Source organism: Alistipes sp. i18-0019-D1, from assembly GCF_042852885.1.
Lineage (GTDB): Bacteria > Bacteroidota > Bacteroidia > Bacteroidales > Rikenellaceae > Alistipes.
In genome coordinates, this window is the sequence record NZ_AP031424.1 from 1,898,486 (window position 1) to 2,013,828 (window position 115,343).

83 protein-coding genes, 1 tRNA gene and 1 riboswitch (2 of these 85 running past the window's edge) are annotated in these 115,343 nt (G+C 61.7%); of the genes, 27 read left to right on the forward strand and 57 right to left on the reverse strand.

The annotated features are described in order from the left end of the window. Nucleotides 1-502, reverse strand: the 5' portion of a protein-coding gene (locus ACGHP5_RS07885) for an ROK family transcriptional regulator (protein ID WP_290532336.1). The gene continues 725 nt to the left of window position 1, outside the view; only the first 502 of its 1,227 coding nucleotides appear in the window; its start codon is at nt 500-502; its stop codon lies beyond the left edge, outside the window. Nucleotides 503-853: 351 nt separating this feature from the next. On the opposite strand from ACGHP5_RS07885, the gene ACGHP5_RS07890 reads away from it, so the two are divergent. From ACGHP5_RS07890 to ACGHP5_RS07930, 9 genes are all read left to right on the forward strand, one after another. After that, complete coding sequence (locus tag ACGHP5_RS07890; RefSeq protein ID WP_337657648.1) at nt 854-1,771, forward strand: dihydrodipicolinate synthase family protein; 918 nt, start codon at nt 854-856, stop codon at nt 1,769-1,771. Between the two features lie 44 nt (nt 1,772-1,815). Beyond that, nucleotides 1,816-3,939 (forward strand): fimbrillin family protein, encoded by a 2,124-nt coding sequence (locus ACGHP5_RS07895; RefSeq protein WP_390568349.1) that lies wholly within the window; start codon nt 1,816-1,818, stop codon nt 3,937-3,939. Between the two features lie 85 nt (nt 3,940-4,024). Further along, a complete protein-coding gene (locus ACGHP5_RS07900) occupies nt 4,025-5,206 on the forward strand; it encodes an AGE family epimerase/isomerase (protein ID WP_295901149.1) in 1,182 nt (393 codons plus the stop codon). Nucleotides 5,207-5,226: 20 nt separating this feature from the next. Then, complete coding sequence (locus ACGHP5_RS07905; protein ID WP_290532340.1) at nt 5,227-6,468, forward strand: sialidase family protein; 1,242 nt, start codon at nt 5,227-5,229, stop codon at nt 6,466-6,468. Nucleotides 6,469-6,492: 24 nt separating this feature from the next. Then, nucleotides 6,493-9,771 carry a SusC/RagA family TonB-linked outer membrane protein gene (locus ACGHP5_RS07910; RefSeq protein WP_390568352.1) on the forward strand — a complete coding sequence of 1,093 codons (3,279 nt, stop codon included), beginning with the start codon at nt 6,493-6,495 and terminating at the stop codon, nt 9,769-9,771. 20 nt (nt 9,772-9,791) lie between these two features. Then, the gene (locus ACGHP5_RS07915; protein ID WP_295901155.1) at nt 9,792-11,327 is read left to right on the forward strand and encodes a RagB/SusD family nutrient uptake outer membrane protein; all 1,536 of its coding nucleotides are present in this window, start codon (nt 9,792-9,794) and stop codon (nt 11,325-11,327) included. Beyond that, complete coding sequence (locus tag ACGHP5_RS07920) at nt 11,324-13,990, forward strand: exo-alpha-sialidase (protein WP_390568354.1); 2,667 nt, start codon at nt 11,324-11,326, stop codon at nt 13,988-13,990. The genes ACGHP5_RS07915 and ACGHP5_RS07920 overlap by 4 nt, the downstream gene beginning before the upstream one ends. 27 nt (nt 13,991-14,017) lie before the next feature. Further along, complete coding sequence (locus ACGHP5_RS07925) at nt 14,018-15,250, forward strand: MFS transporter (protein ID WP_390568408.1); 1,233 nt, start codon at nt 14,018-14,020, stop codon at nt 15,248-15,250. Continuing rightward, nucleotides 15,250-16,011: a creatininase family protein gene (locus ACGHP5_RS07930; RefSeq protein ID WP_390568356.1), complete on the forward strand. Its 762-nt coding sequence runs from the start codon at nt 15,250-15,252 to the stop codon at nt 16,009-16,011. Before ACGHP5_RS07925 ends, ACGHP5_RS07930 begins: the two co-directional genes overlap by 1 nt. Before the next feature lie 99 nt (nt 16,012-16,110). Here the strand turns inward: ACGHP5_RS07930 and ACGHP5_RS07935 are convergent, their stop codons facing one another. Continuing rightward, nucleotides 16,111-17,070 carry a UDP-glucuronic acid decarboxylase family protein gene (locus tag ACGHP5_RS07935; protein ID WP_290532345.1) on the reverse strand — a complete coding sequence of 320 codons (960 nt, stop codon included), beginning with the start codon at nt 17,068-17,070 and terminating at the stop codon, nt 16,111-16,113. Between the two features lie 107 nt (nt 17,071-17,177). Between ACGHP5_RS07935 and ACGHP5_RS07940 the strand changes: the two genes are divergently transcribed. After that, the gene (locus ACGHP5_RS07940) at nt 17,178-18,224 is read left to right on the forward strand and encodes an endonuclease/exonuclease/phosphatase family protein (protein ID WP_290532346.1); all 1,047 of its coding nucleotides are present in this window, start codon (nt 17,178-17,180) and stop codon (nt 18,222-18,224) included. On the opposite strand, the gene ACGHP5_RS07945 is transcribed toward ACGHP5_RS07940, so the two are convergent. Genes ACGHP5_RS07945 through ACGHP5_RS08015 form a run of 15 tightly spaced genes read right to left on the reverse strand, consistent with a single transcriptional unit; the run spans nt 18,208 to nt 35,012 of the window. Continuing rightward, the gene (locus ACGHP5_RS07945; protein ID WP_290532347.1) at nt 18,208-19,377 is read right to left on the reverse strand and encodes a hybrid sensor histidine kinase/response regulator; all 1,170 of its coding nucleotides are present in this window, start codon (nt 19,375-19,377) and stop codon (nt 18,208-18,210) included. The genes ACGHP5_RS07940 and ACGHP5_RS07945 overlap by 17 nt on opposite strands. Before the next feature lie 58 nt (nt 19,378-19,435). Further along, on the reverse strand, nt 19,436-20,608 hold the full coding sequence (locus ACGHP5_RS07950) for a glycosyltransferase family 2 protein (RefSeq protein WP_337755624.1): 1,173 nt from the start codon (nt 20,606-20,608) through the stop codon (nt 19,436-19,438). 13 nt (nt 20,609-20,621) lie between these two features. Next, nucleotides 20,622-21,368, reverse strand: coding sequence for a glycosyltransferase (locus tag ACGHP5_RS07955; RefSeq protein WP_337755623.1), 747 nt, complete (start codon nt 21,366-21,368; stop codon nt 20,622-20,624). Next, nucleotides 21,365-22,498 (reverse strand): glycosyltransferase family 1 protein, encoded by a 1,134-nt coding sequence (locus tag ACGHP5_RS07960; protein WP_390568359.1) that lies wholly within the window; start codon nt 22,496-22,498, stop codon nt 21,365-21,367. Before ACGHP5_RS07960 ends, ACGHP5_RS07955 begins: the two co-directional genes overlap by 4 nt. 6 nt (nt 22,499-22,504) lie before the next feature. Continuing rightward, on the reverse strand, nt 22,505-23,983 hold the full coding sequence (locus ACGHP5_RS07965) for a lipopolysaccharide biosynthesis protein (protein WP_390568361.1): 1,479 nt from the start codon (nt 23,981-23,983) through the stop codon (nt 22,505-22,507). Beyond that, nucleotides 23,964-25,052, reverse strand: coding sequence for a hypothetical protein (locus ACGHP5_RS07970; protein WP_390568363.1), 1,089 nt, complete (start codon nt 25,050-25,052; stop codon nt 23,964-23,966). The genes ACGHP5_RS07965 and ACGHP5_RS07970 overlap by 20 nt, the downstream gene beginning before the upstream one ends. Before the next feature lie 8 nt (nt 25,053-25,060). Then, nucleotides 25,061-25,666 carry a DapH/DapD/GlmU-related protein gene (locus ACGHP5_RS07975; RefSeq protein ID WP_295901173.1) on the reverse strand — a complete coding sequence of 202 codons (606 nt, stop codon included), beginning with the start codon at nt 25,664-25,666 and terminating at the stop codon, nt 25,061-25,063. 19 nt (nt 25,667-25,685) lie between these two features. Beyond that, nucleotides 25,686-26,804 (reverse strand): glycosyltransferase family 4 protein, encoded by a 1,119-nt coding sequence (locus tag ACGHP5_RS07980; protein ID WP_390568365.1) that lies wholly within the window; start codon nt 26,802-26,804, stop codon nt 25,686-25,688. Next, nucleotides 26,801-27,997 carry a glycosyltransferase gene (locus tag ACGHP5_RS07985; RefSeq protein WP_390568367.1) on the reverse strand — a complete coding sequence of 399 codons (1,197 nt, stop codon included), beginning with the start codon at nt 27,995-27,997 and terminating at the stop codon, nt 26,801-26,803. Before ACGHP5_RS07985 ends, ACGHP5_RS07980 begins: the two co-directional genes overlap by 4 nt. Further along, on the reverse strand, nt 27,994-28,884 hold the full coding sequence (locus ACGHP5_RS07990; RefSeq protein WP_337755616.1) for a glycosyltransferase family 2 protein: 891 nt from the start codon (nt 28,882-28,884) through the stop codon (nt 27,994-27,996). The genes ACGHP5_RS07985 and ACGHP5_RS07990 overlap by 4 nt, the downstream gene beginning before the upstream one ends. Nucleotides 28,885-28,888: 4 nt before the next feature. Next, nucleotides 28,889-30,427, reverse strand: a complete 1,539-nt coding sequence (locus tag ACGHP5_RS07995) for an O-antigen ligase family protein (protein WP_390568369.1) — start codon at nt 30,425-30,427, stop codon at nt 28,889-28,891. 33 nt (nt 30,428-30,460) lie between these two features. After that, complete coding sequence (locus tag ACGHP5_RS08000; RefSeq protein WP_390568371.1) at nt 30,461-32,650, reverse strand: GumC family protein; 2,190 nt, start codon at nt 32,648-32,650, stop codon at nt 30,461-30,463. A gap of 11 nt (nt 32,651-32,661) precedes the next feature. After that, a complete protein-coding gene (locus ACGHP5_RS08005; RefSeq protein ID WP_290532359.1) occupies nt 32,662-33,471 on the reverse strand; it encodes a TolC family protein in 810 nt (269 codons plus the stop codon). Between the two features lie 3 nt (nt 33,472-33,474). Next, nucleotides 33,475-34,647: a sugar transferase gene (locus ACGHP5_RS08010; protein WP_390568373.1), complete on the reverse strand. Its 1,173-nt coding sequence runs from the start codon at nt 34,645-34,647 to the stop codon at nt 33,475-33,477. Further along, nucleotides 34,644-35,012, reverse strand: coding sequence for a PleD family two-component system response regulator (locus tag ACGHP5_RS08015; RefSeq protein WP_290532361.1), 369 nt, complete (start codon nt 35,010-35,012; stop codon nt 34,644-34,646). Before ACGHP5_RS08015 ends, ACGHP5_RS08010 begins: the two co-directional genes overlap by 4 nt. A gap of 287 nt (nt 35,013-35,299) precedes the next feature. On the opposite strand from ACGHP5_RS08015, the gene ACGHP5_RS08020 reads away from it, so the two are divergent. Together ACGHP5_RS08020 and ACGHP5_RS08025 are read left to right on the forward strand one after the other, a co-directional pair. Then, on the forward strand, nt 35,300-35,698 hold the full coding sequence (locus ACGHP5_RS08020) for a response regulator (RefSeq protein ID WP_278972505.1): 399 nt from the start codon (nt 35,300-35,302) through the stop codon (nt 35,696-35,698). Then, a complete protein-coding gene (locus tag ACGHP5_RS08025) occupies nt 35,695-37,716 on the forward strand; it encodes an ATP-binding protein (protein ID WP_390568375.1) in 2,022 nt (673 codons plus the stop codon). The genes ACGHP5_RS08020 and ACGHP5_RS08025 overlap by 4 nt, the downstream gene beginning before the upstream one ends. A gap of 185 nt (nt 37,717-37,901) precedes the next feature. Here the strand turns inward: ACGHP5_RS08025 and ACGHP5_RS08030 are convergent, their stop codons facing one another. From ACGHP5_RS08030 to ACGHP5_RS08045, 4 genes are all read right to left on the reverse strand, one after another. Further along, nucleotides 37,902-40,010, reverse strand: a complete 2,109-nt coding sequence (locus ACGHP5_RS08030) for a TonB-dependent receptor (RefSeq protein ID WP_390568377.1) — start codon at nt 40,008-40,010, stop codon at nt 37,902-37,904. A 9-nt stretch (nt 40,011-40,019) separates the two neighbouring features. Continuing rightward, entirely contained in the window at nt 40,020-41,087 is a 1,068-nt protein-coding gene (locus ACGHP5_RS08035) for a YncE family protein (RefSeq protein WP_390568379.1), read from the reverse strand. A gap of 21 nt (nt 41,088-41,108) precedes the next feature. After that, on the reverse strand, nt 41,109-42,905 hold the full coding sequence (locus tag ACGHP5_RS08040) for a PKD-like domain-containing protein (RefSeq protein ID WP_390568381.1): 1,797 nt from the start codon (nt 42,903-42,905) through the stop codon (nt 41,109-41,111). Nucleotides 42,906-43,075: 170 nt separating this feature from the next. Then, nucleotides 43,076-43,294, reverse strand: a riboswitch (cobalamin riboswitch). 222 nt (nt 43,295-43,516) lie between these two features. Further along, nucleotides 43,517-43,591, reverse strand: a tRNA-Thr gene (locus tag ACGHP5_RS08045). A gap of 131 nt (nt 43,592-43,722) precedes the next feature. On the opposite strand from ACGHP5_RS08045, the gene ACGHP5_RS08050 reads away from it, so the two are divergent. Both ACGHP5_RS08050 and ACGHP5_RS08055 read left to right on the forward strand, forming a co-directional pair. Then, on the forward strand, nt 43,723-45,195 hold the full coding sequence (locus ACGHP5_RS08050) for a carbon starvation protein A (protein ID WP_390568383.1): 1,473 nt from the start codon (nt 43,723-43,725) through the stop codon (nt 45,193-45,195). After that, entirely contained in the window at nt 45,176-45,868 is a 693-nt protein-coding gene (locus ACGHP5_RS08055; protein ID WP_290532366.1) for a tetratricopeptide repeat protein, read from the forward strand. The genes ACGHP5_RS08050 and ACGHP5_RS08055 overlap by 20 nt, the downstream gene beginning before the upstream one ends. Nucleotides 45,869-45,985: 117 nt before the next feature. On the opposite strand, the gene ACGHP5_RS08060 is transcribed toward ACGHP5_RS08055, so the two are convergent. The 7 genes from ACGHP5_RS08060 to murA form a co-directional block, all read right to left on the reverse strand. Continuing rightward, nucleotides 45,986-46,561, reverse strand: coding sequence for a thymidine kinase (locus ACGHP5_RS08060; RefSeq protein ID WP_290532367.1), 576 nt, complete (start codon nt 46,559-46,561; stop codon nt 45,986-45,988). A gap of 215 nt (nt 46,562-46,776) precedes the next feature. Continuing rightward, a complete protein-coding gene (locus ACGHP5_RS08065; RefSeq protein WP_290532368.1) occupies nt 46,777-48,273 on the reverse strand; it encodes a hypothetical protein in 1,497 nt (498 codons plus the stop codon). 12 nt (nt 48,274-48,285) lie between these two features. Further along, entirely contained in the window at nt 48,286-49,194 is a 909-nt protein-coding gene (locus ACGHP5_RS08070) for a DUF4843 domain-containing protein (protein ID WP_290532369.1), read from the reverse strand. 10 nt (nt 49,195-49,204) lie between these two features. Continuing rightward, the gene (locus ACGHP5_RS08075) at nt 49,205-50,644 is read right to left on the reverse strand and encodes a RagB/SusD family nutrient uptake outer membrane protein (protein WP_290532370.1); all 1,440 of its coding nucleotides are present in this window, start codon (nt 50,642-50,644) and stop codon (nt 49,205-49,207) included. 13 nt (nt 50,645-50,657) lie between these two features. After that, nucleotides 50,658-53,981, reverse strand: a complete 3,324-nt coding sequence (locus tag ACGHP5_RS08080; RefSeq protein WP_290532371.1) for a SusC/RagA family TonB-linked outer membrane protein — start codon at nt 53,979-53,981, stop codon at nt 50,658-50,660. Nucleotides 53,982-54,031: 50 nt separating this feature from the next. After that, a complete protein-coding gene (locus tag ACGHP5_RS08085) occupies nt 54,032-56,698 on the reverse strand; it encodes a zinc-dependent metalloprotease (RefSeq protein ID WP_337771489.1) in 2,667 nt (888 codons plus the stop codon). Between the two features lie 317 nt (nt 56,699-57,015). Beyond that, complete coding sequence (murA, locus tag ACGHP5_RS08090) at nt 57,016-58,332, reverse strand: UDP-N-acetylglucosamine 1-carboxyvinyltransferase (protein ID WP_290532373.1); 1,317 nt, start codon at nt 58,330-58,332, stop codon at nt 57,016-57,018. Nucleotides 58,333-58,593: 261 nt separating this feature from the next. On the opposite strand from murA, the gene rpmH reads away from it, so the two are divergent. Next, the gene (gene rpmH, locus ACGHP5_RS08095; RefSeq protein ID WP_010261331.1) at nt 58,594-58,755 is read left to right on the forward strand and encodes a 50S ribosomal protein L34; all 162 of its coding nucleotides are present in this window, start codon (nt 58,594-58,596) and stop codon (nt 58,753-58,755) included. A gap of 69 nt (nt 58,756-58,824) precedes the next feature. Next, complete coding sequence (locus tag ACGHP5_RS08100; protein WP_337755605.1) at nt 58,825-59,322, forward strand: GNAT family N-acetyltransferase; 498 nt, start codon at nt 58,825-58,827, stop codon at nt 59,320-59,322. Between the two features lie 20 nt (nt 59,323-59,342). Here ACGHP5_RS08100 and ACGHP5_RS08105 read toward each other — a convergent pair whose 3' ends face one another. The 13 genes from ACGHP5_RS08105 to ACGHP5_RS08165 all read right to left on the reverse strand — a co-directional run bounded on the left by ACGHP5_RS08105 (nt 59,343) and on the right by ACGHP5_RS08165 (nt 75,614). Further along, a complete protein-coding gene (locus ACGHP5_RS08105; protein WP_390566154.1) occupies nt 59,343-60,482 on the reverse strand; it encodes a metallophosphoesterase in 1,140 nt (379 codons plus the stop codon). A 22-nt stretch (nt 60,483-60,504) separates the two neighbouring features. Then, nucleotides 60,505-61,068 (reverse strand): DUF4924 family protein, encoded by a 564-nt coding sequence (locus ACGHP5_RS08110; RefSeq protein ID WP_337755603.1) that lies wholly within the window; start codon nt 61,066-61,068, stop codon nt 60,505-60,507. 27 nt (nt 61,069-61,095) lie between these two features. Beyond that, nucleotides 61,096-63,324, reverse strand: a complete 2,229-nt coding sequence (locus ACGHP5_RS08115) for an inorganic phosphate transporter (RefSeq protein ID WP_290532377.1) — start codon at nt 63,322-63,324, stop codon at nt 61,096-61,098. Nucleotides 63,325-63,662: 338 nt separating this feature from the next. Next, on the reverse strand, nt 63,663-65,819 hold the full coding sequence (locus ACGHP5_RS08120; protein ID WP_295901212.1) for a translation factor GTPase family protein: 2,157 nt from the start codon (nt 65,817-65,819) through the stop codon (nt 63,663-63,665). 128 nt (nt 65,820-65,947) lie between these two features. Beyond that, nucleotides 65,948-66,628: an SGNH/GDSL hydrolase family protein gene (locus ACGHP5_RS08125; RefSeq protein ID WP_390566157.1), complete on the reverse strand. Its 681-nt coding sequence runs from the start codon at nt 66,626-66,628 to the stop codon at nt 65,948-65,950. 8 nt (nt 66,629-66,636) lie between these two features. Continuing rightward, a complete protein-coding gene (locus tag ACGHP5_RS08130; protein ID WP_015546532.1) occupies nt 66,637-66,870 on the reverse strand; it encodes a hypothetical protein in 234 nt (77 codons plus the stop codon). Nucleotides 66,871-66,900: 30 nt separating this feature from the next. After that, entirely contained in the window at nt 66,901-68,292 is a 1,392-nt protein-coding gene (locus ACGHP5_RS08135) for an aminopeptidase P family protein (RefSeq protein ID WP_390566159.1), read from the reverse strand. A 101-nt stretch (nt 68,293-68,393) separates the two neighbouring features. Further along, on the reverse strand, nt 68,394-69,752 hold the full coding sequence (locus ACGHP5_RS08140) for an MFS transporter (RefSeq protein WP_390568410.1): 1,359 nt from the start codon (nt 69,750-69,752) through the stop codon (nt 68,394-68,396). 193 nt (nt 69,753-69,945) lie between these two features. Continuing rightward, on the reverse strand, nt 69,946-71,850 hold the full coding sequence (locus ACGHP5_RS08145) for a S9 family peptidase (RefSeq protein ID WP_390568412.1): 1,905 nt from the start codon (nt 71,848-71,850) through the stop codon (nt 69,946-69,948). A 32-nt stretch (nt 71,851-71,882) separates the two neighbouring features. Further along, entirely contained in the window at nt 71,883-72,077 is a 195-nt protein-coding gene (locus ACGHP5_RS08150) for a hypothetical protein (RefSeq protein WP_290532669.1), read from the reverse strand. A gap of 168 nt (nt 72,078-72,245) precedes the next feature. After that, the gene (locus ACGHP5_RS08155; protein WP_390566160.1) at nt 72,246-73,376 is read right to left on the reverse strand and encodes an acyltransferase family protein; all 1,131 of its coding nucleotides are present in this window, start codon (nt 73,374-73,376) and stop codon (nt 72,246-72,248) included. A gap of 12 nt (nt 73,377-73,388) precedes the next feature. Next, nucleotides 73,389-74,639 carry a peptidase U32 family protein gene (locus ACGHP5_RS08160; RefSeq protein ID WP_390566162.1) on the reverse strand — a complete coding sequence of 417 codons (1,251 nt, stop codon included), beginning with the start codon at nt 74,637-74,639 and terminating at the stop codon, nt 73,389-73,391. 3 nt (nt 74,640-74,642) lie between these two features. Beyond that, a complete protein-coding gene (locus tag ACGHP5_RS08165; RefSeq protein WP_337656655.1) occupies nt 74,643-75,614 on the reverse strand; it encodes a polyprenyl synthetase family protein in 972 nt (323 codons plus the stop codon). Nucleotides 75,615-75,732: 118 nt separating this feature from the next. Here ACGHP5_RS08165 and ACGHP5_RS08170 point away from each other — a divergent pair, with 118 nt between their 5' ends. After that, nucleotides 75,733-76,737 carry an ROK family protein gene (locus ACGHP5_RS08170; RefSeq protein ID WP_290532666.1) on the forward strand — a complete coding sequence of 335 codons (1,005 nt, stop codon included), beginning with the start codon at nt 75,733-75,735 and terminating at the stop codon, nt 76,735-76,737. An 80-nt stretch (nt 76,738-76,817) separates the two neighbouring features. Next, nucleotides 76,818-77,891, forward strand: a complete 1,074-nt coding sequence (locus tag ACGHP5_RS08175; protein ID WP_295901228.1) for an SGNH/GDSL hydrolase family protein — start codon at nt 76,818-76,820, stop codon at nt 77,889-77,891. Nucleotides 77,892-77,966: 75 nt separating this feature from the next. Here ACGHP5_RS08175 and ACGHP5_RS08180 read toward each other — a convergent pair whose 3' ends face one another. From ACGHP5_RS08180 to ACGHP5_RS08240, 13 genes are all read right to left on the reverse strand, one after another. Beyond that, nucleotides 77,967-80,384, reverse strand: a complete 2,418-nt coding sequence (locus ACGHP5_RS08180) for a fimbrillin family protein (RefSeq protein WP_390566166.1) — start codon at nt 80,382-80,384, stop codon at nt 77,967-77,969. 27 nt (nt 80,385-80,411) lie between these two features. Beyond that, nucleotides 80,412-81,548: an exo-alpha-sialidase gene (locus ACGHP5_RS08185; protein WP_390566167.1), complete on the reverse strand. Its 1,137-nt coding sequence runs from the start codon at nt 81,546-81,548 to the stop codon at nt 80,412-80,414. A 10-nt stretch (nt 81,549-81,558) separates the two neighbouring features. Beyond that, nucleotides 81,559-82,473, reverse strand: a complete 915-nt coding sequence (locus ACGHP5_RS08190) for a dihydrodipicolinate synthase family protein (RefSeq protein ID WP_337755595.1) — start codon at nt 82,471-82,473, stop codon at nt 81,559-81,561. Between the two features lie 2 nt (nt 82,474-82,475). Further along, complete coding sequence (locus tag ACGHP5_RS08195) at nt 82,476-85,043, reverse strand: sodium/solute symporter (protein ID WP_390566169.1); 2,568 nt, start codon at nt 85,041-85,043, stop codon at nt 82,476-82,478. 11 nt (nt 85,044-85,054) lie between these two features. Further along, nucleotides 85,055-85,783: a FadR/GntR family transcriptional regulator gene (locus ACGHP5_RS08200; RefSeq protein WP_295901234.1), complete on the reverse strand. Its 729-nt coding sequence runs from the start codon at nt 85,781-85,783 to the stop codon at nt 85,055-85,057. Between the two features lie 63 nt (nt 85,784-85,846). Continuing rightward, nucleotides 85,847-88,018 carry a calcineurin-like phosphoesterase C-terminal domain-containing protein gene (locus ACGHP5_RS08205; protein WP_390566171.1) on the reverse strand — a complete coding sequence of 724 codons (2,172 nt, stop codon included), beginning with the start codon at nt 88,016-88,018 and terminating at the stop codon, nt 85,847-85,849. A 9-nt stretch (nt 88,019-88,027) separates the two neighbouring features. Continuing rightward, nucleotides 88,028-90,127 (reverse strand): DUF5689 domain-containing protein, encoded by a 2,100-nt coding sequence (locus ACGHP5_RS08210; RefSeq protein ID WP_390566173.1) that lies wholly within the window; start codon nt 90,125-90,127, stop codon nt 88,028-88,030. 22 nt (nt 90,128-90,149) lie between these two features. Next, on the reverse strand, nt 90,150-91,703 hold the full coding sequence (locus tag ACGHP5_RS08215; protein WP_337771444.1) for a SusD/RagB family nutrient-binding outer membrane lipoprotein: 1,554 nt from the start codon (nt 91,701-91,703) through the stop codon (nt 90,150-90,152). A gap of 4 nt (nt 91,704-91,707) precedes the next feature. Then, nucleotides 91,708-94,971, reverse strand: coding sequence for a SusC/RagA family TonB-linked outer membrane protein (locus tag ACGHP5_RS08220; RefSeq protein WP_337771442.1), 3,264 nt, complete (start codon nt 94,969-94,971; stop codon nt 91,708-91,710). A 628-nt stretch (nt 94,972-95,599) separates the two neighbouring features. Beyond that, nucleotides 95,600-96,535, reverse strand: a complete 936-nt coding sequence (locus tag ACGHP5_RS08225; protein ID WP_290532655.1) for a hypothetical protein — start codon at nt 96,533-96,535, stop codon at nt 95,600-95,602. A 111-nt stretch (nt 96,536-96,646) separates the two neighbouring features. Next, complete coding sequence (locus ACGHP5_RS08230) at nt 96,647-97,444, reverse strand: DUF3108 domain-containing protein (RefSeq protein ID WP_290532654.1); 798 nt, start codon at nt 97,442-97,444, stop codon at nt 96,647-96,649. Nucleotides 97,445-97,487: 43 nt separating this feature from the next. After that, nucleotides 97,488-99,599 (reverse strand): ATP-dependent DNA helicase RecG, encoded by a 2,112-nt coding sequence (gene recG / locus ACGHP5_RS08235; protein WP_295941468.1) that lies wholly within the window; start codon nt 99,597-99,599, stop codon nt 97,488-97,490. Between the two features lie 170 nt (nt 99,600-99,769). Further along, the gene (locus tag ACGHP5_RS08240; protein ID WP_295941470.1) at nt 99,770-100,183 is read right to left on the reverse strand and encodes a radical SAM-associated putative lipoprotein; all 414 of its coding nucleotides are present in this window, start codon (nt 100,181-100,183) and stop codon (nt 99,770-99,772) included. A gap of 170 nt (nt 100,184-100,353) precedes the next feature. Here ACGHP5_RS08240 and ispG point away from each other — a divergent pair, with 170 nt between their 5' ends. After that, nucleotides 100,354-101,838, forward strand: a complete 1,485-nt coding sequence (gene ispG, locus ACGHP5_RS08245; protein WP_390566177.1) for a (E)-4-hydroxy-3-methylbut-2-enyl-diphosphate synthase — start codon at nt 100,354-100,356, stop codon at nt 101,836-101,838. Continuing rightward, nucleotides 101,835-102,437, forward strand: coding sequence for a WbqC family protein (locus ACGHP5_RS08250; protein WP_337657203.1), 603 nt, complete (start codon nt 101,835-101,837; stop codon nt 102,435-102,437). Before ispG ends, ACGHP5_RS08250 begins: the two co-directional genes overlap by 4 nt. Here ACGHP5_RS08250 and ACGHP5_RS08255 read toward each other — a convergent pair. Together ACGHP5_RS08255 and ACGHP5_RS08260 are read right to left on the reverse strand one after the other, a co-directional pair. Continuing rightward, nucleotides 102,358-104,391 (reverse strand): glycoside hydrolase family 2 TIM barrel-domain containing protein, encoded by a 2,034-nt coding sequence (locus tag ACGHP5_RS08255; protein WP_337771432.1) that lies wholly within the window; start codon nt 104,389-104,391, stop codon nt 102,358-102,360. The two genes, ACGHP5_RS08250 and ACGHP5_RS08255, sit on opposite strands and share 80 nt — an antisense overlap. Nucleotides 104,392-104,811: 420 nt before the next feature. Further along, the gene (locus ACGHP5_RS08260; protein WP_390566179.1) at nt 104,812-108,093 is read right to left on the reverse strand and encodes a hypothetical protein; all 3,282 of its coding nucleotides are present in this window, start codon (nt 108,091-108,093) and stop codon (nt 104,812-104,814) included. Nucleotides 108,094-108,281: 188 nt separating this feature from the next. On the opposite strand from ACGHP5_RS08260, the gene ACGHP5_RS08265 reads away from it, so the two are divergent. From ACGHP5_RS08265 to ACGHP5_RS08285, 5 genes are all read left to right on the forward strand, one after another. Then, entirely contained in the window at nt 108,282-108,494 is a 213-nt protein-coding gene (locus ACGHP5_RS08265) for a helix-turn-helix domain-containing protein (RefSeq protein ID WP_022061938.1), read from the forward strand. A gap of 96 nt (nt 108,495-108,590) precedes the next feature. After that, nucleotides 108,591-109,118 carry a CvpA family protein gene (locus ACGHP5_RS08270; RefSeq protein WP_390566181.1) on the forward strand — a complete coding sequence of 176 codons (528 nt, stop codon included), beginning with the start codon at nt 108,591-108,593 and terminating at the stop codon, nt 109,116-109,118. Continuing rightward, the gene (rsgA, locus tag ACGHP5_RS08275; RefSeq protein ID WP_290532647.1) at nt 109,111-110,031 is read left to right on the forward strand and encodes a ribosome small subunit-dependent GTPase A; all 921 of its coding nucleotides are present in this window, start codon (nt 109,111-109,113) and stop codon (nt 110,029-110,031) included. The genes ACGHP5_RS08270 and rsgA overlap by 8 nt, the downstream gene beginning before the upstream one ends. Continuing rightward, complete coding sequence (locus ACGHP5_RS08280; protein WP_390566183.1) at nt 110,012-110,737, forward strand: TrmH family RNA methyltransferase; 726 nt, start codon at nt 110,012-110,014, stop codon at nt 110,735-110,737. Before rsgA ends, ACGHP5_RS08280 begins: the two co-directional genes overlap by 20 nt. Nucleotides 110,738-110,783: 46 nt before the next feature. Further along, entirely contained in the window at nt 110,784-111,977 is a 1,194-nt protein-coding gene (locus tag ACGHP5_RS08285) for an aspartate aminotransferase family protein (protein WP_390566185.1), read from the forward strand. 75 nt (nt 111,978-112,052) lie between these two features. Here ACGHP5_RS08285 and nfo read toward each other — a convergent pair whose 3' ends face one another. Further along, the gene (gene nfo, locus ACGHP5_RS08290) at nt 112,053-112,898 is read right to left on the reverse strand and encodes a deoxyribonuclease IV (protein ID WP_290532645.1); all 846 of its coding nucleotides are present in this window, start codon (nt 112,896-112,898) and stop codon (nt 112,053-112,055) included. 96 nt (nt 112,899-112,994) lie between these two features. Here nfo and ACGHP5_RS08295 point away from each other — a divergent pair, with 96 nt between their 5' ends. Beyond that, the gene (locus tag ACGHP5_RS08295) at nt 112,995-114,236 is read left to right on the forward strand and encodes a DUF3078 domain-containing protein (protein WP_295901260.1); all 1,242 of its coding nucleotides are present in this window, start codon (nt 112,995-112,997) and stop codon (nt 114,234-114,236) included. Between the two features lie 21 nt (nt 114,237-114,257). Next, nucleotides 114,258-115,343, forward strand: the 5' portion of a protein-coding gene (locus ACGHP5_RS08300) for a S41 family peptidase (protein WP_290532643.1). Its footprint extends 552 nt past the window's final position; the window shows 1,086 of its 1,638 coding nt (coding positions 1-1,086); the start codon lies at nt 114,258-114,260; the stop codon falls past the right edge of the window.

Below are 115,343 nucleotides of genomic sequence, written 5' to 3' on the forward strand. Positions count from 1 at the left end.
CGCTCGTGCCGGTGCGGCTGTCCACGCGGCCCGAGAGGTTGAGGTTTGCGCCTGCGATCTTTTCCGGGTCGATGCCCTCCAGCGTGTCGATGAACCGCTGCACGCGGTTGCAGAGTTCGTCCAGCGCGTCGTGCGTGTTTTCGAACCGGAAATCGGTGTGCCGCTCGATGCGCACGACCTCGCCGATGAAGTTGATCAGCGCGATGTTCAGTTCGAAGGTTTTCATGTCGATACCCAGGAAGTAGTAGGAGTCGGGGTTGACGCCGTAGCGGATCGCTTTGCGGCCTTTCGTGTGCAGGTTCACCCGCTCCAGTTCGGCGATCATGCCGTCCGATTGGAGTTCGGCGACGTATTTGGCAATGGTCGTGAGGCTGTAGCCCGTCGCTTCGGCGATCTCGGTCACCATGAAATTTCCGTTGCGCATCACATGGCGCAGGATGCTGCTGCGAATGGTTCCTCCGACGCTGCGGCCGGCGGTCTCCGTTCTGAATTTCTCCAACATAATAGGGTCTGTTTGCAAGAGCAAATATAAGACAAAAACCCATATAAACAAATGAAAATGTTTTTATGTGCCGACTTTTATGCAAGAAGTTTTGTTTTTAGGCTCGATTTCGGGTTTATATATCAAAAATATGGAATAATTAAATGTTGGTTTCCCGGGGCTGAAAAATCGAAAATATTGCATTGTAAATCAATTATATAATTGCATATACAGGACGTGCTTTTCTGTGTGAATTTAAAAATTTAGTTTTTTAATTTTATTTGATTAAAAAATATTTTGTGTTAATAAAAACATTCCATAGATTGTGATGAAACGGGTCTGAAATACCTATAAAATATACATAAAACTACTATGGAAAAGATCAAAGGACTTATCGACGCTCCCTTTACCCCGATGCTGGCCAACGGGGACATCAATCTGGAACCCATTCCGGCCTATGCCGCCATGCTGGCCGAAAACGGATTGAAGGGCGTGTTCATCAACGGTTCGTCGGGCGAGGGTTACATGCTCACTGCCGAGGAGCGGATGGCGTTGGCCGAGAAGTGGATCGCCGCGGCGCCCGCCGGGTTCAAGGTGATCGTGCACGTGGGCAGCTGCTGCCTGCGGGAGAGCGCGAAACTCGCCGCCCATGCCGCCGGAATCGGGGCCTGGGGCATCGGCGCCATGGCGCCCCCGTTCCCGAAGATCGGCCGTATCGAGGAGCTGGTCAAATACTGCGAGGCCATCGCTTCGGCCGCACCCGGACTGCCGTTCTATTATTACCACATCCCCGCCTTCAACGGCGCGTTCCTGCCGATGCTCGACCTGCTCAAGGCCGTCGACGGGCGTATTTCGAACTTCGCGGGCATCAAATACACCTTCGAAAGCCTCTATGAGTACAACCAGTGCCGCCTCTACGGGAACGGCCGGTTCGACATGCTGCACGGGCAGGACGAAACGATCCTTCCGAGCCTGGCGCAGGGCGGTGCGCAGGGCGGTATCGGCGGCACGACGAACTACAACGGCCGCGAGCTGGTCGGCATCATCGAAGCCTGGAAGCGGGGCGATCTGGAGACCGCCCGTGAAAAGCAGAACTTCTCGCAGGCGGTGATCAACGTCATCTGCAACTACCGCGGCAACATCGTCGGCGGCAAGCGCATCATGAAACTCATCGGGCTGGACCTCGGACCCAACCGTGTCCCGTTCCGCAACATGACCGACGACGAGGAGCGGTCGATGAAGGCCGAACTGGAGGCCATCGGCTTCTTCGCGCGCTGCAACCGGTTCTGACCGCGGCGCGCTTCCCGAACCCGAATAACCTAAAAACTGACGATATGAAAAAAATCTCCCTCTTTGCGACGGGATTGCTGTGTGCGATGGCCGGGGGCACGTCCTGCAGCGACGACTACGCGGTGCCCGACTATTCGCGTCCCGCATCGAATACCATCGCTTTCAGCTGCCAGTCGGCCTGGGGCGAAGACAACCGGACGCTTTGGACGGAAGAGAGCCGCATCGGTTTCTTCTGCGGACAGACCAATTCGTCCAATGTGGCGCTGGGTGCCGCCGCCATCTCGGTCGGCGAACCCCTGGGGCTGTTCTACACCAAGCTGCCCTGGGCCGCGGGCGAGCACACCTTTTATCTTTATATGCCTTATGACGAAGCCAACGCTTCGACCCGGCTCACGGGTTCGCTCGGCGCGACGCAGTTTCAGAACGGCGTTTCAGCGGCACATATCGCGCAGAGCAGCCTCGCCTATGCGGCGGTGACCTCCGTTGAGACGGAAAACCCCGTCGCCGTGACGCTCCGTCATGTTTTCGGCTACCTCGACCTGGCGGTGACGACTGCGAAATGGCAGGGCTGGTCCGTGGAGTCCGTCGTCGTGACGAGCAAGTCCGGAACGACCCTGGCGGGCGACTATACGTTCGATATGCCCACTGCGAAACTCGCCTTCACGGGCAATGAATCCCCGTCCGTGACGCTGAAAGTCAGCGGTGCGACGCTCGGCGAGGGGACGTTCCACGGCTATGCCGCCGTGGCCGCTCCCGTCGGCGCCGGGACCTACGAAGTCGCCGTGCAGGTGGCGAAGGACGGCGAACAGAGCATCGTTCTCAAGGGTGAAGCCTCGCTCGCCGAAGGCATTGCGCCCGAAGCGGTCACCACGATGGCGCTTGCCGTCGACTCGTTCGACGAAGAGATCGCCGAGGACGATTCGATCGATTTGAGCGATCCCGACGGCGACGGCGTGAAGGAGACGGCCAACTGCTATGTGGCCGGAGCTGCGGGCCGGACCTACCGCTTCCCCGCAACGGTGATGGGCAATGGCTACACGACCCCTGCGACTGCCGATTATGCCGGTGCGGGCACTGCTCCGGGAATCACTCCGGAGGCCCTCGCTCCCAAGTCGGCGCAGCTGCTCTGGCAGACCGAGCCGAACCTGATCGCCGACGTCAAACTGCGCAGCAACCAGGTCTACTTCACGCTCAACGGCGAGGCCGGCGGTGCGCTGAAGGAGGGCAATGCCGTGATTGCGGTCTTCAGCGAGGCCGACGGCGGCGGCGACATCCTCTGGAGCTGGCATATCTGGGTGACGGCGGCCGATCTCGACGCTGCGGTGCAGACCTATACGCTCTACGACAACTTCGCGGCCGCAGGTCCTACCGTCCTGATGGATCGCAATCTGGGCGCGCTCAAAGCGGGCATGTGGGGTACGAACGGCGACAACCTCGCCCTGGGGCTGCTCTACCAGTGGGGCCGCAAGGACCCGTTCCAGAATATCGACGACACCGACATCGGCGGCACGGGAGCCTTGGCCATCGGTCGTCTGCGCAAGACCTACGATGCCGCAGGCAACGCCCTTTCGGTCGACAATGCGGCTGCCGAATACGATGCGACGAACTGGCGTTACTTCACCGCCAAGACGATTCCCGCCGACCGCATCGCCCGCTATCCGATGAATTTCGGCTACCTCAGCACCAGCAACAACTGGCTCGACGAGGCCCGTGACGACCTCTGGGGCAATCCGTTCAGCGGCGAGGTCGGCGAGACCGGCCACAAGTCGGTTTACGACCCGTGTCCTCCCGGATACCGCGTGCCGCACCGTTACATCGGCACGATGTTCACGACCGACGGAAAGAACGCGTCGAACAAGAACGCCGCCGACCTGGCCCGCTGGAAGGGACAGTACACGACGCAGGCCGAGATTCAGGGTGCAGGCGGCAACATCTACCCCTATGGCGGCGGAAGCGCCTCCTATCCCCTCGGCGGCATGCTCTTCGTCAGCGGCGGCAAGATCGTGCCCTTCCGTACGGGCAAATATGTGGGCGCCTACCACGTGAGCATGCCCGCCAACAACGTCAAAACCTCCTACCGGTTCTATTTCGACTACGGAAATATCAAACCCGAGGACAGCAATGCCCGCTACGTCGGCGCCAGCATCCGCTGCATGAAAGAGCAATAGATACATAGATACCTTCCGTCCGCTTCCGCGGCGCATCCCGCACGGGGTGCGCCGGGAGGCAGGACCCCAAACCCGAATTCATACCATGACAACCGAACAACAAAAATACCTGGATGACTGCCGGAAACGCTATGCGGCCGATCTGACGGACGACATCCTGCCGTTCTGGATGAAGCACGGCCTCGACCGCGAACACGGCGGGATCTACACCTGCGTCGACCGCGACGGAGCGCGGATGGACACCACCAAATCGGTCTGGTTCCAGGGCCGTTTCGGATACGTCTGCGCGGCGGCCTACCGCCATGCCGGGCGGAATCCCGAGTGGCTCGCGGCGTCGAAGAGCGCGCTGGACTTCCTCGAACGCCACTGCATCGACACCGACGGACACCTGTTTTTCACGGTGACCGCCGAGGGCGCACCCGTCCAGAAGCGGCGCTACGTCTTCTCGGAGTGTTTCGCCGCAATCGCCATGGCCGAATACGCCGCGGCTTCGGGCGATTGCTCCTATGCCGCAAAGGCCCTCGACATGTTCCGCAATACGCTGCGGATGCTCTCCACGCCGGGTTTTCTGGAGCCCAAAACGCTGGTCCCTTCGCGCGGGCACTCGATCACGATGATGCTGATCAACGTGGCGCAGGTGGTCAGGCAGGTGGCCCCCGATCCGGTGCTCGACGCACAGATCGACAGGTCGGTCGACGAGCTGCGGCGTTATTTCATGCACCCCGAGTTCGGGTCCATCCTCGAGACGGTGGGTCCGGACGGGGAGTTCATCGACACCTGCGCCGGCCGCACGATCAATCCCGGGCATTGCATGGAGACCGCGTGGTTCCTGCTCGACGTGGCCCGCACGCGCGGCTGGGACGCACAGCTGGTCGAAATGGCCGTCACGATCATCGACTGGGCCTGGAAATGGGGCTGGGACGAGCCTTACGGCGGTATGATCAACTTCCGCGACTGCCGCAACTTCCCGCCGCAGGACTATTCGCAGGACATGAAATTCTGGTGGCCCCAGTGCGAAACGATCCTCGCGGCGCTCTATGCCTATGTGGCTACGGGCGACGGAAAATACCTCGAAATGCACCGCAGGGTCAACGACTACGCCTACCGGGTCTTCCCCGACGCCGAATACGGCGAATGGTACGGCTACCTGCACCGGGACGGTACGGTGGCGCAGCCGGCCAAGGGCAACCTGTTCAAGGGGCCTTTCCACATCCCGCGCATGATGCTCAAGGCGACGCAGCTGTGCGACGAAATCCTGAATGAATAACCTTAAAAACGATACCTGTAATGAAATCTGAAATCAACTATTGCCTGCGTGTGCTGCTGATGGCGGGATGTCTGGTGACTCCGCCCCTTGCGTTGTCCGCCTGTGCAGACGATGAAATCAAGCGTCCGGCGGTGACTGACCCCGTGATGCCCGATCTCGGGCCGGAGGCTGCCGAAGGGACGATCAGCCTTTCGCAGATGGAGACCTATACTCCCTTCACGGCCGGAACGGGCGCCCATTCGTACCGTATTCCCGCGATGGTGACCGCTGCCGACGGCTCGCTGCTGGTGTTCTGCGAGGCGCGCTACAATTCGTGGATGGACAAGAGCTACACGGACATCGTGGTCCGGCGCAGCACCGACAACGGCAAAACGTGGTCCGAGCAGACCAACCTGACCGGGTCGGCCAACGGCGGCGGCTACGCTTTCATGGACCCCACGCCCGTGGCCGACCGGACGACGGGCAGGATCTTCGTGTTCTGCTGCCGTTGGGTCAAGTCGGACGCCGACGCGACCAAGACGCGCGCCTATATGATCTCCTCGTCGGACAACGGCGCCACGTGGAGCGATCCGGCGGATGTCACCGACCAGGTGATCGTGCCGGGCTGCTTCAGCTCGGGATTCGGTCCCGGCTCGGGCATTCAGATCTCGCGCGGACGCCGCGCGGGACGCCTCATCCTCCCTTCGAGGCAGTATAACGGTTCGGCCAGCAAGGGTTTCGCCGTCTATTCCGACGACCACGGCACCACCTGGAAGGTAAGTTCCGAGGTGCTGGGCGGCGAGAGCCAGATCGCCGAGTGCGGCGAGGACCGGCTGACCGTCAACATCCGCAAGGGCACCGACCGCTACTCCTCCTTCTCGAAGGACGGCGGCCAGACGTGGACCGCGGCCGCAAAGGACGGCGGGCTGCCTTCGTTCGAGAGCGGCTGCCATGCGAGCGTTTGCAGCGGCGGCGGGAATATGGTCTTCTACTGCGGTCCGAAGGGCGGCGCGAAGTCCTCGACGCACGACAACCGCTACGAACTGATGCTTTACCGCAGTCCCACGGGCGCCCAGGGGTGGACGCGCAGCCAGTTGCTCTACGACCTGGCGGCCGGTTATCCCGACATGACGCTGCTCGGCGACGGACGCCTGGCCATCGTCTTCGAGGCCGGTCCCGAGAAGGGCTTCATCACCCGGAGCAGCCGTCCGGCGGGCTGGATGCGCCTCGATGTGCTGATTTTGCCCCGGGAGGTGGCCGACTACGGCTATTGGTTCGAATAATACTAACGCTTAACCTGGAAAACCATGAGACAAAATTCCAAACTCAATAGATGCCGGATGCTGTTGGTGTCGGCGCTGATGCTGTTCACGATCGGCGTGGCGGCCGCGCAGCCCCGCCATACGGTGACGGGAAAGGTGACCGATGCGTCCGGCGCTCCGATGGTCGGGGTGACGGTGATCGAGCAGGGGACGACCAACGGCACGACGACCGGTGTCGACGGGAGCTATTCCCTGACGGTGAAGGGCGAAAAGGGCGTGTTGACATTCAGTTCGCTGGGATATACCTCGCAAAACATTCCCGTGGGCGGGAAGGCCACGGTCGATGTGAAACTCGACGAGGATGCCATCAACATGAGCGAGGTGGTGGTGACCGGATACGGCCGCACCGTCACGAAAGACAAACTGACGGCCGCGATTTCGAAGGTTTCGGGCGACATCCTCGAAAGGGGCGTGCGTTCGAATCCCTTGCAGGCGCTGGCCGGTACGGTGACGGGCGTGCGTGTCGCCACGACGTCGGGACAGCCCGGTGCGGCGCCCTCGATCGTCATTCGCGGCGGCGCGGCCCTCGACGGCACGGGTACGCCCCTCTATGTGATCGACGGCGTGCAGAAGGAGGATATGAACGACATCAACTCGAACGACATCGAGTCGATCGAAATCCTGAAGGACGCCGCGGCGACGGCCCTTTACGGCGCCAAGGCCAATGCGGGCGTGGTGCTCGTGACGACCAAGCGCGGCCGTGCGGGCAAAGCCGAAATCTCGTTCAAGGCCAACGTCGGACTGAACTACCTGCGCAAGACCAACGAGTTCCTCGCGGCCGACGACTACCTTTACTACCTGCGTCTGGCGGCTTACCGTTCGGGCAATGTCGCGGCCCTCTCGGCTGCCGGCCCCTACGGGACGGGCAACCTTTACGAAGCCGACGGCAACAAGGCGCAGGAGGGCGTTTACAGTACGATGTTCCTCACCGACGACAATGCCTTCCTGCTCAAGAAGGGTTACAAACAGATGATCGATCCGATTACGGGCAAGACCATCATTTACAGCGAATTCACGCCGAGCGACGCTTCGGTGCGCGACATGGCGCTGACGCAGGACTACAACATCTCGGCGTCGGGCGGCAACGACCGCGGGCGTTACTATGCCAGCCTGGGTTACTACGACGAGTCGGGTTTCCCGGTGATCTCCTATTACAAGCGGTTGTCGTTCACGACCAACGCCTCGTACAAGATCACCCCGTGGCTCGAATCGAACAGCCAGTTCAACTTCTCGCGTTCGGACAGCCGCCAGGTGAGCGATTACATCGGCGGCGGCGAGTCCAACTTCTTCGGCATCATGTTCTCGGCGCCCCCGACGATGCGCCGGTTCAACCCCGACGGCGATCCGGTCGTCTGTTCGACCAACTGGGAGAACGGCAACTGGGATGCTGCCCAGAGCAGTTTCTACCGCCGCAACACCAATTACCGCTTCACGATGAACCAGGGCCTGAAATTCAATATCACGGACCATATTTCGCTGAAGGTTAACGGTATGTGGTACTTCAACATGTATGAAAAGGAGAAGTTCAACCGGACCTATATCGTCAAGCCGGGTTCCCCGAACAGCGACCATGCGGCTTCGGCGAGCTATTCGCGCATGCTGTCGCAGACCTACAACGCCATCGCGGGGTACGAAAATTCGTGGCACGGCCACAATTTGAGCGTCATCGTCGGTTACGAGTTCTACGACAAGTTCAATTTCGGCCTCTCGGCCGGCGGGCAGGGCGCCGACTCCGACGACTTCATCAGTCTGGGGTATATCGACAAGACCCTCGATAAGAACATCTCGAAGATCAGCATGAATTCGACCCACCTGAACGAGCGCAGCATGTCGGTCTTCGGCAACGCCAGCTACGACTACAAGGGCAAGTACCTCTTCTCGTTCTCGGCGCGTTACGACGGTTATTCGAAGCTGGTGAACAACAAGTGGGGCTTCTTCCCGGGCGTCAGCGCCGCGTGGAACATCCACAAGGAGAAGTTCATGGAGGGCACGCAGGGCTGGCTGTCGAGCCTGAAGATCCGTGCCGGATACGGCCAGAACGGAAATGTGAACATCCTGGCCGGACCTTACGATTTGCAGGGCAATTATGGCAAGACCGGCAGCTACGACGACGAATACGGCATCCTGATCAACAAACTGCCCTATCCCGACCTGCGCTGGGAGAAAACGACCTCGGTGGACTTCGCCGTCGAGGCCAGCTTCCTGAACCGCTTCCGGGTGTCGGTGGGAGCCTATAACAAACTTACCTCCGACCTGCTGGCCGAGGTTCCCTTCCCCAGCTCGGCGGGCGTCGGCAACCAGTACACCAACAACGGCAGCGTCCGTAACCGCGGCCTGGAGTTCGAGTTCGACGCCACCGTCTTCCAGAACAAGGACTGGAAGGTGCAGGTGGGCGGAAATGCGACCTACATGCGCTCGAAGATCATGCGGCTGCCCGATAACGGCAACCTGAACAACCGCCAGGGCGGACAGCAGGTCTACAATGCGGCCGGCGACCTGATCTGGGTCGGCGGCAAGCAGGAGGGACAGGAGTACGGCGTGGCCTATGCCTACCGGATGGTCGACGTCGTTCGCAGCGAGGCCGACCTGCAGAAATATGCCTGGTATGTGGACACGACCCCTTCGGCCGGCACGATCTACGGTCCCGGCGCCTGGGCGACGCTGACTGCCGCCGAGCAGGAGAAGGGGCAGCTGCTGCAACCCGGCGACGCCATCTTCTACGATGTCAACGGAGACAACACGATCGACCAGTACGACCAGGTGAAGATGGGCAACACGATTCCCCGCTGGGTCGGCGGCGTGAACCTCTCGGTGGCCTGGAAGGGGCTTTCGCTCTACGCGCGTTTCGACTACGCCACGGGTTATGTGGCCAAAAACAGCCGCAAACAGTATTACATGGGGCTTTCGCAGGGTACGTTCAACACCCTCAAGGAGAGCAAGGACACCTGGTCGGAGGAGCGTCCCGACGCCAAATACCCGATCCTGATGTACGCCGACACGAAGTTCCGCAACAACTACCGCATGAGCAATATCTTCTACGACGATTCGAGTTACCTCTGCGCCCGCGAAATCGCGTTGAGCTACTCGCTGCCCGAGAAGTGGGCGCGTGTGGTCCGCATGAAGAACCTCACGGTGTCGGTAACGGGGCAGAATCTTTTCTACTGGACCGGTTCGTCGCTCTACAACCCCGAGTACGGCGTCAACGGAAACGGCGGCTACGGCATTCCCCGGACGGTGCTTTTCGGCGTCAAGGCCACTTTCTAAATCTTTAAAACACGACGGTTATGAAACGAATGAAGATATGTCTCCTCCTGTTGATCGGATCGCTGACGGCATCCTGCAACGCCCTCGACCTGGGCCCGGAGGACATCTACTCGATCAACAACTACTGGAACTCGGCCGAGCAGTGCGAACGCTTTATGATCGGGCTGCACTACCGGGTGCGGGAGCGTGCCGAGAACATGCTGCTGATGGGCGAAATGCGCGGCGGCATGCTCAACACGGCCTCCGTGACCTCCACGGGCGAGGGAGCCTACAATGTCGAGGCGGTGAACAACAACCTCTCGGAGGCCAATCCGGGCCTGACCAACTGGGGCAATTTCTACATGGACATCTACCAGATCAACCACGCCATCGACAAAATCTCGACTGCGTGCGAGTTTCTCGACGACAAGACCCGCCACACCTATCTGGGACAGCTCTACGGACTGCGCGCCTTCTACTACTTCCACATGTTGCGCACGTGGGGCGGAGTGCCCCTCTGCGACAAGCCCGACGTGCTGATGACCAGCGAGATCGCCAAACTCAACAAGGAGCGTGCGACCGAGCAGGAGACCTGGCAGTTCGTCCGCGACGACGTGGAGCGTTCGTGCCGGATGTACGAGGAGCTGGGATTCGGGAATTTCAAGAGCAAGAACTGCTACTGGAACAAAGCGGCTTCCTACTGTCTGAAGGCCGAGGTGTGCCTCTGGGGTGCGAAGGTGAAGCCGCTGAAAGGTTCGGCGGTCCTCTCTCCGTCGCCCGAGGACGACCTGACGGACGCCAAAAATGCGTTGGAGGCCGTCGAGCCGCTCTACGCATACAATGCGAAGTTCGCCGACGCCTTCTCGCCGACGGGCAAGGACTCGAACCGGGAGACGATCTTCGCCCTCCGCTACAAACTGGGCGAAAAGTCGAACCACTACATCAATTTCACCTATAACGTGGCTACTTTCACGAAATATCTCGACAAGGACGGCAACAAGATCGGCAACGTCTTCAACATCGGCAGCGGCGCCATGCGCTACGAATATTCGCAGGCGTGCTACGACGCTTTCGATGAGGATGATTCGCGCCGGGACGCGACCTTCATGCAGTTCTACCTGAAGGACAACGACGAAAAGGTATATCCTGCCGGCCGTGCGCTGTGCAAGTTCCTGGGCGAGGTCGACAACGGCAAGAAGCAGTTCACCAACGACGTGCCCGTCTACCGCTACATGGACGTGGCGCTGATGCTTGCCGAGGTGAACACCTGCCTGAACGTCCCGGCCGAGGTGAAGAAGTGGATCGAGGCGGTCCGCACCCGGGCCTACGGCGCGGCGAAGCGGCCTGCGTTCACCTATACGACCCCGGAGGCTGCCGAGGAGGCGATCCTTGCCGAACGCACCAGGGAGTTCGTGGCCGAAGGCAAGCGGTGGTACGACGTACGCCGCATGCTGGGCGGCAGGTATGCTCTGGAGCTGGTGCGCGGCAACGAGCTGAAACTCGTGTGGCCGATCGACGCGGGCGTCCTCTCGAAGGACAGCAAGGTGAAACAGAACGAAGGATATGTGACGGAATGACCGGCGGACTTGTAAATATCCGGACTGCGGCGCTGCTGCTGGCGGGATGCCTCGGCATCCTGCCGGCGGCGGCACGCGAAATGCGGGTACAGGTGCACAACGCCTGCATTCCCGTGATGACCGACCGGCCGTTCAACGTCGTGGCCGAAATCTGCGTCGAGAACCGGGACGCGGAGCCGGTCGTTTTCGACGGGGTTTCGGTCGCGCTCGGGGACGGGCCTGCTGCCGGGGCTGTCCGTTCGCTGCGGCTGGTCTATACCGGCACGATGTCGGCCCTCTGGTCGCGCACAACGTCGTGGGCCATGAAGGACCAGTTCAAACGCCTCGGAGGCTGTCAGACGATCTACTGCGATCCGGGCTATGCCCTTCCGCAGCCCGAGGTGCGGCCCGTCGCAGGTGGTTCCGTATGGCTTCCTGCGGGCGTCCGGCTTCCGAAGGGGCGTCACTATTTCTACGTCAGCGCCGCCGTCGGTCCTGTCGCGGCGGATGCCTTGTCCGATGCCTTCGGGCTTGCCGTGACACGGGTCGGGATCGGCGGTTCCGACGCCGCTTTCACCCAGGACCGCAACCTTCCCCGCCGGTTGGGCGTCGCCGTCCGCCGGCACGGTGACGACGGCGTGTATGCCTATCGCATTCCGGGTCTGGTGACGACGAACGAGGGCACGCTGCTGGGGGTCTACGACGTGCGCCGACGCACGAGCCTCGATCTGCAGGACGACATCGACGTGGGTTTGAGCCGCAGTACCGACGGCGGGCGCACGTGGGAGCCGATGCGCATTATCATGGACATGGGTACATGGGGCGGACTGCCCGAGGCGCAGAACGGCATCGGCGATCCGGCGATCCTGGTCGACGAACGGACGGGCGAGATTTTCGTCGTCGCCGTCTGGGTCCACGGCATCGGCAACGACCGCGCCTGGACGGGCGTGGGGCAGGGCATGGTTCCCGAGGAGACTTCGCAGCTGATGATCGTCAGCAGCCGCGACGACGGCCGCACGTGGTCTGCGCCGCGCAACATCACCCCGCAGGTCAAGGACCCTTCGTGGTCGCTGACTCTGCAAGGCCCCGGGCGCGGGATCACGATGCGCGACGGCACGCTCGTCTTCCCGATCCAGTATATCGACTCGACGCGGGTTCCCAACGCGGGCGTGATGTACAGCCCCGACCACGGGCGGACGTGGCGGACGCACCGCTTCGCCAAGTCCAATACCACCGAATCGCAGGTGGCCGAGCCGGCGCCGGGCGTGCTGATGCTCAACATGCGCGACAACCGCAGGACGGGGCGTGCGGTCTTCACGACGCGCGATCTGGGGCGCACCTGGACCGAGCACGTCTCGTCGGGGGCTTTGCGCGAACCGGTCTGCATGGCCAGTTTGCTTCATGTTCCGGCGGAACGGAACGTTCTCGGGCGTGACGTGCTGCTGTTCTCGAACCCCGATACGACCAAGGGCCGCAACCATATGACCGTCAAGGCGAGCCTCGACGGGGGTTATACGTGGCTTCCCGGAAATCAGCTCCTGCTCGACGAGGAGGAGAACTGGGGCTATTCGTGCCTGACGATGGTCGACCCCGGGACGGTCGGCATCCTCTACGAGGGAAGCACCGCGCAGCTGGTCTTCCAGACCGTGAAACTGCGTGACATCGTGCGCAGTGCGGACGACGGGCTTTCCTGGCGTTCCCTGCCCGAAACGGCTCCTGCGGAAGCCGGATATGCGGCCGGGGTTTCGGCCATGTACGCCGGTGCTGCGGGGGATGCGCTGATCGCTGCGGGAGGCGCGAACTTTCCGGACGTCCCGGCCGCCGAAGGCGGTGAAAAAACCTTCTACGACGGTGTCTTCCTGCTGCGCGGCGGGGTTTGGAACCGGGCCGGGCGGCTGCCCGCTCCGGCGGCTTACGGCGTGACCTTCCCGGTCGGGGACGGACTCGTGCTCGCCGGGGGCGCCAATGCCTCGGGAGCGCTGCGCAGCGTCGTGAAACTTCGCCCGAAAGGGAAAAAGGTCGTTGCCGCGGAGCTGCCCGCCCTGCCGTGTGCCGTCGAGCAGGCGGCGGGAGCGGCCGTCGGCGGAAAACTCTACCTGGCGGGCGGCATCGCCGACGGGACCCCCTCGGCGGCGCTGTACATGCTCGACACGCGTGCCGCAAAGCCGCAGTGGCGGTCATTGGCTCCGGTTCCCGAGGCCTTCGTCCAGCCCGTTATGGCGGCTTCGGCGGGCCGTCTCTACCTCTGGGGCGGATTCGATCCGCGGGACGGGTCGGTTTCGGGCAATGGCTACTGCTACGATCCCGCCGCCGACGCATGGCATGAAATCCCCGGCGTTCCCGACGGCGGAACGTTTGTCGGAGGCTGTGCCGCGACGCTTGCCGACGGCCGCATCCTCTGCACCGGGGGCGTCGACCGCGCCGTTTTCGCCGCGGCGCTGCGGCTGCCGTCCGCCGAACTCGGATCTTACCTTTCACAACCGCCCGCGGCCTACCGTTTCCGTGCTGCGGCGTGGATTTTCGATCCTGCGTCCGGGCAGTGGAGCCGGGCCGGGGTGTCGGGCCGCACGGCCCGTGCAGGCGCGTCGCTCGTGCCCTGTGCCGGAGGCGTCTGCCTGCTCGGCGGAGAGATCAAACCCGGGGTCCGCACTCCGGACGTATGCCGCACCGACGGCTTGGAATAACTTCAAACCCTGTTAACGATGAATCGGATTCAAACGAGTAAAATTTATCCCTGGGTGGTCGTGGCCCTGCTGTGGGTCGTGGCCCTGCTCAACTACATGGACCGCCAGATGCTCTCGACGATGCGCGATGCCATGCAGTTCGACATCACGGAGCTTGAATCGGCCGTCAACTTCGGCCGGCTGATGGCCATTTTCCTCTGGATTTACGGCTTCATGAGTCCCGTGGCGGGGGCCGTCGCCGACCGTATCAGCCGCAAATGGCTCATCGTCGTCTCGTTGGGCGTCTGGTCCACCGTGACGCTGCTGATGGGCTATTCGACGACCTTCACCCAGATCTACTGGCTGCGGGCGCTGATGGGCGTCAGCGAGGCGCTCTATATTCCGGCCGGGCTGTCGCTGATCGCCGACTACTTCACCGGGTCGAGGCGCAGCCTGGCCATCGGCATCCACATGACCGGGCTTTATGTCGGCCAGGCCGTCGGCGGTTTCGGTGCGACGGTGGCCGCGGCCTTCTCGTGGCAGACGACCTTCCACTGGTTCGGCATCGTCGGCATCGTCTATGCCCTGGTGCTGATCCTGCTGCTGCACGAAAAACGCCGCGAGAGGCCCGAACCGAAGGTCGACGCGCCCAAGCCTGCCGGGGAGACTGTCTGGCGGAGCTTCGCGCTGCTCTTCTCGAATATCGCCTTCTGGACGATCCTCTTCTACTTCGCCTCGTCGTCGCTGCCGGGCTGGGCGACCAAGAACTGGCTCCCGACGCTCTTCTCCGAGAGCCTCCGCATCCCGATGTCGCAGGCAGGACCGCTCTCGACCATCACCATCGCCTTTTCGTCGTTCCTGGGCGTGATGATCGGCGGACCGGTGTCCGACCGCTGGGTGCGGCGCAACCTGCGCGGGCGCATCTACACCAGCGCCATCGGGCTGGCCCTGATGATCCCGGCGCTGGTGTTGCTGGGACTGGGCAGCGGCATGTTCGCAGCCGTGGCCGCGGGGCTTTGCTTCGGTGTGGGCTACGGCATGTTCGACGCTAACAACATGCCCATCCTCTGCCAGTTCGTGCCGGCGCGCCAGCGCGCTTCGGCCTACGGGGTGATGAACATGACGGGCGTCTTCGCCGGGGCCGTCGTTACGAAGGTCCTCGGCGGCTGGGCCGACGGCGGTAACCTCGGACTGGGATTCGCCCTGATGGCGGCCGTTCTCGCGCTGGCACTTTTCATGCAGCTGACCGTCCTGCGTCCGAAAACCGATAACATGGAGTGATGAACCGGGAAATAGACCTTTCGGAAACCTGCTACGGCCGGGTCCGCGACCTGCAATACGACCTGGCCGTGCTGCCGTGGGGCGCGACGGAGCCTCACAACCTGCATCTGCCTTACCTGACGGACTGCATCCTTGCGCACGACATTGCCGTGGATGCCGCGCGGAAGGCCCTCGAAACCTGCGGTGTGCGCTGCATGGTGCTGCCGCCCGTGAGCATGGGTTCGCAGAACCCCGGGCAGCGCGAACTGCCGTTCTGCATCCATGCCCGTTACGAAACGCAGAAGGCGATCCTCACCGACATCGCGTCGTCGCTCCGGGCGCAGGGCATGCGGCGGCTGGTGATCGTCAACGGTCACGGCGGCAACTGTTTTAAAAACATGATCCGCGATCTGGCGGTGGAGATGCCCGACCTGCTGATCGCCGCGGGCGACTGGTATGCGGCGTGCCCGGCGCAGGACTTTTTCGACGAACCGGGCGACCATGCCGACGAACTCGAGACCTCGGTGATGATGCACTATCATCCCGAGCTGGTGAACCTCGCCGAGGCGGGACCGGGGACTTCGAAACCTTTTGCAGCGCGCATGCTGAACGAAAAGGTGGCCTGGGTGCCCCGCGACTGGCGGCGGGTGTCGCAGGATACGGGCATCGGCGATCCGGCGAATGCCACGGCCGGGAAGGGCCGCCGCTTCGCCGAAGCCGTCGCCGGCCGTTTCGCGGAGTTGTTCTGCGAACTGGCCCGCGGCCCGGTTTACCGGGATTGACGGCGCGGGTCGCCGGGGTGTGAAAAAAGCGGCAGGCCTCATGGTCTGCCGCTTTTTCTTATAGACTGTGGCCGTGTTTTTGCACGTGCCGATCGAGCCTCACCGCCGGATTCCTCCCCGCGAAAGTACCTCCTCGAAGTAGGCAATGGTCTTTAAGAGACCGTCTCGCAGCTGGATTTTCGGTTCCCAGCCGTCGAGCATGTTGCGGGCGAGGGAGATGTCGGGCTGCCGCTGCTGGGGGTCGTCGGCGGGCAGGGGCAGGTGGACGATTTTCGATTTCGAACCCGTCAGGGAGATCACCTCCCGGGCCAGTTCGGCGATGGTGAATTCGTTCGGGTTGCCGATGTTCACCGGGCCGGTGAAATCGTCGGGCGTGTCGTTCATCATGCGCACCATGCCTTCGATCAGGTCGTCGATGTACTGGAACGAACGGCTCTGCTCGCCGTCGCCGTAGATCGTGATATTGTCGCCCCGCAGCGCCTGGACGATGAAATTCGAGACCACGCGGCCGTCGTTTATGTCCATTTTCGGACCGTAGGTGTTGAATATGCGGATGATCTTCACGGGAATGCCGTGTTCGCGGTAGTAGCTCATGAAGAGCGATTCGGCGCAGCGCTTGCCCTCGTCGTAGCACGAGCGGACGCCCAGCGGGTTGACGTGTCCCCAGTAATCCTCCCGCTGGGGGTGGATCAGCGGGTCGCCGTAGACCTCCGAGGTCGAGGCCTGGAGGATCTTGGCCCGGTTGTATTTGGCCATGCCCAGCATGTTGATCGAGCCGATCACCGACGTTTGGGTGGTTTTGATCGGATCGTGCTGGTAGTAGATCGGCGAAGCGGGGCAGGCGAGGTTGTAGATCTCCTCGACCTCGGCCATATAGGGATAGACGATGTCGTGGCGGATGACCTCGAAATTGGGGTGCGGCAGCAGATGCCGGATATTGCTTTTGTGGCCGGTGAAATAGTTGTCGATGCAGATGATGTCGTTGCCTTCCGCAAGCAGCCTTTCGCATAGGTGGGAACCGATGAATCCGGCGCCGCCTGATATTAGTATTCGCTTCATTCCCAAGAGGAGAAGATTGATTCAGAAACACAAAGGTAGAATTTATATTTAAAAATGAACTATCTTTGCAGATGAAATAAACAAATTGGGTCGAAAAAACATGCCTTATGGGCCGAAAAGCCGTATCCTGCCTGTTGAAAATTCTGGGCGTCGCCTTTACCGCATTGCTGCTGGCGGCAGCCGTCGTGAGCTGGCGCTCGTCGTTCATCTCTCCTGAAGCCGGAAACTTCTGGGCTTCCGTCGCATTGCTGATGCCCGTCATCCTGGCGCTGAACCTCGCGGCGCTCGTCTGGTGGCTTTTCCGCCGCAAGTGGGGCGTTGCGCTGATGCCCGCCGCGGCGCTGGCGCTCAATCTGGGGTATATTTCGGCGATGGTCCAGCTGCCCGATTTCGACAGCAAGGGTCCCCATGACATCCGCATCGCCACGCTCAACTCCTTCGGGTTCCGCCGTCTCGGCCCCACGCCCGTCACGGCCTACGGCATCGCTACGGTGATGAAGCGCGAGCAGGTCGACGTGCTCTGTCTCCAGGAGTTTCCCGAGGACCGCGCGTTTCCGGCCGACAGCATCGCCCGGTTTTTCGCCGCGCGGATGCCCTACTACGTCGCCCAAAGCGGGCAGGCCATCCTGAGCCGTTTTCCGATCCTCGACCACCGCTACGTCCGGTTTCCCGACTCGGGCAACGACTACCTGGAGGCGGACCTCCGGGTGGGCGACGACACCGTGCGCGTCTTTTCGGTGCACCTCCAGACCTCCGGCATTTCGAGCCTGCGCCACCGGTTCCGCAAGGATTACAACAGCAACGCCCCGGTCGAACGGGTGATCGGCGAACTGGAGCGCAACAGCCGTATCCGGGCGCAGCAGGTGCGCGAAATCCGTGCGGTGATCGACTCCACGCATTATCCGGTCATCCTTGCCGGGGATTTCAACGACACGCCCTCCTCCTATACTTACCGCCGGCTCAGGGGCGACATGACGGACGGCTTCCGGGCCGTCGGCAATGGCTTCGGCGGCACGTTCCGCTATCTGGGCGGCGTGCTGCGCATCGACTACGTCTTCTACGACGACAATTTCACGGGGGTGGGTTACTACATGCCCGACGACGATTTGAGCGACCACAAGGCCGTCATCGCAGAGCTTAAGCTCCGGCGGTAGCCTCGGCGGCCTTTTCCTGTTCGGGCTGTTCCTTGGCGATGGTGAACGTGAAGGTCGAGCCTTCGCCCTCCTTCGATTCGATGGTCACCTCGCCGCCGTTGCGGCGCGTGAGGTCCTGCACCAGCTGCAATCCCAGTCCCGATCCCTCTTCGTTCTTCGTTCCGTAGGTGGTGTGGTGGATTTCGGGGTTGAGCAGTTTGGGAATGTCCTCCTCCTTGATGCCGATGCCGAAGTCGCGGACGGCGATCACGGCATGCGAAGGTGTGTCGCGGACCGAAATGATGATGCGTCCGCCCTCTTTGGTATACTTGATGGCGTTGGACATCAGGTTGCGCATGATCGTCTTGACCATGTCCACGTCGCAGTGGACCGTGATCGGGCCGGGAATGTCGTATTCGACCTCGATGTTCTTGACCTGCGCCACCGTGTCGGACATCTTGCTGGCGAAAAGCACCACCTCCGAAATGTCCACCTCCTGGAAAACCGTGTTCATGCGTCCGATCTGGCTCTTGGTCCATTTCAGGAGGTTGTCCAGCAGCATGAAGGTGCTTTCGGTGATGTTGTTGCCCATCGAGAGCATCTCGAAGTTGTCCTCGCCGATCTGTTCGGCCGTGAGGTTGATCGAAAGCATGTTGAAGACCATCTTGAGCGTGCCGATCGGCGATCGGAGGTCGTGGGCGATCACCGAATACATCTTGTCGCGCGCCTCGACGGTCTCCTGCAGTTCGTCCCGCTGCTGGAGGATGGTGCGCTGCGCCGCTGCCAGGTAGATGTGGTGGGCCACACGGGTGATCAGCTCCTCGTGGTTGAACGGCTTGGAAATGTAGTCGCTGGCTCCGAACTTGAATCCCTTCACGATGTCCTCGGGGTTGTGCAGCGCCGTGAGGAAAATTACGGGGATGTCCTCGTGCGCGGGGTCCGCCTTCAGCCGTTTCAGCACTTCGTAGCCGTCCAGGTCGGGCATCATGATGTCCAGCAGGATCAGGTCGGGGTTCACCTCCGCGACTTTTTGCAGCGCTTCGAAACCGCTCGACGCCGTGACGATCTTGTATTTCGCCCGGCTCAACACGGCTTTGAGCAGCATGATGTTCGTGGCGATGTCGTCGACCGCGAGGATGGTGTAATCCTCGGGCTTGATGGCAATGTTTTTCATGGCAGTCAGCAGTTTATAACCAACAAATCTAATAAAAAAATCGGGCTTGTGCAAAAAATCATGCGCGGCGGGCCTTTTCCCACGTCCCGCGGCCCCGGTGGGTCGCCAGATACCAGGCTCCGCGGAAGACGTTGAGGTTCATGAAGAGGAAATAGTAGGGAACCGAGAGCATGCCGCCGCGGTTTCCGCGGCGTTCGCGCACCCATCCGGCGGCCGCCGCGAGGTAAAAAATCGCCTGCAGGGCGAGCAGCACGGCGTAAAGTGCCGGATGTCCGGACCAGAGCAGCGCCACGTTGAGGGGCACCAGGGCCGCGAGCGCCACGGGGGTGACGGTCCACCGCAGCACGCGGTGCGAGACGTACTGGAACCACAGCACCCCGTAGCGGAATGGATTCAACAACTTGCGCAGGCGCCATACCGACTGTAATCCTCCCGCTGCGATACGGCGTTTGCGCTTGCCCTCCTCGCCCATGTCGGCCGACGGGGTCTCGAGGGCGCAGGCCTCCTTGCAGTAGGCGATCCGGTAGCCGTCGGCGGCGATGAGCATCGAACAGACGAAGTCGTCCAGCAGCGTGTCTTCGGGCATCGTACGCCATAGGTCGCGCCGCACGGCGAACAGCTCCCCGGCGGCTCCCACGGCCGAATGAAGGCGGCAGTCCCACTCCTTGAGTTTCGATTCGTATTTCCAGTAGACCCCTTCGGTCGCGGCGGCGCCGGACCTTTCCGCGGCCGCCACGCGCTTCTCGCCGGCGACGCACCCCACCTGCGGGTCGTCGAAACGGCGCACGATTTCGGTCACGGCTTCGGGGTTGAGCATCGTGTTGGCGTCGGTGAAGACGACGATCGGGGTATGGATATGCTCCAGCGCACGGTTCAGCGCGGCGGTTTTGCCGCCGCGCCGGGCGTCGTGGAGCACCGTGACCCCAGGATAGGCGGCCAGCAATTCGGGCGTGCGGTCGGTCGATCCGTCCGTCACCCAGGCGATGTGCAGCCGCCCTTCGGGGTAGACCAGCGCCCGGCAGTTTTCCATTTTGGCGGCGACGATCTCCTGCTCGTTGTAAGCGGCGATCAGCAGCGTCACTTCGGGTGCTTCGGCCGGGGCGGCGTGTTTCGCGGCGGGGCACACCGCATCGCGGAGTTTCACCAGCACGGCGAGCAGGGCGCCGTACCCGACGTAGGTGTAGACGACGAGCAGGGCGCAGGCCCAGAAAACGATGGCTGTGGCAGTCATGGCGTCGGTCGGTTTATTTGCGGCGGAGCAGCCGTTCGGTTCCCCGGACGAACTTGTATCCGAAGAGGTTGATCAGGAGAGTCCGGGTGCGGTAGTAGGCGAAGGCCTTGGGCGAGAACCACGAATTCTGGTAGTGGTGGATGGCGTAGGTGTCGGGCGTGAGCATCACCCTGCGCGAGTCGAAGACCTTCGGCGAGAAGTAATCCGGCGGCAGGATATAGACCGCTTCGGAGAGGTCCTTCCGTTTCAGGGCTTCGAGGCCTCCCTCGGCCTTCACGATGGGTTTCAGCTGCGGAATCCGCTCCTGCATGATCTCGGGCAGCATCCGGATGTCGTACGTCCCGTTCTCGCGGACGAATTTGCGCCCTTCGTAGTAGTCGAGGCACTGCTTGATCCAGTCGCAGCCCTTCTCGGCGCCCAGCACGGCGGCTTCGATCGTCCCGGCGGTCTCGGCCCCCGCGAAATAGGGCAGGTCGAGCAGCGGGTCGAAGCTCCGCAACACCTCGACGTCCGAGTCGAGGTAGATGCCTCCGTAGTTGTAGAGGGCGTAGAAACGGATGTAGTCGGCTGCGAAGGCGTATTTCTTCGCCTCGAAGGCCTGCTTCACCCAGGGCACGGACTCCAGGTCGAAGCGTTCGGTGTCCCAGAGGACGACTTCGTAGTCGGGCAGGTGTTTTTTCCAGCTGGCGAGGCACTTTTCGATCTTCGCGGGATAGGGGTCTCCGCTCAGCCAGCAGAGGTGGATTTGCTTGGGTATCATGGTGTCTGGAATTTCATTTCGGTCATTATCTTTTGCATCTGCCGCTCCCACGAGAGCCGTCCCTCGATGGTCGTGCGGATGTGCGCCGGGGTGCGGTCCGCCGTGTCGAGCCAGCCGAGGAGGGCGGTGATGTCGAGCGGCGTGTCGTCGGCCGGAGCCTTCAGAACGTAGGGCATGCCGTCGAAGTCGCTGTCCCGCTCGGAGTAGACGAACGGGATGCCCCGCGCGGCGTATTCGCGGTTTTTGAGGCTTTTGAGGCTCTCGATGCCGTTGCGGTGGCGGGCGAGGCTCGCCACGCCCATGTCGCACCACGCGAACTGGGAGTCGAGCGCCGCGCCCGAGCGGGGGCCCGTGATTTCGACATACTCGCCGAGGCCGTATGCCTCGATGCTGCGGGCGTAGCCGCCGATCAGGCCGGGCATGCCGTCGCCCACGATGCGGAGTCTCACCACACGGTCGTGCGGCCCGGCATAGTAGTCTTTCAGCCCTTCGATCACGCGGTCGAAGCCGTGCCACGGGTGGATGTTGGCCAGCGCCAGCAGCCGCACCTCGCGCGTGATGTCGTGCAGTTCGGTTTTGAGCGGAACGGCGTCGAAGTCGATGCCGTTGGAGATGCGGATGGTCTTCTGTCCGAAGATCTCCTCGTCGTCGGAGAAGGTGACGATGCGGTCCACCTCGCGGGCCAGGCTGCGGCGGAACAGCCGGTCGACCTGCAACTGGCATTGCTCCTTGAGACCTGTTTCGCGGAACTCGGCGTCGTAGGGATAGGTGGGGATTTCGAGGGCGATGCGCACTCCCAGCCGGTGCACGCGGCGCAGCCATGCGACGAGCAGCGGATTGGCGTTCAGGTCGTGGCGGATGTAGAGAAACCCCACCCCTTCGCGGCGGATGTAGTCGGTGATGTCGGCGTAGGAGACGCGTTTGAGCACCTTGGCGCAAAACCCGCTCCCGAAGGTGCGGATCACCTCGTCGCCCGCCAGCCGCCGCTGCGTGCCGTCCGGACCGATCTCCAGGTGGCACAGCGCGATCTTTGCGCCGCTCCGGCGGAGAGCCTCGCACTGGGCGAAAATCTTCTTCGAGATGCCGCTGTGGGCCGAGAATCCGTGGAATACGATGAACAGTCCTTTCATGGCGGTTTATTTTCCGGGCCGCAGGTGCGCCGCGAGTTCTTTGAGGTCATACACGCCGCCCAGCTGGACGTAGGCCAGCCAGACAACCGCTGCCGCCGCGCTTTTGGCCGCCAATGCCGCCGGCAGGGGCGTTCCGGCCGGGAGCAGGTGGGTCAGGCCCGCGAGCGCGAGTGCGAGGATCGCCGTGAGCAGCAGCGGCGAAAGGAGACTTTTCCAGAAGGGTCCCCATTTCATCCGCAGGGTCAGGCAGAAGAGTGCGTGATAGCACTGCACGAAGTTGACGGCGAACGAGAGGCAGATGGCCCAGGCCACGGCTTCGAGCGTCCCGAAGGCGAAGATGCCGGTGCAGATGGCCGTGACGTTGAGCGTGGCCGAAAACAGGCCGCAGATAAAGAGCATCCGCGTGGCGTTTGCGGCCTGGAAGATCGAACCCGAGGTCGACATCACGATCTGGATGCCGACCGAGAGGGCCAGGATGCGGAACGCCGCTACCGACGGCATCCACTGTCCGCCGAAGATGATCAGCACCAGCTCCTCGGCCGTGAACCACAGCACGGCCGACAGCGGCAGGCCGATGAAGGCCAGCAGGCGGATCACCTTCAGATAGGATTCGCCCAGCTTTTTCAGGTCGTCCTGCATGTGGGCGAAGATGGGGTGCATGACGGGCGAGATGACGAAGGCGATGTTTTGCAGCGGCATCATCATCAGGCGGTACGACTTGTCGTAATAGCCCAGGTCCGAGAGGCTCATGTAGCGTCCCATGAGCAGTTTGTCGAGGTTGCGGCTGAAGAAGTTGAGCAGCTGGAACGAGAACTGGTAGGCCGAGAACGAGAAGACCTTCCGGATCGCTCCGCGCGAAGGCCGCAGGCGGATGCGGAGCGGGTACTCGCGGTAGTTGATCGCGAAGAGCATCAGGCTCGAAAAGACGGGGTTGATCGTCAGGGCGTAGATGCCTGCCCCGGCGTAGGCCGCGGCGATGCCCGCGGCGCCTCCGACGACCTGCACGGCCAGCGAGCGCACGGCGGCGAAGCGGAAACGCTTGTCGCGCATCACCAGCGCGTTGGGGACGATGTTCGCCGTGGCGAAGAAGAGGTTCAGCGCGAGGATGCGGCAGATGTCGCGCAGTTGCGCCGAGTCGTCGTAGAACGAGGCGATCAGCCCCGAGGCGGCGAAGAAGAGCAGGGCGATCACGGCTGCCGACCAGAGCGTGAGCGAGAAGATGCCGCCCAGGTCGCGGCGCGAGAGGTTCCGGTGCTGGATCACGGCCGGGCCGATGCCCAGGTCGCTGAAGATGGCGAAGAAGGCGATGATCACCGTGGCGATGTTCACCACGCCGAACTCTTCGGGGGTGAACAGGCGCGCGAGCACTGCCGTCACGAGGATCGTCACCACGACCCCCGCATACTTGGCGACGGAGGTGTAGAAGACGCCCGAGGCAAGCTCCCGGCCCACCGAATGCGGCTGTTTATCGTCGTTGTGCGTCATGCAATCGTTGGTAAATTCGTCCGTATGCCGCGGCGATCTGCGGCAGGCGGAGGTGTTCGCGGGCGTATTCGAGGTTCTCGCCGCCGTGTCCGGCATCGGCGAGCCGGGCCGCTTCGGCCAGCGCGCGGTCCACCGAAGCGGGATCCGCGGGGTCGAAAACCGGATTCCCGGTCGCGGCCAGCATTTCGCCGATGTTTCCCGAATCCGGGCCTGCGACCACGCGTCCGAAAGCGAAAGCCTGGGGCACGTTGCCCGAGTTGAGGATGTCGGTGCGCTGGATGAAAACCACGTCGGCGGCCGTGAAGTAGGCCGGCAGGTCGGCGTCGGGAATCAGTCCTTCGGCCGAGGTGATGCGCATGCGGAACCGGTTTTCGGCCGCGTGTGCCGCATGGTACAACGTTTTCACCGCGAGGCGTTTCACTCCCCGGTGGTACGAGCCGTTGAGCGTGTAGGGCCACAGCCGGGGTGCGAGCAGGAATTTTCCGGCAAGAGGCAGCCGGCGAAACGCACGCCAGACCAGTTTCCGTTCCGAGGCGTGACGGAACGCCCCGAAGGCCAGCATCACGAAGGCATCGGCCGGAATCCCCAGTTTCCGCCGGGCCTCGCCGCGGTCGATGGGGGCGTACAGTCCTTCGTAGATGTGGTGCGGGATCACGGCGTGCAGCTGCTGCGAGGCGGGGTAGGCCGCAAGGAACTCCCGGCGGCTGTAATTGCCCAGATGCACCACGGCGTCGGCGTTCTCCTCGGTCAGCCGGTAGGCTTCGGCCAGCTGCGCGTCGCCCTTGTGGGGACGGGTGTTGTGGCGGGTGTAGACGACGGGGATGCCCTTTTCGTGCAGCGTCCGGAACTGCTGGCGGAGCGCCGCGACCTGTTCCGCCGTCGGATAGCTCCATCCGAACAGCTCCTCGGGCCATTGGAGGTGGATGACGTCGTAGGCTTCCGCATTGTTCCAGAACTCCCCGGCCGAGCACACGACTTCGAACCCGCAGGCGCGGATGCCCTCTGCGAGCAGGCGCACGAACGGGTTGTCGCTCAATCCCGAGGCTTTATAGACGATCAGTATTTTCATGGCCTGCTTCAAACCCGGACCCACTCTTTTTTATCGGAATCGTAGCGTTTCACGACCCGGGCCGGATTGCCCACGGCCACGCTGTACGGCGGGATGTCCTTGGTGACGACCGATCCGGCGCCGATCTGGCAGCGCTGGCCGATGGTGACGCCGGCCAGGATCGTCGAGTTGGTCCCCAGGTGGGTGTAGTCGCCGACCTTCACGGGCCGGAGCATCAGCGGCTGGAGGTTGGGGTCCGTCGTGACGTCCTCGTAGCCGTGGATGAGACCCTGCACCGAGACGTGCTGGCCCAGGAAGACGTGGCGGCCGATGTCGACCGGCCCGACCACCACCGAGCCGATGCCCACGCGCGAACCTTCGCCGATCCGCACGTCGCCTGCGCCGTTGTTGACCACGGCGAAATCCTCGATCTGGGCGTTCTGCTCCAGCGTGAAGCGGTGCCAGGGGAAGACGTCGGCGCGGGCGTGCCGGCTGATTTTCGACCCCCGTCCCGCCGGGTGCAGCAGGGGGCGCAGTATCCTCACCCACCAACGCGGCCGCGGCCGCTTGGGCGAGGAGAGCATCCACAGCGCGAGGCGCCGCAGGCGGGGATTTCGTTTTATTGTTCCGATCATTGTTTCTTCAGGTTACGGTTTACGGGACCAGTTCGCGGTAGAGCGACAGCAGTTTCTGCGCGGTCTGCTCCCAGGAGAACAGTTTCGCCCGGTCGAGTCCGTAGGCGACCTTTTCGGCCCGGAACGCCGCGTCGGATTCGAGCCGCAGGAGGGCGTCGGCGATCTCCGCGGGCGAGGTCGGGTCGACGAGGATGGCCCCCTGGCCCGCGATCTCGGGGATGGCCGAGGTGTTCGACGTGACGACGGGCGTCCCGCACGCCATCGCTTCGAGCTGCGGAATGCCGAAACTCTCGCGCAGCGAGGTGTAGAGGAACGCCGCCGCACCGTTGTAGACGGCCGCCAGGTCGCCGTTGGGGATATACCCCGGCAGACGGAGCATGTTTTCCAGATCGGGCGCTCCGATCCGTTGCAGGATGGATTTTGCCGCCTCGGGCGTGAGGTCGGCGATGAGCAGCGGCAGCGGATGCGCCGAACGGCGCACGTATTCGGCGTAGGCGCGCAGCGTTCCCGGGGTGTTTTTCTTGGGGTCGGTGTTGCCCAGGAAAAAGAGGTATTCCGGGTCGGAAAGGTAACGTTGGGTGATTCCGGCCGTGTCGTCCATCGGCCGGAAGCGGGTGTTGTAGCCGTTGTGGATGGCCGTGATCCGTTCGGGGGCGAGACCGAGCGCCGTGCGGATGCGGTCGCATTCGAACTGCGACACGGTGATGATCTTGCGGCACTTGGGCAGGATGCGCGGCACTACGAGGCGGCGGTACTGCCGTCCGAGCGACTGGTAGAGCGATCGGTTGCGTGCAGCCTGTTTTTCGAGAAAGATGATGTCGTGGAGCGTCACCACGAGGGGCGTCGAACCCCACACTGGGGCGGTGTTGCTCGTGCAGTGCAGAAGGTCGGGCCGGATGCGCGCCACGGCCCGCGGCAAGGCCCACTGTTCCCACAGCGGGTACGACGGGCAGCGGAGTGTGAGGATATGCACGTTGGGCGTCTCCTCCAGGCAGGGGTCGGGACCGTCGCCGACGAGGATGAAGTATTCGTTTTCGGTGTCGAGCCGTTGCAGGCAGCGGATGGTTTCGAGCGCCACGAAGTCCATGCCGTGTTTGTTGGGGCGGAAGATGCGCTGTGCTTCGATGGCTATTTTCATGGGATCGAGTCGGTTTTTTCCGGGGCTGCGTCCGACGCTCCGGTGTGTCGGGTGTGGATGAACTTATCCCTGGTTCCGCCGAGGCGGAAGAGGTTTGCGGCGGTGAGCAGCACCAGTACGGGAACCCGGCGCAGGGCGTGGCCGAGTTTGGCGTCGGTCTGCTCGTCGGGCAGGGCCATGGCCATCGCGAAGAGCAGCAGCAGCCAGGCCGCCCACCATTTGACCGATCCCCACGGGTCGAGGAAGGTCAGCGCGACGGCCCACAGCGGAACCAGCCCGATGAGCAGCATCCGCGGCGGCAGACACCATTGCACCAGCTTGTCCACATAGTCGTAGTTGCCCCGGAGCAGTGCGGCCGGGAGGTCCCGGAGGGCCGAGCCGAGGGCGTAGAACTGTGCCGCGATCCACCGCCGCCGCTGGTTGTAGTAAGCCCCTTCGCCCTGCACCTTCTCGTCCAGCACCATGAGGTCGTCGAGGTAGTCGATGTAGATGCGCTGCCGCAGGAGCAGGGTTTCCAGTTCCTTGTCCTCGCCCGAGGTGCGGCATTTGCGGATGTTGTCGCGGAACCAGTCGTAGGCGAAGGCCATTCCCGAGCCGATCAGCGCCGACGAAAGTCCCAGCGCCACGTGGCCGCGGCGGAAAATCGAGTTGTTGATCTCCTCGCTGGCGGCGTCCAGCACCGCCGTGTCGCTATCGCGGTTCTTGGCCGTGCGGTGGGCCTGCACCGCCACCATGCCCGTGTCGAACGCCTCGTTGAGGCGGGCGATGAAATCGGGTCCCACGAGGTTGTCGGCGTCGAGGATCGTGACGACATCGGCCGCGCCGGGTCCGAGTTGGTCCGTGGCTGCGGTCAGCGCCTTGGCCTTCGAGCTGTTCTCGAACATCACCACGATCACCGTCAGCGGCAGGCGGCGCAGTCCGGCGAGCGTTTCGGGCTTCAGCCGGTCGGCGATCACCGCCACGCGGTGCAGCCCTTCGGGATACTCTTGCGCCAGGGCCGCCTGTGCCGTGCGGAGGATCACCGCGTCGGCCTTGTAGGCGGGGATCAGCGTCACGAACCGCCGCTGTTTCCGCGCCGGGGGATAGTCGTCCGTGCGCCGCCGCATCGAGAACGCCGCGAAGAGGAAGAGGTAGAGCACCGGCAGCAGCAGTGCGAGAACGAGCAGCCAGTCTATGATGGTCAGCGCAGTCATTCTTTTCCGGTTTTATGGCGCAGAAAATCCCGGCCGCCGCGCAGGACGGCCGCTGCAAGGTCCCGGCGTCCGCACAGCAGGGCCGCGGCGACGCTTTTGGGAAGGGCCACGCCCAGTTGGTAGAGTATCGAGAGCCGCCGTTCCGTCCCGCGGCGGTTGCGGCGGGCGAACAGCAGGCGGTTGCGCGTGAGGTAATAGCTCCGCAGGGGGCTTTGCCGGCCCGTGGTGGCGCTCTCCTTGTGAAAAACGGTCGCCCGCGGGTCGTAGACGATCCTGTAACCCGCCTCGCGGATGCGCTCCGACCAGTCCAGCTCCTCGTAGTAGAGGAAATACTCCTCGGGCATCGGTCCCGCTTTCTCGACCGCCTCGCGCCGCACCATCATCGCCGCGCCGTGGGCGTAGGGCGTCGTGTGCGGCGTGTCCCGGGAGCCGTCGTCGGGCTGTCCGAACCCGACGAGGGCGTTGCGCAGGGTAATGCGCGTCAGGGGTGTGTAGCCCGCGAACTGGATCGCCTGCGGGGGCGCCCAGAAGCGGATTTTCGGGCAGACGGCCCCGACCGAAGGATCGGCGTCGAGTGTCTCCGCGAGGTAATGCAGCGTGTCGTCCCCGACCTCCGTGTCGTTGTTGAGCAGCAGGAGGCGGTCGCCCGAGGCGGCCCGGATGCCGAGGTTGTTGCCGCCGGCGAAGCCGAGGTTCTCCGGACTTCGTATGGCTATTATTTCAGGATAGCGTTCTTGCAATTCCGTCGCTTCGTCGCGTTGCGATCCGTTGTCGACGACGACGATTTCGAGCGGCGTCGTGACGTGGCGGCGCAGCGAGTCGATCATCGCCGCGGTGAGTGCGAAGCCGTTGTAGTTGACCGATATGACCGATATGCGTGGTTTCATCTCCTTACTCTTTTGCCATTGCCGGCGGAAGCGCCGCCGCGCGGGGATTCACGGCCAGCAGGTTCTTCCGGGGAACCGTGTTCTGCGCCTTTTCGGCCTCCTCCAGCTCCTTGTCGAAATGCGGCGAGAGGAAGATGAAGGCCATGCTCATATAGATGATCGCTCCCGTGGGAATCTGGCCCAGCACCTCGTTGCCGTAGGACATCACCACCACGCCCGAGATGCCTGCGACGAGCGCCGCGACGAGTCCCCGCAGCTGGGCATTGCGCAGGCGGAAGATCACCAGCCAGGCGCCCCGTCCCAGCACGTAGAGCAGGATGCCGATGTGCAGCAGCAGTCCGACGATGCCCGTCTCGACCCAGATCATCACGAACCACGAGTCGGTGGGAACCTGCGACAGCGGGGCGTCCGGGGCGAAGACCTTGGCTTTGCCGCCTCCGTGTCCGAGACCCGCTCCGAACGGTTTTCCGCGCATCAGTTCGCGCAGCTGGGCCTGGTTCTCCAGGCGCACCTGGAACGAGGCGTCCTGGGTGTTGAAGGCGCTGCGGGCGCGGCGTATGATGGGGTTTCCCTGCCCGATGGTCGTGAAATTGAGAAAGATGAATGCCGCGATGATCAGCAAGACGCCCGCCACGACCATCCGGAAGTTGCGTGAGAGCACTACGAATACGGCGTATCCGGCGAAAGGCACGGCCAGTGCGCTGCGCGTTCCCGAGATCAGCATGCCGTAGCACGCCGCGGCGGCCACCGCCAGCAGGTAGACCTTCATCCACGGGTTGCGGTAGTAGAGCGCGGAGATCGAGAAGACCACCATCGCCAGCCCCATGCCCGCGCCGAAGTTCGCGGCGTCGCTGTACACCGAGAAATAGCGCACGCCGGTGTAGATGATGTGCGTGACGGCGCCGCCCTCGACGAACAGCCAGTAGTTCTCGGCGGCGTTGAAGCCGGCGTATTTCTGGACGAGGGCCTTCAGCACGGCGATCAGCGTCAGGACCGACCATACGGCCAGCATGGCCTTCAGGTATTTGTAGCGGGCCATCGTGAGCTGCGTGAGCGCTACGACCAGGAAGAAATAGAAGGCCAGCGAACGGATGGCCATGGTCCACCCCTTGGGCGAGACGCTCTGGGGATTGAACAGTTCGAGTACGCAGTAGATCATCCAGATCGCCGCCGCGAGGGTCAGTCCCGTGCCGGCGCGCCGCCACTCGATCCGGTGGACGAGGGCCTGCAGCAGGAGTATCGCCAGGTTGAAGAACAGCGCGCCGTCGAGGATCAGCCCGACCGGCACGCCGTGGAGGAACTCCCGGCCGAGATACATGATGAAATAGTTGAGCACCAGCATCCCGAGCATCGAGACCGCCGGGTTGCGGAGCGAGAACCACAGTGCGCAAAGCCCGATGGGGAGCATCGACACGGCCGCGCCCGCCGGCAGCCCGTAATGGGTGAAGGCGTAGGCGACGACGGCCACGCCTCCGGCCGCAATCAGTCCCAGGGCGATCCGGGGGACGCTCAGCGAGGCGGTTATGTTGCCGTAAAGCTCCATTTGCGATTGTTTTGCAGGATTGCGGACGACGGGCTACTTGACGGCCGTGAAACCGAACTGGCTGATCTGGTAACCCAGTCTGCGCAGGCGGGTGAAGGGCGGGAGCAGCCCCGTGAAGGTTTGTACGACGTCACGCCCCGCGTAGTTGAGGAAGAGCGCCGTGGGGGTCTCCCCGGCCATCTGTCCGCATTTCTCGAAGAGCAGCTGGTCGGTATCCTTCCAGGTGCGGTTGGCGGGGGCCACCACGATGTTGAGCTCCGCGCCTTGCAGCAGCTCCTTCGATACGGGGCTGTCGCTCAGGGGCGGGTATTCCACGATCACCACGTCGGCTTCCGCGAGCGGAATCTCGTCTCCGGCGTCGTGTACGAAGTCCCCGATCTGCCCGGCGAGCAGGTACTCTTTCTGGTGGGCGTCGAAATCCCGGTTCCACGACACGCTGCGCACCTTCATGCCCGTTTCGCGGAAATGGGCCGCGAGGTGCTCGGCGAGGGTCGATTTCCCGTCGCCCTGCTCCGTGGAGAGGATGTTGAGTACGTTGGGCCGCTTGCCGGGGTCGAAGTAGTTGAGCACGGCGTTGCCCATGAAGCGGGATGCGATCTGGCGGTACTGCTGGACGAAACGCCGCTCGCCGAACCGGCCCCGGCCCGGGAACGCCCCGATGACCTTGCCGCCGGTGATGCGCTCGGCGCGAATCTTGTCGCGCAGCGTGCGGTCGAGCAGTTCGAGCAGGATGAAGATGCCGAGGATGAAGACCAGCGTGCAGAAGAATGCCGCCGCGACCATCATCTTGCGCTTGGTCGGCTCGGCCGAAATGGGCAGCACCGGCGGGTTGATGATCTTGAGCGTCGCCGAGGTCATCTGCAGGTTCTTCTGCCGTAGGCGCGCCGTGTTGAGCGCCTGGAGCATCGAGAGGTACGACTGTTCGGTGAAGCTGATCAGACGGTTCTTGCGCTTGAGGGTCGAACCAACCGGAGCGTATTGCACGTAGCGGTCGTCGAGCGATTTCTTCCACTCGTTGACCACCTCCATCTCGGCCTGCGATTTGGTCGAGAGCAGCACGGCGTCGAGCCATTGCTGGATGAGCGATCCCGTGGAGATTCCCTCCTTGGTGTATTGCTGGCTGGCGATGGCCGACGTGATGCTGCGCAGGCTGTCGGTCTCGATCTGCATCCGGGCCTGGAGGCGTCCCACGTCGATCGGCTGGGTCACCGGCTCCCGTCCCGATGCGGGGTCGGGGATAAAGGCTTCGGCGGCTGTGATCTGCGCCTGGAGGTCCCCGATCTTGTGGAGCTGTTCGATGAAGGCCGCGTTGTTGCGGAAAATCTGGAGGTCTTCGAGCTGCGCCTCGATCTTCTTCCGGAGCGACTCCGAACTGTTGAGGTTCAGGCGCGTCTCCTCGTAGCGCAGTTCGAAGTCGCGCGAGAGGATGGCGATGTGCTTGGTCTGTTCGTCGTAGTTGATAATCAGGTTCTCGACGCTGTAATCGCGCAGCGAGTCCTCCTGCTCGCGCAGTTCGCGGCCCACGCGGGCCAGCTCCTGCTCGAAGAACCTGATGACGTTGTTGGTCTCGCCGTAGCGCAGTTCCTTGTACTGTTTGACGAACTCGTCGTTGAGTAGTTCCAGTGTGTTGTAGACCACGCCGGGGTCGTCGTTTTCGTAGCTCACTTCGAGCATGTCGCTGTTGGCGATGCGCCGCACTTCGATCCGGCTCAGGGCCTGGTAGCTGTAATAGCGGTGGGTCCAGTGGAAAAGTCCGTAGACGTGGTTGCCGTGCTCGGCGACCTCGTAGCCGAGCAGGTTTTCGAGCGTCTGCTCCTCGCTGTCGCGGTCGATCAGCGAGAGCACGTCGGGCGGCGTGTGCGCCACCTCGCTGCGGTAGTTGCGGGCGTAGATATAGCTGTTGTCCTGATCGGGGTCGCCGTGGACCATGTTCCGGGCGTAGAGGCGCAGCGAGACGTTGTGGAGCGTCGACTGCGACTTGATGATGTTGATCAGGTTGTCCATCGCATTGTTGATGATGTTCCAGTCCTGACGCGACCCTTCGCCGTTTTCGAGGTCGTAGCCCGACACGATGCCGGTGTAGATGGTCGAGGTCGAGCGGTAATAGCGGGCCTGGCGTCCCATGTAGAAATAGACCAGCAGGGCGACCGCTACCGGACAGATGATGAGCCACCACTTGATCCGGAAGAGGAATTTCAGTATGTATGCGATATACGTCGTCATGGGCGGGCGGTTTATTTCGTCGGGTTGGGTTTGCTGATGATCGGTGTTTTGGAGAGCACTTCCAGTTGCAGCAACGCCTTGTTGAGCTGCGAACGGGTCTGCTCGTATTCGCGGATGGTCGAACTCTCGATGCTTTTCTGGCGGCTGAGCGTCTGCGCGTCGATCTTGCCGTTTACGAAATCGGCTTCGGCGGCGACGTACTGTGCCTTCGCGGCCACCATCGAACGGGCCGAGGTCTCCAGCAGCGAGAGGTTCTCGACGGCCGAAGTGTAGGCCTCGATGATCTTCAGGCAGATTTCGTCATACCAGCTGTTCATCTCGTACTCGATGCTTTCCAGCCGCTTGCGCTGCTGCTTGATGCGGTTGCGGCGGTTGAAAATCTCGTCGAGGGGCAGCGAAATGCCCGCTCCGACGGTCCACCACGCCTGTGTGGTTCCCGTGACGTTCTGCACTACGGGGAGGTTCTTGTCGTAGTACATGAGGCTGTTTACGTCGGTCGAGCCGTAGCTGTACTGGGCGTTGAGTTTGATGTTCTTGAGCCACGAGCGGCGCAGGGTCTTGATTTCGCGCTCCTCCTGCTCTTTCTTCGAGGCGAACTGGTTGACCTGCGGCGACTGCGCGCGGGCGTTTTCCAGCAGTTCGTACAGCGGCGGCAGGTGCAGGTTCATGTACGTTTCGGCCGACATCCGCGCCAGGTCGTTGTATTCCTCGCGGGCGGGAGCGGCCGCAAGGCTGCCGCCGGGCTGCTGCGCAGCCGGGGCCTGCGCCCGGAGCAGGGCCGGGAGACACATCAGGACGGGTAGAAGCAGGAACTTTTTCATGGTCTAAACGTTTTCTTTCTGGATGAACGCCGTAAACGTGCGCAGGATGATCTTCAGGTCGAACCAGGGCGACATCCGGCGGGCGTATTCGATGTCGAGCTGCTTGCGCTGTTCGGGGGAGAGCTTGCCGGCGCCGCCGCGCTTTTCGACCTGCCACAGTCCCGTGAGCCCCGAAGGGCACATGAAGCGTTCGATATATTCGTCGCTGGTGAGGCGCTCGGCCTCGTAGAGCGGCAGGGGACGGTTGCCCACGACCGACATGTCGCCGCGCAGGATGTTGAACAGCTGCGGCAGTTCGTCGATGCTGTATTTGCGCAGGAAGCGTCCCAGCCGCGTGATGCGGGGATCGTTTTCGATCTTTACGAAGGCGTTTTCCTGTTCGGTGTCCACGATCTGCTGGTGTTCCTCTTCGGGGATTGCGAAATCGTCGGCGAAAAGCATGCCGCTCTCCATGTCGGCGAGCAGTTTCTTCATCTCCTCGTCGTCGAGCGAGATTTTCGAGGTGCCGGAGTCTTTCCCCGCGTCTGCCGCATACTGATTCAGGTTGCTCAACTCCTTGAGCCGCTGGTCGGCGTCGGTGCGCATCGAACGGAATTTCAGGAAGTCGAAGACGCGGTAGTTGCTGCCCACGCGCTTCGAGCGGTAGATGACAGGTCCCGGGCTGTCGAGTTTGACCGCCACGGCCACGGCGAGCAGCAGCGGCGAGAGCGCGATGATCGCCCCGAGCGACGCGGCGATGTCGAAGGCCCGTTTCCAGAGCGGCATACGAAAAACCTGCACCTCCTCGTTCCTGTGTACGACGGGCCTGTGGGTGAATGTGTAGTCGGTCATGAACTGCAGCGTGCGCTTGAAATCCTCGTCGGACACGTCGCCCGCCATGGCGCTGTTGACCCCGGCGCGCAGGTAACTGCGGCGTTCCTCGTCGCGGAGATGGCCCGGCGTGATCAGGATGATACCCGTTTCGGGGAACCGCGAACGCAGGAAACGGATGTTGCTGCAATCGGTTCCCGGGTTTCGCTGTTCGTAGAGGACACAGGCGTGTTCGGCGCGGAGGGCCGTGAGCGTCCTCATCGTTGCGGCGATGTCGCTGACAACTTGCATCTTTCCGCCGGTGAGTCCTGCGAAACGGGCCGTGTGGTCGCCTTTGCCTTTGATATAGATGACGGGGTATTTCAATCGATGATCTTTTTGATGCGTATTTTCAGTTCCAGCGGGTTGAAGGGCTTGACGATGTAGTCCTCGGCGCCCTCTTCCAGCAGCCGGATGCGCTCCGAAGTGCTGTCCTCGCTCGAAAGCATGATGACCGGGATTCCCCGCAGCAGCTCGTTGCGCTTGAGGTAGGCGAGGAATTCGTCGCCGCGCATTTCGGGCATGCGGATATCCGAAATGATCAGGTCGGGTATGTTGCCTTCGAGGAGCCATTGGATAGCGGCGAGGGGGTTCGGCTTGTAATGACAGTCGTAGTCCCCCTGGAGGTATACGTAAAGGATTTTTGCGATCTGATCTTTATCGTCGACGATCAGTACCTTTTTCTTGCTCATTGTTACTTTGATTTATCCCGTTTCCCGGCCCGGCCGGAGATATTGCATATAATTGAACGTAAAGATAAGGATATTAATCCGAATCCCGCATGCAAATATCGGTAAAAAAAACGGAATGTATACTATTCGGGATAAATAACTTATCAAAAACGGCCGTTTTGACCCGTTTTTTGGGGTCCCGAAGTCCGATTTCCGGGACAAATTGTAATAGGTATTCAAAAAATTGTTAACTTTGTAGCTGATGCTGTTCCCGATACGATCCCGGGAATCTTAAATTTACACAGTCTATGGTGTGTGAAAACAGCGGCGCCGCGTTGCGGTCCCGGGTCCTTGTCGCAGAGGACAATCCCAGTAACTATAAACTCGTCGAGGTACTGCTTCGACGGGATTATGACCTCGTCCATGCGGTGAACGGCGCGGAGGCCGTCGAGCTTTTCCGGACGCAGGGTGCGGACCTGGTGCTGATGGATATCAACATGCCCGTCATGGACGGTTACGAGGCGTTCCGGCAGATCCGGGAACTGTCGCCCGCCGTTCCCGTCATCGCGCTGACGGCCTATGCTTTCGAGACCGACCGGCGGCGGATGTTCGACGCCGGATTCGACGACTGTCTGGCAAAACCCCTCCGTGCGGACGAACTCCGCGCAAGGGTGGCCGCCATGTTGGCGGCAAAGGAGGATATATGAGAAAACAACACGCGATAAACCCAGGCCGGTCGCTGCTGCTCTGCTGCATCCTGTTGCTGCCTGCATTCGTCCGGGCGCATGAGTCCGCGGGGCGCGAGAGCATTCTGATCATTTCGTCGTACAATCCCGACACGCGCCGCATGTCGAGTTTCATCACCGAATTCGAACAGCGCATCGTCGCTTCGGGCGTTCCGTGCGACATCTATGTCGAGACCCTCGAATGCAAGGGCATCGCCGACGCGCCGCAGTGGATTTCCCAGATCGACAACCTGATTTCCCGCTACGAGGGCCGCTCGCTGCGCGCCATCGTGCTGCTGGGGCAGGAGGCGTGGGCTTCTTTCGTGTCGCTGGGCCGCATCCCCGACGGGGTGCTGTGTTTCAGCTGCTTCGCCAGCGAGAACGGCGTCATGCTGCCCGCGCCGTCCGATTCGTTGCAGACGTGGAAACCCCGTGCGGTCGACTACCAGGCCATGGGCGACAGTCTGAACCGGGTGGGCGGGATGCTCAACCGCTACGACATCCGGCGCAACATCGAACTGATTCGTTCGCTCTATCCCCAGGTGGAGAACATCGCCCTGGTGACCGACAATACCTACGGCGGCATTTCGCTGCAGGCGCTCGTACGCGAGGAGTGGGAGAACTACCCCGACCTGAATCTCGTGCTGGTGGACAGCCGCGAGGGGGAGGAGACGGCGTTCCGGACCTTTGCGACGCTGCCGCCCCGTTCGGCCGTGATGCTGGGCACGTGGCGCGTGGGCAGCGACGGCGAATACTTCATGCAGCGGTCGCTGAACGACCTGGTGCAGAACAACCCCCGCGTTCCGGTCTTCTCGGTGACCGGTACGGGCATCGGCGACATGGCGATCGGCGGTTACGTGCCCGAATACGAGAACGGTGCGGAGATCATTGCCGGCCAGATCCGGAAATACTACGATACGGACAGCATCGAGGACGCCCATTTCCATACGAGCAAGAGTCTCTACCTGTTCGATTCGCGCAAGCTCAAGGAGTGGAAGATCGCTGAATACGCCCTGCCCAAGGGCAGCGTCATCGAGGATACGATGGCGGCCAAGCTGTCGAAATATTCCCACTACATCGAGCTGCTGGTGCTGGGCATCCTGCTGCTGGTGCTGCTGCTGTTCTTCGTGACGTGGCTGCTGCTGCGCATGCGGCGGCTCAAACTCACGCTTGAGGAGCGCGAGGGCCAGCTGGTCGTCGCCCGGGAGAAGGCCGAGGAGTCGGACATGCTCAAGTCGGCGTTCCTGGCCAACATGAGCCACGAAATCCGTACGCCGCTCAACGCCATCGTGGGTTTCTCGTCGCTGATGCAGAGCGAGGAACTTTCGCAGGAGGAGCGTGCCGAGTACTGCGCCATCGTGGTCAACAACTCCGAGATGCTGCTCACGCTGCTGAACGACATTCTCGATATTTCGTCGCTCGAATGCGGCAAGATCAAATTCAACTACGCTTCGGAGGACATCGTGCAGATCTGCCAGCATGTGATGATGACCACGGCCCATACGCGGCAGGAGGGGGTCGAGGGGCGCTTCGAATGTCCCGTCGGGTCGTTCATGCTCACCACCGACGCCCACCGTCTTTCGCAAATTCTGATCAACCTGCTGACCAACGCCGGCAAGTTCACCTTCGAGGGCAGCATCACGCTGGGGGTGGAGATCGACGAGGAGCGGGGCGAGGTGCTTTTCTCGGTGGCCGACACCGGCCCGGGCATCCCGCTCGACAAGCAGGAGATGGTCTTCAACCGTTTCGAGAAACTCGACGGCAACAAGAAGAAGGGTACGGGCCTGGGCCTTGCCATCTGCCGCCAGATCGCCATGATCGTCGGGGGGCGTATCTGGGTCGATCCCGGTTATACGGCCGGTGCACGTTTCGTCTTCGCGCATCCCATCGGAATCGACTCCGGTGGAGAGAATCGCGAGGGGGGGGGATTTCTACCCTCTGAGCAGCGCAAGCCCCTCTTTGTGAACGACGACGGACGGCTGGTTCCCGAAGGGAAATAAGACACTGAAAAAGGGTTCTCGAAATCGGGGACCCTTTTTTCGTATCGCGGGGCGGGACGGTTTTCCGGAACGGCGCTGTTTTCGCCGGGCGCCCTTTTCCGTTGCCCTGCTTCCGGATTTCGTTTCCGGGGCTTTGCCGTACTCGGACGGTCCGGCCGGCGGTTCCGGGAGGTGTGCGCGACGGGTCACCTCTTTTTCGTCCTCCATTTGGGCTTTATGCCGATGAAGAACTCGGCGTTCATGCGCGGCATGGGCCGGGAGAGCACCGAGAGGTACTCCTCGTTGAAAAGGTTGTTGACCGTGCCTTTGAGTGTCAGGTCCGCCCACCGGAAAGAGAATCCCTTTTCCAGCGAGAGGTTGCTCATCAGATAGGGCGTAAGGCGTCCGGTGAGGGTGATGTCGTTGCTCGACATGGTGTAGCGTTCGCTGTAATAGCAGAACTGGTAGAGCAGGCCCCAGCTTCGCCAGGAGAGCCTTCCGGTCGCCGTGGCCGAATATTCCGGCTCGTAGGGCAGCTGTTTGCCGACCGACTGGTCGGCCGGGGACATCGGCTCCCCTTCGTTGACCGACGGCGCCCATGAGAACGTGCCGTCGAGGCTGATTTTCAGCTCTCTGGTGAGCGCAGCGGCCAGGTCGGCCCGGATTTCCACGCCATAGGCGTGGACCTTTTTGATGTTCACCGGCGAGAAGAATCCCTTTGCCGTCGGCAGCCACAGAATCCAGTCGTCGATGTGCTGGTCGTACCACGACGCCGACCCCGAGAGCGTGTACGAGCCGTCCTTTCCCACGGCGAACGACAGTCCGGCTTCGTAAGCGATGCCCTTTTCGCTGTTCAGCCCGGGATTGCCGCCCGGCAGGAAGTAGAGGTCGTTGAGCGTCGGAAAACGGTAGTTGCGCGAGACGGAAGCTTTCGCCACGACGCTGCCGCGCCTGGAGAGCAGGCAGTCGGCGAAGAAGGCCGGGATGACCGGCGACCAGGACGTTCCGTACATGACTTCGCGCAGGACGACCGACATTCCCAGCCGTTCCGTGGGGCGCCATTTGGCCGACAGGGAGCCGTCGAGTTCGATGCGGCCCTTGTCATAGCCGACGACGGCTTTGTCGCCCTGCTGGCGGATGATGTTCTTGTCGGCGCTTTCGACCAAGTGCTGGTGTGCGGAAACATTGGCCGTAAAGAGCCATTTCTCTCCGACGGTATATTCTCCCTCCGCCTGTCCGTAAAGGGTATTGATCCTGCTCCGCGAACGGGTCATGACTTCCAGAATGCCGTTGCCCTTGTCGCGCCGGTAGTCGTAGGCCATCCAGGTGTGGATATATCCCGCTTTTGCCGCGACTTTCCAGTCCCGCCGCAGATGATCCCACGAGAGGACGCTGCGCAGGGTGTGCTCGCGCTGGCGGTTTTCGAACTGCGTGTCGTCGGCGTAATCGGTCGTCAGCAGGGGCAGCTCCCGGTTGGAATTGATGTACCAGGCGTTCAGTCCGAAGCGGTCGCCGCGTCCGGTGTTGTAGTAGACCTCCTGCAGGACGTGCACGTCGTCGAACGCGCCGCTCTTGTTGCGCTCGGTGGGATAGTACGACCCGACGATGTTCATCTCCTCGTCGTAGATGTTCTCCTTCTTGTCGCGGTTGCGGTATTTGTAGTCGTTGGCCGAGGACTGGCAGACGGCGCGGGTCGATACCTGCCAGCGCTCGTCGCCCCACCCGAGACGCAGGAACTCGTCGAAGGTCCTGAACATGCCGATGCCCTGGATATATTGCAGTCCGAATCCGTCGGCCGCGGCCGGCGTGGTCGCGAGTTTCACCAGTCCGCCCAGTCCGCCGCCCGTTTCGCTGACCGACGAGGTTCCGTGCAGCAGCGAGGCGTCGTCGATGAAATAGGAGGGGATCATCGAAAAGTCCGTCATGCCCAGCATCGGGTTGTTGATGCGCATGCCGTTCCACGTCACCTGCGTGTGCGACGGGCCTGTGCCGCGGAACGATACCGTCGAGAGGGTTGCGCGGCCGTACTGCTTGACGAAAACCGGCGCGTTGAACGTCAGTGCGTCGGCAATCGAGAGGGCGATGTTCTCCTTGAGGACCGCCGAGTCGAATTTCGTCTCCTCGATGCCGATGCTTTTCATCGGGCGCCGGCCCCAGACCGGAACTTCGCGGATGGCGATGGCGCCTTTACCGCGCCACTCCCCCGCGCCGGCGTTCTGCGGGTTTTCCGGCGGTGCGGACGGCAGCGGTTGGCCCTGCGCCCGCAGCAGCGCCGGGAACAGCAAAATCCAAAGAAACAAGGCGGTTGTTTTCATGCTCTCCCGTTATTTCCAGCAAAACGCTCCGGGCGCGATGCCCACGTAAAATTCGTCGACAGGCTCGCCCTTGGCCGTATAGCGGCAGACGATTCCCTGCTGCTGGTAGTCGACGGCGTCGGCGACGTACACGTCGCCGTTGGCCGGATCGACCGTCAGTCCGTAATATTTGGTCTCCCTGTATTCGAGGAACGGGCGCACCGGAAGCTGCTCTCCGGCGACGGGCATGCGCCAGACGTCGTCGTTGATCCAGTAGAGCGTGTCGCGCGTGCCGTTGAGCTGCACCTCCGACGGGGTGTCCCCCTTCCGGAACCGGAACTGCTTTTCCACGGAGAACGTTTCGGGGTCGATGCGGTACAGCGAGGGGGCTTCATATCCGTAGGGGCTGCCCTCGTAGCCGCCGTCGGTGATGGTCCACAGCTTGTTGTTCCGGTCCATCACCAGCGACGTGGGCTGGATGCCGACGGTCAGCTGACCGACGACCCGGTCCGTCTCGGTGTCGATTTTGAGGATGCGGTTCTGGTACGACCAGCAGTTCACGAAGACGTATTTGCCGTACTGCACCATCTGCTCCGTGGAGCCGGATTCCGCCGTCATGTCCGGGCATTCGATATGTCCCGTGATTTCGTAACGTTTGGGGTTGACGATGAAGATGCGGTTGTCCCAGATCTGCGTGACGTAGGCCTTTTCATCCGAAACGAAATGGATGTACCGCGGCGAGGTGAGGTTGGTGATGCGTCCCACCTCGCGGAAGGTGTCGGGGTCGATGGCGAACACGACGTGCGAGTTGTTCGCCACGACCCATCCCACGCCGTTGTGCAGGACCATCGACTGCGCCACGTCGCCCAGCTTGAAGGCGTTGGCCCGGTAGAAAACTTCGTTTTCGACGGTTTTCGTTTCCGGATCGTAATACGACAGCGTGGCGTTTCCGTACTGGAACATGCCCTCGTTGACGATGAACAGACCTCGTTCCGTCGCCGAGAAATCCTCCGTGCGGCCGTAGTCCCACTTCATGCAGCCGCCCAGGGCGGAGAGGCACAAGGCCGCTGTCAGAATCTGTCGTAGGAATCGTTTCATGCGTCGGGAGCGGGAGTGAGGCTATCGGTTGAGGTTCTCGTCGACGGCCATTCCGGCGACTTCGGTCGAGAGTTCGCCCAGTCCTCCGGCGCTGCCGTTGACGGCGCTCTGCACCTTGATGAAGTCGATGTAGCGCAATCCGGCCGGCTGTCCGTCGGGTGTCATGGCGTTGGCGATCTTGAAATAGGTCTTCCCGGTCTTACCCGAAGAATCCAGGTTGTCGCTGCCCGCGTTGTCGACATACCCCCATTCGAACGAGTTGTTCGACCAGTCTCCGCCGGGGTCCTGCGTGGTGTTTTGCCGCAGGCCCGTGCCGTAATAGGTATGGGACTCCTCTTCGAGCCACAGGGGGTAGTAGTAGTCCTGCGGGTGGAACTGCTCCAGGTAGGCTACCTGCCCGCTCCGGTTCAGGTTGTCGGTCCATTTCACCCCCTGTCGGGGGCCGCCGGGCCTGTAATAGGTTACCGCATACTCCTGGGTGGTCCATTCGTTGCCCGTCTCGCTGCCCCGGAGTTCGTACCATTCGTCGTCGGGTTTGCCGTTGCCGTTGACGTCCTGCATCACCCACACGACGCCCGGCTCGTTGCTGCCTTCGAACTGGTTGCCGGGGATCGAAAAGTCGTATCCGCCCTTGTTCTCCACACTGTGGTCGAAGGCGAGGATCACGTAGCCGCCGAAGTTGCCCAGCGAGACGAACTCTCCCTTTTTCAAGCGGTTTTCGGCGTAGAGGCGGGCCTCCTCGAAGGTTTTCTGGCCGGTATATCCGGCCATGTCCTTTTCGTTGACGAACTGTCCGGGCGCAGGCAGGAATTCGAGTACCCGGTCCGCCGCGGGCTGTCCCGTCGTCGTGATGACGCGCTCCGATTCGCGTTCGTAGCAGGTCACCCGGAGCGTTTCCTCGGTGATTCGCTTCGACGACGCGCGCGTGATATGGCGCGAGAGGGGCGCGAGAGGGCTTTCGTCCGTGTCCGTCACCCGGAAGGTGACCTCGTATTCGCCCTCCTTCTCCGGCGTGAAGGCGAACATGCGGTCGGTTGCGCCCTCCTGCAATGTGCCGTCCACGTACCACGTATATTCCGGTCCGACGGCGTCGGCCACCTGCGGCCGCAGGAACAGCGTCCGCCCGAGCGATACGCTCCGCACCAGCGGGTCGGCGGAGTAGGAAGAGGGGATGAACGCGATGCGGACCGGTATGACGTCCACGACGTGCACGGCGAGCGTTTTCTCGGCCGTGCCGTCCTCGTTGGCGGCCGTCAGCCGCAGGGTGCAGTCTCCCGGCCGGGTACGCATGAAGATGTAGTCCTTTTGGGTGGAGACCGGGACGGACGAGTCGTCCAGATACCATTCGTAACGGGCGTTTTCGCCGTTCTGCACCTCCGGTGCGAACGTGTATTCCCGTCCCGTGAGCACGTATAGCCCCGTCGGCGGCACGATGAGCGAGATGATGGGAGGAGCGAGCCGGTTCACGTCGATACGCGCCTCCTTCTCGTCGTATCCCGCCCGGTTTTCGACCCGCAGGGTCACGTAGACGCGGCCCTCCTCGCTGAACGCGTGTTCGAACACGCGCTCCGTGGAAACGACCTCGTCGTCGATCGTCCAGCTGTATGCGGCATCCCCTTCGTTTTCCACGGTCGGCGTGATCGTCACCGTATGACCGATCTTGGCCGCGTAAACGCCAGTTTCGCTGTCGAGCGTGATCCGGGGTTTGCTGTCCGGCAGCGTGATCTCTCCGTCCTTGTTGCAGGCTGCGGCAGCCAGCAATACCGAAAGCAGAACCGGTATCGCCGTCCGTCCGGCGTGACTGAAAAAACAGCTCATATCCTCTTCGTTTAAATCGTTCAACCAATCTTTGCGGATCTCCGAAAGATCCGCATTCGTGCCGGGCGCACGGCATGCGTCCGGCCGGAATTTCGCAGTAACCTGATTTTACATTCGGGGATATGCCTGGAACCGTTTTTCCGGCCGATCACGATCCATTTCCCCCTGGATTGTAAAACCATTGCAGCGGCAGGTCTTCTGACTCGTTCCGGCCCCGGCGCCTTCCCGGTCGCGTGAAAACCAGTGGCAAGAGATTGTCGGGGTCTGATGTGCCGCTTCGGCGGCAGGAACTTACAGCAGAGGGAACTGTTGCCGATTTTCACGGCATTCCCTTTTAATCGCCCGGGGCCGGGGGCCTCGTTCGGCGAACCATTGCACGGCAAAGGTATGGAAAAAAGATGAAAAAGAAGACGCGGCGGCCGAATTTTATGCCGAAGGTCCCGCCGCCCGGGATTCATTTCCGGGCGTTTCCGGGGGCGTAACAGCCCGCCGGACGGGCGGCGGACGCCTGCCCCCCCCCTGGCGCCTGAAAACGAAAAAGTCTTACTTGTCAACGACAAATAAGACTTTTTGCAGTGGATGGCGTGCTTTCTCCCCTTTCTCACGCCTCCTGGAGCTGAATCCGAGATTTGAACTCGGGACCCCTTCATTACGAGTGAAGTGCTCTACCGCTGAGCTAATTCAGCCTTTCGGGAACGCCGAGGTTCCCTTTGGGACTGCAAATATCTGAAAAATATTTTTTTCTCGCAACAATTTTGCGAAAATTCTCGCTTTTCTTGCTATATTCGCGCTAAAACTGACCCGAAGCTATTTTGCGATGATTACTTTTCTGGTGTGCCTGGCGTTGCTGGTGGCCGCATATTTCACCTATGGGCGCTATCTGGAACGGCTCGTCGGCATCGACCCGGCGGTCCCGACGCCCTGCAGCCGCCTTTACGACGGCGTGGACTACGTGCCCCTGCCCCGGTGGCGCATTTTCCTGATCCAACTGCTCAACATTGCGGGGCTCGGTCCGATTTTCGGTGCCGTGCTCGGTGCGGCCTACGGTCCGGTCGCGTTTCTGTGGATCACTTTCGGTGGTATCTTTATGGGTGCGGCCCATGATTTTATCGCCGGGGTCATTTCCCTGCGCCACGACGGCGCGAGCCTTCCCGAGACGGCCGGGGTCTACCTCGGCGGCGGCATGAAGTTCGTCATGCGGCTCTTTTCCGCCGGGCTGATGATCCTCGTGGGGGCGGTGTTCCTCTCGCAGCCCGCCTCGCTCATCGCCAACCGCCTCGACGTTCCGGCGCTCGAAGGCATCGCCTTCGGCGGTTTCTCGTGGCTGCTGCTGATTGTGCTGGGCGTGATTCTCGTCTACTACATCGCCGCCACGCTGCTGCCCGTCGACAAGATCATCGGCCGCATCTACCCGGTCTTCGGCTTCGCGCTGCTGTTCATGGCCGTCGGCATCCTCGTCGTGCTGCTTTTCAGCGGCGAATACGCCATTCCGGAATTCACCTCCTTCGAAAACTGTATCGCCGATGCGAAGGACTTCCCGATCGTCCCGATGCTCTTCACGACCATTGCCTGCGGCGCCATTTCGGGCTTCCACGCCACGCAGTCGCCGCTGATGGCCCGTTGCATGCGCAACGAGCGCGAAAGCCGCTCGGTCTTCTACGGCGCGATGATTTCCGAATCTATCATCGCCCTCGTCTGGGCTGCCGTCGCCATGGCCTTCTGGGGCGATGTCGCGGGGCTGAACGCTGCCATCGCCGAATACGGGGGGCAGGCGGCCGTGATGATCGACGTGATCGCCAACAAGACGCTGGGTCCCGTGCTGGCCGTCTTCGTCATCTTCGGCGTGGTGGCCTGCGCCATCACTTCGGGGGATACGGCCTTCCGCTCCGCACGACTGATCGTCGCCGACTTCATGGGCATCGAACAGCGTACGCTGCGCAAACGCATCTATATCTGTATTCCGCTCTTCGCACTGGGTCTGCTGATCATCTTCGGACTGCCTTTCCAGGCCATGTGGAGCTATTTCGCGTGGATGAACCAGACCCTCGCGGCAGTGACGCTCTGGATGATCGTCGCCTACCTCCGCCACCGGGGGCGCAACGTGTGGGTGGGACTGATCCCGGCCCTCGTCATGACTTACGTCTGCGCCAGCTATATTTTCGTTTCGCCGCTGATGCTGGGCATGCAGAACCGTACGGCGGCTTACCTGCTGGGCGGAGGCGTGACGCTGGCGGTACTTGTCGCCATGATCCTCAAACTCAAAGACAACGATGCAAAAGGCATATCTTGAACCCACGCCCGACCAGACTTTCGAGGTGGTCGGCGAAGGACCCTATAATTTCGCGAAAGTTCTCGCCCGGTCCCGCGAGATGCAGGCCGCCGGCGATATAGAGGGAGCCTGCAACGAGCGTTTCCAGGCTTTCCAGCGCCTTGCGGAACTGATTCCCGAGGACGAGGAGGTCAATCTCGAATGGAACCACCGCAATTCGCGCGCGGCACTCGAACTGATCTTCGCCTCGGCCATCGACCACTTTCTGATCAACGATTTCGAAATGTCGGCGGCGCTGCTCGAAATGCTCCTCGAACTCGATCCCGAAGACCATCTGGAGGGGAGCGAACTGCTGGCCTTCGACTACCTGGCCATGGACGAGCAGGAGTTGTTCGACGAGGTGATCAACGACGTGTCGGACAAGCATCCGGGGCGTGAGGTGCTGCTGCTGTGGTCGGCTTTCCGCCGCAGCGGAAAACTGCCCGAAGGGGAGTTGCAGCGTTTCCGGACGCGTTTCGCGCCCTGGTTCGCCGAATTTACCGCCGACGAACATCCGGCCGACGAAGCTTATCTGCTGGACATCGGGAGCGAACGCCCCTCGCCCGCCGCGCAGGCCCGCGAACTGTGGCTCCAGACCGAGAACCTCTGGGTGCTCTGGCCCGGGTTCGTCGACGCCCTGCGCGCCGCCCGCTGACGGGCGCCTGCATGCCGGAAGTCGGAGACCCTGCCCCGAGAAACAGAACCGCAGCCCGGATTTCCGGACTGCGGTTTCTTCGTCATACCCCACCCCCCCCCTCCTGCGGCCGGGTGGTTACTCCTTTCCGCCGTTTACCAGGCGGTTGAAACAATGGCGGCAGATCGGCTCGTAGCTGTCCTGCGCGCCCAGCATCACCTGCTTTTCGTCGCTCGTCAGGCGGTGCGAATGGTGGGCGAGGTTGCCGCAGCGGACGCAGATGGCGTGGACCTTGGTGACGTACTCCGCGGTGGCCATCAGCGCGGGCATCGGGCCGAACGGCTTTCCGGTGTAGTCCATGTCCAGTCCCGCGACGATCACGCGCACGCCGTTGTTGGCCAGCCGGCGGCACACGTCGACGATGCTCTGGTCGAAGAACTGTGCCTCGTCGATGCCCACCACGTCGACATCGGCTGTCATCAGCAGGATGTTCTGCGGCGACTCGACGGGGGTGGAGCGGATGGCGTTCGAGTCGTGCGAGACGACTTCCTCCTCGGAATAGCGCACGTCGATCCGGGGTTTGAAAATCTCGACCCGCTGGTGGGCGAACTTGGCTCGTTTCAGGCGGCGGATCAGCTCCTCGGTCTTCCCCGAGAACATCGAACCGCACACGACTTCGATCCAGCCCTTGCGGCTGGCATTTTCTAAAAACATAAAATGTAATTCTTTGTACTGGTATGACTTTCTTCGATCGTTATTCCATCCGGGAGCCTCCGCAATCTGTCTCGCGGGGCCGGCATACAAAGATAGCCGGTTTTTTCTTTTCTGCAAAGCGAAACCGGGACTATGACGCCTGCGGTTCCCGAAAAACGATCCGGCCCTCCCGCGAGGGGAAGGCCGGATGCGGAACGGGTCGTATGGACGGACCGTCAGTTCGACGTGGGGAACTTGTAGGCCACGGCCACGGGCTTTTCGCAGATGCCGACATACTCCTTCACCTTCTCCATCGTCTTCAGACTGTAGACGTAGAGGCTGCCGGGCTTGCGGCCGGTTGCCGTCGGATTGTAGGTGGCGATCAGCAGCTGGTCGTCGTCGATCACCGCGGAGGAGGTCGACGGTACGGCGTTCGTGCATATGTCCATGATCTGTTCGCCGTCGGGCAGCGTGATGTCGGGCTTGGTCCCTTCGACGGGAACGACCGGATCGACGCCTGTCATCGCCCAGTGATAGATCTTGTTGTCGTAGTCGTAGTAGGCGTTTCCGTTGAGCTTCGTCGTGACGATCCGGGTGTTCGCATTCATCAGCATCGGCTGCACCTCGTTGTAGGTCTTGATCTCGGTCGGACTCGAAAGCGACGAGCTGGTGCTGATGATTTTGACGGTCTTCGGCGTCCCTTCGATCGTACGGGCTATGCAGTAGTATTTGGAGGCGTCATACTGTCCTGCCCCGACACGGCCTGCTGCCATGTTGATGAATTCGTATCCGTCGGGTGCGGCGTATCCCGCGATTTTCGAATTGGGGAATCCGGTGATTCCGGCCTCGGAGAACATGAGGATGTCGCGCACCCCGGCGGTTTTCGAGGCGAACAGTCCCTGCCGGCCGTATCGTGCGGGGAAGGGCGTTTCCCGCACGATGAGCATGTCGGTCGAGAATTCGTAGCGGTAGGCCCTCTCGTCGTCGCCGATCAGATAGGCCCAGTGAGCGGTTCCCGATGTTCTTTCGCCCAGGATTTGTCCGGTGCGGACCCCGTATTCGTCCATACCCTTCATGCGATAGGTGACGCCCAGCGTCACGGGGTCGAGGCGGTAGATCGAGCCTTCGTCGTCGCCCGAGGAGATCAGGATTCCCGAGGAGTATCCCGGCGAGGAGAATACGTAGACGTCGCGCAGGCTGCGGAAGTCGTATTCCGGATTGATCGTCAGCAGATTGTCCCAGACCTCCTGGGCGCCTTCGGCCTCCTCCTGCGGAGAGCGTTTCTTGACAAAGGCGAGCGATCCGGCGCCCTCGTCGTCGTTGCAGAGGATCAGGAACCCTTCGTCGAACCCGGCCTGCACGCGCAGGTCGTAGTAATGGAATCCGATGCTTTCGCCGTTGTCGATCCGCAGGCGCAGTACGTAGCTGCCGGCCTTGTCGAATGCGTAGTCGAGCGTCGGCGAACTGGAAATGAACGTCGTATCGACCATGCCGGGGAAGTCTCCCGCGGGTTTTCCGTAGGACCATTCGTAGACGGGGTCCTGCCCGCTTTCGCTCTCCACGCGGAGCTTGTCGAGATGGAGCGTTTCGGTCGCCTTGGCGTAGATGGTCCGGTCCAGACCGCTCACCGTGATCGGGGCCAGCTCCCGGTACTCCTCTTTGTCGAGTCCGTAGCAGGAGGCCAGCGCGATTCCGCAGCAGAGCGGCAACAGGTATTTCGCAAGTTGTTTCATGGTGCTTTTCGGTTAATAGTTATTTGCCGGGTCTCGCCAGCCGCCTGTCGTTACGTTGACGCTTCCGGTCGTATAATACTCCAGGTCGGGGTAATTGGTCGAATAGTAGTCGAACAGCGGGCAGAGCACGTAGCGGAGCCAGGCCATCTTGTGGGGGTTCTGCCGGTTGACCATGAACCCCATGCTCATGCGCAGCTGCTGTCCGTTGAGTCCCGTGTAGTAATCGTTGTCGATATTCTCGCCGTACTGTTCGACCATCGACGCGTAGAGCGTCGGGTTGGTCTCCGCGATGCCGTGGTAGAGTTCCAGCAGTTTCCGGTATTTGTCCTGCCGGAATTCGCCCGTATACTGATACCACTGCTGGGTGGCGGAGTAGTACCACCAGTAGGGGCAGGCGGCGGTTCCGTCCGAGATCAGGAACCGGTAGACGTTCCGGGGCACGCCTTCGAACTCTTCGCTCTGGGCGATCTGGAGCACCAGAGATGCTGTTTTCGTCATGATCTTCTCCGTGCGCTTCAGCGTCACGTCGATCTGCCCTTCCACGGCTCCGGCCGGGACGACGAGCCTGTCGATCGTGTAGTCTTCGCCCTCGACGGCGTCGATCAGCTCGCGCTGTACGCCGCCCGTGGTGTAATTCGAGGTGGTGTCGTGAATGGCCCTTACCTCGAACGTGCGGTCACGGTCTGCCGGCATTCCCAGCAGGGTCACGGTCACGGTCTTCTTGACCTCCTTCACCGATTCGTCGAGCAGGGCGAACGAAAAGTCGGTCGAGAGATACTGGTCCAGACTCGGATAGTTCTCGTATTTGAAATAGAGTTTGTCCTTCTGCGACGTGTCGTACATCAGCCACGTGTCGGAACAGGAGGCGAATGCCGCGACGGTTCCGGCCAGGACGGCTATTTTGAAAATGAGGTGTTTCATAAGGCTTGCGTTATTGTCTGTAATTGTCCTCTACGCTCTGCGGGACGGGCATCGTGTAGGTCGCGTCGTCGGTCCCTGCGAAATTGCCTCCCGGCATCGTAATGTCCAGCTGCAATCGTTTCATGTTGAAGAAGTCCTCGCCGTCGGCGAAAAACTCCTTCCGGCGCTCGTTGATGATGTTGCTCTCGGTGATTTTGCCCGTTTCGCGGTCGGCGAAAGGCGTCAGGTCACGCGATTTGACCACGTAGTCGAGGTATTCCGTCGCCTTGTCCGGGTCCTTCGTGAGGTTGGCTTCGGCCACGATGTAGTACATTTCGGGAATCCGGATCAGGCTCGGTCCGGGGATCGATTTGCCGCTGTACGTGGGGTTGGTCTCTCCCTGGGCGTACATCTTGTTGTAGTGTTTGATGCACCACGAATTGCCCGTGTCGAACCAGGCCGAGTAACGCTTGTCCGTACCGGACTGGTCGGTGGTGTAGATTTCGGAATACTGGCCGGAAAGCGCAAGGGTTCCGCCCTGGTAGATGTGATTCCGGTAGAAGTTGTAGGTGTACTGCGTCGAGTAGAGCCCGAAGACTGTCTCCTGCATGTTGAGCGTGCCGGTCTCCACGGCGTTCCAGGCCTCGGCGGTCGTCATCAGCGGGAATTTGCCGCTGTCGATCACCTTCTCGGCGTAATCCTCGGCCAGGTCCAGGTTGCCCATCGTCCAGTAGGCGCGGGCCAGCAGCGCCTGTACGGCGTAGAGGTTCAGGTGCGTGATGCGGCAGCTCGTGAAGCCGTCGGAGGCGTTGGTGCGGGTCGCCGTCACCAGTTCCTCGTCCGCCGCGAGGTATTTCTCCGCCTCGGTCAGGTCCGCGACGATCAGTTCGAAGACCTTTTCCAGCGAACTGTACGGGGTGACTTCCATGCCGTATTTGGTCACGTAGGGAATGGCCTTGGCTTTGGCCGCGGCGTCTCCCGATGCGAACGGCACGGCGAAAATGCGGGCCATTTCGAAATGGAGGTAGGCGCGCAGCGCCAGCAGTTCGCCTTTGTAGAGCCGGATGTGGCGGAATTCGTCGTCGGACTTGGGCAGGACGTGCATCAGCGCCTTGTTGACGTATCCGATGGCCTTGTATCCGTTGATCCAGAGGTTTTCGGCTACCGTGACGGCGTTTTCGTGCTCCCACAGGCGCTGTACGACGTAGGCCATGTTGTCGCTCTGGCTGATGGTGAAGTTGCCGGTCATCAGTTCCGGATAGCCGAACGTGAGTGCGTAGGCGAATAGGTTCTTGTTGGTTCCCATCTCGGTATAGATGCCGTAGATGGCGTCTTCGCAGCCTTCGGCCGTCGAGAAAAGCTCCTTGTCGGTCACCTCCGATTTGGGATTGACGTCGAGATACGCCTCGCAGCTGCCCAGCAGCAGCGGCAGGGCCAGCAGGATATAGCTGTATTTTTTCATTCGTTTCATGGTCTCGGCAATATTAGAACGTGGGACGGAATGTCAGGTTGATGGTGCGGCAGTAGGGGTAGCTCGTACCGCGCTCGTATTTGACGGTCGAGAAGCGGACGATGTCCGATACGCCGACGCCGACGGCCAGACGCTTGAACCCGAGCCGTTTGAGGAATTTCGGCTGGAATTCGTAGGTGAGCGTCGCGCTCGAAAGCCACAGTTCGTTGAGCCGCTCCACGAAACGCTCCGAGTTGTGCGGGGTCATCGAACGCCGCTCCTTGATGGCCAGGTAGCGCGACAGGTCGCCCGGGTTCTTCCAGCGGTCCGTAAAGGCGCGTTCGTCGACGTTGTAGCGCGGGTCGATGTCTTCCACCTTCTCCCAGAGGGTCTTGTTGTAGGTGTCGCCGCCGAAGGTGTAGCTGAAAACGAAGTTCAGCGACCATCCCTTGTAACGCAGCGTGTTGAGCCACGTGCCCTGGAGCTTGGGCTGCGTGTTGCCCACGACCACCTCGTCCGCGGCGTCGTACTTGAAGGTGTATTCGCCGTTTTTGTTGATGAAGATTTCCTGTCCCGTGGCGGGGTCGATGCCGGCCGAACGCACGGCGTAGATGTCGTACTGCGAGCCGCCTTCCCTAAAGCGCAGTTTCAGCGGGTTGTCCTCTTCGAGCTGGTAGGCGGTGTTCTTCAGCTTGTCGCTGATCTGCTTGATGCGGTCCTTGACGTGCGAACCGTTGATGACGGTCGTCCACGCCCAGTTCTTGCTGCGGATCACCTGTCCCGCCACCGAGAAGTCGTAACCTACGTTCTGGTTCTCGCCGAAGTTCACGACGATGTCCTCGGAACCGGTCGACGCCGGGAGGGGAATCGTCATCAGCTGGTCCTTGGTGGTGTTGCGGAAGTAGTCGAAGCTCATCACCAGCCGCTCCTTGAAGAGCGTGAGGTTGATGCCGAAGTTGTTCTTCAGCACGCGCTGCCACTTCAGTTCCGGGTTGCCCATGCGGATCGGCACGGTTCCCACGCCGGTGTAGTAGATGTTGCTGTTGCTGTACTTGTAGGTCGTGATGGCCTGGTAGGGGCTGCCGGTGGTCTGGCCGTTGTAGCCCCACGACCATTTGAGGCGGATCACGTCGATCCATTCGACGTTTTCGAGGAACTTCTCCTTGTGGAGGTTCCATCCCAGGCCGAACGACCACATCGGTGCGAACCGGTTCTCCTTGCCGTAGGCCGACGATCCCGACGTGCGGTACGAAACGTCGGCGAAATACCGGTTGCGGAAGTAGATGTTGCCGCTGGCGAAGAATCCGACCTTTGCCAGCAGCGTCTCGGTTCCGCTCGGGAGGTTCGAGGAGTCGTATCCCAGGGCGTATTTGATGTCCGAGAGGTTGTCTTTCAGGAAGCCCATCGCCGTGATGTACGAGGTCGTGGCGTTGGTGTGCTGGATGTCGCTTCCGGCGTTGATCACGAATCCCGAGCCTTCCTGCCCGATGTTGCGGCCGTAGTTGAGCACGATCTTGCCGTCGTAGTTGAACGCCTTGCCCGTGCCCAGTCCGTAGAGACCGCGCTTGGCCGGGTCGTTCTCGCCGAGGAACTGTGCGTCGTCGGGCGAAACGTATTTGTCCGACTGGCTGCTCTTGACGTCGATGTTGAACTGTCCCGAGACGTAGAAATCCTTGGTCACGTACCATTTGGCGTCGACCGTGTTGCGGAGGGTCTGGTTGCGCGAGGTGCTGAAACTCGACAGCGTGGCGTTGTAGAGCGGGTTGACCTGGTAGCCTTCGCTCGTCGTCGAGGTGTCCTCGGGGTCGAAATAGAAGGCCTTGACCAGTTCGCCGTACTCGTCGTAGGGCGACTCGTAGGGGTTGAGTTTCGTGTAGGCGCTGAATTTGCCGTAGGGCGAATCCGTCGCGTCGGTCAGCGTGTAGTTGGCCGTGTAACGGAGCGTGAGCTTGTCACGCATGTGGTAGCCTATCGAAAAGTTGAGCGTGTAGTTGCGGCGGTTGTCGCCCTTCATGACGCCGTACTTGTCGCTGAAGCGCAGCGATGCGCGGTAGTCGATCTTCTGGGCGCGGCCGCTCAGCGAGAGCGAGTGGGTGTGGCTGAACGGTACGCGGAGCGGGGCGCGTATCCAGTCGGTGTTGACGCCCCGGCGGACGTTCTGCAATTTGTAGGCGTAGGCCTTGTCCATCGCGCCGTTGTCCGATTCGTAGAGTCCGGCCAGGCGTTCCAGTTCCAGTTTCTGCGCCGCGTTGCAGAGGTTCATCGAACTCAGGTCCGGGATGCTCAGTTCGGGTACGAAGTTGTAGCTCAGGCGGGGTTTGCTGTCGGTCACCTGCTGGCGTTCGATGACGATTACGCCGTTGGCCGCCCGGTCGCCGTAGACGATCGAGGCTTGCGCGTCCTTCAGGACGTCGATGCGCTCGATCTCGTACATGTCGAGGTCGTACAGCTCCTCCATGCTGATTTCGGCGCCGTCGAGGATGATCAGCGGGTTGTTGTAGGCCTTCTCCTCGGCCGAGGTGGCGATGGAGTTCGAACCGCGGATCAGGATTTCGGGAATGGCGTTGGGGTTCGAGCCGAGGGCGTTGTTCTGTACGACCACCATGCCCGGGGTCACGGCGCTCAGGGCCGACATCAGGTTGGTGTTCGAGATGGCCACGAGGTCTTCGCCCTTGATCGAGGTCACCGAACCCGTGTAGGTGTTCTTGTTGCGGGTGAACATGCCGTTGACGACCACGTCGTCGATGCGCGTGCCGCCCTCCTTGAGGGTGACGTTCAGCCCCTTCGCCGAGCCGGTGATGATCACCTGCTGGGTCTCCATGCCCAGGAACCCGACTTCGAGGACGGCAGGGCTGGTCTTGGTCGAGAAGGTGAAGGTGAACTGGCCCTTTTCATCGGTCGAGACGCCCTGTCCCGCACCGCCTTTCAGAATGACCGATGCGCCGGGCAGCACCGTTTTGCCGGCGTCGCGAACGGTTCCGCTCACGGTGAACTTGCGCATCTTGACCGTCGAGTCGTAGACCAGCACGACGTTGTTCTCGATGGCGTATTTGAACGTCGACCCGGCGATGCACTTGTCGAGCAGTTCGTGTACGGTGGCTTTTTTGAATTCGCCGCTCACGGCCGGGAGCCGGCGGATGTCTTCGGGATCGTAGGCGAATTTGATGCCTGTCTTCCGGGTGATTTCGTCGAGCACCGCGGCCGCGGGTTTCTCCGTCAGCGTGACGGTGAGCGTCGCGTTCAGGTTGATCGGTTCACCCCCCCCCTGCGCCTGCGCCGTAGCGGCTATGCAGCATAACAAGCCCGCGACCAGCGACAGCCGCAGCGCACGGCTGAAAAGTTGTAGAATTCTTTGCATGTGTTTGGGTTTTTAGGCAGACCGGCCGCCCCGGCCGGTCTGCTCGGGTTTTAGTTCTTCTGTGACGGGAACAGGCTGCGTTCGAGTACGTAGATCATGCCCTGGTAGTGGGCACGTGTCTCTCCCGTGGCGCTTTTCACGCGCGACCGCAGCAGTTTCAGGATCCGGTCGTTGACGTTGACGAACAGCGCGCGCGACTCGTCGATCGACCGTAGCTGGACGTTGTACTGCCAGCCGTAGCCCGACGACAGGGCGTCGCTGTTCCAGAGCAGCGAGGCGACATATCCCTTGCCGTGCTCTTCTTCGGCCTCGCGCAGCGGGCCGAGGTAACGCTCCACGACGCCGCTCCGGTCGAGACCCATCAGCGCGATCTCGTCCACCGAGGGGGCGTAGGCCTCCGCGATGCCGCCCAGCTTCATGCGCTTGGCCTCGCTGGAAGCGACGTCCGCGGCCGCGTCGACGAACATCCGCTGGATGAGCCGTTCCGACGGCGACACCGGGCGCCCCTTGATCGTGCTTTCGAAGACGATGCCGTAGAGGTCGTCCATATACTCCTGCGGCGTGTAGGGATCGTCGGCGATGTGCGACGAGAGTATGACGTTCTTATAATAGGTGAAGAACGCGCGGCAGAAGTTGAAGCGCAGGATGAACGAGAGGTCCACGTGCAGCGGCAGTTTTTCGGTCAGCGCGGGCTGTTCGAGCCATGCCGAGTCCTTTATCTGCCCGAGCACCCATTTCAGCGATGCGCGCTGCAACTCCTTCGGGACGGAAACGGCCTGCGGACCGCCCGCCGTGTTGCTGTTCACGTCCGTGAGGTAGATGCCGCCCACGTTGAGCATCACGGCGTTCACGTAGCGGGCGAACTGTCCGGCCGCGGACTCGTAAAGTTCCGTGCGGATTTTCAGGTCGGGGTCCTCCTCGTCGGTGATCCACTCCTCCATGTGCGAGAGGACGTATTTGAGGTTGCCGATGCCGTAGTCGCCGGCCTTGATGTGGTCGTCGCCGAGGTCCTCCTCGATGGCGGTGGGGTCGTAGCGGGCGACCACCTGCTGGCGGCCGTAACGGTAGATCGGGTTGCCGACCTTCTCGTCGATCCATCCGCGGATGGTCTTCTCCTCGTCGAACATGTCCTTTTTGTCGGGCAGCGGCGTGTAGGCGTATTTGATGACGTATTCGTCATAGGGTCCGAGGTCCGGCGGGGTGAGTTTCACCCCTTTGTCGCCCGGCTGGGCCACGTAGTTGAAACGCGCGTAGTCCATGATCGAGGGGGTCGTGCCGTGCCGCTGCGTGAACGAGGCGCTGCGGAGCGAATCCACCGGGAAGGCGCTCGATGCGGCCATGTTGTGCATCAGGCCGAGGCAGTGCCCCACCTCATGGGCGAGGATGTACTCCAGCGACTCCTGAAACACGTCGTCGGGCAGCTCCTTGCCGCGCACGCGCTCGTCGACCTGCGCGGTCTGCACGAAACGCCAGTTGGCGGCCAGCTTCACCACGTCGTTGTACATCAGCACCGAGGCGTTGATGATCTCGCCCGAGCGGGGGTCGACCCACGAAGGCCCCATGGCGTTGGCCACGGCGGCCGGGACGTAGCGGATGCAGGAGTATTTCAGGTTGTCGGGGTCGAAATCGGGATCGTCCTTCGGGAAGTCCTCGATGTGCATGACGTTCTTGAACCCGATCTTCTCGAAGGCCTTGTTCCAGCGCAGCACGCCGCGGCGGATCGGTTCGCGCCACAGCGCGGGGAACGCGTCGTCGAGGTAGAAGACGATCGGCTTGACCGGCTCCACGAGTTCGCCGCGTTTCCAGGCCTCCGTGTCTTTGGGCTGGATGTTCCAGCGGTTGATGACCGAGAAATCCTCGATCTTGTCCTTCTTGCCGTTGATGCGCGACATGCCGGTCAGGAAGATGCCGATGCGCGAATCGGCCAGGCGGGGCTGCATCGCCACTTCGGGCAGCAGCAGGATCGTGCGCGTCACCTTCACGGTCATCGGCTCGTCCTTCTTGATGACCAGCAGGCCCAGCAGGTCGGCCGTCACCGAGTAGGAGAGGTAGGATTTGACGGTCACGTTGTCCTCGAAGGACTTGATCTGGTCGATCACCGAACCCTCGGACTTGAACTTGCCCGTGATGTTCACCACGCCGCCCTTGGTGCTCTTGATCGGGGCGATCAGTTCGTTGTCGCCCGAGAAGAACTTGGTCATTTCGATCACCATGGCCGAACTGTCACGGTTGTAGCAGACCAGCGGGTAGGCGTGCATGATCGGCGGGAGGGTGCTCCGGCCGATGGCCTTGGCCATGTGGGGATCGTTCGTGTCGTGGACGGGCGGCACGACGGCCTGCGAGAGATAGATCGTCGTGTCGATGCGCGTGAACTTGACGTGAATGGGGTCCGTGGGCTTGTAGCCGATGGTTCCGAGGTTGGTGTCGCTGGCCTCCGAGATCGTGGAGGCGATCAGCATTTCACGGCCTATCGTCTTGAGGGGAACCTCCACGTAGAGTTTTCCCTTGAGCTTGTGGAGCGTCAGGAACGGTCCTTTGGCGGTCTGGCACGACTTGTCGTTGACGAACATTTTGGTGTACTTGTCGACTTTGGGTTTGGCGACCTCCTCGGTTTTCGATTTCTTCTTTTTGGATTTCGAAGCCGCCGTCCCCGACGCCGGGGCGATCAGCAGTCCCGCCGCCAGGAGCAGGACACAGAGTTTGGATAGTGAACGCATATAAGTAAAATTGATGAATAGACGTGTTTTTGTAAGTGTATGACGTATTTAAGTTTCAGAATGTTAAGAAAAAATCATTTTACGGTATGATTTGTTTTTGCCGATACCCCGTTCGGGTGCGGGGTCGACGCACAAAGATATAAAAAATAGGCCGAATGGTACATTCCGGCCGTTTTTTTGACCATGTTCCTTTCGGCTGCAAATCCCGGGAAACGGGGTCTGGCGGGCGGTTTTGGGGCCGGGCAGTCGAAAAAAGAACTGCCGCGCAGCTGATGGAATATTGCGCGGCAGGGGTTGTTTTGCGGAAAATCAGGGATTTACTTGCAGTCGTCGATGCGGGTGATTCTGGCTCCGAGGGCATTCAGTCGTCCGTCGATGTCCTTGTAGCCGCGGTCGATCTGGTCGATGTTCTGGATGGTCGAGACCCCTTCGGCCGACATGGCCGCGATCAGCAGCGCCACGCCCGCGCGGATGTCGGGCGAAGTCATGCGCGTCGCGCGCAGGCACAGCCGGTGGTCGTGGCCGATCACCGTGGCGCGGTGCGGGTCGCAGAGGATGATCTGCGCGCCCATGTCGATCAGTTTGTCGACGAAGAACAGGCGGCTTTCGAACATTTTCTGGTGGATCAGCACGGCGCCGTTGGCCTGCGTGGCCACCACGAGGAAGATCGACAGCAGGTCGGGCGTCAGCCCCGGCCAGGGGGCGTCGGCGATGGTCATGATCGAGCCGTCGAGGAACGTGTCGATGCTGTAATGGTCCTGCTGGGGGATGTGGATGTCGTCGCCCCGCTGTTCGAACCGGATGCCCATGCGGGCGAACTGTGCGGGGATGATGCCCAGGTTTTCGAACGAGACGTTTCGGATCGTCAGTTCCGAGCGGTTCATCGCGGCCATGCCGATGAAGCTGCCCACCTCGATCATGTCGGGCAGCAGCGTGTGCTCCGTGCCGCCGAGCGCTTCGACACCTTCGATTTCGAGCAGGTTCGAGGCGATGCCCGAAATCTTCGCGCCCATTCTGTTGAGCATCTTGCACAACTGCTGGAGATAGGGTTCGCAGGCCGCGTTGTAGATCGTCGTCCGGCCTTTGGCCATCACGGCGGCCATCACGATGTTGGCCGTACCGGTCACCGACGCCTCGTCCAGCAGCATGTAGGTTCCTTTCAGCTCCCGGCCTTCGACCATGAAGAACTCGTCGGCGATGTCGAAGTTGAACTTCGCGCCGAGTTTCTGGAATCCGAGGAAATGGGTGTCGAGCCTCCGGCGGCCGATCTTGTCGCCGCCCGGCTTGGGGATGTATCCCACGCCGAACCGCGCCAGCATCGGGCCGATCAGCATGACCGAACCCCTCAATCGCGTGCAGCGTTGGCGGTAATCGTCCGATTTGAGGTATTCGAAATCGATGTCGCGGGCGCAGAACGCGTAGGTGTCCTCCGCGAGTTGCTCCACCTCCACGCCCATGCAGCCGAGCAGTTCGATGAGCTGCATCACGTCGAGAATCCGGGGTATGTTCCTGACGACGACCCGCTGGGGCGTCAGCAGCGTGGCGCAGAGTATCTGCAACGCTTCGTTTTTGGCTCCCTGGGGGGTGATCGATCCGTGGAGGCGGTGTCCTCCTTCGACTTTGAATATGGCCATAAATAATAAAGTGTGGTTCTGGCACCAAAGGTACGAAAAAGTCGGACGGTTCCAAAACAGATTTGCGGGCGGTGCGGCAAAACATCCCGACTCCGAAAAGGGGTGTTTGACTCCGTTACGACACCGAAGATAATAGGATTCCGGGCTTTTTTCGGAGTTTCGGAAAATATTTTCGCGAAAAACTTTTGCGGATAACTTTTTTGTTGTACTTTTGCAATCCGTAAAAATGTCTGAAACAATAAAAACTATATAGCTATGGCAATGAAGAGAACATACCAGCCTTCGCGTCGCAAGCGTATCAACAAGCACGGTTTCCGCGCTCGTATGGCTACGGCTAACGGTCGCAAGGTGCTGGCTGCGCGCCGCGCAAAGGGTCGCAAGAAACTGACCGTATCGGACGAGTCGACGTTCAAGTACGCTTAATTTCCTGCAGGAAAGATTTAAGGTCGGCTTTTAGCCGGCCTTCTTTCGTTTAACAGCTGCCGTATCGCTATGCTTTCGATCCGCCGAGCCACCGAAGCCGACTGCGGGCTGATCCGCCGTCTGGCCGGGGAGGTCTTCCCCGCCACCTACCGCGAGATCCTCACGCCCGCGCAACTGGATTACATGATGGAGTGGATGTACTCCGAAGAGAGCCTGCAAGGCCAGTTCCGTGCGGGCCACGTCTGGTTCATCGCCTCGTCCGACGGCGAGCCGTGCGGCTACGTTTCGGTCGAGCGGCAGGGCGGTGACCTGTTCCATCTGCAGAAAATCTATGTCCTGCCCCGTTTCCAGGGTCTCGGCGCCGGGGAGTTCCTGTTCCGCCGCGCCGTGGAATACATCCGCAGCGTGCATCCCGGACCCTGCATGATGGAACTCAACGTCAACCGCCGCAACCGGGCGCTGCATTTCTACGAACGGATGGGTATGCGCCGTCTGCGCGAGGGCGATTTCCCGATCGGCGACGATTATTATATGAATGATTACATCATGGGGTTGGAGATCGTCTGACCCCGTTTTCACTTTCCGGCTTACTCCTCCAGCACCCGTTTCACACCGCGGTTCCCGACGACCAATATGCGGCTGCCTTCGATCAGCACGGCGCGGCCGCGGTTTTTCCGCCGGTTGAGGTCGTTCTGTACGTTGACCGCTATCACGCGGCCGTCGTGGAAGGTCGAAATATCGGGGAAAATCGTGTGGCCGACCAGGAGCCGGTCGGCGTCGTAACGGCGTAACAGCGCTCCGGTCTGTTCCGGCGTCAGCGGATCGTATTTCTCGTCCGCGCAGACCATTCCGCGATACCAGACCGGCCCGGCCGAGCGGTACAGGAATTCGAGCGTCGGGTCCTCCCTGCGCTCCTTCGAGGTCCGGTAAAGCCCTTCGCTCATCCGGGCGTTGAGTGTCTCTATTTCCAGATCGCGTTCGAGCAGTCGGGCGCTCAACCCCGAGTGTACGAACAGGTTGCGGCCGATGCGCAGCATCGTGTTGCGGGCCAGCAGCCAGCGGCCGAGTTCCGTCTCGGGTGAGAACAGTTGGCGGTAATTCTCCATGCCGAGCTGCCGTGCCGTTTCGAGGTACTTCCCGCGCGTGTAGCGCACGTCGCCGGCCAGCACCATGCCTTCGTGGTTTCCCAACAGCAGCACGGCGGCGCCTCCCGCGTCCGCGGCCTCCTGTTCGAGTTTGTACATCAGCCACAGCAGCGGCAGTACGTCGTAGCCGCGGTCGAAAATGTCACCGATCACCACCAGCTGGTTGTTCCCGTAGCTCCACCGGTAGCCGCTGTCGATCACGCCGTGGGCCTGGAGGAGCGTTGCAAAACTCTGGAAATCGCCGTGGGGATCGGATGTGACGAACAGTTTCGGGGCCTGCCGGAGTTCCCAGGGACCTCGTTCTACGGCGTGCGGCGTGACGCTGAACAGATAGGCATCCCGGCTCGAACGGACCTCGACGGCGCCTCCGTCGTAAGGCATCGCGAGGACATGCCCCCGCTTGTCAGCGACCGCCGTATAGGCGCCCTTCTCCGCGTCATAGACGATGTAGGGTCCGTCGGTCGGGTGTTTCCGGCAGAGGTTGTATTTCGTCGGTTTCGATTCTGCGGCGGCGTCCGTCGCCGGGAGGGTGCAGAGCGTTGCGGCCAGCAGCAGTCCGAACAGCAGGGTCAGGCGTTTCATACTTCGGTGCGGTTCGGGGACGTTATTCGGCGTCCGTTTTGAACAGGTTCACTTCGCCCCGCTCGACCTTGCCGTACACGTCGGCCAACTCTGCGATTACGGGGGATATGTATTCCAGCGTGTCCGTCACGGCCGATTTGTCGCCCTCGCCCTTGATGCGGTAGAGCATCGCGGCGTAGAGCGCGCGGAAGCAGAGTTCCGTGTCGTTCATCCCCGGGTTGCCCAGGACGCTCCGCAGGCGCGGCAGCTCGGGTTCGAGAGGGGCGTACGTCTGGCGGTAATGCGCGCCGACGGGAAGTTTCATCAGCTGGAGATGCAGGTCGTGCAGGTCCTGGATCAGGTGGAGCGTATGTTCCAGATGCCCTTTCTCCTCCTTTCCTTCCTGGCGGAGCAGGTTCGCCAGGTCCATGTACCAGAGCAGGAAGACGTGCTTCTGCTCCTCGCCGATGTCCTTCCGCGGGGCGATCAGCGTCGAGAAGATTGCCTCGGGGCTGAATTGCAACGCCCGGAGCAGGTCCTCCAGCTGCCAGAGATAGAGAATGTATTCGGCGATGTTTTCGCGCCGTTTTGCTTTTGCGATGTCCATTTCGTATTCGGTTTTCGAGGCTCCCCGCTACTTCTTAATCCACGTTTTCGGTCCCGTGAGGTGCTTGAGGAAGTATTGCTGCGATTTGAGGAGGTTGCGCGACTGGAGCACCATGTTCTTGGTCTCGGTCAGGATCGTGAGGTACAGCATGCTCGCCTTGGTGTTCGAACGGGCCTCGTTGATGCGCGTAAGCTCGGACTTGATGGCTTCGGCAATCGACTCGAACAGCTGGTCGCGCATCGTCAGCACCGTTTCGATCTCCGAGAAGTCGCCTTCGCGCAGCATCAGGTTGATGTGGCGGTAGATCGACTCCACGTCATCGTTGATCGACATCAGGTCGCGGGCCTGCTCCTTCGAAAGCCCTTCGTGGTTGTTGTCGATATGCTCGAACGCCGGACGGGTGATGTGCATCAGCGCCTTGGTCATTTCGTTGAGGTAGTCGACCACCTGCACGTAGTAGTGGGCCGTGTTGACGTCGCCGCCCTGGAGTTTCTTGAGCGTGGGGAGCAGCGAGTATTTTCGTTCGCGCGACTGGTAGAACAGGTCGTTCGACTCTTTGACCATGTCGCGCAGCACCTTGCGGTTCTCCTTGAAGACGGCGATCAGCGTGCGGTCGTAAATCTTCGTCGCGCACTCCATCGTGCGGCACACCTCGTCGCGCAGGTTGGCGATGATGTCCTCGTTGGTGTCTTCATGCTCCTTGACGATGGTGTTTTCTTTGTCCTTTTTCAGGAAATTGCTGTGGATGAGCATGTATCCGCACAACAGCGTGATGACGATGAAGGCCGGGGTCCCGCCGTAGATCAGCGCCAGTCCCACCACGAAGGCGATCAGGAATCCGCCCAGCGCGGTGATGAACCACCCGGCTACGACGGTCATGACGCCCGAAATGCGGTATACGGCGCTTTCGCGGCCCCATGCACGGTCGGCGAGCGACGAGCCCATCGCCACCATGAAGCAGACGTAGGTGGTCGACAGCGGGAGTTTGAGCGAGGTGGCCATGGCGATCAGCAGCGCCGAGGTCGTCAGGTTTACCGTGGCGCGGATCATGTCGTAGGGCGCGCCGCTGTGTTCTACGTCCTCGTATTCGAAGCGGCGCGAAATGGCTTCCCGCAGGTGTTTCGGGACTACGCGCTCGATGCCTGCGCTGACGTTGAGGGCCGCGCGGACGATCGTTCGCGAGAAGACCGACGAACCGTACTGCTGCTGGCCGGCGTCGTCCTGTGCCGAGAGCGAAATTTCGGTCTCGGAGACGTGCATCGCCTTCTTCGAGGTCCACAGCGTGAGAATCATCAGGATGCCCGCAGTCAGCAGGATCAGGAAATTCGCCGGAACATTCTCGTTCAGCGCTCCCATGAGCATCTGCGTGTCGCCCGCTTCCCGGGCGATGGAATAGGCGTCGAACCCGGCCACGGGTACGCCGATGAAGTTCACCAGGTCGTTGCCTGCAAAGGCCAGCGCCAGCGCGAAGGTTCCCGAAAGGATCGTGATGCGCAGGATGTTGATTTTGAAACGCTGGATGAAGAACAGCAGCAGCGAGCAGACCACCCAGCAGATGGTGATGGCCGTGGGCAGATGCTCGTCGATCAGCTGGATGAAGGCGTTGTGGGCGAGCAGCGACTTGAGTCCCTTAAAGACGGCGAAATAGACGATCGCCGTCAGCGAGGCTCCGCACCAAAGCGATCCGTAGCGGCGGAAGAGCGCCGTGTAGCGGAACGAGAAGATCATGCGCGAGACGTACATGACGAGCGTGCCGCAGGTGAAGGCGATCACCACCGACAGCAGGATGGCCGAAACGATGCCCATGGCGCGCGAGGTGTTGATGTACTGCCCGAGGGCCGATACGCCCTGTTCGGGGTCGTTCGAGATTTTGTAGATCGACACGGCGATCGCTGCGCCCAGCAGGCAGAATATCAGCGATACGGTGGTCGAGGTCGGGAGTCCCCACGAGTTGTAGAGGTCCAGCAGGATGACGTTGGCGAACATGACGCCCAGGTAGAGCATCATCACTTCGTGGAAGGTGAACAGTCCGGGGTTGAACATGCCGCTGCGGGCGACCTCCATCATGCCGCTCGACGTGACGACACCGATGATGATGCCGACGGACGCTACGGTGAGGATAACCTTCATCGAGGCGGCTTTGGAGCCGATGGCCGAATTGAGGAAGTTGACTGCGTCGTTCGTGACACCGACGAAAAGACCTGAAACAGCGAGGATTCCCAGAATGCCGACAATGACGGTGTAGATTTCGCTCATGTTGGGTTTTTAGTGCAAATTCTGAACAAATTTACGCCATTTTTTCCGATGAAATGATTTGGACATAGATTGTTAACATTAATTTAACACAAGATCGCCTGAGCGGCGCATCGTGGATGAATCCGGGAAGATCTTCCGGCGGATTCGGGCCTCTTTCCGGCAGCATCCTGTTCCCGGTTTTTCCGCGGGAGCGGACGGCCGCTGCGGCCAGTGCGGCCGGGAGCATGGTACGGCATGCCGCAAATCAAAAAACCTTCTGCACATTGCAGAAGGTTTTTGGGGGAAATCGGCGGAGAGGTGTTCGGCCGGCTGCCGTCCTCCCCGTATCCGTGCCGGGACTATTCGTCGTCGGTGTCGGTGTAGGCTTTGAGCAGTTTTTCCTGCACGTCGGCGGGAACCTGCTCGTAGCTGCCGAATTTCATCGTGTAGGTGGCCGAACCCGACGTCAGCGACGAAAGGGTCGTCGAGTAGCGGTACAGCTCGGCCAGCGGAACCAGCGCGTTCAGCCGGTCGAATCCCTTGTCCGACTCCATGCCGGCGATCATCGCGCGGCGGTTCTGCAGGTCCGACATCACGGCGCCCATGTATTCGCTCGGCACGAGCACCTCGACGCTGTATATCGGCTCCATGATCTTGGGTCCCGCGTTGCGGAAAGCCTCCTTGAAAGCGTTGCGGGCCGCCAGCTTGAACGAGATTTCGTTCGAATCTACCGGGTGCATCTTGCCGTCGTAGATCACCACGCGGATGTCGCGGGCGTACGATCCGGTCAGCGGGCCTTCGTCCATCTTCTCCATGATGCCCTTCAGGATGGCAGGCATGAAACGCGCGTCGATGGCGCCGCCCACGATCGCCGAGTAGAACTGCAGCTTGCCGCCCCACTGAAGGTCGTATTCCTCCTTGGTCTTGGGGTTCAGCACCATGTCGCCCTTGCCGGGAATCTTGTAGTTCTTCGGTTCGCCGATGCCCTCGTAATAGGGTTCGATGATCATGTGCACCTCGCCGAACTGGCCTGCGCCGCCCGACTGCTTCTTGTGGCGGTAGTCGGCCTGCGCGACCTTCGTGATGGTCTCGCGGTAGGGAATCTTCGGCGCGATGTATTCGTAGGCGAGTTTGTTCTCCTTCTCGATGCGCGAGCGCAGGATGTTCAGGTGGTGTTCGCCCTGGCCCTGGATGATGGTCTGCTTCAGCTCCTTGGAGTATTCGACCAGAATGGTCGGGTCTTCGAATTTGGCGTCGTTGAGCACCTTGCCCAGCTTCTCCTCGTCGGCCTGCTCCTTGCACTTGATGGCGGCGCGGTAACGCGGCTCGGGGAAAGCGATCGGTTCGACGGTCACGGGAGCCGACGGGGCCGAAAGCGTGTCGTTCGTCCGCGTGCCTTTCAGCTTCACCGTGCAGCCGATGTCGCCGGCCATGAGTTCCGTGACCTTGATCCGGTTTTTGCCCGCCACGGCGAACAGCTGCGAGAGCTTTTCCTTGTTTCCGGTGCGGGTGTTCACCAGCTCCGTTCCCTCGGCGATCTTGCCGCGGATGACCCGGAAATAGGAGATCTCGCCGATGTGCTGTTCCACCTGGCTCTTGAAGACGAACGCTACGGCGGGTGCGGTCTCGTCGGCCGTGATCTCCTCGCCTTCGGTCGAGAGGAATGCCGGGGCCTTCTGCGGACCGGGCGCCACGTTGATGATGAATTCCATCAGGCGCTTGGTCCCGATGTCCCGCTTGCCGCTGGTGCAGAAAATGGGCATCACCTCGCGCTTCGAGAGGCCGATCTTCAGGCCCGAGCGGATGTCGTCCTGCGTGAGCGTGCCTTTGTCGAAGTAAAGCTCCATCAGCGCCTCGTCGTGTTCGGCGGCCATTTCCACCAGTTCCTTGTTCAGTTCCTGGGCCTTTTCCAGCTCCTCGGCCGGAATTTCCAGCTCCTCGCGGTGGCCGTCGTTGTCCTTGAAGCGGTACATCTTCATCAGCAGCACGTCGATGAAGGCGTTGAACTCGGGACCCTGGTTGACGGGGTACTGCACGATGACGGGTTTCACGCGCGACGAAGCCCGGATCGACTCGACCGTGGCCTCGAAACTGGCCTTCTCGGCATCCAGCTGGTTCACCACGCCGATCACGGGTTTTTGCAGCAGCCGGGCGTAACGGGCCTGAATCTCGCTGCCCACCTCCCAGCCGTTCTGGGCGTTGAACAGGAAGACGCCCACGTCTCCGACCTTGAAAGCCGAGAAGAGGCTTCCGCAGAAATCGTCCGAACCGGGGCAGTCGATGATGTTCAGCTTGCGGTCCATGAATTCGGTGAAGAGGATCGTCGAATAGATCGAGCGTTTGTATTCGTGCTCGATATCCGTGTTGTCCGAGAGCGTGTTGTTCGTCTCGATACTACCCCTGCGGTCGATGACCTTACCCTCGAAGGCCATCGCTTCGGCAAGGGTAGTTTTACCCGTGCCGGGCGCGCCGATGAGTACGATGTTCTTGATCTCTTTAGCTGAATAATTTTTCATATTCTCGTATGGTTTTAAGGTTTTTCGGTTAGCCGACTATAAATATACAAATTATTCGTGAAAAACAACTTCGGGAATGAAAAAATCGCCCCTTGAGGGCGATTTTTCGGTCTGTCGGAACTACGGATTCACTTTGCGGCCGCGGGGCGGTAGTGCGCCAGCGCGGGCAGAACGATCCGTTCCATGACGTCGTACCCTTCGGGCGTGGGGTGCACGCCGTCCTTGGTGTACTCGCTGCGCATCGAGCCGTCCCCGGCGTCCATCGCCGTGTAATAGTCGACCCAGGCCAGCCCGCGGTCGGAGGCGTACTGACGCAGCCGTGCGTTCAGGTCCCGGATTTTTTCGGGAACCGACTCGATCTCGGTCCTCCAGGGATATTTCCCGGCCGGGAGCACGGAGCAGATGATCGGCCGGATGCCTGCGGCCATTGCCAGTTCGGCCATCGATATGATGTTTTCGACGATGTGCTGGGGCGTGATCGGTCCGTTGTTCTGTGCCAGGTCGTTCGTCCCGGCGAGGATCACCACCGCCTGCGGGTGGAGGTTGATCACGTCGGCCCGGAAGCGGCAGAGCATCTGGCCGGTGACCTGCCCGCCGATGCCGCGGCAGGCGAAATTGTTCGCCGTGAAGAATTCGGGGTGGGCGTTGTCCCATCCGTCGGTGATCGAGTTGCCCATGAACACCACCGCGGGCGGCGTCGTGAGTTGTGCGTTGGCTTCGGCATAGCGGCCGTAGTTGGCCCAGTCGCGCTGTTGGGCCGTCAGCAGGGCCGGAAGTGCGAGCGCGATCAGCAGAATCAGCTTTTTCATGAAGATCGTTACTTTTTTTGAGCTTGGGTGATGTTGCGTGCGTTGCGTTCGTCGTCGCTGCGGCGGCGTTTGCCTCCGAAGCGGCCGAAGAGCCATCCCGCGGCGAAGGCGGCCAGCAGGAGGATGATGTCCACGAAGACGCTCGCCAGCCATCGCTGGATGGCCGGGGCGAAATTCCAGAGCAGCAGGAAGACGATCAGGATGCCCAGCAGGCCCAGACCGATTGTCCATTTCTTGTCCATAGTCGTTGTGTTTGCGGGGGTTTCGATGTGTTATTTGCCTACGACGGCTTCGAGTTCTTCGGCCGTGACGGGAATTTTCCGGTCGCCGATGATACGGCTGCCCGACTCCGTCACGAGGATGTCGTCCTCGATGCGGATGCCTCCGAAATCGCGGTAGGCTTCCAGCGCGTCGTAGTCGACGATGCCTTTGTAAAGCCCTTCGGCGCGGCATTTGTCGATCAGTGCGGGGATGAAGTAGAGTCCCGGTTCGTCGGTCATCACGGTCCCCGGTTCGATCCGCCATGCCGCGCGGTAGACGCAGGTTCCCGACTTGGCCGCCCGTTCGGCGATCGAACCGTAGTCGAACGACCTCTCGCCCATCGCCTCGCAGTCGTGCACGTCCATGCCCAGCCCGTGGCCCAGCCCGTGGGGCATGAGCATCGTCATCGCGCCTGCGGCCACGGCGTCGGCGGCCGTGCCTTTCAGCAGGCCCAACCCGACAAGTCCCTCGGCGAGGGTCATGTAGGCGGCGTTGTGCACCTCGGTATACATCATGTGGGGTTTCACGATACGGGCCACGTGGTCGTGTGCGGCCAGCACGATGTTGTAAATGTCTTTTTGCTTTTGGGTGAAGCGTCCGCTCACGGGATAGGTGCGCGTGTGGTCCGAGCAGTAGCCTTCGACGGTCTCGCCGCCGGCGTCGCACAGCAGCAGCCGTCCCTCCTCCAGCACGCCGTCGGCGTTGAGGTTGTGAAGCGTCTCGCCGTGCTGGGACACGATCGACGGGAACGACACGCCCTGTCCCAGGGATTTTGCGACGCCCTCGATGGCTCCCGCGATCTGGCGTTCGACGATGCCCGGGCGGCACATTCGCATGGCCGTCGTGTGCATTTCGTAGCCGATTCGGAAGGCGCGTTCCATCTCCTCGACCTCCTCGGCGCTCTTCTTCTCGCGCATCTCCGCCACGGCGAACATCAGGTCCACCGACTTGTAGTCGTGCAGCAGTGCGGGTTTGATGCCCAGCAGTTCCGACAGCTGGAGTTTCGTCTCCCCGCGGTAGGGCGGCAGGTAGTGGATCCTGCGGCCCAGAGAGATCGCCCTGCGCAGTCGTTTTTCAAGCTCCGCCATCGGGAACGTCGCCGCGACGCCCACTTCGGCGCCCATCTCGCGCAGCGTGGGCTGCGGTCCGGTCCAGATGATGTCCTCGACGGTGAAATCGTCGCCGTAGAGCGCCTCTTCGCCCGTGTCGGCGTCGATCAGGCCGGCGACCGACGGCACGTTCAGTCCGAAGTAGTAGCGCAGCGTGGAGTCCTGCCGGAAATAGTAGGCGTTGTTGGGATAGTTGTTCGGCGAGAGGGGATTGCCCGGGAGCAGGATGATGCCGCTCCCGATCTTCGTGCGCAGCTCGTGGCGGCGCGCAGTATAGGTTTTTGCTGAAAACATAACGTTGCTGTTTTCTACAAAAATAGTAAAAATATGGGAGGCTTCCTATCGCGGCGGGCTATTTTTCGGAAAATCGCCCCTGCGAACGCCCCGCGGCGCGTCTATTTGCGGCGCGCCAGCCCTTCGGGCAGGGGCAGCGAAATGCGTGCGAGGCTGACGACGGCTCCCGTGACGGCGAATCCGCCCGCCAGCAGCAGGGCGGTGCGGGTGCTGTTTTCGGGCACGACGTGAAACAGCAGGGCCATCAGCGCGGCGCCCGTCGTCTGTCCCACGAGGCGTGCCGTGGCCAGCATGCCGCTCGCCGAACCGCTCCGTTCGGGCGGGGCCGAGGCGATCAGGATGCTGTTGTTCGGCGACTGGAACAGCCCGAACCCTGCGCCGCAGAGCACCAGCCGCCAGATGATGTCGAAATCGGTCGGATGTTCCGGCAGGAAGGCCAGCAGGAACAGCCCCGCGGCCATCATCGCAAGGCCCGTGCCGCCCAGCAGCCCGGCGTGGACGCGCTCGACGAGCAGTCCGGCCACCGGGGCCATGACCATGATCACCGCGGGCCAGGCCGTCAGCAGCAGCCCCGTCTCGACGTCGTTGTATCCGCAGGCCTGCTGCAGGTAGAAGGGCAGCGCCACCATGGCGAGCATCTGCCCGAGGAACGAGCAGACCGACGTTGCGACCGACACCGAGAAGATCGGGATGCGCAGCAGGTCGAACGGCAGGATCGGGTAGGGTTCGCGCAGCTGGCCGCGGATGAAGAAGAAGCCGACGACGACGAGCGCCGCGACCCCCAGCGAGAGCACGCGCGGGTCCAGTCCGTGGGAAAAACCCTCGACCGAGGCCATCATGAGGCCGAACGTCAGGGCGTTCATCACCGCGTCGCGCCAGTCGAAGCGGTGATCGCGCACCCGCACGGGGTTCTCCGGCAGGAACCGGCGGCTGAGCGCCAGGGCGGCCAGCCCTATCGGGACGTTCACGGCGAACAGCCACGGCCAGTCGGCCACGGAGAGGATTCCCGCCGCCAGCGTCGGCCCGGCCACCGACGAGGTGGCGACCACCGTGGCGTTGATGCCCATGCCGCGCCCCAGCCGGGCCTTGGGGTAGATGAAGCGGATCAGCGTGGTGTTGACCGAGGTGATGGCCGCGGCTCCGAACCCCTGCATGACGCGCGCCGGCACGAGGGTCTGGAGCGATCCGGAGAGCGAACATCCCACCGATGCCACTGTGAAGAGCATCAGCCCGCCGATATAGACCTTGCGGTAACCCACCACGTCGCCCAGCGCCGAGAGGGAGAGCAGCGAGACCATGATGGCCAGCTGGTAGGCGTTGACGATCCAGATCGAATCGGCCGCCGAGATGCCCAGCTGCTGCCCGATGGTGGGCAGTGCGACGTTGGCGATGGTCCCGTCGATCACCGAGAGCGATACGCCGAACGCCACGGCCAGGATGGCCCCGAGCCGCCGGGGCATGGGCAGTCCGTCCGCCGGAGACAGGGGTATGTGGGGTACGGCGTGCATTGCGACTGCAAAAGTAGGGATTTTTTCGGGCTTTTCCGGCAAAAGGCCCGAAAACGCGAAGGCCCGGAATTTCCGGGCCTTCGTCACACAACTATGATGGGCTTTCCGTCGCGGCGGCCGGTAAGAGGACCGCCTTCCGGGTCCGTTACCGGCGGCAGCTCTCCGGGACGATGTCGCCCTCGGGCCGGATGCCCTTGAGGTACTTGCCGAAGAACTTCTCCATCGCGCGGTAGAAGTCGAAACGGTTCTCTTCGTTGTGGAATCCGTGGCCCTCGTTGTCCTTGACCATGTAGTCCACCTCCACGCCGCGGGCGCGCAGCGCCTCGACCATCTGGTTGCTCTCGGCGATGTTCACGCGGGGGTCGTTGGCTCCCTGTACGACCAGCAGCGGGGTTTTGATCCGCCCGGCGTTGAGCGCCGGGGAGTTTTCGCGCAGCATCTCCTGCTGCGTTTCGGGGTTGCCGACCATTTCGTACATCTGGTCGAGCAGCGGCTTCCAGTAGGGAGGAATGGTGTTCATGAACGAGAAGAGGTTCGAGACACCCACGTAATCCACGGCGCAGGCGTAGAGGTCGGGATCTTTCACGATGCCCTGCAACGTGGCGTAACCGCCGTACGAGCCGCCGTAGATGGCGATCCGGGCGGGATCGGCGATGCCTTTTCCGATCAGCCAGTCGACGCCGTCGGTGATGTCGTCCTGCATCTCCTGCCCCCATTTGCCGAAGGCGATCTCCATGAAGCGGCGTCCGAAGCCCGTCGAGCCGCGGAAGTTCATCTGCAATACGGCGTAACCGCGGTTGGCCAGGAACTGCGCCTCGGGGTTGAAGCCCCACGAGTCGCGCGCCCACGGACCTCCGTGGGGGTTCACCACCACGGGCAGGTTTTTGGCGTTGCGCAGGGTCTTGCCCACGGGCAGCGTGAGGTAACCCTCGATGCGTTCGCCGTCGCGCGAGGTGTACTCGATGGGGAGCATTTCCGCCATCTCCTCCTGTTTGATCCACGGGCGGAGTTCGGCCAGTTTGGTCATCGTGTCGGCCTCGGCGTCGTAGAGGTAGTAGGCGCCCGCCGTGCGGTCGCTGCCGGCGTAGACGATGTATTTGTCCTCGGCTTTGTCCGAACCGGCGATGCCCAGTTCGTAACCGCGCAGGTGGCGTTCCATGCGGCCGAACAGCTCGCCGGCCTCGCGGTCGAAGAAGTGGCGCGTCGTTCCCTTGTGGCCTTCGTACGATACGCCGAGCAGTTTTTTCTTCTTTTCGCTGTACCAGACGCCCTCCAGATCGTAGGTGTCGTTCGTGTAGAGCACCTCTTTCTCCTCGCACGTCGCGGGGTCCATCAGCACGAGGGCATCCTTGTCGCGTCCGAGGTTGGTGATGGCGTACACCATCCTGTTGTCGGGGGTGAACGTCGCGAAGTTGACCCCCTCCTTGAAGTTGGTCGTCAGCACGGGGCGGAACTCGTCGGCCTCGGTCTCGCGGTAGCGGATCTGGGTGTTCACGCCGTCGACGATGGCGTAGGCTACGCGCAGACGGCCGTCGTGGTCGGTCTGCCAGCCCTGCACGTCGCCGGGGTTTTCGCAAAGCAGGGTTTTCTCCCCCGTGTTGAGGTTCAGGCGGTAGGGATCGAATATCTGCGGGTTGCGCTCGTTCGTCCCGATGATCATCAGCGAATCGATCTCCTCCAGCGGGTCGATGATCGTGGTCCGCACGCCCGGGAGGGAGGTGTAGGCCTTCGGATCCGTGCCGTCGATGTCGACGCCGTAGAGCTGGAAATTCTCGTCGCCGCCCGTGTCCTTGAGGTAGAGGATGCGGCCGTCGTTGGCCCAGAAGTACCCGGCCAGGTCGCGTTCGGTCTCCGAGGTGATTCGCACGGCCTCGTCCGAGCCGACCTGCTGTACGAAGATGTTGCGGCGGCTCTCCCAGGGGGCCATGTAGGAGAAGTACCTGCCGTCGGGCGAAATCTGGTAGCCCGACTTTTCCGAGTTGCGGAAGAAGGTCTCCATCGGCAGCTCGGGAGCAGCCTTCGGAGCGCAGGCGACGGCCGTGGCGGCCATTGCGGCGATAATCAGGAGTTTTTTCATGGGTTTTATTTGTTTGAGTTCTCTTCTTGTTTGTCGGTTTTGCGCCAGATGTTCGTCAGGCAGAGTACCAGCACGATGACGATCGGCAGATCGAACCCGTGCGGCGACTGGGGGAACATCAGATGTGTGGCGACCTTCACGGCGAAAGCCGCGACGACGAGGAAAATGGTCAGGATGCGGATGACTTTTTCGATTTCCATGGGATGTCTTTTCTGTTTTCGACACCGCAAACATACGAAACAAATTTTGAAAAACAAATAATTTTTATTGAAATTCGATAAATAATTTTCGATAGTTGGTCGTATTCGGTTTCCGGGCACGAAAAAAGGCGCACCCTTCGGATGCGCCTTCCCGTCGTTGGGGGACGGTCAGATTTTGAGGTATATCTTTTTCCGGTCGAGGAACCACAGCAGCAGCCAGCAGACGGTGACGTACCCCGCCGAGAGGACCACGGCGGCCGCCTCGGGCGAGAGTTTCGAAGCCAGCCCGCCGAAGAAGAATTCCGAGGTGTAGCTCACGCGGACGATCCGCTGGACCATGTAAATCGTGATCGAATTGACGCCGATGACCTTGAAGAAATAGCTCCACCGCCGCCACTGCCGCACATCTATTATATAATAGAACAGAGCGAACATGCCCAGCGAGTAGGCTCCCGCGGCGAACACGAAGGCCGGTGTCCAGAGTTTTTTGTTGATCGGCTGCAACGGGTCGAGGCAGAGCGCCAGCACCAGCAGCACGACCGCCCCGGCGGCCATCCAGAGCGACTTGCGGCTGCCGGAGGTCCGCTCTTCGGAGCGGCGGACGAACTCGCCCGTGAACATGCCCAGCATGGCCGTCACGATGGCCGGGAGGGTGCTCAACAGCCCTTCGGGGTCGAATCCCCTGCCTCCCAGCAGGTGTGTGGGCATCACCATCCGGTCGACGTAGCCCACGATGTTGCCTTCGAGGGTCAGCGGTCCGGCCCCTCCGGCGTCGGGCGCGGCTGCGAATTGCAGCAGCAGTCCGTAGCCGAGCAGGATCGCGGCGGCGATGACGGCGCGTGTGCGCACGTTGAAGTTGACGAACAGCAGTGCCGCGAACATCCACGCCAGGCCGATCCGGCCCAGTACGCTCGGCAGGCGCAGCGTGGCGAAGTCGAGTTTGAACAGGCCGCTGTAAACGAATCCCAGCACCACGAGCGTCAGGCCGCGGCGGATGACTTTCAGGTAGATGCTCCGCTCGCTCATCCCTTTTTCGCGCTGTTTGGCGAGGGAGAAGGGGAACGAGATGCCCGCGATAAAGAGGAACAGCGGGAAGATGGTGTCGTGGTGGAAGAATCCGTTCCAGTCGGCGTGGCCCATCTGGGCGGCCGTCCAGTCCGAAAACTCCCCGGGCCAGAGCTTGCACAGGGCCGCTACCAGCCCTGCGAATCCCATGATGAAGAGCATGTCGAAGCCCCGGAGGGCGTCGAGCGAGAGGAGCCGCTGCGAAGCGGCCGGTTTGGTCGGTTGAGGTTTCATCGATATCGGGTTTCAGGTTGTTTCGGCGGGGACGAATTTGTAGAGCTGGTCGCCGCGGCGGACGACGCCGGGCGTGCGGATGGCGCAGAGTTCCCCCTGGGCGACCGATTCTGCCGGCTGTCCGTCGGGTCCGTGCAGTTCGGTGAGCGTCTGCTCGGCGACGCCCGTGGTTGCGCCGAGGAAGAAGATCGGTTCCCCGACGGCGAGCGGCGCCGCTTCGACCGATACTTCAGCTACCGAGAGTTTCTTGTAGAAATTCACCACTTTACCCACATACACTTTGCGTTGGGTGGCCGACGATCCGTAGGCGGGGCTGTGCTCCACGACGGGACGTCCGGCGTAGTAGCCTTCCCAGAAACCGCGGTTGAAAACCGTGCGGAGCCGCTCTTTCAGCTCCGCAGTTAAAGCGGGGGTGTAGGTTCCGGACTCCATCGCCTTGAGCGCCTGGTCGTAACACTCCACCACGCGCTTGACGTACTCCGCGCCGCGGGCGCGTCCCTCGATCTTCAGCACCCGGACTCCTGCGGCGATCATTTTGTCGAGGAAGTCGATGGTGCAGAGGTCCTTGGGCGAGAGGACGTAGCGGCCGTCGATGTCCAGCTGCGCGCCCGTCTCCTTGTCCGTGACGGTGTATTTGCGGCGGCACAGCTGGCGGCAGGCGCCGCGGTTGGCCGAGCAGTTGGTTTCGTAGAGCGAAAGGTAGCATTTGCCCGAGACGGACATGCACAGCGCGCCGTGGGCGAACATTTCGATTTCGACCAGTTCGCCCCGCGGGCCGCGGATGTCGTCCTCGACGATCCGGCGCCGGATCGCCGCCACCTGCTCCAGCGACAGTTCGCGCGCCAGCACCACCGTGTCGGCCCACTGCGCGTAGAAGCGCACGGCCTCGGAGTTCGAGATGTTGCTCTGGGTCGAGATGTGCACCTCCTGCCCGATCCGGCGGGCGTAGAGGATCGCCGCCATGTCCGAAGCGATCACGGCGTCGACGCCCTCCTTCTTGGCGCGGTCGATCACGGCGTGCACGTCGGCAATCTCGTCCTCGTAGACGATCGTGTTGACCGTCAGGTAGGTCCTCACCCCGGCCTTGCGGGCCGCGGCGACGATCCGTCCCAGGTCGTCGAGCGTGAAGTTGGCCGCCGACGCCGAGCGCATGTTGAGTTTCCCGACACCGAAATAGACGGCGTCGGCTCCGGCCCCGATGGCGGCCGCCAGCGATTCGTAGCTCCCGACAGGAGCCATTATTTCAATGTCGGAGCGTTTCATCATTCATTTTTTCCGGTCCATCAGGCTCATGGCGTAGTCGCGCATGCGCTGCGTCCGCGAGGGTTCGACCGAAAGGGTGTCGAGGATCGACAGCGCACGTTCGAAACGCAGCTGGATCTGCTGCTCGGTCAGGCGCGGCACGTCCAGCCGGTCGTAGATCGACTTCACCTTGCCGATCTTCTCGGCGTCGGAGAGCGCCGGGTCGCGGTAGGCCGTGCGCAGCATCTCGCGCGTCGCCTCGTCCGCACGGCTCATCGCCGTGATCATCAGGTAGGTCTTCTTGCCTTCGAGGATGTCGCCCCCGATGGCTTTGCCCAGCCGCTGGTCGCCGTAGCTGTCCAGCAGGTCGTCCTGCAGCTGGAACGCCAGACCCAGTTCGACGGCGAAGCGCCGCAGGCGGCGGCAGTCCTCGTCCGAAGCGCCGCCCAGCATCGCGCCGATCACGACCGCGCCGGCCAGCAGCACCGAGGTCTTCAGCTCGATCATGTGCATGTATTCGACCACCGAGACTTTGGGTTTGTGTTCGAAATCCATGTCGTACTGCTGCCCTTCGCACACTTCGAGCGCCATGGTGTTGAAGGTCGAGAGCACCTGCGGCAGCAGGCTGGCCGGGACGGTGCTCAACAGGCGGTAGGCGTAGATCATCATGGCGTCGCCCGAGAGGATGGCCACGTTCTGCCCCCACTTGGCATAGACCGAGGGTTTGCCCCGGCGCACGGCGGCGTTGTCCATGATGTCGTCGTGCAGCAGCGTGAAGTTGTGGAACACCTCGACGGCAGCAGCCGCGGGCAGCGCCTGCTGCACGTCGTCGGAGAAGATGCCGCAGGCGAGCGTCAGCAGCATGGGACGGAGGCGTTTGCCGCCTCCGGAGAGCGAATAGCCGATCGGGGCGTAGAGGAGTTCCGGCTCGGCCGGAAATTCGGCCTGGGCAAGGTAATTTTCGATGGCGGAGAGCATCTGCTCGTTGGTCTGCATAGTCTTGAATGGTACTTTTGGATCGGAAACTGTCCCAAAAATAGGAAAAAACTTTGGAGTAGCCGAATTTTCGATTAACTTTGACAGGATAAAACTAACTTTTAACCTGAAGCACGATATGAAAAAACTCGCGATCGGCGTGGACATCGGCGGCATCAACACCGCTTTCGGCCTCGTGGATGAAAACGGCGACCTCTATGCCGAATCGGTCATCTCGACCAAGAAGTATCCCTATGTTGACGACTATCCGGCTTATGTCGAGGACCTTTGCGACTCGATGCGGGCGCTGGTGCAGAGCCTTTCGTTCGAGTACGAGCTGACGGGCATCGGCATCGGCGCGCCCAATGCCAACTACCATAAGGGAACGATCGAGAATCCGGCAAACCTCTGGAAGTTCAAGCCCGAAGACCCCAATCCCGACGAGGCGCGCCGCGTGTTCCCGCTGGCGGACGACATTTCGAAGTGTTTCGGCGGTGTGAAGACGCTCATCACCAACGACGCCAACGCGGCGACGATCGGCGAGATGATCTACGGCAACGCCAAGGGCATGCGTGATTTCATCATGATCACCCTCGGCACGGGGCTCGGTTCGGGATTCGTCGCCAACGGCGAGATGATCTACGGCCACGACGGCTTCGCCGGCGAGTTCGGGCACGTGATCGTCGAGCGCAACGGCCGCGAGTGCGGCTGCGGCCGCAAGGGCTGTCTGGAGGCCTACGTCTCGGCGACGGGCATCAAGCGCACGGCGTTCGAGCTGATGGCGAAGATGAACGCCCCCAGCAAGCTGCGCAGCATCGCGTTCGACGACTTCGACGCCTCGATGATCTCGGCCGCCGCCGAGCAGGGCGACCCCATCGCGCTGGAGGCCTTCCGCTATACGGGCGAAATACTGGGCCGTGCGCTGGCCGACGTGGTGACGGTGACCTCGCCCCAGGCCATTTTCCTCTTCGGCGGACTTTCGAAGGCCGGCAAGCTGATCTTCGAACCGACGCAGTGGTATATGGAGGAGAACATGCTCTTCGTCTTCAAGAACAAGGTAAAGCTGCTTCCCAGCGGTATTCAGGGCAAGAACGCCGCCATCCTCGGCGCCTCGGCGCTGATCTGGCAGGAAGCTGCCAGGTAGCCGTTACCGTTTGTGCCGCAAGGGCGAAGTTTTCAAGAACTTCGCCCTTTTTGAAAACCGACAACTTTAAATTCAGAGCAATGAAACGTTTATTCCTTCTGGCCGTCGCGCTGCTGACGGTCTGGGCTGCGGCCGCGCAGATGCGGTTCGTGGACGCCACCGAGTTGAACCTCATCGGCAAGGCCCTGCCGACGCCGCATCCCTACCACCGGATCGACACGGTGGCCTACAAGGGCTTCACCAAGAGCGAGAACCAGCAGGTGCGCTGTTCGGCGGGCCTCGCGCTGGTCTTCAAAACCAATTCCACGCGCATCGACCTTGAGCCGCAGTACACCCCGTTCGTCTATACGGGGTCGAGCACCCCGCGGGTCGCTTCGGAGGGTTTCGACCTCTACATCCGCAAGGACGGCGAGTGGCTTTACGCCGCCTCGCGCGCCCCGAAGAAGCGCGGCGAAGCCTATACGATGATCGGCAACATGGACTCCTCGGAGAAGGAGTGCCTGCTCTACCTGCCCAACTACAACGAACTGACGTCGCTCCGCGTCGGGGTGGACGAGGGGGCGACGATCACACCGATGGAGAATCCCTTCCGGCATAAGATCGTGATCTTCGGGTCGAGTTTCACGCACGGCGTCAGCACCAGCCGCGCGGGCATGAGCTACCCGATGCAGATCGGCCGCAACACGGGCCTTTACTTTTGCAGCATCGCGTGCAGCGGCAACTGCAAGCTGCAACCTTATTTCGCCGACTACCTCGGCGACGTGAAGGATGCCGACGCGATGGTTTTCGACGCCTTTTCGAATCCCGACGCGAAGATGATCGAGGAGCGGCTGATTCCCTTCATCGAACGCATCCGTGCGAAACTGCCTTCGACGCCGCTGATCTTCGTGCAGACGATCTACCGCGAGAGCGGCAATTTCGATCTCCGTTCCCGCAAAATCGAAGAGGACAAGCGTGCGATGGCCCGCAGGCAGATGGCCGAGGCGGTGAAGCGCTTCGACAACGTTTATTTCGTCGACAAGGCGGACCTCACGGGTACCGACCACGTGACTTCGGCCGACGGTACGCATCCTTCGGACCTGGGTTACTGGCGCTGGGCGCAGAATCTCCAGCCCGAACTGCTGAAGATATTCAGGAAATGCGGCATCCGCTGATCCGGCGGGTTTTACGGTAGACAAGGGGAGGCGGCTCATTGCGAGCCGCCTCCCCTTGTCTGGCATGTGCCGGAATCACTTTTTCTGCGACACCTTGAAATTGTCGATCCAGAAGCGGCAGTTGGCCCCTTCGCCGGCCAGCGTCAGCCGGGTGTCGCGGGTCGCTCCCGTGACGGTTACGACGATGTGGTGCCACAACGCGCCTGCGGCCCAGTCGGTGTAATCGCCGCAGTAGAAGTTGTAGCTCTGCCTGTCGGCGCTCGGCGACGTGTAGTCGTCGTTGGCCACTCCGGTATAGTTGCCCGTCAGCGAGACGATCTGGCCGGCGCCGACGACCGAAAAGATGGTCTTGCCCTTCTCGCTGGCGTGCTTGTACTCCAGGATGTCGAACTCCACGACGATCTCCGTCGGCGTGTCGCCGATCGCGTCGAGCGCAGGCATGGTCAGATTGCCCGGGTTGCCTGCGATGCCCAGCGTCAGACAGCCGTTCTTCGCATAGGTCCGCTCTCCCGAGTAGCCCCGTGCTTTCCAGTCGGCGGGCCAGCTGCCGATGATCGTGCCGTTGGTTCCGAGGGTCGTTCCGGGGGCGACGTTGGGAAATCCGGTGAAAATCCCGCCCGACGAGCCGCTGCCTGCGGTCCAGGAGAAGTCGTCCTCGAAATAGACCACCTCGGGGATTTCGTGGGTCTGCGTGACGGTGAGCGTCGCGAGGGTCTGGTCGCCGGACGAAACGGTGACCGTCGCCGTGCGGGGCTGGCCGGTGAGGTTCTGCGTGAGGGCGCGGAACGTGAGCCCGTATGCGATGCCCGTTCCGAGGCCCTCGCTCGGGGGCGAAACGGTGAGCCAGTCTGCTTCGCAGGCTGCCGACCACGAGGTCGTGGCCTGGATGATCAGCGACGCTTCGGCGCCTGCGAGGTTGGCGATGTCGGTCCGGTTGCCGTCGGGCAGGCGGATTTCCGGCTCGACGGTCGAAGGTACGTCGCGCGATCCGGCCACGGCGCCTTTCACGGCTTTGCCGATCAGGATGTTGTCGATCAGGATGCGGGCGCCGGCCGTTGCGTCGGCCGTGCCGAAGACGATGCGGGTTTCGGACGTGGCGCCCTTGACGATGATCCAGTACTTCCGCCAGCGGAAGCTGTTCGTAAGCGTCACCTCGGTCCCGGCGGCGTCGGTGTCGCCGATCATGCCGGGTCCGTCGACGGAAATCACCAGCGGCTTGGTGTCGGGCGTCATCGTCGCCGTGGCGTAGTTCGCGCCGTAGAACGAGACGAGCAGATCGACGGGTTCCGCTCCGATTTCCGCGAGCGCCGGGGTGACGAGCGCCGCGCGGCGCGACGAAATGCCGAGGCAGACGTAACCCTCGTAGCGGGCCTGTACGTCGGTGCGCGTACCCAGCGTGGAGTAGCCGATTGTTGCAAAGTCGTCGAGCAGGTCCAGCGTGAAGTAGTTGGCCTTGCCCGTTGCCGAGGTTGCGGCCGTCACCGTGGGCCATCCGCCGCCCGTGAGGTTGTCCCAGCGGCCGGAAGAAGTGATCCACGCGAAATCGTCCTCGAAATAAACCTCGCGGGTCTCGTCGGAGATGACCTCCATCTCCATCGTGTGCGGGATGTATTTGGCCGCGGCGAAAGCCCCCTTGTCGTCGGTGACGTAGGAGGTGAAAGGCTCCCCGGCGAAGAGGGTTTCGCTGAAAACCCGCTCGTCGGTGGTCACGGTCCTGAGCGAAAGACCGCCCGTTCCGGTGATGAAGCGTCCCAGCGGGATGCGCACCGAACGCGCCTTGTCCAGCGGCAGGCCGTCGCCGTCGCAGACGACGGTCAGGCGGTCGGACTGTTCGGTGAGGGTCACGTTGCCGAGGTTGTCGGTCGTGCCTTCGCCGGCCATCCAGCCCGTCAGCGCGGAACCTTCGGCGGGAGCGACTTCGATGGTTGCGATCGAGGTCTCCTCGAGAGGTTCGAAGCGCAGCTCCAGCACCGGGGCGAAGTTCCGGAAGCGCAGCGCCACGGGCTGCTGCTGTGAGGCCGAGGTCGAAGCCTCGCCGATCAGGAACGGCAGGGTGGTGTTCGCGCCTTCGGCGACGTGCTGTTCGGCCGGGACCGAGAAACGCACGACGGCACGGTTCAAGAGGCCCCCGGCGTTGGTCTGGTCGTAGGGATAGTAGGCGAAGAAGGTACGCCGCCCGGTGATAGACTCGTTCCAGCGGATGGCCTCGGCGACGGGCGTCAGCATGCTGAACGTCGTGGCGTCGGAGAGCGTATAGGGAATGTTCTCGACGTGGGGCGTGCCGTCGATCATCGCCGTGATGCCGATGCGGTCGCCGGTTTCCCAGCTGGTGACGGGACCTTGCTCGACGACGCGGGTTCCGGCCTCGGCGGGGTCGATCGCCGCGGCGAACTGCACGTCGCCGATCACGGCGGGCTTCTGTTCCGCCGTCTCGTCGTCCGAGCAGGCGCTCAGCGCGGCGATGCAGAGAGGTAGCAGGAAAAAACGTTTCATATCGGTAAATTTTAAGGTTTTCGGGATTTAGTCGAAGAGGCGTACGGGCGATACGGTCTCGAAGGAGATGCGGCGGTAGAGTTCCTCCTTGCCCCCGGGATCGCCGTTCTCATAGAGGATGCCGACCGAACCGTCGGGCAGGCACACCAGGTCGGAGTAGGCCGCGCGGCCCTTGAAGACCGTCACGAAGCGGTTCCACGTGCGTCCGTTGTCGCGGCTGACGCCGATCGACATGTTTTCGCGCTTGAGCGAGCGGGGATTCGAAAAGAGCAGAGTGCGAGAGGATTTGCCGCCCTGCGGCGCATAGTTGAGGATGCTTCCCTGGCAGCGCGGCTCGACGAGCTGGCTCTCCTCCCACGTGCGGCTCCACGTCGCTCCGCCGTCGCGGCTCACCGCGCAGAGGCGCAGCGAGTCCCCGCGGTCGTAATGGCGCATGTTGAGCATCAGGTCGCCGTTGGAAAGTTCCGTGACCGAGCTTTCGTTGCCCCCGGGCTGCGAAACGGCGCCGATCTGCCACGTCGCGCCCCGGTCGTCGGAGTAGAGAAGGTGGGAGTTCGAGGCGATCCGCCCCTCGGGGGTCACCCATTTGTGGTTGGCCGGGACGACGAGTCGGCCCTTGTGCGGCCCGCGGGTTTTCTGGATGGCGTGGCACGGTCCGGTGGCATACCAGGTCCATTCGGGGCGCTTCACCGCGGAGGTGATCTCCACGGGTTCGCTCCATGTCACTCCGTGGTCGTCGGAGTGGAGCGAGAAGACGCGGCGGGTATTGGCGGCCTTGCCCGCCTCGATGTCGCGTTCGTGGTCGGGACCGCTGTTCCAGCAGGCCAGCAGGACGATGCGCCCGGTTTCGCGGACGAGCACCGGCGCGGGGTTGCCGCAGGTGTTGCCCGCGTCGTCCCACACGACGGTCATTTCGCCCCACGTGCGGCCCTCGTCCGCCGAACGGCGCACGACCAGGTCGATGTCGCCCCGGTCGGCCGTGCCGTCGCGTCGCGCTTCGGCGAAGGCCAGCAGCGAGCCGTCGGCGGCGCGGACAAGCGCCGGGATGCGGAAACAGGCGTAACCGTAGTCGCCGTTTTGGTAGACGACGGTTGAGGCGGGGTTCTGGGCCTGGCAGCCGAGGGCGGCCAGGAAGGAGCAGGCGATCAGCAGGAGCGTGCGCATGGCTTCGGGGTTATTTTATGCGATTGAAAAAGTCGATGGCTTCCAGTTCGGCTTTCAGGCAGGCGTATTCGGCTTCGGTGAAGGGGGCCAGCGGCAGGCGGCACGAACCGCAGTCCACGCCCACGAGGCGCATGATGGCCTTGCCGCCGCGGACTCCGCCGCCGTGGCGGATAATCACCTCGACGATCTTCACCGAGTACTGTTGCAGTTTGGCCGCAGCCGCGATGTCCCCGGCGCGGAAGGCGTCGAGCAGGCGGTTGTAGACCTTCGCGGCATAGTTGTAGGTGCTGCCCACGGCGGCCGTGGCGCCGAGCGAAAGCCCGCAAAGCAGGATTTCGTCGTAACCGTGGAGCACTTCGTAACGGCCCCCGTCGAGCATCAGGCATTGGGACATCTCCATCAGGTTGTTGTGCGTGAACTTCACCCCCGCGAGCGTCGGCATGGCCTTGCCGCCCAAGGCGAGGAACTTCGGCACGGAGACCGACACGCCCGACATCGAGGGCATGTTGTAGTAGTAGAAGGGCAGCGAGTTGCTGTTGGCGATGGGCGTGAACCACGCGACCAGCTCCGCGGCCGTCTGGGGCTTGAAGAAATAGGGGGCCATGGCGCCGATGGCGTCGGCGCCCGAACGCTCGGCGTGCTGCGCCAGGGCGATGGCGTCGGCGGCGCAGTTGGAACCCACGTGCACGATCACCTTCAGGCGTCCCGCCGCGGCTGCGACCCATGCTTCGGCGACCGCCCGGCGTTCGTCGGTGGTCAGCGACGCCGATTCGCCCGTCGTACCGCAGATGAAGACCCCTTTCACGCCGCTGGCCGCCAGCAGGTCGGCATAGGGTTCGACCGCTGCGAGGTTGAGTGCGCCGTCGGCTGTCATCGGGGTGAAGGGAGCGGCGATCAGGCCCTCCAGTTTTTGCTTGTTAACCATTGTTACAGTTCGTTTTTGGTTTTATAAATTGTCAGGTTATCCGTGTGTCTGGGATCGCTGCCGCCGGTGGCGAGGCTCACGACGTAGCCGATCGCGAAGCAGGCGATGAAGCCCGTGGTCGAGTAGAGCAGCAGGTTGACCCATTGGTGCTGGGTGACGAGCGTCTGGACGACGATGCTGCCGGCGAGTCCGCAGAGGGCGCCCGTGGCGTTGGCGCGGCGTGTCGCAAGTCCCAGCAGGAACAGTCCGCCCAGTCCGCCCAGCAGGATGCCGAGGAACTTCGAGAACTCGTCCCACAGCGACTTGATGTCCCACGAGGCCATCACCACGGCGAACAGGATGCCCACCATGCCCAGCACGAAGGTCGCCCAGCGGGCGGCCGAGAGCATGTGCCGTTCGTCGCGGTCGGGGCGCACCTTGCGGTAGATGTCCGTCACGAAGGCCGTGGCGGCGGAGTTCATGCTGCTGCTCAATGTAGACATCGCCGCGGCGAAGAGCCCCGCGATGACCAGTCCCAGCACGCCGCGCGGCAGTGCGGTGCTCATGTACCACGGCAGGATGGCGTCGGAGTCGGCGATCGACATGCTCAGCTCCTGCGGATGGAATTTGTAGAAGGCCCACAGCGCCGTGCCGAGCAGGAAGAACAGCAGGCTGGCGGGGACCGTCAGCGCGGCGTTGGTGTAGACACCCTTGCGGGCGGCTTTCTCGGAGTCGGTCGTGAGGTAGCGCTGCACGATGGTCTGGTCCGTGCCGTAGGTGGTGATGTTGGTGAAGACGGTGGCGATGAGCACCGTCCAGATCGTCGGCTGGCGCAGGTCGAAGAACGACTCTCCGAGGCTGAATTTCCCGGCGTCGCCTGCGGCGGTGAAGATCGTCCGGAAGCCTTCGGGCAGCTGGAAGGCGATGGAGCAGACGACCGCCACGGCGGCGCCCAGCAGTACGACCACCTGCACGGCTTCGGTCCAGACCACGGCCTCGATGCCGCCCATGAGCGTATAGGCGAGGCTCAAAACGCCCATCATGCCGATACAGAGGAAGATGTCGATGCCCGTCACGATGTTCAGCGCGATTGAGGGCAGCAGCAGGACGACGGCCATGCGGCCGATCTGGAAAATGATGAACGAGACACTGCAGACGACGCGGATCAGGGCGTTGAAGCGCAGTTCGAGGTATTCGTAGGCCGTGGTGACGTTCAGCCGCCGGAAGAAGGGGATGAAGACTGCGGTGATCAGCGGCACGACGAGGATGATGCCCGCGTTGAAGAGCAGGTAGCTCCAGTCCGTGGCGAACGCCTTGGCCGGGATGGCCATGAAGGTGATGGCCGAGAGGCTCGTGCCGAAGATGCTCAAACCCACGATGAACCACGGGATGCGCCCGCCGCCCTTGAAGTAGTCGCCCGTCGATTTCTGGTTTTTCGAGAAATACCAGCCGATCCACGCCAGCGAGAGGAAATAGAGTACGATCACGAGGATGTCGAGCCACCCCATGCGGTGCAGGTCGTCGTCGATGTGTCCGCGCAGGATCACCGGGGTGCGGATGCCGGGTGCGGTTTCGCCGCTGGCGATGGTGATGTCGCGTCCGTCGCTCACCACGGCGGTCGTCACGGGCAGGATGAAGGACGATTTGTCGACATCGGTTTCGGTCATCGTGCCCGTCACGGTGTGGTAGAGCCGCAGGGCGTTGTCCGAGACGGTTTCGTCGTGCGACTTGCCGCCGAAGAAGAGGATGTGGTTGGTGCCGAACGGCGCGGCCGTGCCCGCCATGACGGGGAAGTCGCCTTCGAGGGCCGTCCATGTCCGGAGCCGCGGGTTGTAGCGGTAGGCGTCGCGGTGGATGGTCCACGGTGCGTCGCCGTCGTAGTCGCGGCCGCTGAAGAGGTAGAAACAGTTATCCATTCCGTCGCTCTGCCCCGCGGCGACGGCGTAGCCGCGCGCCGGGCCGGGCCATGCGGGCAGTTCGCGCCATCCGGCTGCGGGAGCCGCCGGGTCGAGCGTGAAGAAGCGCTTCGTGGCCTTTGCGGGCGTCATCGACTCGCTGCCGCCTGCGACGTAGACCTTGCCGCCGGCGAGGCATCCCGCGGCATTGGCCAGCGGAGCCGGGAGCGGCGGCCACTCCGTGATGCGGGGCGCACCGTTCTCCACCGTGAGCAGGAACACCTCGTCCATGCAGCGCGAGGCGTCGCAGCCGCCGATGCAGAGCACCCCCTGCGGAAGCGTCACCGAGACGCCGTAGGCCGCCGGATGCGGCAGGGCGCCGGGGAACGTCTTCCACCCGTCGGTTTCGTCGTAGAGGTAGACGTCGCCGTACCAGCGCTTTTCGCCGCCTTCCCACGGCATTGCGCCGGGGAAATTGACGCCGCCGGCGACCACCAGCCTGCCGCCGGCCTTTCCGGCGAAGACGCCGGCGAGACCGCGGTGGGCCGTCGAATCGTTCGGGGCGGGGAGGCGCAGGGCGTCGTCCCAGACGATGGCGTCGGTGCGCGTCAGCTGCGTCGTGGTTTCAGCGCCGCGGACGGGGGCTGTGGCCGCTGCAAGGAGCAGGGCAAGGGGTATGATAACTCGTTTCAGCACGTTTTTCGGGTTTATTTTCTGGGTTTCCGGTTTTTGTTCAGGTAGATCGTATAGAGTTTCAGGTGGTCGGCGATGGCTTTGCGGTAACCGGCTTCGTCGCCGCGCTGGATGTACTCCAGCAGGTGTTTGTGAGTTACCAGTTCGCCGCTTTCGGCCAGTTCCTTCTCGATAGGCTCGAAGAAGTCGCGGAAGTTGTCCTTCACGAAATCCATCACCGGATGGATCACCTTCTGGAACTCCGAGATGATGTCGTTGCCCGTGATTTCGTAGAGTTTGGCGTGGAAGTGCACCTCGCTCATCGGGGTATAGCGGTTGACACCGATAATCTCGCCCATCTCGACGATCTGCTCCAGCTCGCGGATGTCCTCGGGGGTGATGTTGGCGAAGATGTAGCCGCTGATGCCGATTTCGAGCGCGATGCGGAATTCGAGGATGTCCAGCACCGTGTCCTTGTTCATCAGCAGCGGGTTGACGCAGCGCTTCATGCCGCCGAGGATCGAAGGCTCGGCGAGGATCATGCCCCGCTTGGTGCGGGACTCGATCATGCCGGTCATCTTGAAGCGGCTCAGGGCTTCGCGCAGCACCGTGCGCGCCACGCCCAGGGCGTTGGCCAGTTCGGCCTCGGGCGGAATGCTGCTGCCCGGGCGAAGGCCCTGCTCCTTGAAATACTCGATGAGGCTCTCCTCGACCTGGTCTACCAGCGTCGTGTGGGGTTTGTTGATTTTCAGTGTACCAAGCATAGTTTTCTGTTTTTTCAGATTTATCTGATAAAATTACGAATTATTCGGTGCACACCCAAAAAATTACTCGCGCAAATGTTGGGTGGTGGTTTTTCCGAAATGATCCGTAACCCGTATCAGAACCGGCGAGTCCGCGGCCGACGTCACGGCCGAGAACATGTGCGGCGTGGTCTGGGCGCTCGCGGCGCTCTTCGACATGTCGTCGCCCGAGGGCTTGTAGACCGTCTCGACGTAGGTCAGGTAGTTGGGGTCCTTGCGCATCTGGCGCGTCACCGGGAGCGGCTCGTTGTCCTCGAGTATCTCGACATTCCAGCCGTCGTCCCAGCCGCCCCAGACGTTGACCAGTATCTCGTTGGCGACGCTCTTGTCCTTGTAGGGCTGCTTGTTCATGTCGTAGGCCGTGAAGGTCCGGTCGGCAGGGAGTTCGCTGGCCTTGTAGCTCCAGCGGATTTTGTGGCCGCTGATCTCGTAGATGCCGTAGCCCAGGGGCGTGCCGTCGGTTGCCGAACCGTATTCCATGCCGCCGTTGAAGCCCTTGACGTTGTACCAGAGCGACCCGCAGACCGAACCGAGGTTGTGCTCGCGGATGGCGGTGTTGCCGGGGACGGTGCCCGTGTGGTTGTTGTGCCAGTGGCCCGAGAGGACCAGCACGTCGGTGAAGCCCTCCAGGCGGTCCACGAGGGCCTGGGCGCTGCGGAATCCGGAGTTGAGCGTCGGGGTGAGCTGCCGGCAGGCCGTGAGCGGCACGTGGAGCCAGATCATCAGCGGCGCGGATTTGTCCGCCACGGTCTTCAGGTCGGCTTCGAGCCATTGCAGCTGGCGGTCCGAAAGTTCCACGGCGTAGAATCCGTCGCCGAAGACGCCCTGCGTCGCGCCGTTGTTGTCGATGCGGACGTTGTCCAGCGCGATGCAGTGGACCTCGCCCAGGTTGACCGAATACGAGGTCGGCCCGAGGTGGCGGCGGTAGGCCTCCTTGGTCGCGTGGTCCCCGGAGACGTAACGGTCGTAGTCGTGATTGCCGACGGCGTGGAAGAAGGGGATGCCGAATTCGCCGATCAGCGAGCGGTATTCCGGGAACCCGAAGCCGTAGAGGTACATGTTTTTGTCGAAGATCATGTCGCCGACAGACAGCCCGTAGACCCTGCGGCCGCCGAGTTCGGCGACGGTTTTCGCGAAGTCGGTGACGAACGAGTTGCGGCAGCTCGTGAGCGACGACTGCGGAACCATCAGGCGGCTGGAGTTGTCGATCTGGATGTCGGCCGTGGCCAGCAGCACGTATTCGTCCGTGCCGGTTGCCGTCAGCGCGAAGTCGTAGCGGTCGCGGCCGGCGTCGAGCAGGTGGTAGAACTGCGGGACGGGTCCGTCCGCGGCGGCCTCGTAGCCCCGGGGCAGGGTGACGAACACCACGTCCGAAGCGCGGTCCGAAACCATCGACCAGACGCCTTGCGCGTCGCTCGTCACCACGTTGAGTCCGTCCGAGACGGGGACGCCTTCCAGCGCTTCGCCGCCCGAGTAGACGCGGCCGTAGAGGTTCGTCCCTTCGGGAAGCGTCGCGGGATCGATGCGCTCGAAGGCCGAGACCGTGACGGCGGTCGCGCCGAGCAGCTGCCGGTCTGCGCCGCGCTCGATCCACACCTCCCGATTTCCCGAGGTGAGCGACGCCGGGAGCTGGATGGTGATACCCGCCGCATCGGCGCCGATGACGGCCGCCTCCGCACCGGCCTGGCCTTCGGCAGCGAACCGGATCTTATCCTCTCCGGTGAAGCCTTCGCCCGGGATGGTCACGATCTCGCCGCGGTCCACGGCGTAGGCGGCTTCGAGCCGCACGTTGCGCACCAGACGGAAGATGTCGACGTCGAGCGTCGTCGTGCCGAGGAACTGGGTCTGCGCGCCGCGCATGCACCAGAGGCTCCAGCGGCCGGTGGTGACCTCCTTCGGGATGCGGAACGTGACGTCGGTGGGCGTGAATCCGCTGATCGGCAGGAGGGTTTGTTCGGCCGATTCGCCCCGTTCGCCCGGCGTCAGGGCGAGCGCGTCGCCCTCGGCGAATTGCAGCACCCGGAGGGTCATTTCGCCTTCGTAGTCGAGTTGGTAGGCGTCGTCCACCAGCGCGATGACGAAGTGGTCCTCGCGCGGGGTCTCCTGCTGCGGTTCGTCCGAATCGGAGCATCCGGCGAGCAGTGGTCCGCCGGCCAGTGCAGCGGCGGCAAGCAGTCTGTATAGCAGTTGTTTCATGGCTTTCGGTTATTTGATTTCCACGATTCCGATGTGTCCCAGGCGCGTCGTGCCGGTAGCGGCGACCAGTGCGTTGTTGTGCTGGGCGTTGGTCTCGGCGGCGCAGCGTACGAGGATCGTCACCTGCCGCTTGCCGCGCATGGCGTCGGGCAGGCGGAAGCTGTACGGGTAGAGGTAGGGCGTGAAGTTGATGCACGGGGCGTCGTAGGTTCCGATCTCCTCGAACTTCACCTTCGTCAGGTCGTCCTCCGTCGTGTCGCTCCACTGGATCTTCATCTTGCCCGGGCCGCCCTTCGAACTGGTGCCCGTGAGGTAGAGGTAGAGCGCGCCCGTGGCGTTGCGCAGCGTGTTGGTGCGGATGACGAACGCTTCGCCGACCTCGTCGTTGCTGGACACCAGCGAATGGTGCGTCGTCACGTTCCACCACAGTTTGGCGTTGAGGCTGTAATAGTGCTCGGCCTCGTCGGCGAACGGGATGTCGTGCCGGCGGCGCACGTCGGTGGTGAGCCAGTAGGAGGCGATGGCGCCCGAACTGCTCGGGAAAACGTCGAAATTGTTGCTGTCGTCGTAGACCGAGAAGACCACCGAACTGCGGTCGTCGCCCGTGTTGCCCACCGCGAAGGCCGGCACGGCGTCCTGTGCGAGCCACGGCCCGGCCTGCAGGAGTGTCGTCGAGAAGCGGGTTCCGGCGTCGGCCGAGAGCGCGTCGTCCTCCGTGTTGCGGATCCGGAGGATGTATTCGCCGCGGAATTTCGAGACCAGTGCCGTCAGGGCACCCGATCCCGCCGGGAGATTTCTGGCGTACATCTGCGTGAAGGAGCGCTGGAAGTAGAGCTTCGCAACGTTGCCCTTCGCGTCGCGCACGAGGTGCGGGGCCAGCGTGTGGTGGGGGAAGATGGCCCGGTAGCCGGCCTTGACGTTCTTCGCCCACTCCGCCTCGGTGGTCTCTACGTCGTTGCTCTCCTTTTCGTAGTACGGGGCGTAGCCGCCGTAGGGGGTCACGAACTCCACGGGAGCGATGCGGACCACCGTGTTGGCGTACTGCGCCAGGTCGCCCAGGTCGTTCAGGGCCACCGCAACCGGAGCCGCGGGGGCTTCGTCCGTGCTGCGTTTGACCGAGGAGGCCGCGAAGTCGATCACGCAGAGGTTGCCTTCGGCGTCGTTGCGGAATTCGGCGCCGTACATGTGCACGGCCACCTTGCGGTTCTGGGCGTACCATCCCGCCTGTTCGGCGGAAGGCGTCAGGAACTCGTTCTTGTCCTTGAGGACGAATTTGATGCCGCGGCCGCTGGCGTCCTGTACATAAAGTACGCTGTCGGGCAGGTTTCCGTGCTCGAAGTCGCTGGTGATCCAGCCCTCGACGGCGTAGTTTTCCTCCAGTTCGAAGTGCCCTTCGGCGTCGGGCTGCACTTCGCCCAGCAGGCGGGCGACGGAGACCTTCTCGGCGCGTTCGAACGAGATGTTGCCGTCCATCTGCTCGACGGGAACCGACACCTTGAAGTCGCCGCCGACCATGCGGAAGCTGATCTGCCCCGTGCGTTTGGGCTGGTCGGTGTTGTCGGCGAATAGGAACTGCTGCGAGGTTTCGGTCGTCTCGCCGAGCGAAATCCACGTGTCGCCCTCGTCGACGACAGCCTCCCATGCCACGTTGCTCGTGACGCCGACGGTGACGGGCGTTCCCGTGATGTCGACCCGGATGCGCTGTCCCGTGAGGTTGAGTTTGATTTCGGGGGACAGCCCGGCCTGTTTCACGCGGATCTGTCCCGCGACGCCGTTCGCCGTCGTGATGTTGAGCGTCATTTCGCGGCCGTAGGCGTCGCCGACAGGCTCCACGGTGAGGGTCGTGCGGCCGTTGTCGTCGCCGTAAGCCGGCCATGCGTCGATCCACGAGGCTCCGGGATCTTCGGGGACGATCTCCCAGTGGCCCGCGCGGGAGAAGAACGAAAAGTCCTTCGTGCCGCCTTCGGCGGGGCATTCGAACAGGTTGTCGCCGCCCGTGAAAGTCATCTCGCCCCCGCCGGCGGTCTTGTCGTCGGAGCATCCGGCGGCCGCCATCGCGACGATGAGCAGCGCTTTCGGACGGAGTATGTTGAAAAGCTGACGGATCATATCTTGCTGAATTTTTAAGGTTTTAGTTCATTGCGCCGTTTTCCAGTTCCAGGGCGCGCTTGCTCCACCAGACGGGCGTCAGCATGTTGTCGCCGCCGGCGGTTCCCCGCCCGACGACCGGGTAGGCCGCTTTCATCCGGGCCACCTGCTTCCGGTAATTGTCGCCGTTGGTGGATATGAGCATCTGCCCGTAGCCCAGGCGTGTGGGCAGGACTCCCTCGTTCTGCACGTCGGGACCTATCGGCAGCTGCGGATAGCCCGTGCGGCGGTAGTCGCACCATGCTTCGAAACCCTGCATGAAGACCGAGACCCACTTTTGCTGAATGATCCGCTCCAGCGTGCCGTCGTAGGCGGCCTTCGATCCCGTGCCGTGCAGGAAGCGGTCGATGTTGGCGTCCGAGATCGAGGGATTCCACTGCCGGATCGAGTTGGTGACGGCCTGCTCGTAATACGCTTCGGCGGCGGCTTCTCCGCCGGGAATCATCCCCGTGTGGGCCGCTTCGCTCAGGATGAAGAAGAGTTCCGACGAGGTCATGAACCAGACCGGGGTCGTGTATTGCTTGAGCACCGCGGGGTTCATCACGCTGGCTCCCGTGCCGTCCGGCTCGACGACGCCGCTCACCACGCCGTGCACGTCGTCCGAGCCGACGATCCGCACCCACTGCGCCATGCGCGGGTCGGAAGTCGAGGTCAGCTGGTCGATGAAGAAGACCGAGCATTTGTGCGATGCAGTCGTGAACGAGGTGTCGGTCATGTCGCCGAACAGGTTGCGGAAGGGCGAGACGCCTGTGTAGTTCACCTTGGCGTCGTCGGTGTAGGAGGTAAAGACGGGGTATTTCACCGGGTTGCCGACGATCTGCTGCATGACGGCCGCCGTGCCCGCTTCGGGACGGTTGCTCAAGCGCATGCACAGACGCAGGCAAAGCGAGTTGGTCAGCTTCTGCCAGGCGGCGATGTCGCCTCCGTAGAGCAGGTCCTTGCCCGGGACGGTCAGCGGGTAGGTGTAGTTGCCGTTGCTGTCGGTGGCGGTCCGGTAGAGGTCGTTGGCCGTGAGCAGCATTTCGATCAGCGCCGGATACACTTCCGACTGCGGGTCGATCGCCGGCTGGGTGATGTCGTCTTCGATGCGGTAGGCCTCCCGGTAAGGGATGTCGCCGTAGAGGTCCGCCACGAGCGACACGAATACCGCCTTCAGGGTCATGGCGATGGCCTGTGCGTTGGGGTCGTCGTAGTTCCGGCCCAGCGCGATCATGTGGTGGGCGTTGGCGGCGTAGCGCTGGAAACGGTCCCAGGGCGTGCCGAAATCCGCAGCCTGGAAGACGTAGAGCTGGTGGCGTCCGCTGGCGCTGCAATCGACGGTGTACTGCATCAGCTCGTTGTTGACCCGCCACGAACGCTCGTAGATGTAGTAGGCGCCCGTCGAGATCAGCTGTTCGAGCAGCGTGCTCGGATCGACGTTGCCGTATTCGGGACTCTCGCCGTTGGTGTTGTACTCCTCGAAGTTCCCGGTGCACGAACTGAAGCTCGTGCCGGCGGCGAGGAGGAGGGCTGCGGTGTATGAAAGTAACTTTTTCATGGGATCAGAAGCTGAGTTTGATGTTGAAACCGTAGGTCCGGGTCATCGGGTAGGAGGCCGTTTCGAAACCCCGCGTGATGCTGGCGCCGTTGAGCGTACCCACTTCCGGATCGTAGAAGGGCCATTTGGTCCAGCAGAAGAGGTTCGTGCCGAAGACGGCCACCGTGGCGTCCTGCAGCACACGCGTGCGGGCAACCCATTTTTTTGGCAGGGTCCACTCCAGGCGCAGTTCGCGCAGTTTGAGGTAGGAGGTGTCGAAGGTGCTCGTCTCGACGTTGTTCATCGAATAGACGCGGTCGAGGTAATAGGTGACGACGTTTTCGGTGACGGTCGTGTTGGGGTTGTAGACCATGTTGCCCTGCGCATCGAGACCGCGGGCTACGACGCCTTCGTGCAGCACGCCGCCATAACGCCCGTAGAGCGTGTTGGTCAGCTTGCCCTGCCGCGAGAGCTGGGCGTTGGTCAGCGAGTAGGCCATGCCGCCCCACTGTGCCGCGAAGGCGGCGCTCAGGCGGATGCCCTTGTATTTGAGCGAGGTCGAGAAGCCGGCGCGCCAGTCGGGCTGGACGTTGCCCATCTTGATCCGCTCGTCGGTCGAAAGCACCGGGTATCCGTATTCGTCGATCACGGTCTGCCCCGACACGTCGGCGCGCGATCCGTCGGAGTTGAGGATGTACGAGCCTTCGGGGGCTTTGGCGTAGCCGTAGCCGTAGAGGTCGCCGAGCGTGCCGCCGGGGGTGGCGATCACCTGTCCGCGGGCACCCGAGGAGATCACCCACGAATCGACGCCCGGGGCCAGGCTGATGACCTTGTTCCAGTTTTTCGACCAGGTGAGGTTGATGTCCCAGTTGAAGTTCTTGGTGCGCACGGGCTGCAGGCGCGAGGCCAGTTCGACGCCGCGGTTGCGGATTTCGCCCGCGTTGATGTATTTCGAGCCGACGCCCGTGCTGTAATCCACCGGGGTGTTGATGATCTGGTCGGTGGTCGTGTTGTTGTAGAACGCCGCGTCGAGGGTGATGCGGTTGCGCAGGAACTTGGCTTCGAGACCGAATTCCCAGCTTTCGACATTCTCGGGCTTCATGTCGTAGAGCGCCCAGGTCGTCGGCAGGAAGTAGCCGCTCGAAAAATCGGTTACCGAATAGTAATTGTTGATGACGAAGGCGTTGGTGTCGTTGCCCACGTTGGCCCACGAGGCGCGCAGCTTGAGGAACGAGAGCCACGGCATGCGGTCGCGCAGCCCCAGCGCCTTGGTGTCGGTGAGCACCCAGCTGGCGCTGACCGACGGGTAGAAGAACGACCAGTGGCCCGGCGCCAGGGCGCTCGACCAGTCGTTGCGGCCCGTGATGTCGAGGAACAGGCAGTCGTCGTAGCTCAGCTGGACCAGCCCGTAGAGGCTGTTGACCATCTTGCGGGTGTGCTGACTCTTGGTGATCACGCCCGATTTGGCGTTCGAAAGGTTGTAGACGCCTTCCGTGAGCAGATCTTCGGCCGTGGAGGTCACCACGCGGGCCTGCTGGTACATGCTGTTGCCGCCGAAGCTGGCGTTGACGTGGAACTTGCCCAGGGGGCGTTCGTAAGTCAGCAGGAAGTCGTTGTTCATCTCGGTGTTCTCGACGTTTTGCTGCCGGTAGTAGCCGTTCAGGTTCGACAGCGTGCCGAAGGGCTTGCGGCGCGTGCGGAACTCGCGGTTCATGTCGAGTCCCGTGCGGAGCATCAGTTTCAGCCCCTTGTAGATGTCGAACGTGGCGCTGACGTTGCCGTAGACGCGGTCGCGGTCCATCGTGTTGAGCTGCTCGTAGGCCTGCGAATAGGGGTTGTCCGAGAGGTTGTTCAGGGCGTACGGATAGACGATGCGGGTCGCCGGGTCGCCGGTGAACGTCTGCCGGTATTCCTGTTCGTACCAGCGTATGTCGAGGTTGTTGCGGCTCCAGAGCAGCGTGTAGGTGGGCGACGAGGTGCTGTAACCGATCATCGGCAGGTTGTCGCTGTCCTTGCGGTAGTAGTTGACTTTTCCGGCCAGCTCCACGAAACGGAGCTTCTGGGCGAAGGAGACCGAGAAACTCTGCGTCTTGTAGCCCGTGTTGGGGACGATCCAGGTGTTGCGCACGTCGGTGAACGAAACGCGGATCGAGCCGCCCCGGCCGTTGTTGCCCGAGATCGAAACCGAATTCTTGTAGGTGGCGCCCGTCTCGAAGAAACCCTTGTACCAGTCGCGCGGCCTGAAGTCGAGCGGGGTGTACATGCCCGTCTGCGGGTCGTACGACGCCCACTGGTAGAATTTCTGCCCTTCGTAGCGCGGTCCCCACGTGTAGCGGCTGTAAGTGCGCGAGGCGGCTTGGCCGGTGGTCGACTGCTCGGCCTTCACGGTGTAGAACGAGTAGGTGCGCGCGCCGTTGTTGCCCGGGCCGTATTCGTCCTGGAAGTCGGGCCAGTAGCCGGCGCGCTCGAACGAGAAGTTCGAACTGAACGTGATGCCGAGTCCCTTGGTCGACCGGCCGGCCTTGGTGGTGATGACGATGGCGCCGTTCGCTGCGCGCGACCCGTAGAGGGCCGTGGCTGCGGGGCCTTTGAGCACCGAGACGTTGTCGATGTCCTCGGGATTGAGGTCTGCGGCCCCGTTGCCGTAGTCGACCCCCGCGTCGGTGTTGTTGTACGCCGCCCCGCCCATGGCCGTCATGCCGCTCGACATGGGCACGCCGTCGATCACGAACAGCGCCGTGTTGTTGTCCATGTTGACGGTCGATTCGCCGCGCAGCGTGACGCGCAGCGATCCGCCGGGACCGGACGAGGCGTGGTCGAAGTTAAGGCCTGCCACCTTGCCCGAAAGGGCGTCGAGCCAGTTGTTCGAAACGGCGGCCGTCAGGTCCTGGTTGTCCACTTTCGACACGGCATATCCCAGCGCCTTCTGTTCGCGGGTCATACCCAGCGCCGTGACCACGATGCCTTCGATCGCCTCGGCTTTCGGCTGCATCGTCACGTCGAGACGGGTCTTCCCTCCCCCGATACGCTGCGTTGTCTGCTCGTAGCCCAGGTAGGTGAAGGTCAGCTCCTCGCCCTCTTTGGCGCGGATGCTGTACTTACCGTCCGCACCGGAAACGGTTCCCCGGGTGGGAGCGCCCCTGACGATTACCGTCACACCGACGAGCGGGGTTTTCCCGTCTGCGTCGAACACGGTTCCCTGTACCGAACGTTCCTGGGCTGCGGCTGCGAACGCCAGCCAGAGAAAACCGGCCAGGAGGGTCGCTGTTCGTAGTAGTGTTGTTCTCATTCTGTATGTGTTTAAGGTTCAGTCGGTAGCTGCGGCAAATAGGGGAACGGGCCAAATCGTGCGTTATGGATTCGCCTTATTAATCTTATTTGTATGACAAATATAGGCGCTTTCTCCGAATCGACCAAAGGTTTTTCGGCGCAGCCTGAAAATAAATTTCTTTAAAATAGGGCTAAACGCTTGTGTTTCGGCTCGCTGTGGCCGCAGGAGGGTATTCCGGAGTATGGAAATTTTTGGGCTGCGGAGGTGGAAAGCAGCAGTTCGGCAGTTCGGGAGAGGGAGAGCGAGAAGGTTTGGCGGCAGCTATGCAGGTGCGGCGGCTCCGGGTATGATTGTTCCGGTGGCAGTGGTTCCGGGGCGGGCGTTGGGGAGGGGCGGTATTTCGGGAGCGATTTTTCGGACCGGATTTCCGGGGCCGGACACTCGGGGCTGCGCCGTTCCGGAGCGGGATTTCCGGGGTCGGATATTCAAGACCGGGCATACGGGGCGCAGGGTGTTTTGCGGCGGAATCCCCGGGCGGAAGTTTCCCGCTTCCGGCGGAGCGGAATGGTCCGGCAGGCGGTTCGGGAACGAAAAAGCCGGGCGACACGACTGTCGCCCGGCTTATAAACAGAAGTGTGCACCGACGTTATTTCATCACCACCTGCGTCTGACCGATCAGGCGGCCTTCGCAGTAAAGCTGGATCTGGTAGGTTCCGGCCGCGAATCCCGTCGAGTTATAGTAGATACCCACTTCGAGGTCCTGGTTCTGGTAGTCGACCTCGCGCATGGCCGAATAGCTCAACCGTTCGCCCTCGAATTCGAAGGTCGGCATCGCCTCGGTGGTCAGCACGTAGCCGTCGGGCGAGGTGATGCGCACGTAGACGGCCTTGTTGCCCGGCGTGGCCAGTTCGTTGGCCGCGAGCACGAAGTCGACGCGCAGGCGTGCGGCGTTCTTGACCCGCGAAACGGGCTTGCTGCGGTCGTTGAGCGCCGAGAGGCGGATGTCGCGGGCGCGGAGCACCGAACCCACCTTGACCTTGTTGTCCAGTTCGGCGGCTTTCTCCTCGGCCATGTCGGCGCGCAGCTTGGCCGACGAAATCTCCTTGCGGAAGCCGACGTTCTCCTTGATGAGCTTTTTGTTGAGCGTATTGAGCGAGTCGATCTGCTTCACGTAACCCTTCATGATCGTACGCAGCGTGCCGACCTCCTTTTCATACTGTTTGATCTTCGCGAGGTTCCACGAACGCTCCTTCTTGAGGCGCGTCATCAGCGAGTCGGCGCGTTCGCGTTCGAAGTTCAGCCCGGCCGAAATCGAGTCGTTCGAAATCCGGAGTCCGTCGTAGTCGGTCATCAGCCGTCCCAGGTCGTTCTGGATCGAGTCGCGGTCGGCCTGCAGCAGCTCGTTGTCGAGCATCTGCTGGCGGTGGATGCTGAAGTAGAGCACCGAGAGCGCCACCAGGATCACCGAGAGGATGATGATGACGATGCGGTAGCCGCGGATGGATTTGCCCGCATCGGGCTGCGGGGTGGTGTAGTCGTCGTCTTCGAATTCCGAAGGATCGTATCCCTGTTTGTTTTCCATAAAGTTGAATTTCTTTCCTCGTTTTCCCGCTTCGGCATGACCCGAATTTCGTTCGGCTCTGCGCTCTGCTTGACGAAAACGTTCGCTTTTGTCCCGCTAATATACGAAAAATTATTTTATCAGGCTCGTCACCGGATATTTCAATCCCTTATAACCCGAAATGTAGGCGTTGATGCTGCCGATCTTGACCGGCGATTCGATGTAGAGGGGGATTTTGTTGTCGTCGTCCGAAATCCAGATCGTGAAGATCGTGCCGTCGGTGAACGAGTAGCCCTCGGTCGTCCCCAGCTGGCACTCGAACTTGAGCGTGCGGAAGCGGCCCATGTTGCGGATCTTCTTGTTCTCGCGCCCCAGGTAGCGGTAGTGCAGGCGGCGGATGGTGTCCTGCAGGACCATTTGAAGCGTCGCCGGCTCACCGACGCGGAAATCCTCCGCCTCGGCCGACCGCAAGTTGAAGAAGAGCGCGATGGGGTCCATGCTCTCCGCCGTCAGCGACATCTGCTTCTCGCTGAAGGGGTTTTTGCGGCTCCGCCAGCGGGTATGGATGGTCGAGTCGGGCCAGATGTAGGTGTAGTAACTCTGGAAGGTGTAGTCGCCTTCGCGAATGTCGCTCACGAAGCGCACGGGGCGCAGCGACGCGGTGTCGATCCACACGGTGTAGACATCCTCCAGGTTGAAGAACCAGCGGTAGGTGGGCAGCGTGCGTCCTGCACCTTCGACCTTGTAGTAGGATTGGCCGTCGACCGTGTCTTCCGAGGTCTTGACCTCCACGGCCCCGACCTCCGTATTGGGGAACATCTTGGCTTTGTAGCTCACGCGGTAGAAGAGCTGTTCGCCCGGGTGGTAGAGCTGCGCGGCGAGGGGCGAGGCTGCGGCGAGCAGGAATATGGCGAGTAGGAACCGTTTCATCGGACAGTATTTTAATGGGTTAACGTGTTTTTGGGACGAAATATTACGAAATGCGTGAAAAATCGATCTCCTCGCGGCCCGAGTAGCGCCGCCGCAGGGCTTCGAGACCCCGGTTCTGCGGGTGCGCCAGCGCCGGGTCCGCGGCGAGTATTCCGGTGGCCGCCTCGCGCGAGACGGTGAGTATCTGTACGTCCGCCGTGGGGCTGGCGATTTTCAGATCAAATGCCATGCCGCTCTGCAATGTGCCGTTAATGTCGCCTGCGCCCCGCAGCTTGAGGTCGAGTTCCGCCAGGCGGAACCCGTCGTTGGTCTCGCACATCGCTTCGAGCCGCGCCCGCGACTCGCGCGAGAGCTTTTCGCCCGACATCAGGATGCAGTAGGACTGTTCGCCGCCGCGGCCCACGCGCCCGCGCAGCTGGTGGAGCTGCGAAAGCCCGAAACGCTCGGCCGACTCGATGACCATGACCGTCGCGTTGGGCACGTCGACGCCCACTTCGATCACCGACGTGGCCACGAGGATGTTGGCCTCGCCCGACTTGAACTGGCGCATCGACTCCTCCTTGTCGGCGGGCTTCATCTTGCCGTGGCAGATCGCCGTGACGTACTGCGGGAGCGGAAAGTCGCGCGAGATGGCCTCGTAACCGTCGGTGAGGTCCTTGTAGTCCATCGCCTCCGACTCCTTGATGAGCGGGTAGACGACGTAGACCTGCCGGCCCTTGGCGATCTCCTGCCGCATGAAGCCGAAAAGTTTCAGGCGCGCCGCATCCGTGTAATGAAACGTCTTGATCGGACGGCGCCCCGGGGGCAGTTCGTCGATCACTGACACGTCGAGGTCGCCGTAGAGGGTCATCGCCAGCGTGCGGGGAATCGGCGTGGCGGTCATCACGAGGATATGGGGCGGCTGTTCGTTCTTGGTCCAGAGCCGCGCGCGCTGCTCGACGCCGAAGCGGTGCTGCTCGTCGATGACGACGAAGCCCAGGTTGGCGAACTGCACGCGGTCCTCGATCAGCGCGTGCGTGCCGATGAGGATGTCCACTTCGCCCGAGGCGATGCCTTCGAGCGAAGCCCGGCGCTCTTTGGCTTTCGAGGCGCCGGTCAGGACAGCCACCTTGACATCCATCCCTTCGAGCATCCTGCTGATCGTGGAAAAATGCTGGCGGGCGAGGATTTCCGTCGGGGCCATCATGCAGGCCTGGAAGCCGTTGTCCACGGCCAGCAGCATCGACATCAGCGCCACGAGGGTCTTGCCGCTGCCGACATCGCCCTGCAACAGGCGGTTCATCTGGAACCCCGTCACGGTGTCGCGGCGGATCTCCTTGATGACGCGTTTCTGCGCCCCGGTGAGCGGGAAAGGAAGTTTTTCGGTGTAGAAGGTGTTGAACACGCCCCCGACCTTCGAGAAGAGGAAGCCGTTGCTTTTCGAGAGGCGCGCCGTGCGGCGCGACTGGATGTTGAGCTGCACGCCCAGCAGTTCGTCGAACTTCAGGCGGTACTGCGCCTGCCGCAGGGCCTCCTGCGATTGCGGGAAGTGGATGTTATAGATGGCGTCGCGCAGTGCGATCAGCCCGTACCGGGTGCGCACGGCCTCGGGAAGCGGGTCCGCGATGCGGTCCTTCGCGAGCGTCCAGGCGTTGCAGATGATCTGGTACATGCCCTTCGTGCCCAGGACGTTGCCCAGTTTTTCGGTCGAGGGGTAGATGCCCTGCATGCCGCTCTCGGCTTTGCGAGAGAGGGCCTGCTCCATGGTTTCCAGCTCGGGGTGGGCGATCGACAACTCGCCGCGGTAGAATGACGGGCGGCCGAAGACGAGGTATTCGCGTCCGACCTCGACGCGTTTTTCGATCCACTTGATACCCTGGAACCACACCAGTTCGGCCTGCCCCGTAGGGTCCTGCACGAAGGCCGTGAAGCGGCGTTTGCGCCCCGCACCGGCATAGGCGACGCCGGTCACACGGGCGCGGAACTGGACGTAGGACAGGCCCGCGGCGTCGGTGATTTCCGAGATGCGGTAGATGCGCGTGCGGTCGATATAGCGGAAGGGATAGTGGCTGAGCATGTCGCCCAGCGTGCGGATGCCCAACTCCCGTTCGAGGAGCTTGGCACGGGCCTCGCCGACGCCCGCTACGAATTTGATGTCGTTATCGAGTGTGTCCACCCGGCAAATATAGTGAAAGTCGAGCGCAATGCCAAACTTGTTTGAGCATTGCCGAGGCGCATCCTATGTTCTGTAAATATAGTGAAAGTCGAGCGCAATGCCAAACTTGTTTGAACATTGCCGGGGTGCGTTTTTCGTTCCGGGAGGCGCGATGGTCGGGATGCGGGGAATTACTCCTTCTCCTCGAGGGTGATGTCGACGCCCGATTTGGCGAAGGAACCTCTGTCCCAGCCTTTTCCTTTGGCTGTGCGGTCGGCCTCGGTGAATTCGACTGTGACCGTCTTTGCGGCGAAGTCGCCGCCGTTGGCCGGGCCGTCGATGTCGGTGAAGGTGATTTCGAGGTCTCCGCCGAAGTTTTGTCCTGAAAGTTCGTAGGAACCGTCGCTCCCGGTCGTTACGGGCCTGACGTCATAACTGTCGACCTCGATGTCCTTGATCGGCTGTCCGGCCTTGTCGGTCACCTTGCCCTTGATCTTGTAGTTGCTGTACGGGGTCCCGTACATGTCCGTCTGCCGTTTGGTCGAATCGCATGCCGTCGCGAATCCGAGCAGCGCGGCTGCCGCCAGCAATAGTTTCTCTTTCATGATGCCCGCATTTTAGAGATGTCCCGAAATGTAATGCTTTTTTTGCAGATTTCCAAATCGTTACTCTCTTTTTTGACGGTTTGGCCGCGTGACGGTCCGGCGGGTCTCAAATAAATTTGGCGCGGCGCGCAGCTTGCATTATCTTTGTGATTCCAAAAGCGAGGAAACAGATGAATCTTTCGAAATTCATGCGCCGTCCGGCGTGCGAAGTGCGCATCGGACCGGTTACGATCGGCGGCGGGCATCCCGTCGCCTGCCAGTCGATGACCAATACCGACACCAACGACACCGCTGCGTGCGTGGCCCAGATCGAACGCATCGGCCGCGCCGGGGGAAAGATCGTGCGCCTTACGGCGCAGGGCCGCCGCGAGGGTGAAAATCTGGGAAACATCGTCCGGCAGCTGCGTGCCGACGGTTTCCGGACAGCCGTTGTGGCCGACATCCACTTCGTGCCCGAAGTTGCGGCCATCGCCGCCAGGCATGTGGACAAGGTGCGTATCAATCCGGGAAATTACCGCCTCGACCGCGGCGATCTTCAGGCGCTGATCGCGCAGTGCCGCGAGCGGGGCGTCGCTCTGCGCATCGGCGTCAACCACGGATCGCTCGCCAAACGCGTCTTCGACGAATGGGGCGATACGCCCCAAGGCATGGTCGTCTCGGCCATGGAGTTTTTGCGGGTGTGCCGGGAATGCGATTTCGATCAGGTGGTGGTCTCGATGAAGTCGTCGAACACGCGCGTCATGGTCGCCGCCTACCGGCTGCTGGTCGAGGCGATGGATGCCGAGGGGATGCACTATCCGATTCATCTGGGCGTTACCGAGGCCGGAAACGGCATCGAGGGGCGCGTGAAGAGCGCCGTGGGTATCGGAGCGCTGATGGCCGACGGCATCGGCGACACGATCCGCGTTTCGCTGACCGAGGCTCCCGAAAACGAAATCCCCGTGGCACAGCTGCTCGTCGACCATTTCGCGGAACGTCCCGGTGAATTCGAAGTCCTGCATCCCGAACGCTACTTCCCGACCGGATACCGCCGCCGTTCGAAGGTGACGGTTCCCGTCGTGCACACCGAGCCGCTGGAGGGTTTCCGGGTGCTCGAAGCCCTTTCGGGCAACCCGACGGCCGAGTTGCGCGCCGCGATCCTGAATCTCGACATCCCCGACGAACCGGTGGTCGTAAAACGCCGTTACGAAGAGCGTTCGCTGGAGACGCTCGCCGTGAAGGCCGCCGCCGACCTGGGACCTCTGCTGCTCGACGGCCTGGCCGACGGCATCTGGATCGATGCCCCGGGCTTCTCGGAAACGGAGATTCGAGACATTGAGCTGATGATTCTGCAGGCCGCGCGCGTGCGTTTCTCGCACACCGAGTACATCGCCTGCCCTTCGTGCGGACGCACGCTTTACGACATCGAGAAGGCCCTCGCCGACATCAAGGCCCGCACGTCGCACCTGAAAAACCTCCGGATCGGCGTGATGGGCTGCATCGTCAACGGTCCCGGCGAGATGGCCGACGCCGACTACGGCTATGTGGGTGCCGGACCGGGCCGCATCACCCTCTACAAGGGCCGGACGGTCGTCGAGCGCAACATTCCGCAGGAGGAGGCCCTCGACCGGTTGGTGGAGCTGATTCGAACAAACGGGGATTGGATTGAGCCATGACCGTGCTTCCCCTCGCATACCTTCCCTCGGTGGAGTATTTCACGCACCTCCTGCGCGGCGGTTGCGTCGTGGACCTCGGCGAGCACTTCGTGAAGCGTTCCGAGCGCAACCGTGCGCGGATACTGGCCTCGGACGGCGTGATGGAGCTGACCGTGCATGTCCGCAATGCCAACCGTCCCCGCCAGAGGGTGTGCGACGTGCGTCTCGACTACTCCAAACGCTGGCAGCACCAGCATTGGGGCGCGCTGGTAGCCTCTTATAAATCGTCGCCCTATTTCGATTTTTACGCCGGGCGGTTCGAGCCTTTCTACCGCCGGGAGTGGGAATTCCTCGCCGATTACAACCTGGGCCTGCTCGAAGTGATGTGCTCGCTGGCCAAAGTGCCGATGCCCGAACTCTCCCGGACGTATGTCGAGGCGGCGCCCGGAGACCTCGACCTGCGCCCCAAGCGCAAGGAAGGCCCGGCGATCGTCGCCGAGCCTTATTTCCAGGTCTTCTCCGAGAGGATGCCTTTCGTCCCTAATTTGTCGTTTGCGGACCTGCTGTTCGCCGAAGGACCTGCGTCCGTTTCGGTTTTAGGACGTTGCCGACAAGGATAGTCACACTGTCGCGCAGATCCCCCGCCGCCGCTTTCACCTCGACCCTGCCCCGTACCGCCACCGAATCGGTCCGGTACTGGAAGGGGGCGTATTCGCTCATCGCCAGCGTGTCTGCGCCGACGATCAGCGTCGGTGTCCCGGCCGACGAGTAGACACGGAACGCCTGCATGTCGTGGTCGCGCAGCTGCCGCCGCTTGTCGACGATATGCAGCGTCGGCTCTGCGTCGTTCCACATCGCCTTGTACAGGTAGTAGGCGTCCTTGTTCTCGCGGCGGTTGAGCGTCACGAGCCCTGCGCCGTTGATTCCGTAGGGACGGCGCGAGGAGCCGTAGTCGAACATGTTGTCGATCCATACGCCCCAGAACAGCGAATCGCTTTGCAGGTTTTTGGCGTACTCCTCGTGGAAGCGGGTCTGTTTCTCCTCGGGCATCCAGTTCGAACGAGGCTCGGCCTGCGCCGTGTAGCTCTTGTGTCCGAGGAATCCGCTGCCGCCGTAGCAGACGCCCGAGCGCAGGTGGGACCAGTTTTTTTGCAGCTGGTCCCGCCATACGATCACGTCGTCGGTCGAGCCGCGCCGCCAGCCGACGTCCTGCTGCCAGACGATCAGGTCGGTGATGAAATTGATGTCGCCGTTCTGGTCGCTGCAGGCGACCGTCGGACGCGAGGGGTCCATTGCGCGGGCCGCCTCGTTCAGCCGCCGGATGTAGGGCGTCACGTCGTCGCCGCGCATCCAGAGGCGCGAGAAGATGCCCCACATCACCACCGACGGGTGGTTGATGTTCTGGGCGACGATCTCCTGCAGCTGGTCCAGCCCGTTCTGCTCGAAGGCGGGCGTGGCGAAATAGGAGACGTCGCCGAGGAACGACGAGCGGTGCAGCGGGGCGTCGACCCAGACGAGCATTCCCTGCTCGTCGCACCGGTCGTAGAGGTACTGCGCGTGCGGCATGACCGCCGAACGCAGGGCGTTGGCTCCCATCGTGCGGATGATCCGCAGGTCGGCGTCGTAATCCTCCGGAGCCAGCGTGCCGCCCGAAAGGGCGTTGTCGTGGTAGAGCGTGACGCCGCGTACGGGCGTGCGTTCGCCGTTGATCGTCAGCCCTTCGGCCGTGCTGGCGCCGATCGAGCGGAAGCCCGTGCGGACGGCGACGCGGTCGGTGATGCTGTCCTCGCCGATGGAGGCCGTCACGGTGTAGAGCGCCGGGTCGCGCAGGCTCCACAGCGTCGGATTGTCCACCGAGAAGGCCACGGTGACGGGTTTGCCGTCGAGGCGCGCCTTCTGGCGTTTCGAGAAGACCCGCTCTCCCCGCGGACTGGTGATGTCGACGTTCAGCGTGCAGCTGTTGTCCCCCTTCGAGGTGATGTGGACCTCGATTTCGCCCTCGACCTTTTCGGGGCCGACCGTCTGCGGGTGTACGAGCACGCCGTCCGACCCGAGGTAGAGCGGCGAAACGGCTGTGCGCTCGGTGAGGATCAGTTCCGCCTCGCGGTAGATGCCGCCGTAGAGGTTCATGTCGGTCGAGGTGGGCAGCACGTCGTTGCGGCTGCTGTTGCTGACCACCACGAGCATCGAGTTGTCGCTTCCGAAACGGATTTTGTCGGTGATTTCGAACGTGAAGGCCGTGGCGCCGCCGCGGTGCGTGCCGACGTGATAGCCGTTGACGAAGAGGTCGGCGACCGACTGTACGCCGTAGAATTTCACGAAAAGGCGTTTCGAGGCCCATTCGACGGGGATATACATGCCGTTCTGGTAACTGCCCGTGGTTTCGAGCCAGTAGCCCTGGGCCAGCGGATCGGTGTTCCAGCTGTGGGGCAGGGTTACGTGGCGGGCGTTGTCGGAGGTTTTCTCCGATTTGAAGAAGAAGCGCCACCCTTCGTTGATCGGGAAGACCTCGCGGGCGCTGACTGTCGTCGCAACGACGGTCAGCAGCAGGAGAATCGTTAGGTATCTTTTCATGGCAGAGCCGGTTAAATGCTGTCCGATGCAAAGATAGTGCAAGCCGTGTGCAGAACCAAGCGCAGCTTGGGTTTTGCCGGTTCGCCTATCCGAGCGGAGGTTTATCTCCGGCAAAGATAATACAAGCCGGGCTGAAAATCAAACTTATCTGTGTTTGCCGCTGCGCCGTTTGTGTTCCGGCGGGAAAATGCGCACCGGGCGCAAAGCCGGAACGGGGTCCGGTTTCACGCCCGGCGGGCATCGGGGCTGGCAGGTACGAAAAAATGGCGGACCGCGCCTCTTCGGTCCGCCAAAAAGCAGGGGATGGATGTGAAACTTGTTAACTAAAAAACAACTCCTTGGGTGTCACCCCCTGCAGAGGGTCGCTTTTGCGGAGCCGGCACAGCCGGTTGCCGTGCCGGACCGCGAAGCGTGTGAAATTTAGTGTTTGATGGTAATCGTCATCTCCTCGCCCGTGACCTTGCCGTACTGGTAGGTGAAGCTCGGGGTTACTTTGATGATGATGTCCTGCAGCAGTGTAGCGCTGTTGTTGTTGTAGGTCAGCGTATTCTTCTCGGTGTTGATATATGCGGAAGCATCGCTGCCATCGGTATACTTGGCCGACTTCATCGTGAATACGATACCGGCGGTCTCTTTCGCTGTTTCAGGCGTTGCCTTGAAGACGTCGTAGGCTGTCTTGCCTTCGCCTACCGTAACGGCTTCCCAAGTCTTCGTATCTTTGTTGTATACGATCCACGACGTGCCGTCGGCGTCGATCAACTGGAGGTTTTCGAACAGATTGGCCGTAGTTGCCTCGTTGGCCTTGTAAGCGACCTCGATAGCCTTGGTCTGTGCCAGCGTCTTGATCGGAGTCTGGATCTTCACGCGCAGCGGCAGGGAAGCTACCTGGATGTTCGTCTCCTTGATCTTAACGACGGCCTTGATGTCGACATAGCTGCAGTTTGCTGCGCTCCAGTCGAGTTTGTCGTCGTCGACGGTGGCGTATTTGTCACTCTTGTTAGGCTTGCCGTCTACGGAGGTTACTTCGAACGTAAAGTCGTACTTCTCGGCATCTACCTTGCCGAAGTAGGTCGGCAGTGCGATGTTGGGCCACTCCCAGAGGTTGGTCTTTTCGTTGACCAGACCTTCGACTACGGTCGTCTTGACGCCTTCGATGTCGGTTACGTGTCCGGCATTGTATATCAGGTCGAAGCCGGGGATCGTGACATTGTAGTTGAACGTTACGGAAATCTTCTGGCCGTACCAGGTCGTCCATTCGGCTTTCTGCTCGAACTTGTCGCCCGTCGCGGTGATGTCCTTGGCATTCAGCACGCCCATCAGGGCCGATGCGGTGACGGTCATTGCCGTGCCGTTGGTGTTATTGATCACCGTGCCCTTCTCATTTGCTTTGTTGAAGAGTTTCGTTACGCCTGCGGGTGTTGCGGGATCGGTCGTAGCTGCGAAGATAGCTTCGGCGAACTCTGTTTCGCTGGCGAATCCGGCCTTGTTGGCTGCGTAAACATCCTTCCACGTCTTATTGACGGTCTTCGTCTCGTAGCCGATGGCGTTGTCGACAGTGTAGTTGACTGCTGCCGGAGCGGCTCCGAAGGCGATCTGGCCCTTCAGTTTGTAGTCGACGTTCTGGTATACATAGACATACTCGATGTCATAGGTCTTGCCCCACTCGTATGCATCTGCCTGAACGGAGGCTTTCACGCCCATGGCGATCTGGCTGGCGAATGCGGTGAATCGGATGCCGAGATCGTTGTCGACTTCTTTGCCGGCGACCTTGACCGTCGAACGGTCCGTGTCGAGGTTGCCCAGCGTGATGATATCCTCGATGGTGACGTCCTTCGGCAGGTCGATGTCGTTTACCAAAGCGATTTCGCCGAAGATGTTATCGGAGATCTCCGGGGTAGCGGTCTGGGCGGCGATGCCGTTCTTGACGAACGCATAGCTCCATGCCAGCGGTTTGGGAGTCTCCTTGAAGGTGAAGGTTGCGCCGGCCTGGTTGGTGATGATGTAGGTCTGCGGCTCCTCGATCGTTGCCGTCGTGGCCTTCCCGTCTACGTTGATCACGATTTTGTGTGCGCATACGACGTTCTTGCCTACGTCGCCGGAAACGCCTGCTGCACGGAAGTCCACCGTAGCGAGCTTCGTGTCGTAAACGAGTTTCGAGTTGTCGACGCGCAGGATGAATTTGCCGATCGCGGTTTTGTCCGTAATCTCGGTCGACTGGCTGGCGTCGGTATAGTATTTGGGCGTTACAGTGTAAGCGCCGATGCTGATTTTCGAGCCAAGCAGTTTGTTGACGTTGTCCAGCGTCATCAGGGTCTTGCCTCCGTCGAGCGAGGCCAGCAGCTGCGTATTCTCCAGCAGCGTCTTCTTGCTGACGGCCTGCTTGTTGAACGGCATTTCGATGGTGGCGAAGTCGTAAGCGACCGGCTCCTCATCCTTGGTGTAAAGACCGAGTTCGATCTCTTGAGCCTCGTCGGGCTTCATGATGTTGGCGAAGTTCGACAATACGTTGTTCTTTACCTCCGAGGCGGTTTCATCCTCGGCGCCGGTTCCGGGATTCACGGTGTTCTCGATCGAAAGGGCCAGCGTGATCCATTTTCCTTCTTTCTCATAAAGCTCACCAAGCTCTTCCGCCGACATGGTGGCGGTTACGGCGAACTTACCCTCCTCGATAAACTGAACGTCGGTGATGGTGGCTGCGGGAGTTGCCGTTGCGGCACGGGTTTTTATCTGCTCGGAGACAATAGCGAACGTCGCTTTTTCGTTAGTATAGGCATCTACGAGGTCTTTGGCCAGCGAGGCAGGCGTAACACGGTAGGTCAGCGTGACCATTCCGTTGCCGATGGGGGTAGCTCCGACCTTGTAGAAATCCATCATCGTATAAGTTTCGCCATAGCTGACATCCATGGTTCCGGGAACGTTTACCAGCGACTGGATGCGGTTGATCAGTGCAGCGACATCGGCCTGAAGTTGGGCGATGGTCTGCTTGAAGGCATTGAGTTCCGCAGTCAGGTCGCTCTTCTTCAGGTAGCCTTGCGTCGAGATGAGGCTGACGATCTGCCGGCTCAACGCAGAGTTGGCGTCCTCTACCGCTTTGGCGGCTGCCGAGTTCACGTTCTCGATCCAGGCTTTGTTGTTGACGACCATATATTCGTCGATGTACGAGGAGGCCTCTTCGCCGGCGATCTTGGTGATGGCGGTCTTGATGTCCTTCACGGCCGGGTCGTTGGTGATGGCGGCCAGAACGGCTGCGACAGCCTGATTCTTCACGGTAGTGGTCAGTTCGTTGTTTTTGGCCAGCTCTTCGAGAATACCTTTCTTGACCTCGCCGCCGATTTTGGACCAGAGGTCAGCGGCTTTGAGCTGATCCTCGATCAGTTTCTTCACCTGCGCTTCGCTTTGAAGGCCTTTGATCAGTTCCTGTACCTGTGTCACGGTCTGGAATCCGAGGTCTCCGACTTTCTTTTTGAGGTCGGCGTCCTTGACGTAGGCTGCCAGTTCCTGGCTCAATTCGGCGTCGGTGACGAATTTCGAAAAGTCGACATCCTTCAGTTTGTCGGAGATTGTCTGAAGGGCGGAAGCATCGGCCTTCAGTTCGACTTTCGCATTTAGATCATCGATCTTTTTGTTGATGTCGTCGATGTCGTCGTCGTAGTCCTTACACCCGACACCGGCCAGCATGGTTCCGGTTAAGAACAATGCCAAGAATTTCCTAAACAAGTTGTTGTTTTTCATAGTAAAAATGGTTGAAATGAAGATGTGTTTGTCTGTAGTTTTCAATTTGTTATCAGTATGCCCCACTTTTCTTATGGTATCATATATGATACGCATGGTGCAAATATATATATAAAAATTTGCACAACAAAATTTTTGTCCAAATTTTTGAAATGGGAATGAATTATCAGGATGAAATCCTTTATATCTCTACGAGGATCAAGGAGTTGAGGAAGGAGCGTAAGCTGACCGTACAGGAGCTGGCTTACCGGTGTGACATGGAAAGATCCAACTTGAGCCGCATCGAGGCGGGGCGGACTAATCTTACCGTAAAAACCATTTGCAGCATCTGTAATGCGTTGAGTGTTAACATGCGCGATGTAATACGTTAGGACGATATACCTATATTTATATATATTGCGCCTAATCGTTCGTTGTATGCTTTTTTTGGGCCGTTTCTTTAAAATTCGTATCTTTACGGTGATAATTTGAACGGCTTATTGAACACGCTTGATTTAATCGTCTGCCTCGTGCTGGTGCTGGCCGTCTGGAACGGATGGCGCCAGGGCTTTGTCGTGCAGATATGCTCCCTTGCGGGGATCGTGGCGGGCATCTGGCTCGCCGCGCGTTTCGGCGCGCAGGTCGGCGGATGGCTGCGGCTCGACGCCGAGGTAGCCGCTGCGGGCGGTTTCGTCACGGTGCTCGTCGCCGTGATCCTCGTCGTGGCGATTGCCGGCAGGCTGGTGCGCAAGGTCTTTCACTTTGCGGGATTGGGCATCGCCGACACGCTGCTGGGCATTGCGGTATCGGTTTTGAAGTATCTGCTCGTGCTGAGCGTGCTTTTTTCGGCCTTCGACACGCTGAACGAGGACTATTGCCTCGTGGGGCTGCAGACGATCGAGCAGTCGAAAAGCTACAAGCTTGTCCGGCGGCTCTCCGAATCCATTTTTCCTTTTCTGGAATGGGTCGGCGGGCAGGTTCCCCGGCAGACGGAAAAAACGGAGGCCGATGGATAGGAAGTTTACAGCCACAGTGGTCCGGGCGACGGGCAGCTGGTACGACGTGCTGCACGACGGCGCGACGGTGCGTTGCCGCATCCGGGGTCGGCTGCGCCTGAAAGGGGTGCGTTCGACCAACCCGGTGGTGGTGGGCGACGAGGTGGTGTGCGAGGCCGACGAGGGAGGCGACTACGTGATCGCCGACATCCTGCCGAGGCGCAACTACGTGATCCGCCGTGCTTCGAACCTTTCGAAAGAATCGCACATCATCGCCGCCAACGTCGACCAGGCGCTGTTGATGGCGTCGCTGCGTTCGCCCGAGACGCCCACGGAGTTCGTGGACCGTTTCCTGGTGACCTGCGAGGCCTACAAGGTCCCGGTGACGATCCTCCTGTCGAAGATCGACCTGCAGGATGCGGAGGCCGTCGCGGAGTTCCGCGCGGTCTACGAGGGGGCCGGTTACCGGGTGCTGGAGGTGTCGGCCAGGAAGGGCCTGGGCGTGGAGGAGGTCCGAGAACTGCTCACGGGACGCACGACCCTCGTTTCGGGAAATTCGGGCGTCGGGAAATCGACGCTGATTCAGGCCATTGACCCCTCGCTGGACATCCGCACGGGCGAAATCTCCGAAAGCCACCACAAGGGGCGTCATACGACGACCTTCTCGACGATGTACCCCTTGGCCGGGGGCGGCGCGGTGATCGACACGCCGGGCATCAAGGGTTTCGGGCTGATCGACATCGACGAGGCGGAACTGTGGCACTATTTTCCCGAAATGATGCGCGCGGCCCCCGGCTGCCGTTTCTACAACTGCACCCACACCCACGAACCGGGCTGTGCGGTGGTCGAAGCCGTGAAGGCGGGCGAAATCGCCTGGCCGCGGTACGAAAGCTACCTGAAAATACTCGACGAAGATGAAAAATACCGCAAATAACGACTCTCCGGGACCGGATTTCGATTTCGGGCCTGACGCCGCGCGCGACGCCGAACGCATCGCCTGCCTCGCCGGGTTCATGACACCGGAACGGTATGCCGTTTTGCGGAAGACGGTCTCCATGCGCACGCGCTACATGACCGTGCTGGCCGAGAACATGTACCACGGACAGAACGCCGCGGCGCTGATCCGCCATTGCGAGGCGTTCGGCGTGCAGGAAATGCACACCGTGGAGACGCTCTGCCCGTTCGAACCCAATCCCGACATTGCGCGCGGCACGCACCAGTGGGTCGACGTGTGCCGCCACGCCTCGACGGGCGAGGCCATTGCCGCCCTCAAAGGTGCCGGTTACCGGATCGTGGCCACCACGCCCCACCGCGAGGATGTGACGCCCGAGACATTCGATGTCGGGCGGGGACCTTTCGCGCTGGTCTTCGGGACGGAACACGCCGGGATTTCCGACGAGGTGATCGCCTCGGCCGACGAATTCCTGCGCATCCCGATGTGTGGCATGGTCGAGAGCCTGAACGTCTCGGCCTCGGCGGCGATCCTGATCTACACGCTCTCCGAACGCATGCGCCTCACGGTCGGCGGCTGGCGGATGTCCGACGCCGAACAGGCCGAAACGCTCTGCCGCTGGATGCGGCGCAGCGTGAAGGACTCCGAAGCGATTTTGCAGCGCAGCGGTATGACTCTGGATTTATAGGAGGATTCGGCGTCTTTGACCCGAATCCGCATAAATGGATAATAGTATGATTCTCCGTAAACAATTTCTGGCGCATGTCGCCCAGACCTCCCCGTCGCCGATGCTGGTGGAGGTCGCGCGCGCCGAAGGCTCGTTTTTCTATACGCCCGGGGGCAAGCGTTATTTCGACCTGGTGGCCGGGGTTTCGGTCAGCAACGTCGGGCATTGCAATCCGGCCGTGGTGCGCGCCGTGCAGGAGCAGGCCGCGCGCTACATGCATGTGATGGTCTACGGCGAGCTGGTCGAGACGCCGCAGGTGGAGTATGCCGCCAGGATCGCGTCGCTGCTGCCCGCGCCGCTCGGAAGCGTCTATTTCGTCAACTCGGGCGCCGAGGCGGTCGAGGGGGCTTTGAAACTGGCGAAACGTTTTACCCGGCGTACGGAGATCGTCTCCATGCGCCGCGCCTACCACGGGTCGACGCACGGTGCGATGAGCATGATGGGCGCGCCCGAGGGCGAGGAGTGGAAAGGGGCGTTCCGGCCTCTGCTGCCCGACGTGCAGGCCGTGGAGTTCAACGATTTTTCCGAACTGGAGCGCATCACGCACCGCACGGCCTGTGTGCTGGCCGAGCCGGTGCAGGGTGAAGCGGGTGTCCGTCCGCCCCGTCCGGGTTATCTGGAAGCGTTGCGCAGGCGCTGCGACGAAGTCGGCGCGCTGCTGATTTTCGACGAGATACAGACCGGCATGGGCCGTACGGGCGAGTTGTTCGCCATGCTCAAATACGGCGTCACGCCTGATATCGTCTGCCTGGCCAAAGCCTTCGGCGGGGGCATGCCCCTCGGGGCGTTCGTCGCGCGCCACGAGGTGATGGATACGTTGCAGGAGAACCCCGTGCTGGGGCACATCACCACTTTCGGAGGTCATCCGGTCTGCTGTGCGGCGGGACTCGCGGCGCTGAATTACCTGGTGGACAACCGGGTGGTCGAAACGGTCGAAACGAAGGGTGCGTTGTATGAAATGCTGCTGAAGGATCATCCCGCCGTGCGGGAAATCCGCCGCAGCGGCCTGCTGCTGGCCGTCGAGCTGGGCGAATCGGCAAAACTTTACCGCATCATGGAACTTTTCAAGGAGGAGGGCATCTTGAGCGACTGGTTCCTGTTCTGCGACACGGCGTTCCGCATTTCACCGCCCCTCACGATCTCGGAAGAGGAGGTGCGCGAAAGCGCGGCGATCATCCTGGATTGCCTGAATCGGGTCTGAAAGACCCGTTTTAGGGGCGGTGGTTGGTCGCAGGTTTTCGTCCTGTTCTGCGCTCCGTCGTAAATTTCCGGTGATTTATTCTGTGGCGAATGCTTTCAGCCGGGCGATCTCCTCGGCCCAGCGCGCTTCGTCCGGGGTTTCGAGGATCAGCGGAATGCCGTCGAAACGCTTGTCGGAAGCGATGTAGCGGAAGCATTCCATGCCGATCATTCCCTCGCCCAGCGGCGTGTGGCGGTCGACGCGGCTGCCCAGAATCTTCATCGCATCGTTCAGGTGCATGCCTTTCAGGTATTCGAATCCGACGACGCGTTCCAGTTCGGCGAACGTGGCGTCGCACGCCTCGCGCGTCCGGAGGTCGTACCCCGCCGCGAAGGCGTGGCAGGTGTCGATGCAGACGCCCACCCTCGATTTGTCCTCCACGCGTCCGATCAGGTAGGCGAGGTGCTCGAAGCGGAATCCGAGGTTCGAACCCTGCCCCGCGGTGTTCTCGATCACCGCCGTCACGCCGTGCGTGCGGTCGAGCGCCAGGTTGATCGACTCGGCGATCCGGTCGAGCGACTCCTGCTCGGTGATCTTTTGCAGGTGGCTGCCGGGATGGAAGTTCAGCCGGTCGAGGCCCAGCAGCTCGCACCGCTGCATTTCGTCGAGGAACGCCGCACGCGATTTTTCGAGCGGTTCCTTCTCGGGATGTCCGAGGTTGATCAGGTACGAGTCGTGGGGCAGAATCTGTGCGGGGGTGTAGCCGTACCGTTCGCACGCCTTGCGGAAGGCGTCGATCTCGCCCGTGGCAAGCGGCTTGGCCACCCACTGCCGCTGGTTCTTGGTGAAAAGGGCGAAGCCCGTGGCTCCGATAGCGTGTGCGTTGGCCGGGGCGTTCTCCACGCCGCCCGCAGCGCTTACGTGCGCTCCGAAATATTTCATAGTTGGTCCTTTCCGTTTAACTTTCAGACAAAGTTAAAGTTTTTATAAATAAATTCATAAATTTGTAGATTGAAAATCAAATACAATCGCTTCGTTATGAAACATTTTTACCTGATTCTCGCGCTGGCGTCACTCGTCGGGTCCTCCGTTCCGGCCTCGGCCCAGATTTCAATCGACGAAGTCAATGCCGAGCGGCGGAACGTGACGTTCCGCGACCGGCTGAAATCCACGTCCGTCGACGCCGATTATTTCAGCCTCGCCCGCTACAAGGCCGAGCGCGCCGCCATCCGTAAGGAGCGCAACTACCTCGAATTCGGCGGCGGCCTGCAGGGAACGCTGACTTCGTACAACGACCCCTGGATCTCGGTGTCGGGCGGTGACAACTCCATTGCGCTGGTGGCGACCTTCAACCTGCGGCATATCTTCAAGAAGAACCTCTTTTCCATCGAAACCAAGTTCAATGCCAAGCTGGGCTACAACCGCATGAAGGTCGAGACGCAGCGCGTGGGACCGGACGGCAAGCCGATGGTCGACGAGAGCGGTAACAAGATCATGGACAGCGAAGGCGTATGGTTCAAGAATCAGGACGAGTTCGTCATCTGGGTGAATCCGGCGTTCGAAATGGCGAAGAACTGGTCTTACGGCTCCACGTTCCAGTTCCGCAGCCAGTTTGTCAACGGTTACAAATCGCGCTCCGAGCAGGAGAAGAAGCACCTCAAGAGCAAGTTCATGACCCCGGGTTACCTCGATATTTCGCTGGGTATCACCTATAAAAGCCCCAAGAAGAAATTTCCCATCACGGTCAACATGTCTCCGCTCGCCTTGAGCGGAACTTTCGCCGAGAGCGACTGGATCCGCATGCGGCAGGTGGGCGATGACGGCAAGGAGATCAAACCGGCTTATCCCTATGGTATCGAGGACCCCGAGAAGACCTCGAAATACGAGGGCGGTTCGTCGGTCGAGATCGGTTTCGACCGCACGTTCGGCAAGACGGGCTACCTGCGCTACCGCACCACGATCTTCTCATTTTACGGCTGGATTACCGACATCGGCCAAAAGAACAAGATCAGCGACTACACCAAGTATCTGGAGGCGTACGACAAGTGGGCCGATAAGGAGGATACCAGCGTCGGGCATGACATCAAGGACAAGCCCCGTCTGCCGATCCATCCCACGGTGCGCTGGGAAAATACGCTCGAAATCAAGGCGACGAAATACCTTTCCACGAAGGTTAGTTTCCAACTCTACTACAACCGGGCGCAGAATGTCGACGTGCAGACGCAGACTTATTTGCAGGTGGGACTTACCTACACTTTCAAGAATAAGCCGAAACCCTGATCGGCAGCTATTTAAACGCAAATGTACAAAAACTCGAAACACACCGTCCTCTTCCCGCTGTTGCTGGCCGCGGGAGTCGTGCTGGGCCTCGTTCTGGGCCAGTATTTGGGCCGCAACACCACCACGTCGCAGCTCAAGGGCATGCTCAGCCGCATGGCGCTGCCCAACAACAAACTCTCCTATACGCTCTCGCTGATCGAGAACCAGTATGTCGACTCGGTGTCGATGGACTCGCTCGCCGAGCACGTCATTCCGATGCTGGTCAAGGAGCTGGACCCCCATTCGGTCTATATTCCCGCCGCGGAAATGCAGGCCCTGAACGAACCCCTCGAAGGGGAGTTCGACGGCATCGGCGTGGTCTTCAACATGGCTACCGACACGGTGATCGTGCTGAACGTCATTCCGCAGGGCCCGAGCGACAAGGCCGGCGTCAAGGCCGGGGACCGCATTGTCGAGATCGGCGATTCGCTTGTCGCCGGGCGTAAGATTCCCCAGAACAACGTCGTCAAGATGCTGCGCGGGCCGCGCGGTACGACGGTTCGTCTCGGTCTCGAACGGCAGGGCATCTCCGATCTGGTCGAGGTCGAGGTCGTGCGCGGCGTCATTCCCATCAGGAGCATCGAATCGGCCTTCCGCATCGCCGACGGCGTGGGATACGTCAAGCTGGGGCAGTTCGCGCGGACCACTTTCGACGAATTCCGCAAGGCGCTGGCGTCGCTGCGCGCCGAAGGGGTGACGAAGCTGATTTTCGACCTGCGGGGCAATTCGGGCGGGTTTCTCGACCAGGCGATCGCCGTGGCCAACGAGTTCCTGCACGAGGGCCAGCTGATCGTCTACACCGAGGACCGCCGTCACGAGCAGCTGCGCGAATACGCCGACGGCAAAGGCTCGGCGCAGGACATGGAGGTCGTGGTGCTGATCGACGAGGGAAGCGCCTCGTCGAGCGAAATTCTCGCCGGAGCGTTGCAGGACAACGACCGTGGTACGATTATTGGTCGTCGTTCGTTCGGCAAGGGTCTCGTACAGCGTCAGATACCGTACAGCGACGGATCGGCCCTGCGGCTGACCACGGCGCGCTACTATACGCCGACGGGCCGCTCGATCCAG

Coding starts and splice junctions, on each gene's coding strand:
- ACGHP5_RS07890 (WP_337657648.1), top strand. CDS start 854: ATGGAAAAGATCAAAGGACTTATCGACGCTCCCTTTACCCCGATGCTG.
- ACGHP5_RS07895 (WP_390568349.1), top strand. CDS start 1,816: ATGAAAAAAATCTCCCTCTTTGCGACGGGATTGCTGTGTGCGATGGCC.
- ACGHP5_RS07900 (WP_295901149.1), top strand. CDS start 4,025: ATGACAACCGAACAACAAAAATACCTGGATGACTGCCGGAAACGCTAT.
- ACGHP5_RS07905 (WP_290532340.1), top strand. CDS start 5,227: ATGAAATCTGAAATCAACTATTGCCTGCGTGTGCTGCTGATGGCGGGA.
- ACGHP5_RS07910 (WP_390568352.1), top strand. CDS start 6,493: ATGAGACAAAATTCCAAACTCAATAGATGCCGGATGCTGTTGGTGTCG.
- ACGHP5_RS07915 (WP_295901155.1), top strand. CDS start 9,792: ATGAAACGAATGAAGATATGTCTCCTCCTGTTGATCGGATCGCTGACG.
- ACGHP5_RS07920 (WP_390568354.1), top strand. CDS start 11,324: ATGACCGGCGGACTTGTAAATATCCGGACTGCGGCGCTGCTGCTGGCG.
- ACGHP5_RS07930 (WP_390568356.1), top strand. CDS start 15,250: ATGAACCGGGAAATAGACCTTTCGGAAACCTGCTACGGCCGGGTCCGC.
- ACGHP5_RS07935 (WP_290532345.1), bottom strand. CDS start 17,070: ATGAAGCGAATACTAATATCAGGCGGCGCCGGATTCATCGGTTCCCAC.
- ACGHP5_RS07940 (WP_290532346.1), top strand. CDS start 17,178: ATGGGCCGAAAAGCCGTATCCTGCCTGTTGAAAATTCTGGGCGTCGCC.
- ACGHP5_RS07945 (WP_290532347.1), bottom strand. CDS start 19,377: ATGAAAAACATTGCCATCAAGCCCGAGGATTACACCATCCTCGCGGTC.
- ACGHP5_RS07950 (WP_337755624.1), bottom strand. CDS start 20,608: ATGACTGCCACAGCCATCGTTTTCTGGGCCTGCGCCCTGCTCGTCGTC.
- ACGHP5_RS07955 (WP_337755623.1), bottom strand. CDS start 21,368: ATGATACCCAAGCAAATCCACCTCTGCTGGCTGAGCGGAGACCCCTAT.
- ACGHP5_RS07960 (WP_390568359.1), bottom strand. CDS start 22,498: ATGAAAGGACTGTTCATCGTATTCCACGGATTCTCGGCCCACAGCGGC.
- ACGHP5_RS07965 (WP_390568361.1), bottom strand. CDS start 23,983: ATGACGCACAACGACGATAAACAGCCGCATTCGGTGGGCCGGGAGCTT.
- ACGHP5_RS07970 (WP_390568363.1), bottom strand. CDS start 25,052: ATGAAAATACTGATCGTCTATAAAGCCTCGGGATTGAGCGACAACCCG.
- ACGHP5_RS07975 (WP_295901173.1), bottom strand. CDS start 25,666: ATGATCGGAACAATAAAACGAAATCCCCGCCTGCGGCGCCTCGCGCTG.
- ACGHP5_RS07980 (WP_390568365.1), bottom strand. CDS start 26,804: ATGAAAATAGCCATCGAAGCACAGCGCATCTTCCGCCCCAACAAACAC.
- ACGHP5_RS07985 (WP_390568367.1), bottom strand. CDS start 27,997: ATGACTGCGCTGACCATCATAGACTGGCTGCTCGTTCTCGCACTGCTG.
- ACGHP5_RS07990 (WP_337755616.1), bottom strand. CDS start 28,884: ATGAAACCACGCATATCGGTCATATCGGTCAACTACAACGGCTTCGCA.
- ACGHP5_RS07995 (WP_390568369.1), bottom strand. CDS start 30,427: ATGGAGCTTTACGGCAACATAACCGCCTCGCTGAGCGTCCCCCGGATC.
- ACGHP5_RS08000 (WP_390568371.1), bottom strand. CDS start 32,650: ATGACGACGTATATCGCATACATACTGAAATTCCTCTTCCGGATCAAG.
- ACGHP5_RS08005 (WP_290532359.1), bottom strand. CDS start 33,471: ATGAAAAAGTTCCTGCTTCTACCCGTCCTGATGTGTCTCCCGGCCCTG.
- ACGHP5_RS08015 (WP_290532361.1), bottom strand. CDS start 35,012: ATGAGCAAGAAAAAGGTACTGATCGTCGACGATAAAGATCAGATCGCA.
- ACGHP5_RS08020 (WP_278972505.1), top strand. CDS start 35,300: ATGGTGTGTGAAAACAGCGGCGCCGCGTTGCGGTCCCGGGTCCTTGTC.
- ACGHP5_RS08025 (WP_390568375.1), top strand. CDS start 35,695: ATGAGAAAACAACACGCGATAAACCCAGGCCGGTCGCTGCTGCTCTGC.
- ACGHP5_RS08030 (WP_390568377.1), bottom strand. CDS start 40,010: ATGAAAACAACCGCCTTGTTTCTTTGGATTTTGCTGTTCCCGGCGCTG.
- ACGHP5_RS08035 (WP_390568379.1), bottom strand. CDS start 41,087: ATGAAACGATTCCTACGACAGATTCTGACAGCGGCCTTGTGCCTCTCC.
- ACGHP5_RS08040 (WP_390568381.1), bottom strand. CDS start 42,905: ATGAGCTGTTTTTTCAGTCACGCCGGACGGACGGCGATACCGGTTCTG.
- ACGHP5_RS08050 (WP_390568383.1), top strand. CDS start 43,723: ATGATTACTTTTCTGGTGTGCCTGGCGTTGCTGGTGGCCGCATATTTC.
- ACGHP5_RS08055 (WP_290532366.1), top strand. CDS start 45,176: ATGCAAAAGGCATATCTTGAACCCACGCCCGACCAGACTTTCGAGGTG.
- ACGHP5_RS08060 (WP_290532367.1), bottom strand. CDS start 46,561: ATGTTTTTAGAAAATGCCAGCCGCAAGGGCTGGATCGAAGTCGTGTGC.
- ACGHP5_RS08065 (WP_290532368.1), bottom strand. CDS start 48,273: ATGAAACAACTTGCGAAATACCTGTTGCCGCTCTGCTGCGGAATCGCG.
- ACGHP5_RS08070 (WP_290532369.1), bottom strand. CDS start 49,194: ATGAAACACCTCATTTTCAAAATAGCCGTCCTGGCCGGAACCGTCGCG.
- ACGHP5_RS08075 (WP_290532370.1), bottom strand. CDS start 50,644: ATGAAACGAATGAAAAAATACAGCTATATCCTGCTGGCCCTGCCGCTG.
- ACGHP5_RS08080 (WP_290532371.1), bottom strand. CDS start 53,981: ATGCAAAGAATTCTACAACTTTTCAGCCGTGCGCTGCGGCTGTCGCTG.
- ACGHP5_RS08085 (WP_337771489.1), bottom strand. CDS start 56,698: ATGCGTTCACTATCCAAACTCTGTGTCCTGCTCCTGGCGGCGGGACTG.
- murA (WP_290532373.1), bottom strand. CDS start 58,332: ATGGCCATATTCAAAGTCGAAGGAGGACACCGCCTCCACGGATCGATC.
- rpmH (WP_010261331.1), top strand. CDS start 58,594: ATGAAGAGAACATACCAGCCTTCGCGTCGCAAGCGTATCAACAAGCAC.
- ACGHP5_RS08100 (WP_337755605.1), top strand. CDS start 58,825: ATGCTTTCGATCCGCCGAGCCACCGAAGCCGACTGCGGGCTGATCCGC.
- ACGHP5_RS08105 (WP_390566154.1), bottom strand. CDS start 60,482: ATGAAACGCCTGACCCTGCTGTTCGGACTGCTGCTGGCCGCAACGCTC.
- ACGHP5_RS08110 (WP_337755603.1), bottom strand. CDS start 61,068: ATGGACATCGCAAAAGCAAAACGGCGCGAAAACATCGCCGAATACATT.
- ACGHP5_RS08115 (WP_290532377.1), bottom strand. CDS start 63,324: ATGAGCGAAATCTACACCGTCATTGTCGGCATTCTGGGAATCCTCGCT.
- ACGHP5_RS08120 (WP_295901212.1), bottom strand. CDS start 65,819: ATGAAAAATTATTCAGCTAAAGAGATCAAGAACATCGTACTCATCGGC.
- ACGHP5_RS08125 (WP_390566157.1), bottom strand. CDS start 66,628: ATGAAAAAGCTGATTCTGCTGATCGCGCTCGCACTTCCGGCCCTGCTG.
- ACGHP5_RS08130 (WP_015546532.1), bottom strand. CDS start 66,870: ATGGACAAGAAATGGACAATCGGTCTGGGCCTGCTGGGCATCCTGATC.
- ACGHP5_RS08135 (WP_390566159.1), bottom strand. CDS start 68,292: ATGTTTTCAGCAAAAACCTATACTGCGCGCCGCCACGAGCTGCGCACG.
- ACGHP5_RS08140 (WP_390568410.1), bottom strand. CDS start 69,752: ATGCCCCGGCGGCTCGGGGCCATCCTGGCCGTGGCGTTCGGCGTATCG.
- ACGHP5_RS08145 (WP_390568412.1), bottom strand. CDS start 71,850: ATGGCCGCCACGGCCGTCGCCTGCGCTCCGAAGGCTGCTCCCGAGCTG.
- ACGHP5_RS08150 (WP_290532669.1), bottom strand. CDS start 72,077: ATGGAAATCGAAAAAGTCATCCGCATCCTGACCATTTTCCTCGTCGTC.
- ACGHP5_RS08155 (WP_390566160.1), bottom strand. CDS start 73,376: ATGAAACCTCAACCGACCAAACCGGCCGCTTCGCAGCGGCTCCTCTCG.
- ACGHP5_RS08160 (WP_390566162.1), bottom strand. CDS start 74,639: ATGAAACGCTCCGACATTGAAATAATGGCTCCTGTCGGGAGCTACGAA.
- ACGHP5_RS08165 (WP_337656655.1), bottom strand. CDS start 75,614: ATGCAGACCAACGAGCAGATGCTCTCCGCCATCGAAAATTACCTTGCC.
- ACGHP5_RS08170 (WP_290532666.1), top strand. CDS start 75,733: ATGAAAAAACTCGCGATCGGCGTGGACATCGGCGGCATCAACACCGCT.
- ACGHP5_RS08175 (WP_295901228.1), top strand. CDS start 76,818: ATGAAACGTTTATTCCTTCTGGCCGTCGCGCTGCTGACGGTCTGGGCT.
- ACGHP5_RS08180 (WP_390566166.1), bottom strand. CDS start 80,384: ATGAAACGTTTTTTCCTGCTACCTCTCTGCATCGCCGCGCTGAGCGCC.
- ACGHP5_RS08185 (WP_390566167.1), bottom strand. CDS start 81,548: ATGCGCACGCTCCTGCTGATCGCCTGCTCCTTCCTGGCCGCCCTCGGC.
- ACGHP5_RS08190 (WP_337755595.1), bottom strand. CDS start 82,473: ATGGTTAACAAGCAAAAACTGGAGGGCCTGATCGCCGCTCCCTTCACC.
- ACGHP5_RS08200 (WP_295901234.1), bottom strand. CDS start 85,783: ATGCTTGGTACACTGAAAATCAACAAACCCCACACGACGCTGGTAGAC.
- ACGHP5_RS08205 (WP_390566171.1), bottom strand. CDS start 88,018: ATGAAACAACTGCTATACAGACTGCTTGCCGCCGCTGCACTGGCCGGC.
- ACGHP5_RS08210 (WP_390566173.1), bottom strand. CDS start 90,127: ATGATCCGTCAGCTTTTCAACATACTCCGTCCGAAAGCGCTGCTCATC.
- ACGHP5_RS08215 (WP_337771444.1), bottom strand. CDS start 91,703: ATGAAAAAGTTACTTTCATACACCGCAGCCCTCCTCCTCGCCGCCGGC.
- ACGHP5_RS08220 (WP_337771442.1), bottom strand. CDS start 94,971: ATGAGAACAACACTACTACGAACAGCGACCCTCCTGGCCGGTTTTCTC.
- ACGHP5_RS08225 (WP_290532655.1), bottom strand. CDS start 96,535: ATGGAAAACAAACAGGGATACGATCCTTCGGAATTCGAAGACGACGAC.
- ACGHP5_RS08230 (WP_290532654.1), bottom strand. CDS start 97,444: ATGAAACGGTTCCTACTCGCCATATTCCTGCTCGCCGCAGCCTCGCCC.
- ACGHP5_RS08240 (WP_295941470.1), bottom strand. CDS start 100,183: ATGAAAGAGAAACTATTGCTGGCGGCAGCCGCGCTGCTCGGATTCGCG.
- ispG (WP_390566177.1), top strand. CDS start 100,354: ATGAATCTTTCGAAATTCATGCGCCGTCCGGCGTGCGAAGTGCGCATC.
- ACGHP5_RS08250 (WP_337657203.1), top strand. CDS start 101,835: ATGACCGTGCTTCCCCTCGCATACCTTCCCTCGGTGGAGTATTTCACG.
- ACGHP5_RS08255 (WP_337771432.1), bottom strand. CDS start 104,391: ATGAAAAGATACCTAACGATTCTCCTGCTGCTGACCGTCGTTGCGACG.
- ACGHP5_RS08265 (WP_022061938.1), top strand. CDS start 108,282: ATGAATTATCAGGATGAAATCCTTTATATCTCTACGAGGATCAAGGAG.
- rsgA (WP_290532647.1), top strand. CDS start 109,111: ATGGATAGGAAGTTTACAGCCACAGTGGTCCGGGCGACGGGCAGCTGG.
- ACGHP5_RS08280 (WP_390566183.1), top strand. CDS start 110,012: ATGAAAAATACCGCAAATAACGACTCTCCGGGACCGGATTTCGATTTC.
- ACGHP5_RS08285 (WP_390566185.1), top strand. CDS start 110,784: ATGATTCTCCGTAAACAATTTCTGGCGCATGTCGCCCAGACCTCCCCG.
- nfo (WP_290532645.1), bottom strand. CDS start 112,898: ATGAAATATTTCGGAGCGCACGTAAGCGCTGCGGGCGGCGTGGAGAAC.
- ACGHP5_RS08295 (WP_295901260.1), top strand. CDS start 112,995: ATGAAACATTTTTACCTGATTCTCGCGCTGGCGTCACTCGTCGGGTCC.